Below are 115343 nucleotides of genomic sequence, written 5' to 3'. Positions count from 1 at the left end.
AGGCGCGGCCCGGGCTCCACGTCGCCAAGTGGCGGTTCCTCGACAAGCAGGGCGTCGAGCTGCCGGACCCCGGTCTGCAGCTGCTGAACGGCTAGGCGCCCGCCAGTGCGGCCCCGCCCCAGCCGCTCGGGGCGGGGCCGTGGTGGGTCGGGGGTCTTCGATTGGATTCGAACGTATGTTCTTTGTACTCTTCGGCGCAGAGTTTTCCACAGGCCGAGCCCGCCCGGGCCCGATTGTCGGTGGGACGCGCTAGCGTCGATGACGATGAAGCGCAACGCACAGAACCCGAGGGTGGAAGCCATGGCAGGAACGGATCGCGAGAAGGCCCTGGAGGCCGCGCTCGCCCAGATCGAACGGCAGTTCGGCAAGGGCTCGGTGATGCGCCTCGGCGAGAAGGCGAACGAGCCGATCGAGGTGATCCCGACCGGGTCCACCGCCCTCGACGTGGCGCTGGGCGTGGGCGGCATCCCGCGCGGCCGAGTGGTCGAGATCTACGGCCCCGAGTCCTCCGGCAAGACCACCCTGACCCTGCACCTGGCCGCCAACGCCCAGAAGGCCGGCGGCACCGTCGCCTTCGTCGACGCCGAGCACGCGCTCGACCCCGAGTACGCCAAGAAGCTCGGCGTGGACACCGACGCCCTGCTGGTCAGCCAGCCGGACACCGGTGAGCAGGCGCTGGAGATCACCGACATGCTGATCCGCTCCGGCGCGGTCGACCTGGTGATCATCGACTCGGTGGCCGCGCTGGTGCCGCGCGCCGAGATCGAGGGTGAGATGGGCGACTCGCACGTCGGTCTGCAGGCCCGACTGATGAGCCAGGCGCTGCGCAAGATCGCCGGTGCGCTGAACCAGTCGAACACCACCGCGATCTTCATCAACCAGCTGCGCGAGAAGATCGGTGTGATGTTCGGCTCCCCCGAGACCACCACCGGTGGTCGGGCGCTGAAGTTCTACGCCTCGGTCCGCCTCGACATCCGGCGCATCGAGACCCTGAAGGACGGCACCGAGGCGGTCGGCAACCGCACCCGCGTCAAGGTGGTCAAGAACAAGGTCGCCGCGCCGTTCAAGCAGGCCGAGTTCGACATCCTCTACGGCGTGGGCATCAGCCGCGAGGGCGGCCTGATCGACATGGGCGTCGAGCACGGCTTCATCCGCAAGTCCGGCGCCTGGTACACCTACGAGGGCGACCAGCTCGGCCAGGGCAAGGAGAACGCCCGCAACTTCCTGCGCGACAACCCGCAGCTGGCCGACGAGATCGAGGCCAAGATCAAGGGCAAGCTGGGCATCGGTCCGAAGCCGGCCGAGGCCGAGGGCGACGCCCCCGCGGTGGAGATCCCGGCTGCGGCCGCGCCCGCCAAGGCCGCCGCCAAGAAGACGGCGGCCGCCGCAAAGGGCTGAACCGTTGACACGCCGCACTGACCACCCGGCACCGGGTCCGTCCGAGGACGGGCCCGGTGCGGGCGTATGGGGAGACGAGCAGAACGACGCCTCCGGCCCGCCGGACTGGTTCGCGGCCGCCGCGGAGGAGGAGGACGCCTCGGGGCCGCCGGACTGGTTCGCGGCAGTGGCCGAGGAGCCGTCGGCGGAGCTTCCCGCAGAGCTTCCTGCGGGGGAGCTGCCCGGGATGATGCGGGCGTCCGAGCTGGCCGGGGGGCAGCGTCGGCGGCGCAGCGCGTTGGGCGAACTGCCGGCCGCGGCACCGGCGGCGGAACGGCCGCGGCCGAAGCGGCGGGCGAAGGCCGAGCGGCCGGAGGGCGAACCGGAGCGGGCGGCCGAGCCCGGTGCGCGGGGGAAGCGATGCGGACAGGGGGCCGCCGCCGAGCAGGGGGATCCGGCGGAGCGGGCCCGGGACATCTGTCTGCGGCTGCTCACCGGAGCCGCCAAGTCCCGCAAGCAGCTGGCCGATGCGCTGCGCCGCAAGGAGATCCCGGACGAGGTCGCCGAGCAGGTGCTGACCCGGCTGGAGGAGGTCGGGCTGATCGACGACGCCGCCTTCGCCGAGGCGTGGGTGGAGTCCCGGCACGCGGTGCGCGGGCTCTCCCGGCGGGCGCTGGCGCAGGAGTTGCGCACCAAGGGCGTCACCGGGGAGACCGCGGAACGGGCCCTGCTCCAGGTCGACGCCGACGACGAGTCGGAGGCCGCCCGGGCACTGGTGGCACGGAAGTTGCGCTCCACCGCCGGGCTGGACCGGGACGTGCGGATGCGCCGCCTGGTCGGGGTGCTGGCCCGGCGCGGCTACTCGGAGGGCCTCGCGTTCCGGGTGGTCCGGGAGGCGCTGGACGCGGAGCCGGCGGACGGCGAGGACGACAACTGGTAGGCGGACAAACGGACATGATGACTGGCGATCGGATCGTCGGAGTCAATTCTCGATCGCATCTTGACCGTTTCGTAACCTCCGCCTAGCCTCGCACTCAGTGGCTGGACGATCGCGGAGGTCACCGCAGCGGCAGCGTGCGCAGGACGGGGAGTGGCCGGATGGGGATCGCTCAGGACACCGGAACGGGTTCCTCCCTGCTCCTGCTGCTGGCGGCCGGCGTGCTGATCGGCGCACTCGCCCTGGCAGTGGTCGGCGCGCTCCGGGCGCTGCGTCGACGCCGGGCCGAACTCGACCGGCGCGAGGCGTGGTTGACCGCCGAACTCCACCGCCTGCACCTGCACGAGGACGAACTCGCCGCGCGGGCCGCCGAAGCGGAGCGGGTGCGCGCCGAACTCGCCGAACAGACCACGGAGAACCGGCTGCTGCTGGAGCGCACCGCCGGGCTGACGTCCGCCCAGGCCCGCGACGAGGTGGTCCGCACCGCCGAGGCCGAGGCCCGTCGGGACGCCGCGCTGACCGTCCGGGAGATCGAACGGCAGGCGGTCGTCGAGGGCGAGGGCCGGGCCCGCGAGATCATCGCCTCGTCCGTCCAGCGGCTGGCCGCCGAACACACCGCCGAGACCGTCGTCACCACGCTCCGGCTGCCCAGCGAGGACATGAAGGGCCGGGTGATCGGCCGGGAGGGGCGCAACATCCGGGCCTTCGAGGCCGTCACCGGCGTCAACCTGATCGTCGACGACACCCCCGGGCTGGTCCAGCTCTCCTGCTTCGACCCCGTCCGGCGGGAGAGCGCCCGGCTCACCCTCGAATCGCTGCTCACCGACGGGCGGATCCACCCCGCGCGGATCGAGGAGGCGCACGAGCGCAGCCGCAGCGAGGTCCAGCGGCTCTGCATCCGGGCCGGGGAGGACGCGCTGCTCACCGTCGGCATCGGCGCCGCCGGCGAGATGGAGCCCGAACTGGTCCGCACCCTGGGGACGTTGCGCTACCGCACCTCCTACGGGCAGAACGTGCTCGGGCACCTGGTGGAGTCCGCGCACCTGGCCGGGATGATGGCCGCGGAACTCGGCGTCGACCCGGAGCCGGTGCGGCGCGCCGCGCTGCTGCACGACATCGGCAAAGCCCTCAGCCACCAGGTGGCGGGCAGCCACGCCCTGATCGGCGCGGAATTCGCCCGCCGGCACGGGGAGTCGGCGGAGGTCGTCCACGCGATAGCGGCCCACCACGGCGAAGTGGAGGCCAAGACCGTCGAGGCGGTGCTCACCCAGGCTGCGGACGCCTGCTCGGCGGGGCGACCCGGCGCGCGGAAGGAATCCGTGGAGGCGTACGTCCGGCGGCTGGAGCGGCTGGAGGAGATCGCGCGGGCGCACGACGGGGTCACCAAGGTCTACGCGATGCAGGCCGGACGGGAGGTCCGGGTCATGGTGCAGCCGGAGATGGTCGACGACGTGCGCGCGCAGGAGATCGCGCGGGAGGTGGCCCGCCAGGTGCGGGAGGAACTGACCTACCCGGGGCAGATCAGGATCACGGTGGTGCGGGAGTCGCGCGCGACGGAGTTCGCGCGCTAGCCCCGTCGGGGCGCGATCACGTGCAGGTCATTGTCCGGCGTCGCGATCTCACCGACCGGTGTCTTCCGCTTCGCGCAGTTCCCCGCGCCCCTGGTGGTGCTCCACCGTTTCCTGTGCGGCGAACGGGGCTGTCAGGGTGTGGAGTTTTTCGGGGTGGAGGCCGGGGGTGGTGCCGAGGAGGTGGCCGTCGGGGCGGACGAGGAGGACGGTGTGGGGGGTGGCGCCGGGGTAGGCGTCGGTGACCAGGACTTCGGTGGGGACGGGGAGGGCGTCGGCGAGTTCGGTGAGGCGGGGCATCAGGCCGGCGCCGAGCCAGTGTTCGGCGGACCAGACGGTGGTGCCGGGGGCGACCAGGACGAGCAGGAACGCGGTGCCGAGGCGGGCCCGGAGGGTGTCCGCGGTGCCGTCGGCGGTGACCACGGGCAGGTCGGGGACGAGAACGCCGGGGGCGGTCGGGGCGAGCTGTTCGGTGAGTGAGGTGCCGCGGCTGCCGCGCTGCTCGGGGACGCGGGGGGCGACACCGGAGGGCGTCGCGGGGTAGGCGGGGGCGCCGCCGAAGCGGCCGGTGCCGAGGTGGCCGTCGGCGAGCAGCGGGGCGTGCTTGCGGAAGGAGCCGGAGATGAGCGAGCGCCGGGTCTGGGCCCAGCCGCGCAGCGGGCGGAGCAGCGGCATGGTCTGGTCGACGGCGCGCAGCCGGGCGCCGACCGCGCCGCGGCGTTCGTTCTCGTAGCCGTCGAGCAGGGCGCTCTCGGCGGGGGCGTCGGTGGGCGGCAGGTGCCAGGCGAGGGCGAGTCGCCAGGCGAGGTTGTCGGCGTCGCGCAGGCCGTCGGCGAGGTTCTGCATGCCGAGGGCGCCGTGCAGGTGGGCGGCGTCGCCGGCGAGGAAGCAGCGGCCGGCGCGGAAGCGGCCGGCGAGGCGCTGCTGGTAGGTGTGGTCGGCGGCGGCGAGCAGTTGGTGGGGCGGGAGTTCGCCGCACCAGCCGGTGAGCGCGGAGGTGACCCGGGTGAGCAGGGTGTCGCCGGTGACGATGCCGGGCCAGGTGGCGTGCGGGTCGACGGGTTCGGTGGGCTGGGGGCGGCCGGGCGGCAGTCGCCAGTCGAGTCGCCACAGGCCGTCGGGCAGTGGGCGGGCGGAGGCTTCGCGGTCGCCGCGCCACGGGGGTTCGCGGTGCAGCCGGGCCTCGCCGGGGAACGGCAGGTCGACGCGGACGGTGGCGACGGCGTGCCGGTCGACGGCGGGCCGGCCGGGGAAGCGGACCTTGAGGAGTTTGCGGACGGTGGACCGGGCGCCGTCGCAGCCGACCAGGTGGCTGCCGCGCCAGCTGGTCCCGCCGTCGGCGGCGGAGGCGGTGCGGACGGTCACGCCGTCGCGGTCCTGGGTGAGTTCGACCACCCGGTGCCGCGGGGTGAGGCGGATCAGCGGGGTGGCGGTGGCGGCGTCGCGCAGGCCGCGCTGGAGGCGGTGCTGGGCGAGGTGCAGGACCGGGTTGTCGTCGAGCGGCAGGCGCAGCACCTCGGCGCGGCGGCGCCAGATGGTGAAGGCGTCCCAGCGGGCGGCGTCGGAGCCGACCAGGGTGTAGCCGATGCGGGCGAGGAAGGCGGCGGTGTCGGGGCCGAGGACGACGGTGCGGGGGCTTTCCGGGCAGACGCCGGCGCCCTCGTCGAGGACCACGCTGGGAACGTCGTTGCGGGCCAGGGCGAGGGCGAGGGCGAGGCCGACCGGCCCGGCCCCGACGATGATCACTGGATCCATGTCGGGGCCTTCCGGCCGGCGGGGCCGGCCGTTGTTCCGTCAGTTGCCGGGCGGGAGCTCCCAGGTGGTGTCACGAAGAGCAATGCAACAGATCACCTGGGTGTCCGTCAAGCAGCGGTTGTGCTGCGGCGGCTCGCGCCGCGGCGGCCGCGGGACTCGATCCAGTGGGCGAGGCCGGTGAGGGCGAGGCACAGCAGGATGTACAGCGGGGTGCCGACCAGGACGACGGGGATGTACGGGTAGCCGTCCGAGTTGGAGGCGATCAGCTTCATCTCCCACAGCAGCTCGGGGTAGGTGATGATGTAGCCGAGCGAGGTGTCCTTGAGGGTGACGACCAGCTGTCCGATGATCGCCGGGAGCATCGAGCGGACCGCCTGCGGGACCAGGATCAGGCCCATCACCTGGGTCTTGCGCAGGCCCAGCGCGTAGGCGGCCTCGGCCTGTCCGCGCGGGACGGCGTTGATGCCGGAGCGGATGATCTCGGCCTGCACGGCGCCGTTGTAGAGGCTCAGGCCGATCACCAGCGCCCACATCGGCTGGGCGCCGAACGCGGCCTGGTACAGCGCGAAGATCATGATGATCAGCGGCATGGCCCGGAAGAACTGGACCACCGCGGTGCAGGCGATCCGCACCGGGAAGTGGTCGGAGAGCCGGCCGGCGGCGAGCAGCGCGCCGAGCACCAGCGAGCCGACCGCGGACAGGCCGAAGACCTTCAGGGTGGCCAGCGCGCCGTTGACGATGCGCTGCTGGACGGCCGTGTACTCGAACGGCGACCACAGCTGGGAGTCGAACTGCCCGGCGTCGTTCAGGCTGCTGATGATGTACCAGAGCAGCGCGGCGATGCCGACGGCGCCGGCCACGCCGAGTATCAGGTTGCGGGTCCGGGCCCGGGGGCCGGGGACGTCGTACAGGACGGAGGCACCACGGGTGCTCATCGGGCCACCGCCACTCGACGCTCAAGGGTGGAGAACAGGGCATTGATGCTGAAGCTGATCGCCAGGTAGGCGAGCGCGATCCAGAAGAAGATCTCGAAGATGCCGTAGCTCATCTCGGTGAAGTGCTTCTGGACGGCGAACAGTTCGACCACGTTGAAGGCGCCCGCGATGGCCGAGTTGCGGGGCAGGGCGATGAACACCGAGCCCATCGGGGAGATCACCGAGCGGACCGCCTGCGGCAGCACCACCAGGCCGAGGGTCTGGCCGAAGCCCATGCCGAGCGAACGGGCGGCCTCGGCCTGCCCGAGCGGCACGGTGTTGATGCCGGCCCGCAGCACCTCGCAGACGAAGCTGCCGGTGTAGGCGCTGAGCGCGATCACCGCGGCGGTGAAGCTGCTGATGTGCACGTTCAGCTGCGGCAGCACGAAGGTCACCGCGAAGAACAGCAGGGTCAGCGGGGTGTTGCGGAAGATCATCACCCAGGCGGTGGCGAACCACCGCAGGACGGGGACGGGCGAGACCCGGAAGGCCGCCAGCACGAAGCCCAGGAGCAGCGCGAACAGGGCACTGAGCGCGCTCAGTTCGATCGTTCGCAGGAAACCCTCGGCGAATTTCGAGAAGTTGTCGCCCTCGAATATCAGTCCCATGCCGGCGGCCCTCCTTTCTCAGTCAGTCGGTGTGTCCGGGCGTCAGCCCGCGATCGGGTCCAGGGCCGGGACGCTCGGGGCGGCGGAGCCGGACAGGCCGAGGGTGGCGTCGTACGCCTTCTTCCAGTCGCCGTTGTCCTCGTGCGCCTTCAGGGCGTCGTTGATCGCCTTCTGCAGCGCCGCGTCGGACTTGTTCAGGCCGACGCCGTAGCGCTCCTCGGTGAAGGGGGTGCCGACGACCTTGAGCTTGCCCTGGTTCTTGGCGGCGAAGCCCTTGAGGATCGAGTCGTCGGTGGTGACCGCGTCGACCTCCTTGGTCAGCAGCTTCTCCACGCAGAGCGAGTAGCTCTCGAACTGGGTGACCTTGGCGCCGAACTTCTGGATGCCGCCGACCGAGGTCGAGCCGGTGGCGGTGCAGACCGACTTGTCCTTGACGGACTCGGAGCCGGTGATGTCGGTGTTGTCCTTGTTCACCAGCAGCGACTGGCCGGCGATGTAGTACGGGCCGCCGAACGCGACGCCCTTGCCCTTGCGGCCGTCGGTGATCGAGTAGGTGCCGACGTAGTAGTCGATCTGGCCGCCGGTGATCGCGGTCTCACGGTTGCTGGAGTTGATGGTCTGCCACTCGATCTGGTCGGCCGAGAAGCCGAGGTCGGCGGCGATCATCTTGGCGATCTCGATGTCGAAGCCGCTGCGCTTGCCGGTCTGCACGTCCTCGAAGCCGAGGAACGGCTGGTCGGCCTTGGCGCCGATCTTCAGCTTGCCGCGCTTCTTGGCCTCGGCCCACACCGGGGAGCCGTCCAGCTTCGCGTCGGTCTTGACGGTGTAGGTCGGCAGCTGCGGGGCGGCCGAGCCGCCGGCGGCGGTGGGGGTGTCGCTCGGGGAGCCGTCCTTGCCACAGGCGGCGACCGCCGTCAGGGCGAGGACGGACAGGGCGGCGGCAACGGTACGACGGGCCTTCATCGGTCGTTCTTCTCCTCGATAGGGGCCACGGCGGGGTCCGGGCCACTGCGAATTGACGCTACTGACGCTTGATCGACAGCGGGAGTCAGTGCTGCAGGATCTTGGACAGGAAGTCCTTGGCACGGTCGGTGCGCGGCGCGGTGAAGAAGGCGTCGGGGGTGTTCTCCTCGACGATCCGGCCGTCCGCCATGAACAGCACGCGGTTGGCCGCGGAGCGGGCGAAGCCCATCTCGTGGGTGACCACGACCATGGTCATGCCCCGCGCGGCGAGCGAACGCATCACCTCCAGCACCTCGTTGACCATCTCCGGGTCGAGCGCGGAGGTCGGCTCGTCGAAGAGCATCACCTTCGGGTCCATCGCCAGCGCACGGGCGATCGCCACGCGCTGCTGCTGGCCGCCGGACAGCTGCGAGGGGTACTTGTCGGCCTGGGCGCCGACGCCCACCCGCTCCAGCAGCTCGCGGGCCGTCGACTCGGCCTCCGCCTTGGCGACCTTGCCCACCTTCACCTGGGCGAGCACCACGTTCTCCAGCACGGTCTTGTGCGAGAACAGGTTGAACGACTGGAACACCATGCCCACCTGGGCACGCAGCTTGGCCAGTTCGCGGCCCTCGGCGGGCAGCGGCTTGCCGTCCACCTCGATCGAGCCGGAGTCGATGGTCTCCAGCCGGTTGATGGTGCGGCACAGCGTCGACTTGCCGGAGCCGGACGGGCCGATCAGTACGACGACCTCGCCCTGGGCTATCTCCAGGTCGATGTCCTGCAGCACGTGCAGGGCGCCGTAGTGCTTGTTCACCCCGCGAAGGGCCACCAGCGGCGCGGCATCGCGCAGCTCGGCACTGTTCTCGGTCATCGCCGTCCGCTCCCTCGTCCTCCGAACCCGGGGCCAACTCGCGTGGTCCGCAGAGCCGGTGATGGTCCGTTCGATGTCCTTCGATGTCCGGGGGCCGGAGCCGGCGGAGCTCCGGGACCCCCGAACGGGGCGACTTTAGGCAGGTACACGACGCCCCGTCAGCCGATCTGAGCTGAACTTGAGCATCACGGTTCGGTGACGCCGGGTAGTCGAGCACCGCGAATACCGGAGCGGTAACGGACCGGCCGATGCGGTTGACCTGGTGACGTCGGATGGGAGTGGATGCCAGGATGGCCCGGTTCCGCGTGGGACCGCGCCATGCCGACGGCGACCGCGCCACCGGCCCGCACGCATACCGACGAACGCACAGGAAGGAGCCCGATGCGCCTGCTCCTGGTCGAGGACGACGACCGCGTGGCCGCCGCCCTGGTCGCGGTGCTGGGCCGACACGGCTTCCAGGTCCGGCACGCCCGCAGCGGACACGAGGCCCTGGACGCGCTCGTCCCGGACGGCAGCGAGCCCTACCGGGTGGTGCTGCTCGACCTCGGACTGCCCGACCGCGACGGCTTCGAGGTGTGCAGCCGGATCCGGGCCGGCAGCGCCGTCCCGGTCATCATGGTGACCGCCCGCGCCGACATCCGCTCCCGGATCCACGGCCTCAACCTCGGCGCCGACGACTACGTCGTCAAGCCGTACGACATGGGCGAACTGCTCGCCCGCATCCACGCGGTGGCCCGCCGCGGCACCCCCAGGACCGCCGAGGACAGCGGCCCCGAGCCGGACGGCCCGCTGGCCTCCCGCGGCGTCGAGATCGACCGCGAACGCCGCCGGGTCAGCGTCAACGGGCGCGACGTGCCACTCACCCGCAAGGAGTTCGACCTGCTGGCGCTGCTCGCCCAGAGCCCCGGCGTGGTCTACCGCCGCGAACAGATCTTCAGCGAGGTCTGGCGCTCCGGCTGGGAGGGCAACGGCCGCACCCTGGAAGTCCACATCGGCTCGCTGCGCACCAAGCTCGGCCTGCCCGGCCTGGTCGAGGCCGTCCGCGGCGTCGGCTACCGGCTCACCTCCGACAGCCCCGACAGCCCGCCCGCCGACGACGCCGCGGAGCGCTGACGTCCCGTGCGCAACCGCCTGCTCGGCATCCTGATCGCCCTGATGGCCTGCGTCCTCGCGGCCCTCGGGGCGCCGCTGGCCTACCTGATCGCCTCGTCCGAGCAGTCCGAGGTCGTCGTCGACCGGATCGACGACGCCGCCCGCTTCGCCCAGGACCTCCCCACCCAGGGCCGCGCGAGCACCACCGCCGTCAAGGGCGAACCCGAACCCGGCCCCGGAGACGGCGGCCGCCTGCACGCCCTGACCAGCGAAGCCGCCCGCTACCACGAGCTGTACGGCGCCCGGATCGGCGTCTTCGAACGCGACGGCAGCGCCGTCGCCGTCGCCCCCGACGGCTGGCGCGCCCCTGCCGACGGACCCGGCGGCCAGGCCTACCGGGAGGCGCTGGCCGGCCGCCGCAGCCACAACCCGCCCCAGGTGTGGCCCTGGACCTCCGACCGCACCCTCACCGTCGCCCTGCCCGTGGTCCGGGACGGCGACGTGGTCGCCGTCGTCCTCACCGAATCGCCCACCGGCCCGCTGCGCGCCCGGATCCTGCACCGCTGGCTGGTGCTGGCCGGCGGCGAGGCGCTCGCCATGATGGTCGCCATCCTGCTGGCCGTCCGCCTCACCGGCTGGGTGCTGCGCCCCGTCCGCACCCTCGACCGGGCCACCCACGACATCGCCACCGGCCGACTCGGCGCCCGGGTCGCCCCCAGCGGCGGACCGCCCGAACTGCGCCGCCTGGCCCGCTCGTTCAACGACATGGCCGACCACGTGGTGCTCGCCATCGACCAGCAGCGGGCCTTCGTCGCCGACGCCTCCCACCAACTGCGCAACCCGCTGGCCGCGCTGCTGCTGCGGGTCGAACTGATCGGCCTGGAACTCCCCGAGGGCCGCGAGGAGGAGATCGCCGCCGTCCGCGAGGAGGGCGCCCGGCTCGCCCGCGTCCTCGACGACCTGCTCGGACTCGCCACCGCCGAAGGCTCCCGGCCCGAACCCGAACCCGTCGACCTCGCCGAACTGGTCCGCACCCGCGCCGACGCCTGGCAGCCGCTCGCCGACCGGCGACAGGTCCGACTCCAGTGGCAGGGACCGCCGATGGCACACGCCTGGGCCGACCCGATCGGCTTCGGCAGCGCCCTCGACGCCGTCCTCGACAACGCCCTCAAGTTCTCCCCGGCCGGCAGCGAGGTCCGGGTCGGCCTCACCATCACCAAGGACGAGGTCACCGCCACCGTCACCGACGCCGGACCCGGCCTCACCGAGGAGGAACTCGCCCGCGTCGGCGACCGGTTCTGGCGCTCCTCCCGGCACCAGAACGTCGACGGCTCCGGCCTCGGCCTCTCCATCGCCCGCACCCTGCTGCTGGCCGGCGGCGGCAGCCTCGGCTTCGCGCCCGCCGAACCCAACGGGCTCCGCGTGCTGCTCACCGTGCCGCGGCGTCAGTGGAGTTGACCCGTCAGGGCTTCACCGACTGGTAGTAGCGCTTCGCGCCGTCGTGCAGCGGCAGCGGATCGGTGTACACCGCGCTGCGCAGGTCCACCAGCTGCGCCGCGTGCACCTGGCCGCCGATCCGGTCGCGGCTGTCGATCACCACCCGGGTCACCGCCTCCACCAGCGCCGGGTCCACGTCCGCCCGGGTCACCAGCAGGTTCGGCACCGCCACCGTCGACACCGGCGTGCGCTGCGGCTCCACCAGCGGATAGGCGTCCGCCGGAATGGTCGCCGCCCGGTAGGCGTCCATCCCGTAGCCCTCCAACTGGTGCAGCGGGTCCGACAGTTCGCCCATCGGCACGATCCGGATCGGGGTGTGCTCCGACAGGTCGGTCAGCGCCGCCGTCGGCAGACCGCCCGACCAGAAGAACGCGTCCAGGTCCTTGTCGCGCAACCGGTCCGCCGCGTCGCCCACGCCCAGCATCGACGAGCGCACGTCCGTGTCCGGGTCCAGCCCCGCCGCCTCCAGCAGCCGCCGGGCCACCAGGTTCACGCCCGACATCTGCTGGCCGACCCCGACCCGCAGCCCGCGCAGGTCCGACACCTTGTGCACCGGCGAGTCCGCCGGCACCACCAGCTGCATGTAGTCGTCGTACAGCCGGGCGATCGCCCGCAGCTGCGACTTCTGCGGATTCGTGAAACTCGCCACCGAGTCCGCCGTGGCGATCGCGAAGTCGTCCTGGCCCGACAGCACCCGCTCCAGGTTGTCCAACGAACCCTGGGAGTTGTCCAGCCGGACCTTCACCCCGGGCATCGCCGAACGCATCGAGTCCTTCAGCAGCACCCCGTACCGGTCGTACACCCCGCGCTGCACACCCGTCGCGAACGCCGCCTCCCCGTGCAGCCCCGACCCGGCCCGCGCCGACGACACCCACCAGCCGCCCGCACCCCCCACCACCAGCAGCAGCACGGCCGCCACCCGCACCAGCGGACTGCGCGCCGCGGAACGCAGCGCGGCACCGGCACGGGGCGGACGGGTCGAAGCAGCCATGGCAGGGATACTGCCAGCCCCGACCGCCCGGCGGGAGGCCCCGGCCGGTGCCCGTACCCTTGCTCTGTGGGTATGGAGGAGAGCTTGCGAACTTACAAGGTCGTCACGTACGGCTGCCAGATGAACGTCCACGACTCCGAGCGCCTGTCCGGGCTGCTGGAGGAGGCCGGCTACACCAAGGCCGCCGGCGACGGCGACCCCGACCTGGTGGTCTTCAACACCTGCGCGGTCCGCGAGAACGCCGACAACAAGCTGTACGGCAACCTCGGCCGGCTCGCCCCCGCCAAGCAGGCCAACAGCGGCATGCAGATCGCCGTCGGCGGCTGCCTCGCCCAGAAGGACCGCGAGACCATCGTCCGCAAGGCCCCCTGGGTCGACGTGGTCTTCGGCACCCACAACATCGGCCACCTGCCCGCCCTGCTGGAGCGCGCCGCGATCGAACGCTCCGCGCAGGTCGAGATCCTGGACTCGCTGGAGACCTTCCCCTCCACCCTGCCCACCCGGCGCGAGTCCGCGTACGCCGCCTGGGTCGCCATCTCGGTCGGCTGCAACAACACCTGCACCTTCTGCATCGTCCCCGCCCTGCGCGGCAAGGAGGAGGACCGCCGCCCCGGCGACATCCTCGCCGAGGTCGAAGCACTGGTCGCCGAGGGCGTCGTCGAGGTCACCCTGCTCGGCCAGAACGTCAACGCCTACGGCTCGGACCTCGGCGACCGGCAGGCGTTCTCCAAGCTGCTGCGTGCGTGCGGGGAGATCGAGGGGCTGGAGCGGGTCCGCTTCACCTCGCCGCACCCGAAGGACTTCACCGACGACGTGATCGCGGCGATGGCCGGGACGCCGAACGTGATGCACCAGCTGCACATGCCGCTGCAGTCCGGCTCCGACACCGTGCTGCGCGCGATGCGACGCTCCTACCGGCAGGAACGCTTCCTCGGCATCATCGAGAAGGTCCGCGCCGCGATGCCCGACGCCGCGATCTCCACCGACATCATCGTCGGCTTCCCCGGCGAGACCGACGAGGACTTCGAGCAGACCCTGCACGTCGTCCGCGAGGCCCGGTTCGCCAACGCCTTCACCTTCCAGTACTCCAAGCGGCCCGGGACGCCCGCCGCCGAGATGGAGAACCAGATCCCCAAGGCCGTGGTGCAGGAGCGCTACGACCGGCTGATCGCCCTCCAGGAGGAGATCTCCTGGGAGGAGAACAAGAAGCAGGTCGGCCGCAAGCTGGAGATCCTCGTCGCCGAGGGCGAAGGCAAGAAGGACGACCGGACGGACCGCCTCTCCGGCCGTGCGCCCGACAACCGGCTGGTCCACTTCACCCGGCCCGAGGGGGGCGTGCGGCCCGGCGACATGGTGACCGTCGAGATCACCTACGCCGCCCCGCACCACCTCCTCGCGGAGGGCCCCGTCCTCGGCGTGCGCCGCACCCGCGCGGGCGACGCGTGGGAGAAGCGACAGGCTGCGCCCGCGAAGCCGGCCGGCGTCATGCTCGGCCTCCCGTCGGTCGGCGTCCCGGCGCCCCTGCCTGCGGCGCCGGGGGGCTGCGGGTAGGCAAGGAGTGCACAACTAGGGGCGCGGGGAACTGCGCGACAAGCGCAAGTCACGTCCGCAAGGTCGCGATCACGTGCAGGTCATTGTCCTGCGTCGCGATCTTGCGGTGGGGTGCGTTCCCCTTCGCGCAGTTCTCCCCCAGCCCTGGCGGGCCGGGAGGTACCCCCACGCGCCCCCGGGTTCGCACCCTCGCAGGTCCCCGCGCCTGCACCGTAGAGTGATCGACATGCTTGTTGCCGCCGCCGTGTGCCCCTGTCCGCCGTTGCTCGTGCCCGAGGTCGCGACCGGGGCTGCGGGGGAGGCGGAGGTGTTGCGGGCGGCGTGTCTGGAGGCCGTGCGGGAGCTCGGGGGCGTGGATCTCGTCGTCGTGGTGGGGGCGGGCGAGAAGGCCGGGGTGTGGACGGAGGGCGGGGCGGGGTCGTTCCGTCGGTACGGGGTGCCGAAGGCGGTGAAGCTGCCGCTGGGCGGGGTGGACGGCCCGGAGCTGTCGCCGGCGTTGACGGTGGGGGCGTGGCTGCTGGAGGAGGCGGGCGTCCGGGTGCCGACGCACGCCGTCGCGGTGCGGGCGGACACGACGGCCGAGCGGCTGCTGGGGCTGGGCCGGGGGCTGGCCGAACTCGCCGACCGGGTGGGCCTGTTGGTGATGGGCGACGGCAGTGCCCGGCGTTCGGTGAAGGCCCCGGGGTATCTGGACGAGCGGGCCGAGGACCACGACCGCGCGGTGGCGGCGGCGCTGGCCGCCGCGGACGCGGCGGCGTTGGCCGCGCTGGACGCGGACCTCTCGGCGGAGCTGCTCGCGGAGGGCCGGGCCCCGTGGCAGGTGCTGGCGGGTGCGGCGGAAGGCGCCGCGCTGCGCGGCGAGCTGCGGTACGAGGACGCCCCGTACGGCGTCGGCTACCTGGTGGCCTCCTGGCGCTGAGCGTCAGCAGGCCACCGCGGCGCTACGGGTTCAGTCGTCCTTCGGCTTCGCGGCGAAATCGTCGCGGGCGTGCTTGGCGGCCGACGTGCCCTTGTCGATCTTCTCGCTGTACTTGTGCTTGGTGGCCTTGTCGATGGTCTCGCCGGCCTTGTCCACCATGTTGTCGATCTTGTCGCCGTGCTTTCCGGCCAGCTCGCTGGCCTTGTCCTTGAGTTCCTCGGCCTTGCCCTTGAGGTTGTCCATCAGGCCCATGAAGTGCGTTCCTCGCTTTTCGCATCAGATCGGTACCAGACATAGCTGATCTTCCCCGGTCAACGAGGGCGCGACACGGGAGGTGCCCGGGTTTTGCGAGACTGGTGGGGTGAGCGGTTCCTCTTCCTCTTCTTCTGTGTCCTCCGCACGCCCGCGCCGGGTGGTGTCGGTGGTCGGTTCGACGGCGGCCGGCAAGTCGGACCTGGCGGTGGCGATAGCCCGTGAGCTCGGCGGGGAGGTGGTGAACACCGACTCGATGCAGCTGTACAAGGGCATGGACATCGGCACCGCCAAGCTGACCGAGGCCGAGCGCGGCGGCATCCCGCACCACCTGATGGACGTCTGGGAGGTGACCGAGGCCGCCTCGGTCGCCGAGTACCAGCGTCTGGCCCGGGCCGAGATGGACCGGCTGCTGGCGGCGGGCAAGGTGCCGGTGCTGGTGGGCGGCTCGGGGCTGTACGTGCGGGCGGCGATCGACGAGATGGAGTTCCCCGGCACGGACCCCGAGGTGCGGGCCCGGTTGGAGGAGGAGCTGGAGCGGGTCGGGCCGGGGGTGCTGCACCGGCGGCTGGCCGAGCTGGACCCGGCGGCCGCGGCGGCGATCCTGACCAGCAACGGGCGGCGGATCGTCCGGGCGCTGGAGGTCATCGAGATCACCGGGCAGCCGTTCACCGCGAACCTGCCGACCCAGCGGGCCGTGTACGAGGCGGTGCAGATCGGCGTGCAGGTGCCGCGTCCGGAGCTGGACCGGCGGATCGAGCTGCGGGTGGACCGGATGTGGGAGGCCGGTCTGCTGGACGAGGTGCGGGAGCTGGAGCGGGTCGGGCTGCGCGAGGGGCTGACCGCGAGCCGGGCGCTGGGCTACCAGCAGGTGCTGGCGTTCTTCGCCGGCGAGTGCACCGAGGACGAGGCGCGGGAGGAGACCGTGCGGGCCACCCGGCGGTTCGCCCGGCGCCAGGAGTCGTGGTTCCGGCGGGACGCGCGAATCCACTGGCTGGACCGTCCGGAGGGCGCCGATCCGGTCGAACTCCTGGGCCGCGCAATGGAACTGATCGACTGCCCGGAACGTTCCGGCGACACCGGCTGACCGGCGGATTTCGGCTCTCCGGGGGCGTGATCCGGCCAGTCGCCCGGGCAGCTGCACCGGCAGACGCAGGTGCAGAAGGCACCGGCGGTCACGACCGGATCACGTCCTGGCATCGGATCACCCGATCGACCCGGTGGACGCCCTGTCGGGGTCTTGCCACGTGCCATCATCGGTAGCACCGAGGCCCGGCACGCGGGCCGGCCTCACTGCCCGCGAGCTCCCGGAGCCCGCGTCGAGCCATCTGGGGAGGCCGCGTGTCAACGGGTACCGGCCCCGAAACCGATGAGCTGCTGGGCGACAGGTCCGACGGATCCGAGACGCTGCCCGAGCTCGCCGTCCCCACCACCTCGTACGCGGTGGCCCTGCCCGCGATCGACGACCTGGCCGCCGCGCCGGGCGTGGTGCACGTGCGGGACATCCGGCCGCGCCGTCGGCTGCGCTGGTGGCAGATCCTGCCGATCGCCGGAACGGTGATGCTCGGCTCGCTGATGTTCGCCTTCCCGCTGGCCTTCGGCAGCGAGGGCGCGACCGCGATGATCGGGATGCTCGGCCTGCTGATCACCGCCGCCTCGGTCGGCTGGGGCGCGATGGCCGCCCGCCGGGCCGGTTACAAGTGGCCGGGCGTGCCGCGTAGGGGCAGCTCCGAGCGGGCCGGCTGGAAGGCCATCGTGGTCTACACCCTGCTGGTGGCGGTGGCCCTGGCGCTGGCCGTCTGGCGGGTCGTCCACCTGCGTGGTTGACACTCCCCGGCCGTTACCATCGGCGGTGTGAGCGAGCGCAGCGGTATCAGCGGAACGGCCTTCCTCAAGGGGCACGGCACCCAGAACGACTTCGTGATCGTCCCCGACCCGGACGGCGAGCTGGAGTTGTCGGCGGCCACCGTCGCCGAACTGTGCGACCGGCGGGCCGGGATCGGCGCGGACGGGGTGCTGCGGGTGGTGCGGTCGGCCGCCGAGCCGGACGCGGCGGCGATGGCCGGGCAGGCCGAGTGGTTCATGGACTACCGGAACGCGGACGGCTCGATCGCCGAGATGTGCGGCAACGGCGTGCGGGTCTTCGCCCGCTACCTGGTGCACGCCGGGCACGCGAAGCCGGGCGAACTGGCGGTCGCCACCCGCGGCGGGGTGAAGAAGGTCCGGGTCGCCGAGGACGCCGCCGACGGCACCCCGGGCGAGATCACCGTGGACATGGGCCGCGCGGTGCTGCCCGGCCCGGACGACATCACCGTCACCGTCGACGGGCGCAGCTGGCCCGCGCTGAACGTCAACATGGGCAACCCGCACGCGGTCGCGTTCGTGGCGGACCTCGCGCACGCCGGGCACCTGTACGACGCGCCCGCCACCGCGCCGGAGGGCGTGTACCCCCAGGGTGTGAACGTGGAGTTCGTGGTGGACCGCGGCGAGCGGCAGGTGGCGATGCGGGTGCACGAGCGCGGCTCCGGCGAGACCCGCTCGTGCGGGACGGGCGCCTGCGCGGTCGCGGTGGCCGCGATCCGCCGGGCCGGACTGGACCCGGCGGCGACCGGACGGGCCGTCAGCTGGACGGTCGACCTGCCCGGCGGGCGGCTGGTGATCGAGGAGTTCCCCGACGGCCGGATCGAGATGACCGGCCCCGCCGTGATCGTCGCCGAGGGCGTGCTGCTGTAACGGCAGGTCAGGCGGACGAAGCGTCAGCTCCCGCTTCCCAGGCCGGTATCCGGCTAATCCCCCCGTTCGGGTGAGGCCGGTGGCGGAGTCGAAGCGGGGGCTCGCCGAACGTGCTGTGCTCGGTAGCATGGACCACCGGGTCGGCCGTCGCTCCGGTGTTGCTGCCGGAGGTGCAGATGACCATCCGCTCCGAGTTGGCGGGCTCGCCGTCCAAGCAGCAGGCGAGCCGCTTCAGCCGTGCGGCGCTCGGCCGGGCCGGCCGGGCGGCGCTGCTCGCCACCGGGCGGACGCCCGTCCCCGACGCCATCGAACCGATCGTGCAGGCGCACCGGGTGCACCATCCGCAGGCCGACCTGGCGCTGCTGGCCCGGGCCTACCGGGTCGCCGAGGCGAGCCACCGCGGGCAGACCCGCAAGAGCGGCGAGCCGTACATCACCCACCCGCTCGCGGTCACCATGATCCTCGCCCAACTCGGCGCGGACACCACCACGCTGGTCGCCTCGCTGCTGCACGACACCGTCGAGGACACCGAGGTGACGCTCGATCAGGTCGCCGAGCACTTCGGGCCGGAGGTCGCGTACCTGGTGGACGGCGTCACCAAGCTGGAGAAGGTCGACTTCGGCGCGGCGGCGGAACCCGAGACCTTCCGCAAGATGCTGGTCGCCACCGGCGACGACGTCCGGGTGATGGTGGTCAAACTCGCCGACCGGCTGCACAACATGCGCACCATCCGGCACATGAAGCCGGCCAGTCAGGTGCGGATCGCCAAGGTCACCCGGGACGTGCTGATCCCGCTCGCCGAACGGCTCGGCATCCAGGTGGTGAAGGCGGAGCTGGAGGACATCGTCTTCGCCACCCTGCACCCCGAGGAGTACGCGCGCACCGACGCGGTGGCCGACGGCTGGACGGACGGCGTGCTCGCCCCGTTCGCCGCCGAACTCGGCCGCCAGCTCGCCGAGGCCGGGATCTCCTCCGCCGTGACCGTCCGCCCCCGGCACCTGGTCTCGCTGCACCGGGTGATGATCAAGCGCGAGGCCGGCCCGGACAGCGCGGGGCTGCGGCCCGCCGACTTCGGCCGGCTGCTGGTGGTGGTCGAGGAGAACGCCGACTGCTACGCGGTGCTCGGCGAACTGCACACCTGCTGGACGCCGCTGCCCGGCGAGTTCAAGGACTTCGTGGCCGCCCCCAAGTTCAACCTGTACCAGTCGCTGCACACCGCGGTGGCGCTGCCCGGCGGCGAGGTGGTCGAGGTCCTGGTGCGCACCCGGCGGATGCACGAGGTCGCCGAGACCGGCGTGGTCGCGCTCGGCGACCCGCGCACCGACCGGCAGGGCGCCGCCGACGACCCCGAGGACCGCACCGACCCGGCCCGCCCCGGCTGGCTGGCCCGCCTGCTGGAGTGGCAGCAGGGCACCCCCGACCCGGACGCCTTCTGGTCCGCGCTCACCGCCGACCTGCGCGACGACCGCGAGATCACCGCCGTCACCGAGGACGGCACCACCCTGCACCTGCCGGCCGGCGCCAGCTGTCTGGACGCCGCGTACCTGATCGGCGAGGACACCGGGCACCGGTGCATCGGCGCCCGGGTCAACGGCCGGCTCACCGCGCTCTCCACCGAACTGCGCGACGGCGACGTGCTCGGCCTGCTCACCGCCCCCGTCGACGAGGACAGCGGACCGGACCCGGAGTGGCTGGAGTACGTCCGCACCCCCGCCGCCCGGCTCGCCATCGAACGCCGGCTGGCGGCCGGACCGCTGCCCGCGCCCGCCGCCGAACGGCCGCCCGCGCCCGGCGCCCCGACGCCCGCCGCCCCGCCCGCGCCAGCCGCCGGAGCGCCCGCCGATGTGCCCGAACTGCCGGGCGCTGCCGTCCGGTTGGCGCGCTGCTGCACGCCGGTGCCGCCCGACGAGGTGACCGGCATCGTGCTGCGCGGCAAGGTCGTCACGGTGCACCGGGCGCCCTGTCCGACCGGCCTCCGGATGCTGCGCGCCGGCCGCCGCCGGGTGGAGGTCCGCTGGCTGCCAGGCGGCGCCCCGCAGTGGGGCTACCGGGCGACGCTGCACGCCGAGGCGCTGAACCGGCCCCGACTGCTGGCCGACCTGACCGCCGCGATCTCCGGCGAAGGCGTGTCGATCTTCTCCGCCGACGTCGAGCCGCCCCGACAGCTGCGGGTCCGGCACAGCTACACCCTGGAACTGGCCGACGCCGCCGCGCTGCCCGCCGTGATGCGGGCGATGCTCCGGGTCTCCGGCGTGTACGACGTCTACCGGCCGGGCGGGCCCGAGGAGTTGCCGGCCCGGCCCGCGATGCCGGCGGCGGGGGCGGAGCCGGCCGTACCGGGGCCGGTGGCGGGGGCCGCCGCGACGGCTGGTAAAAGGGATGACTCGGGCACAGCGGGCGTGCGACCATCGTGGGGAATTCACGGCGGCTCCGCCGTGTTGTCCGAGAGCATCACCCGACCGACCCAAGGATGAAATGACCTCCACGTTCGACAGCCGCACCCGATCGAGCGAGTCGGCCAGCCGCCTCGCCGACCTCAAGGCGGAAGCCCTGATGGACGAGGACCTCGCGGCGATCGACGAGGGCCTCGGCAACAACTACGACGGAGAGCAGTACGACCGCTCCGAGCGCGCCGCGCTCCGACGCGTGGCCGGCCTCTCCACCGAACTGCAGGACGTCACCGAAGTCGAGTACCGCCAGCTCCGCCTGGAGCGCGTGGTGCTCGTCGGCGTGTGGACGGACGGCACGCTGGAGGAGGCGGAGAACTCGATGGCCGAGCTCGCCGCCCTCGCCGAGACGGCCGGCTCCGAAGTCCTGGACGGCGTGATCCAGCGCCGTGACAAGCCCGACGCGGCCACCTACATCGGCTCCGGCAAGGCCCAGCAGCTGCGCGACCTGGTCGCCTCCACCGGCGCCGACACCGTGGTCTGCGACGGTGAGCTGACGCCCGGCCAGCTGATCCACCTGGAAGACGTGGTGAAGGTCAAGGTCGTCGACCGCACCGCGCTGATCCTGGACATCTTCGCCCAGCACGCCAAGTCCCGTGAGGGCAAGGCGCAGGTCTCGCTCGCGCAGATGCAGTACATGCTGCCGCGCCTGCGAGGCTGGGGTGCGTCGCTGTCCCGGCAGATGGGTGGCGGTGGCTCCGGCACCTCGGGCGGCGGCATGGCCACCCGTGGCCCCGGTGAGACCAAGATCGAGACCGACCGTCGGCGGATCCGCGAGAAGATGGCGAAGCTCCGCAAGGAGATCGCCGACATGAAGAAGGGCCGCGACACCAAGCGGCAGGAGCGGCGGCGCCACCAGGTGCCCTCGGTGGCGATCGCCGGGTACACCAACGCCGGCAAGTCCTCGCTGCTCAACCGGCTCACCGGCGCCGGCGTCCTGGTGGAGAACTCGCTGTTCGCCACCCTGGACCCGACGGTCCGCCGGGCGCAGACCCCGAGCGGCCGGCTGTACACGCTGGCCGACACCGTCGGCTTCGTCCGGCACCTGCCGCACCACCTGGTCGAGGCGTTCCGCTCCACCATGGAGGAGGTCGCCGAGGCCGACCTCATCCTGCACGTGGTGGACGGCTCCCACCCGGAGCCGGAGGTGCAGCTCGCCGCCGTCCGCGAGGTGATCGTCTCGGTCGACGCACAGAACGTGCCCGAGGTCGTGGTGATCAACAAGGCGGACGCCGCCGACCCGGCGGTGCTCCAGCGCCTGCTGCGCCGCGAGCCGCACGCCATCGTGGTGTCGGCCCGCAGCGGCCAGGGCATCGACGAACTCCTCGCCCTGATCGACGAAGAACTGCCGCGCCCGGCGGTGGAGGTCAAGGTGCTGGTGCCGTACACCCGCGGCGACCTGGTCTCCCGGGTGCACGCGGAGGGCGAGCTGCTCTCCACCGAGCACACCGCGGAGGGCACGCTGCTGCACGCCAAGGTGGCGGCGGTGCTCGCCGGCGAGCTGGAGCGGTACGCGGTCGTCACCGCGTAGTCCGTCCGCAGAACGGCCCGAGGTAGGAGTCCCTTCCTCGGGCCGTTCGCGTGTCCCGGGCTACTTGGCCTGGAGGAACGCGTCGAACATCTTCTTGGCGTCCGAACCCAGGTTGGGGCCGGCCATCCAGGTGTCGTCACCGAACGAGTTGTCGGAGAACAGCATCGTCCTGCCGTCGTGCTTGGTGAACCAGCCGCCGCCGGAGGAACCGCCGGTCATGTCGCAGCCGATGGCGAGCATCGGCGGCCGGGAGGAGTCGAAGACGAACGGGGTCGGCTTCAGGCTGGAGTCGCAGTGCTCCAACTCCTCGCCGTCGAAGGGCGGCCCGGCCGGGTAGCCCCACGACGACGCCGAGGCGATCTCGCCCGGCTGGGCGCCGAACCAGATCGGCACCGAACCGCCCACGGTCTCCTCCAGCGAACGGGTGGTGGAGCCGTCCTCCGAGGCCACCCGGATCACCGCGAAGTCGAACTGGCTGATCGCGCTGCCGGTGTGCCCCTCCTTCTGGGTCGTCCACTGCGGCATCACGTACAGCGAGCGGGCCGCCCAGACGCCCATCGGGGCCCGCTGTTCACGGGTGGCGCTCTTGACCTTGCCGTTGCTGCTCGCGCCGGACTTGTTGTAGCCGGGGACGAAGATCAGCTTCTGGTAGTAGTCGGCGTTCTTGCCCCCGTGCACGCAGTGCGCAGCCGTCCACACCAGGTTGCTCTTGCCGGGGTGGCTCGGGTCGGACACCACGGTGCCCGAACACACCATGCCGCCCTCCGGGCTCTCGAAGTAGATCTTGCCGACCACCGCGGAGTCCGCGCTGTACGGGTGCGGCTGCGCCTTCGCCGGGATGGTCTTCGGGAAGACCACGTCCGCGATCGACGGGAACTGCTTGGTGTCCGGCTTGTCGACCTTGACGCCCTGGGCGCCGGAGAGCTTCTTCCCGTCCCAGAAGCTCTTGATCTTCTCCAGGTCCTCCGGCTTGAAGCCGTTCTTGGAGGCCCAGTCGGACCAGTCGTCGGCGGTCCAGCTGGAGACCTTGGCAAGCGTGTTCTGAATGTCCTTCACGTCCACGCCCGGCTTCGAGGCGCCGGTGGCCGGCGGGGCCGCGTTCGGCTTGCTGCTGCTCTGGCAGGCGGCGGTGGTGACGGCGAGCACCGTCACCAGGGCGGCCGCAGCGATGGTGCGGACACGGCGCGCGGCGGTTCGATGCTGGGTGGTCATGGGCAGTTCCCCCGTGGTCGTCGGTCGGTCGAAAGGTGGCGGGAGGTGACGCGCGGTCACTTCCGTGAGATGTAGTCGAGGGCCTGGCGGGCCACGCCCTCCAAGTAGGGGCCGTTCAGGGCGGTGTGGGCCGAGGTGCCGATCGAGGTGTTGCTGACCAGCCGCTGACGGCCGTCCGGACCGTCCGCGAACCAGCCGCCGCCCGAGGCGCCGGCCGTCATCGTGCAGCCGATCACCAGCATCGCCGGGCGGGCCGCGTCGAAGCTGCGCGAGCCCGGGCGGCCGGAGTCGCAGCGCTCCAACTCCTGCCCGTCGAACGGCGCGACGGCCGGATAGCCCCAGGCCTGGATCGCCAACTGCTCGCGCGGCGCGTCGAACCACACCGGCACCGCGGTGCCGATGACCTCCTCCAGCGAGCGGGTCTCGCCCTCCGGGCCGCGCACCTTGAGCACCGCGAAGTCGTACTGGTTGGCGGCGTCCCCGCCCCGGGTGCCCTCGGTGGTCCACAGCGGCGAGGTGATCACCTGGTCGGCCCACCACTGGCCGAGCGGGGCGACATCGGCGAGCGCCGCCCGGTGGTGGTCGCTGGCCGCGCCCGAGCTGTTGTACGCCGGGACGAAGACCAGGTTCTTGTACCAGTCACCGCCCTTGCCCTCGTGGACGCAGTGCGCCGCCGTCCACACCAGGTTGCTGTGCCCCGGGTGCGCCGGATCGGCGACCACGGTGGCCGAGCACTGGCCGGTGCCGCCGTTCGGGGCCGTCATGAAGACCTTCCCGGACGCCGGATAGCTGGTGTACGGCCGTGGCACCGGCTGCGCGGCGACCGCCGCCGTCGGTCCGCCCGTGGACGGCGAGGGCCCGGTGGAGGACGACGGGGCCGGTGACTCCGGCGAGGGCGCGGCGGGGGACGAAGGGGCCGGTGGCTCCGGGGCGGGCGCGACGGGGGACGAAGGGGCCGGTGGCTCCGGGGCGGGCGCGGGCTGTTGCGGCGGCGCCTGGTCCATCGTCTCGGCGCTCCACACGCCCGCCACCGCGGGGTTGTGGAAACCGTGGCGCTGCGCCCAGCGGTCCCACTCGGTGAATCCCCAGTGCTTCAACTCGGCGAAGCTGCGCGGGTCCTCGCCCCCGCCCGGCCCGCCGTCCGAGCCGCAGCCCGCCACCCCGCCCAGCAGCACGGCCGCCGTCAGCGCGGCCAGCACCCCCCGTGCCCTCAACTCTCAACCCCCCTGAAACGGTCCGTTCCCCCGGGGGACAGTCTTTCATCCGGGTGCGAGCCACCGGCGGGCGGTGCGGTCCTGTTGGCGTCCGGTCATCGAACCGTGATGGTGACGGTCCGTCAGGATCCCAGTGGCGCTGCCGGTACGCGGATCATCGGGCGAAACTCACCGGAACGAGTGAGCCGATCTTGTGCCCGCCCCATCGGGATAGGTAACCCTTACCCGAAGGCAATCGCGCGGCTCAAGGAGCGGATTTGGCCACCATCCTCACCGACGTTCTCCCGGTCGCCCGGCCGTCGGCCGAAGACCCCAGCTCGGACCTGCTGCTCCACCCCGACCCGGCCGTCGCCGCCGAACACGCCGCCACCGAGAGCCTGTTGCGGTGCTGGGCCCGGGAGACCGCCGCCGAACGCCCCGACGGCGACCTGCTGCGCATCCCCGTCCTCGGCGGCGCCGCCCAGCTCTCCGCGCCCGTCCGGCACTGGTCGGCCTGCGGCTGGCACCGCTTCGGCCCCGCCACCGTCTCCACCGGCGCCGCCGAACACCCGGTGGACGCCGTCACCGTCGCCGCCCTGGTGGCCGGCGCCACCGGCCGCCCCGAACCCGGCCAACTCGCCGACCTCACCTCCCGGGTGGCCGACTCGGTCGGCCGCACCGCCGAGATCCTCGCCCACCGCCGGACCGGCCCCGCGGGCCCGACCGACCCGTTCCTGCGCGCGGAGCAGTCGCTGCTGCTCGGCCACCCCCTGCACCCCACCCCGAAGAGCCGCGACGGCCTCGGCCCCGCCCAGTCCGCCGCCTACTCGCCGGAGCTGCACGGCTCGTTCCGGCTGCACTGGTGGGCCGTCGACCGCGGCCTGCTCGCCGCCGACTCCGCCACCGGCACCCCCGCCGAGCGGATCACCGCCGAGCTGTACGGCCGGCCGCTGCCCGACGGCGCCGCGGCGCTGCCCCTGCACCCTTGGCAGGCACGCGAGCTGACGCTCCGACCGGCCGTCGCCGACCTGCTCGACCAGGGCCTGCTCACCGACCTCGGCCAGCACGGCGAGCCCTGGCACCCCACCAGCTCGGTGCGCACCGTCTGCCGACCCGGCACCCCGTGGATGCTCAAGCTCTCGCTGGGCCTGCGGATCACCAACTCCCGCCGGGAGAACCTGCGCAAGGAACTCCACCGCGGCGCGGAGGTGCACCGGCTGCTGGAAGCCGGCCTGGCCCGGCAGTGGCAGGCCGCCCACCCCGGCTTCGACATCGTCCGCGACCCGGCCTGGATCGGCGTCGACCACCCCGCGCTCGGCGACCCGAACGGCCTGGACACCGTGCTCCGGCAGCTGCCGTTCGGCCCCGGCGACCGGGCCCTGTGCGTGGCCGGACTGATCGCCGAACAGCCCGCCGACCCGGCCGGCTCGCAACTCGCCCAGGTGCTCGGCGAACTCGCCGCCCGCACCGGCCGACCCGTGCACACCGTCGCCACCGAGTGGTTCCTGCGCTACCTGGACGCCGTGGTGCTGCCGATCCTCTGGCTGGACGGACAGGCCGGCATCGCGCTGGAGGCCCACCAGCAGAACAGCCTGGTCCTGCTCGACCCGCAGGGCTGGCCCACCGGCGGCCGCTACCGCGACAACCAGGGCTACTACTTCCGCACCTCGCACACCGACCGGCTGCACCGGCTGCTGCCCGACCTCGGCGCACACAGCGACACCTTCGTCCCCGACGCCGTCGCCGACGAACGCTTCGCCTACTACCTCGGCATCAACCACGTCCTCGGCCTGATCGGCGCCTTCGGCTCCCAGCAACTCGCCGACGAGCACCTGCTGCTGGCCGCGCTGCGCCGCTTCCTGGCCGGCCCCGCCGCCACCGCCACCCGCTCCGCGCTGCCCGCCCACCTGCTGGACGCCCCCACCCTGCGCTGCAAGGCCAACCTGCTGACCAGGCTGCACGGCCTCGACGAACTGGTCGGCCCGGTGGAGACCCAGTCGGTGTACGTGGAGATCGCCAACCCGGTGGCCCGGGCGTGACGGCGGAGCTCCGCATCCCCACGTCCGCCGGTGAACTCGTCCTGCGCGCCGTGCAGTTGGCCGACGACCTCGGCCTGCTCACGGACTGGATGAACGACCCGGAGACCGACCGCTGGTGGGCGCTGGCCGGGCCGCCGGAGACCACCGCCGCCCACCTCGCCGGGCAGCTCGACGGGGACGGCCGCAGCCGGCCCGTCCTCGCCCTGCTCGACGGCGAACCCACCGGCTACTTCGAGCTGTACCGCGCCGACCTCGACCCGCTGGCCGCGCACTACCCCGCCCGTCCGCACGACCTCGGCGTGCACCTGTTGCTCGCCCCCGCCGCCCGCGGCCGGGGCCTCGGCGCCCTGCTGCTCGACGCGATCGCCGCCCGGCTGCTGCGGGACGACCCCCGCTGCACCCGGGTGCTCGCCGAGCCCGACGTCCGCAACACGCCCTCCGTCCGGGCGTTCACCGCCGCCGGATTCACCCGCGCCGGCGACCTCGACCTCCCCGACAAGCGTGCCGCCCTGATGATCCGACCGCGGCCCGAGAGCTAGGACGCCATGATCACCCAGCAGCCCCAGCCGTACGACCTGATCGGCGTCGGCATCGGCCCGTTCAACCTCTCGCTGGCCGCGCTCGCCGACCGGGCCGACACCGTCGGCGCGCTGTTCCTCGACGCCCGGCCCGAGTTCCGCTGGCACCCCGGCATGCTCGTGGACGGCGCCCGGATGCAGGTCCCGTTCCTCGCCGACCTGGTCTCGCTGGTCGACCCCACCAACCCGTGGTCGTTCCTCAACTACCTGCGCGAACAGCAGCGGCTGTTCCCGTTCTACTTCAGCGAACGCTTCCAACTGGCGCGCCGCGAGTACGAGCACTACTGCCGGTGGGCCGCCGACCGGCTCCCCAACTGCCGCTTCGACAGCCCCGTCGACGCCGTCCACTGGGACGCCGAGGAGCGGCACTACCGGGTGCAGGCGGCCGGCCGGGAGTACCGCGCCCGGAACCTGGTGCTCGGCGTCGGCACCGAACCCGCCCGGCCCGAGGCGTTCGCGGCGCTGCGCCACCACCCCGCCGTGCTGCACTCGGCTGACTATCTGACGAACCGGCAGGATCTCGACTCCGCGCGGGACGTCACCGTGGTCGGCTCCGGCCAGTCCGGCGCCGAGGTGTTCCTCGACCTGCTGCGCCGGCACGCCGGCGACGGCACCCGGGTGCGCTGGCTCACCCGGACCAGGGCGCTCGCGCCGATGGAGTACTCCAAGCTCGGCCTGGAGCAGTTCACCCCCGACTACACCCGCTACTTCCACGGCCTGCCCGAACCCGTCCGGGACGCCCTGGTGCCCGCCCAGTGGCAGCTGCACAAGGCGGCCAGCGCGGAGACCCTCGCCGAGATCCACGATCACCTGTACGAGCGAACCGTGGGCCGCCCGATCGACGCCGAACCGGTCGAGATCCTGCCCGGCACCGCCGTCACCGAGGCCCGGCCCGGCCCCTGCGGCGGACTCGAACTGCACTGCCGGCACACCGACTCCGGCCGCCGCCACCTGGTCCGCACCGACGCCGTGGTGCTCGCCACCGGCTACCGGGCCCGCCGGCCCGCGCTGCTCGACCCGATCGCCGGGCTGATCGACTGGGACGCGCAGGGCCGCTACCGGGTCGACCTCGACCACCGGGTCGCCACCCGGCCGGAACTCACCGGGGGTCTGTACGTGCAGAACGCCGAGTTGCACACTCACGGAGTCGGCACCCCGGACCTCGGGCTCGGCGCGCACCGCGCCGCCGTGATCCTGAACGCCGTCGCGGGCAAGACCCTGCACCCGCTGCCCCACCGCACCGCCTGGACCACCTTCGCACCCGAGCCCGCCACGGCCCCGGTGCTCCCGCGACCCCAGGAAGGGAACGAGCGTGCCGCAGCCGGCCGTTGACCCCGCACTCCACCTGCCGCCCCAGCTCACCACCGGGCACTGGCAGGCCGCCGCGCGCGCCATGCTGGCCAAGCTGCTCGGCGAGTTCGCCTACGAGGAGCTGCTGCACCCCCGCCCCGAGGGCGACCACTACCTGCTCGAACTCCCCGACGCCGCCTACCGGTTCACCGCCCGCCGGGGCGCCTACGGCAGCTGGCAGGTCGACCCGGCCTCGATAGTCGGTGGGGACGATCCGCTGCGCTTCCTCCAACAGGCCCGGCACACCCTGAAGTTGACCGGCGACACCACCGGCCACCTGGTCCGCGAATTCACCGCCACGCTGATCGCCGACGCCCACCTGCGGGCCACCGCGCTGACCGCAGCCGAACTCGCCGACCTCGACCACGTCGCCCTGGAGGGCCGGCAGAGCGGGCACCCGTGGATCGTCGCCAACAAGGGCCGGGTCGGCTTCTCCGCCACCGACGCGGCCGGCTGGGCCCCCGAGGCCCGGCTGCCGCGCACCCTGCCCTGGCTCGCCGTGCACAAGAACCTGGCCGCCTTCCGCGGCGACGAGACCATCTACGACACCGAACTCGACCCCGCGTTCCGCGCCCAACTCGGCGACCGTGCCGCCGAGTTCTGGCTGCTGCCGGTGCACCCCTGGCAGTGGGACGAGACCGTGGTCGGCCTGTTCGCGCCGTGGATCGCCAGCGGCGAGATCGTCCCGCTGCCCAGCGACGGCGACCTGCGGCTGCCCCAGCAGTCCATCCGCTCGTTCTTCAACCTCAGCCGCCCCGACCGGTGCACCGTCAAACTGCCGCTCGCCATCCTCAACACCCTGGTCTGGCGCGGCCTGCCCACCGAACGGGCCCTCGCCGCGCCCGCCGTCACCGCCTGGATCCGGCGGCTGCGCGACCAGGACCCGTACCTGCGCGACGAATGCCGGGTGGTCCTGCTCGGCGAGATCGCCTCCGTCACCGTCGAACACCCGCTGTACCGGGACCTGCCCGACGCGCCCTACCAGTACAAGGAACTGCTCGGCGCGATCTGGCGCGAACCCCTCGGCCGCCACCTCGACGAGGGCGAACGCGGCCGCACCCTGGCCGCGCTGCTGCAGACCGGCTCCGACGGGCGCGCGCTGACCGCGGAACTCGTCACCCGCTCCGGCCTGGACGTCCGCGACTGGGTCGACCGGCTGTTCGCCGCGATGCTGCCGCCGCTGCTGCACTTCCTGTACCGGTACGGCCTGGTGTTCTCCCCGCACGGCGAGAACGCGATCATCGTCTTCGACGGGCAGGACGTGCCCGTCCGGCTCGCCGTCAAGGACTTCGTCGACGACGTCAACATCAGCGACCAGCCGCTGCCGGAACTCGCCGACCTGCCCGACGGCATCGGCGACGTCCTGCTGCGCGAGAACCCCGACTACCTGTGCCAGTTCCTGCACTCCGGGCTGTTCATCGGCGTCTACCGCTACCTCGCGCCGCTGCTGGAGGAGCACCTCGGCCTCCCCGAAGCCGAATTCTGGGAGCTGCTCCGCGAACGGGTGCTCGACTGCCAGCGCCGCTTCCCGGAACTCGCCGACCGGCACCGGCTGTTCGACCTGTTCGCGCCGCGGATCGACCGGCTCTGCCTGAACCGCAACCGGCTGCTGCTCGACGGCTACCGCGACCGGCCCGACCGGCCGCACGCCGCCGTGCACGGCCAGGTCGACAACCCGCTGCACAGCACCGCGCACCTCCCGGCCCAGGGGCACCGGATTGTCACCCCGGCCCCGTAGGCTGGGAAGGTCATGACGAACGACACCGCACCCCTGCCCGGCGGCCCGGACGCATCGGCGCCTCCCGTCCCCGCCGCCCACATCCCCGAGCTGCTGCACGCCGCCGTCACCGCCGTCGGCGGCGTGGAGCGGCCCGGGCAGGTCCGGATGGCCGAGGCGGTCGCCGCAGCCGTCGACGAGGGCGAACACCTCCTCGTCCAGGCCGGCACCGGCACCGGAAAGTCCCTCGCGTACCTGGTGCCCGCCCTCGCCCACGGCGACAACGTGGTGATCGCCACCGCGACGCTCGCCCTCCAGCGCCAGCTCGTCGAACGCGACCTGCCACGCACCGTCGACGCCCTGCACCCGACGCTGCGCCGCCGCCCGCTGTACGCGATGCTCAAGGGCCGCTCCAACTACCTGTGCCTGCACCGCGCCAACGAGGGCACCCCGAGCGACGAGGGCGAGGGCCTGTTCGACCCGGTCGACGCGCTCGGCGGCCCCACCGGCAAGCTCGGCCAGGACGTGCTGCGGCTGCGCGACTGGGCCGACGAGACCGAGACCGGCGACCGCGACGACCTCACCCCGGGCGTCTCCGACAAGGCCTGGGCCCAGCTGTCCGTCACCTCCAAGGAGTGCCTGGGCGCCTCCCGGTGCGCCTACGGCCAGGAGTGTTTCGCCGAACAGGCCCGCGAACGCGCCAAGTTGGCGGACGTGGTGGTCACCAACCACGCGATGCTGGCGATCGACGCGATCGAGGGCGCGCCGGTCCTCCCCGAACACGGCCTGCTGATCATCGACGAGGCGCACGAGCTGGTGAACCGGGTCACCGGCGCCGCCACCGCCGAACTCACCGTCGGCGCGGTCAACCGGGCCGTCAAGCGCGCGGCCAAACTCGCCAACGAGAAGGCGGTGGACGCGCTGCAGGCCGCCGCCGAGAACTTCCACGGCCTGATGGAGACCGCGCAGCCCGGCCAGGTCGAGGAACTCCCCGAGTACCTCGGCTACGCCGTCGCCGGCATCCGGGACGCCTGCCGCCAGGTGATCACCTCGCTCGGCGAGACCCGCGACAAGGGCCTCAGCGACGAGGACGCCGTCCGCAAGCAGGCGATGGCCTCCGCGGAGACCCTGCACGAGACGGCGGACCGGCTGCTCACCGGCTCCGAGTACGACGTCATCTGGATCGAACGCAGCGACCGCTTCGGCCTCGGCACCGCCTCGCTGCGGGTCGCGCCGCTGTCCGTCTCCGGGCTGCTGCGGGAGAACCTGTACAAGGACCGCTCGGTCGTCCTCACCTCCGCCACCCTCAAGCTCGGCGGTGACTTCCTCGGCGTCGCCGCGTCCCTCGGCCTGCCCGGCGAGACCAGGCTGCCCGACCACCGCACGCCCGACGGGCCCACCGCCGAGACCGGCGAGGACGCGCCGCCGTACTGGCGCGGGCTGGACGTCGGCTCCCCGTTCACCTACCCCAAGCAGGGCATCCTCTACGTCGCCAAGCACCTGCCGCCGCCCGGCCGGGAACCCGACCGGCCCGAGATGCTCGACGAACTCACCGAGCTGATCGGCGCCTCGGGCGGCCGCACCCTCGGCCTGTTCTCCTCGATGCGGGCCGCGCAGGCCGCGGCGGAGGCGCTGCGCGAACGGCTGGACGTGCCGATCCTGCTCCAGGGCGAGGACACCCTCGGCGAGCTCATCCGCGCCTTCGCCTCCGACGCGAAGACCTGCCTGTTCGGCACCCTCTCGCTCTGGCAGGGCGTCGACGTCCCCGGCTCGGCCTGCCAGCTCGTCGTCATGGACCGGATCCCCTTCCCGCGCCCCGACGACCCGCTGATGAGCGCCCGGCAGAAGGACGTCGAGTCCCGCGGCGGCAACGGGTTCATGGCGGTCGCCGCGACCCACGCCGCGCTGCTGATGGCCCAGGGCGCCGGCCGCCTCGTCCGCGCGGCGGACGACCGCGGCGTCGTCGCCGTCCTCGACCCCCGCCTGGCGACGGCGCGGTACGGGAGCTTCTTCCGCTCCTCCATGCCGGACTTCTGGTACACCACCGACCGCAACCAGGTCCGCAGGTCGCTCTCCGCGATCGACGCCTCGGCTCCGCCGGTCAGGGCGCGCTGAACCAGGGGCACCCAACAGCATGGTCCGGCCGAGGACGGTACTCCCGTCTTCGACCGGACCTTGCCCTGCGTTGTCGGTTGCTCGCGCAGTTCCCCGCGCCCCTGGTGGTGCGCCCCCTGCCTACCTCAAAGCCGGCGGAGGACCGCCACGACCTTGCCGAGGATGGTGGCGTTGTCGCCGGGAATCGGCTCGTACGCCACGTTGTGCGGCATCAGCCAGATCTTCCCGTCCTCGCGCTTCAGGCGCTTCACCGTCGCCTCGCCGTCGATCATCGCCGCGACGATGTCCCCGTTCTCGGCGACCGGCTGGCGGCGGACGGTGACCCAGTCGCCGTCGCAGATCGCGGCGTCGATCATCGAGTCGCCCTTGACCGTGAGCGCGAACAGCTCGCCCTCGCCGACCAGTTGACGGGGCAGCGGGAAGACGTCCTCGACGGTCTGTTCGGCCAGGATGGGCCCGCCGGCGGCGATCCGGCCGACCAGCGGGACGTAGGAGGTGGAGGGCCGGCCGGAGGTCTCGGCCGCGGCGGGGCGGGCGACCTCGACGCCGCGGACCTCGTAGGCGCGCGGGCGGTGCGGGTCGCGGCGCAGGAAGCCCTTGCGTTCGAGGGCCATCAGCTGGTGGGCGACCGAGGAGGTGGAGGAGAGGCCGACGGCCTGGCCGATCTCGCGCATGGACGGCGGGTAGCCGCGACGCTGGACGGAATCCCGGATGACCTCGATGACGCGGCGCTGGCGATCCGTCAGGCCCGCTTCGTCGGTGCGGATGCCGGGGGGTCGGCCGGGAAGGGCACGGACGACGGGGGTGGGCACACCGAGCGGGGACTCCTCGATCGGCTGACTACGGCTCATGGTCTGATCCATGCTCTCCTGGTCAGTGGTGCGCGCGGAACGCTCCTGCACCGGGATGGCGGTCTTGGCTTCGACGGTGTGCATGACGCTGGCGGCGCTGGGGGTGGACATCGCGGGCGACCCTCTCGACTGGTGCTCCAACTGCCCAGCTCAACTGGCCCCCCTATCGAAAGGTTGCGCCAAACACACGTTCGAGTGAATTTATTCGAGGTTGCCTGACGTGATCAAGCCTCCGGGTGTAAGTCGATTGCATGTTCGACTCGAACAGTCTATGGGGTCCCGGTGCGCGGTGTCCCCGGCTCTCACCCGTTCGCCCGGCGTGGCGCAGCGTCCGCCACTAGATCTAGTGGCTAGTGTCCTCGATCGGGCACAGGTCTTGTGTTTCGCTTCGGGTAGAGTGGTGCGAGTCGTACGCCGTCGGGTCGCAGGGAGGGAGTTCCAGGTGCACTGCCCCTTCTGCCGGCATCCGGACAGCCGAGTCGTGGACAGCCGAGCCAGCGACGACGGCTGCTCGATCCGCCGCCGTCGGCAGTGCCCGGACTGCAGCCGCCGGTTCACCACCGTCGAGACCGCCACTCTGATGGTGATCAAGCGCAGTGGTGTCACCGAGCCCTTCTCCCGCGAGAAGGTGATCTCGGGTGTGCGCAAGGCCTGCCAGGGCCGCCCGGTCACCGAGGACGCGCTCGCCCAGCTCGGGCAGCGGGTCGAGGAGTGCGTGCGGGCCAGCGGCAGTGCCGAGCTCTCCACGCACGACGTGGGCCTGGCGATACTCGGCCCGCTCAAGGAGCTCGACGTGGTGGCGTACCTGCGGTTCGCCTCCGTCTACCGGGCGTTCGACAACCTAGAGGACTTCGAGGCCGCGATCGCGGAGCTGCGCTCCGAGCGGCCCGCGGCCCCCGTTCCGGTGCCCGTGCCGTAAGGCCGGGTTCCTTTCACGTTTTTCATTCACATCACCGCAGTACCCGTGTGCCGTGGTCGGGCTTCCGCCTGCCCGCGCACCAGGAGAACGAACCAGTCGTGCCCGGACTTTTCAGGGCACTTCGGGCGTTTGCCCAGGAGGAGGAGAGCAAGGCATGACAGACACCACGAGCGGTTCCGCACGCGGGTCGAAGTCGGAGAAGGCCGCGAAGGGCGCCAAGGCGGCGAAGAGCGGCCTGCGGCTGGAGCGGATCTACACCACCCCTGGCGTTCACCCGTACGACGCGGTCACCTGGGAGCGCCGCGACGTCGTGATGACCAACTGGCGCGACGGGTCGATCAACTTCGAGCAGCGCGGCGTCGAGTTCCCCGACTTCTGGTCGGTGAACGCCGTGAACATCGTCACCAGCAAGTACTTCCGCGGCGCGGTCGGCACCCCGCAGCGCGAGTGGAGCCTGAAGCAGATCATCGACCGGGTGGTGCTGACCTACCGCGCCGCCGGTGAGAAGCACGGCTACTTCGCCTCCCCGGACGACGCCGAGATCTTCGAGCACGAGCTGACGCACGCCCTCCTCCACCAGGTGTTCAGCTTCAACTCGCCGGTCTGGTTCAACGTCGGCACCCAGCAGCCGCAGCAGGTCTCCGCCTGCTTCATCCTGTCCGTCGACGACTCCATGGAGTCGATCCTCGACTGGTACAAGGAAGAGGGCATGATCTTCAAGGGCGGCTCGGGCGCCGGCCTGAACCTCTCCCGGATCCGCTCCTCCAAGGAACTGCTCTCCTCCGGCGGCAACGCCTCCGGCCCGGTCTCCTTCATGCGCGGCGCCGACGCCTCGGCCGGCACCATCAAGTCCGGCGGCGCGACCCGCCGGGCCGCGAAGATGGTCGTCCTGGACGTCGACCACCCGGACGTCGAGGCCTTCATCGAGACCAAGGTGAAGGAGGAGGAGAAGATCCGCGCGCTGCGCGACGCCGGGTTCGACATGGACCTCGGCGGCGACGACATCGCCTCCGTCCAGTACCAGAACGCCAACAACTCGGTGCGCGTGAACGACGAGTTCATGACCGCGGTCGAGAACGGCACCGGCTTCGGCCTGCGCGGCCGGATGACCGGCGAGGTCATCGAGACCGTCGACGCCAAGGGCCTGTTCCGCAAGATGGCCGAGGCCGCGTGGGCCTGCGCCGACCCGGGCATCCAGTACGACTCGGTGATCAACCACTGGCACACCTGCCCCGAGTCGGGCCGGATCAACGCCTCCAACCCGTGCTCCGAGTACATGCACCTGGACAACTCCAGCTGCAACCTGGCCTCGCTGAACCTGATGAAGTTCCTCCGCGACGACGACACTTTCGACGCGGGGACCTTCGCCAAGGTCGTCGAGCTGGTCATCACCGCGATGGACATCTCCATCTGCTTCGCCGACTTCCCGACCGAGAAGATCGGCGAGACCACCCGCGCCTACCGCCAGCTCGGCATCGGCTACGCCAACCTCGGCGCGCTGCTGATGGCCACCGGCCACGCCTACGACTCCGAGGGCGGCCGCGCCCTGGCCGGCGCGATCACCTCCCTGATGACCGGCACCGCCTACCGCCGCTCCGCCGAACTCGCCGGCGTGGTCGGCCCGTACGACGGCTACGCCTGCAACGCCGCCCCGCACCAGCGGGTGATGAAGCAGCACGCGGACGCCTCCGCCGCGGTCGCCCCGCTGGACGACCTGGACTCGCCGGTGTGGGCCGTCGCCAACGACACCTGGTCGGACGTGGTCCGGCTCGGCGCGCAGCACGGCTTCCGCAACGCGCAGGCCTCGGTGCTCGCCCCGACCGGCACCATCGGCCTGATGATGGACTGCGACACCACCGGCGTCGAACCCGACCTCGCCCTGGTCAAGTTCAAGAAGCTGGTCGGCGGCGGCTCGATGCAGATCGTCAACGGCACCGTCCCGCGCGCCCTGAAGCGCCTCGGCTACCAGGACGAGCAGATCGAGGCGATCGTCGCGCACATCGCCGAGCACGGGAACGTCATCGACGCGCCCGGCCTGAAGGCCGCCCACTACGAGGTGTTCGACTGCGCCATGGGCGAGCGGTCGATCTCCCCGATGGGCCACGTGCGGATGATGGCCGCGATCCAGCCCTGGATCTCCGGCGCGATCTCCAAGACCGTCAACATGCCGGAGAACGCCACCGTCGAGGAGGTCGAGGAGATCTACTTCCAGGCCTGGAAGCTCGGCGTGAAGGCGCTGGCGATCTACCGCGACAACTGCAAGGTCGGTCAGCCGCTCTCGGCCAAGACCAAGGCCAAGACGCCCGTCGCGAAGCCGGTCGCCGCGCCCGCTCCCGCGGTGGAGAAGGTCGTCGAGTACCGCCCGACCCGCAAGCGCCTGCCCAAGGGCCGGCCCGGCATCACCACCTCCTTCACGGTCGGTGGCGCCGAGGGCTACATGACCGCCAACTCCTACCCGGACGACGGCCTCGGCGAGGTCTTCCTGAAGATGTCCAAGCAGGGTTCGACCCTCGCGGGCATGATGGACGCCTTCTCCATCGCCGTCTCGGTCGGCCTGCAGTACGGCGTCCCGCTGGAGACGTACGTCGCCAAGTTCACCAACATGCGCTTCGAGCCGGCCGGCCTGACCGACGACCCGGACGTGCGGATGGCGCAGTCCATCGTGGACTACATCTTCCGCCGCCTGGCCCTCGACTTCCTGCCGTTCGAGACCCGTTCCGCGCTCGGCATCCACTCCGTCGAGGAGCGCACCCGGCACCTGGAGACCGGCTCCTACGAGCCGATCGAGGAGGAGCTCGACGTCGAGTCCCTCGCCCAGTCCGCGCCGCTCGCCGCCGAGAAGCCGCACGTCGCCCTCCCGGTCGTCGAGCAGCCCAAGCCCGCGGCCGCCGCGCACAACTCCACGGAGCTCGCCGAGATCCGCCTCGGCCTGAACGCCGATGCGCCGCTCTGCTTCTCCTGCGGCACCAAGATGCGCCGCGCCGGCAGCTGCTACCTCTGCGAGGGCTGCGGCTCCACCAGCGGCTGCAGCTGACGCACCGTCACCGTGCAGTAGCGAGCAGGGCGTCGACCGTTAATTCGGTCGGCGCCCTGCGTCGTGTGCGGACACAATGCCGGGATGGACGACGCATCGAACAATCGGCTGGAACTCCGCATCGAGGACGCCTCGGAGGGTCGGCGCGAGCTCCGGCTGCTGGTCGACGGGCGCGACCTGCTGGACGCCGGTTTCGCCGACGGGCACCTCGGCCCGGACCCGCGCTCGCTGCTCGGGCCGTACAGCCCGCTGCTGCCCGGCCCCGAGCCCGGAGAGGTGCGGCTCCATGTGGCGGCGTGTACTGAATACTGCTGCGGCGCCCTGTATGTGACGGTTCGTCAGGAGAGTGGCGCCGTGGTCTGGGACGGCTGGCGCAACCCCGACATCAAGGACCTCGACCTCCCGGCGTACCGGTTCGACGCCGCGCAGTACCTGGCGGAGCTCGACCGCGCCGGCGCCGGGGTCGAGGACTGGCACGCGCGCGGCGTCGGACGCCTCGTGCAGGACCAACTCGTCCGCCGACCGGAGCTGTTGGCCGCCTGGGAGTGCGAGTTCGATGCCGTGTGGACCTGGCCCTCGGGCCCTGACCGGATCGACCTGACCTTCTACTGGCGCCCGGCCGTGCCGGACTGCCTCGACGATTCGCCCTACCTGCAGTTCCTGGTCGAACTGACCGTCCCCGCCGGTGACCCGGTCGAACTGGCCGCCGACCTCGTCGACCGCCTCACCTCGGCGGACCCGTGCGCCCAGGGCCGGGTCTGCGGCGGCAGCCCCGCCTACGCGGAACAGCTCGGCCACCCCTGGCCGGAGGACATGTGACCGCAGAGTGACCGCGTTCCCCCGGGTGCGTGGGCCGGGCTGCCGGGGGCGGGCGGCGCGGGCAGGCTGGGGGTGGAGATGGGGTGAGCGCGATGCGGCAGCTGGTGGTGACGGGCGGGACGGGGACGCTGGGGCGGGCCGTGGTGCGCCGGCTGCTGGCGCGGGGGTGCCCGGTGCGGGTGGTGAGCCGGCAGGCGCACACCCCGGGGGAGCACGGCTGGGCGGTCGCGGACCTGGTGACCGGGCGCGGGGTGGAGGCGGCGCTGGCGGGGGCCGGGACGGTGGTGCACTGCGCGACCACCAACGGCAAGCGGGACGTGGACGCCACCCGGCGGCTGGTCGCGGCGGCCCGGGAGGCCGGCGTCCCGCACCTGCTGTACGTGTCGATCGTCGGCGTGGACGCGGTGCCGTTCGGCTACTACCGGGCGAAGGTCGAGTGCGAGCGGCTGGTCGCCGACTCCGGTCTCGGCTGGACGGTGCTGCGGGCCACCCAGTTCCACGACCTGCTGGTGCGCATGCTGGACGGGCTGTCGAAGGCGCCGGTGCTGCTGCTGCCGCGTGGCGTGGCGTTCCAGCCGGTGGACGTGCGGGATGTCGCCGAGCGGCTGGCGGACCTCGCGGAGGCCGGGCCGGTCGGCCGGGCGGCCGACTTCGGCGGCCCGCAGGTGCGTCCGGTGGAGGCGCTGGCGGAGGAGTTCCTGCAGGCCAGGGGTCGCCGTCGGCCGGTGCTGCGGGTACCGACGCCGGGCGGGGCGGTGAAGGCGCTGCGGGCGGGCGGGAACCTGGCGCCGGAGCACGCGGACGGGCGGATCACCTTCGCGGAGTACCTGGCGGAACGGTACTGATTTCCGTCAACCAGGATTGACGACCCCGGCCGCGTCAACCTATGTTGACATCATGAGCGAGACGAGACAGCTCGCGGCCGACGCGAGCAGCGGCGACCCGGCGATCGGCCTGCGCGCCGTCCGGGCCCTGCGCGACCTGGCCGACCGACTGGAGGAACTCCAGGTCGGCAACGCCCGCGGCAAGGGCTGGTCCTGGCACGACATCGCGGTCTGCCTGGGCGTCACCAGGCAGGCGGTGCACAAGAAGCACGCACGGCGGACGACCGCCCGGGGAGGGGACTGACATGTTCGAACGGTTCGCGACGGAGGCCCGTCGCACGGTGACGCTGGCCGGCGACGAGGCGCAGCGGCTGGGCCACCGCCACCTGGGCACCGAGCACCTGCTGCTCGGCCTGCTGGCCCAGCCGCAGGATCCGGCCGCCCGGCTGCTCGGCCGCTTCGGCCTGGACCTGGAGGCCGGCCGGCTCGCGGTGGCCCGCGCGCCGGGCGGCCCGGACCCCGAGCGCGACGGCGCCGCGCTGGCGGCGATCGGCATCGACCTGGCGGCGGTGCGCGAGGCCGTCGAGTCGACGTTCGGCCCGGGCGCGCTGGACGCCCCGCCGGCCGGCGGGCGCTCGCGGTGGAGCGGGCCGCGGTTCACCGACCGGGCCAAACGGGTGATGGCGCTGTCGCTGCGCGCCGCGGCCGACGGGCGGGTGCGGCGGATCGGGACCGGCCATCTGCTGCTCGGCCTGATCCGCGAGGGCGGCGGCACGGCGGTGCGACTGCTGCGCGAGCGGGGCGTCGACCTGGCGGCCCTGGAGCGGGACGCCGAGGCGCTGCCGACCGACGACCGGGCGGCGGCCTCGTAGCACGGCACGGTCACAACTGGGGTGCTGGTGGATGAAGGTCGAACGCGCTCCTTGGCGTGGGTCGGTCACTGGGTTAACGTCTTTGAGCCAGCGATCAGCTGGGTACACCCTCCATCTCCGGTACAGCGCAGTGTTGTTCGTCTTACGGCTGGCATGTCCATGCCCTGGCTAGGAGGACCGCATTGACCACCCCCGTGACCACTGGACGCCGGAGGCTGCTGGCCGTACCGGCAGTTCTGGCACTGGCACTGACAGCCGCCTGCTCCAACAGCTCCTCGTCCGGCGGCGGGGGCGGCTCGTCCGCCGCCGCGCTCACCGGTGACTGTGCCAAGTACCAGCCCTACGCGGGCCATTCGGGTACCAAGGTGTCGATGTACGCGTCGATCCTGGCGCCCGAGTCGGACTCGCTGGAGAAGTCCTGGGCCGACTTCAGCTCCTGCACCGGCATCAAGATCGTCTACGAGGGCTCCAACGACTTCGAGTCGCAGCTGCCGGTCCGGGTGGCCGGCGGCAACGCCCCCGACCTGGCGATCATCCCGCAGCCCGGCCTGCTCGCCCAGATGGTGAAGACCGGCAAGGTGGTCAAGCCCGCCCAGCAGACCGTCGACAACGAGAACAAGTGGTCGCCGATCTGGAAGACCTACGGGTCGGTCAACGGCACCTTCTACGCCGCGCCGATGAGCGCCAACATGAAGTCCCTGGTCTGGTACTCGCCGAAGGCCTTCAAGGCCGCCGGGTACGAAGTCCCCAAGACCTGGGCCGACCTGATGGCGCTCAGCGACAAGATCGCCAAGGCCGGGACGACGAAGCCCTGGTGCGGCGGCATCGGCTCCGGCACCGCCACCGGCTGGCCGGCCACCGACTGGCTGGAGGAGGTCGTCCTCGGCTCCTACGGCGGCGACGTCTACGACCAGTGGGTCAGCCACAAGGTGAAGTTCTCCGACGAGAAGATCACCACCGCGATGAAGACCGTCGCCGACTGGATGCAGAACCCGGCCTGGGTCAACGGCGGCTTCGGCGACGTCAAGTCGATCGCCACCACCACCTTCCAGGACGCCGGCACGCCGATCCTCAGCAACAAGTGCGCGATGCTCCAGCAGGCGTCCTTCTACCGGGCGCAGTGGCCCAAGGGCACCGCCATCGGCCCCGACGGCGACGTCTTCGCCTTCCACCTGCCCGCGGTGAACCCGCAGGTCACCAGCCCGGTCGAGGGCGGCGGCGAGTTCGCCGCCGCGTTCTCCGACCGGCCCGAGGTGCAGGCCGTGCAGAACTACCTGTCCAGCTCCGACTGGGCGAGCAGCCGGGTCAAGGTCTCGCCCGGCTGGGTGTCCGCCAACCAGGGCGTCGACAAGAGCCTCTACACCGACCCGATCGACAAGCTGTCGGCCGAGTCGCTGACCGACCCGACGGCCACCTTCCGCTTCGACGGGTCCGACCTGATGCCCGCCGCGGTCGGCGCGGGCGCCGAATGGAAGGCGCTCACCGCCTGGTTCGCCGAGGGCCAGTCGATCCAGAAGACCGCCGCCGACATCGACGCCGCCTGGCCGCAGTAGGCCGAGGCCCCCGGGCAGCGCGGGCGGGCGGTCCTGCCCGCGCTGCCCTCCCCGTGCCCCGAGGCCACAACGTCCCGAGATCCCACAGGTCTTGAGGAAGGACCCTGCGCATGCCCACCGACACCCGGCTCGCCGGGCCGGCGCTCCAGCTCGCGGACTCGCTCTGGCAGGACGCGGCAGTCAAGTTCGGCAACACCGCCGGCGCCGTGCTGGGCTTCGTCGGCGTCCTGCTGGCCGTGTTCTACGCGGCCGGCCGCGCCACCGGACGCTTCTCCCGGCCGCTGGCGATCGTGCTGATGCTCGGCCCGGCGATCGTGCTGCTGCTCACCGGCCTGGTGGTGCCGCTGCTGCGCACCGTCGTGCTGAGCTTCCTGGACGCCGACGGCGCAAAGTTCGTCGGCGGGAAGAACTACGGCTGGGCGCTGACCAGTTCACCCATCCACGGGGTGCTGCTGAACACCCTGCTGTGGCTGGTCGTCGCCCCCCTCACGGCCACCGGACTCGGCCTCGCGCTGGCCCTGATGGTGGACCGGATGCGCGGGCAGGCGGTCTGGAAGTCGCTGATCTTCATGCCGATGGCGGTCTCCCTGGTGGCCGCCTCGATCGTCTTCAAGCTGGTGTACGAGTCGCGCGGCAGCGGGCAGAGCCAGGTCGGCCTGCTCAGCCAACTCGCCGTCGCGGTCGGCTGGGACGACCCGCCGAACTGGATCCTGTCCCAGCCGCTGAACAGCTTCCTGCTGATGGCCGTCCTGGTCTGGGTGCAGACCGGCTTCGCCATGGTGGTGCTGTCCGCCGCCATCAAGGCCATCCCGGACGAGATCACCGAGGCGGCCCGGCTCGACGGGGCCACCGGCCTGCGGCTGTTCCGGCACGTCACCGTGCCGATGATCCGCACCACGCTGGTGGTGGTGCTCACCACCATCATGATCATCACACTGAAGGCCTTCGACATCGTCCGCACCATGACCGGCGGCAACTTCGGCACCCAGGTGCTCGCCAACGAGATGTACTCGCAGAGCTTCGAGCAGTACAACTACGGCCGAGGCAGCGCCCTCGCGGTGATCCTGTTCCTCGCGGTGGCCCCGCTGGTGGTCTACAACATCGCCCTGCTGCGCAAGGAGCGTGCGACCCGATGAGCGCCCAGCCCACCCTCGCCCCCACCTCGGCCGCGAAGCCCGAACTGCCGCCCGCGAAGGCCGTCCGACGGTCCTTCAGCAGCCCGCTGGCGAGCATCCTGGTGGTCGCCGTCACCGCGCTGTGGACGCTGCCGACCGTCGGCCTGCTGGTCACCTCGCTGCGGCCCAAGGGCGACGTCGCCTCCACCGGCTGGTGGGAGGCGTTCGTCCACCCCGACCTCGGGCTGGAGAACTACCGGTCGGTGCTGTTCGACAACTCCTTCGGCACCTCCGGCGGCCTGATGCCGTACCTGGTCAACTCGGTGGCGATCAGCATCCCCGCCACCGTGTTCCCGCTGGTGCTGGCCGCGATGGCGGCGTACGCGCTGGCCTGGGTGCGGTTCAAGGGGAGCGACACGCTGTTCTTCGTGATCTTCGCGCTGCAGATCGTGCCGCTGCAGATGGCGCTGATCCCGCTGCTGAGGCTGTTCTCCGGCGGTGCGCACCTCGGCTCGGTGACGGTGATCCCGGCGCTCAACCTGAAGGACACCTACCTGCCGGTGTGGCTGACCCACACGATGTTCGCGCTGCCGCTGGCGATCTTCCTGCTGCACAACTTCATCGCCCAGCTGCCCCGCGACCTGATGGAGGCCGCGGTGGTGGACGGCGCCTCGCACTTCAAGATCTTCCGCTCGATCGTGCTGCCGCTGAGCGCCCCCGCGCTGGCCTCGTTCGCCATCTTCCAGTTCCTGTGGGTGTGGAACGACCTGCTGGTCGCGCTCACCTTCGCCGGCGGCAACCCGACGGTCGCGCCGATGACCTCCCGGCTCGCCCAGCTGTCCGGCTCCAACGGCAGCCGCTGGGAACTGCTGTCCGCGGGCGCCTTCCTGTCGATGGTTGTGCCGCTGGCGGTGTTCTTCGCGCTCCAGCGTTACTTCGTCCGCGGGCTGCTCGCCGGATCGGTGAAGGGCTGAGCGGTCGCTCGGACGGCTGCCGGGCAGGGTTGGGCGGTCGGTCGGACGGCTGCCGGGCAAGGCTGGGCGGTCGTTCAACTGTTGAACGCGACGAAGCGTGTTGAAGGTGTGCAGACAAACCGGTCGGATGCGGAGTATTCGCGTTCGAGTTGGCCGGAAGTCGTGGCTGTGATGTGAGGGTTCTGCGGACGCGCCGGGGTCGGAGCCGATAGGACGGAGGGCGGCACTTCTGCCGTTCATCCGGTCATCCGACCTTGGGGGGTTGGCGTTGAGGTTCAGAAAACGACTCGCCGGGCTGCTCGTTGCCCTGCTCGCATCCACCGGACTGATGGCGGCGCCCGCGGCACACGCGGCGACCGCCGTCCTCGGCAACAACACGACCGGCACCGCCACCGACTCCGGTGACTCCAACTACATCAACACCTCGCGCTTCGTGACCGGCTCCAGCGGCGGAGCCGTCAACAGCGTCAGCGTGTACGTGGGCGCCGTCGGCGCCACGCCCAACGACCAGTACCAGGTCGCGGTGTACGGCGACGTCGCCGGCAAGCCCGGCCCGCTGCTCGGCTCCTCCGCATCCGGCACGCTCACCGCGCACTCCTGGAACACCCTGCCGGTCACCGCGACCCTTGCGCCCAACACGCCCTACTGGCTGGCGTACAACTCCAACGGCGTCTCCGCGGCGGTCAACAACCTCAACTACTCCACCGGCGGCCAGAGCGGCTACTCCACCGGCGGCCAGGCCTTCGGCACCTGGCCCAGCAGCTTCGGCGCCGTCTCCACCGGCAGCCTCAACTACTCCATCTACGCCACCTACACCCCGTCCGGCGGCGGCAGCACCACGCCCGGCAACGGCCCCGGCAACGAAGGCCCGATCCTGCTGGTCACCGACCCGGCCAACCCGTACACCTCGTACTACGGCGAGATCCTCAAGGCCGAGGGCCTGAACTACTACAAGACCGCCGACCTGGGCACCGTCACCTCCACCACGCTCGCCTCGTACGACGTGGTGCTGCTCGCGGAGAACCAGCTGACGGCCGCCCAGACCACCATGTTCACCACCTGGGTCAACGGCGGCGGACGGCTCGTCGCGATGCGGCCCGACAAGCAGCTCGCCGGGCTGCTCGGCCTCACCGCCACCACCGACACGCTGGCCGACTCCTACCTGAAGATCGACACCACGGCCGCGCCCGGCACCGGACTGACCTCCGACACCATGGGCTACCACGGCACCGCGGACAAGTACACGCTGAACGGCGCCACCGCCGTCGCCACCCTGTACAGCGACACCGCCGTCGCCACCACCAACCCGGCCGTGACGCTGCGCACCGTCGGCACCGGCCAGGCCGCCGCGTTCACCTTCGACCTCGCCAAGTCCGTCGTGCAGACCCGCCAGGGCAACATCGCCTGGGGCGGTCAGCAGCGCGACAACGTGGACGGCATCGAGGCCAGCGAGATGTTCTTCGGCACCGGCGGACAGCTCAACTGGAACAACCTCGACAAGGCGCAGATCCCGATCGCCGACGAGCAGCAGCGCCTGCTCGGCAACCTGATCACCACCATGGACGCCGCCAAGAAGCCGCTGCCGAAGTTCTGGTACTTCCCCCGCGACGTCAAGGCCGTCGTCGTGATGACGGGTGACGACCACGGCATCGGCGGCACCACCGGGCGCTTCGACGGCTACATCGCGCAGAGCCCGACCGGCTGCAACGTCGCCAACTGGGAGTGCGTGCGCGCCTCGTCCAACGTCTACGCCAGCGGGCCGATGACCGACGCCCAGGCCAAGGCCTACTCCGACCAGGGCTTCGAGATCAGCACCCACATCACCACCAACTGCACGCCGTGGGGCGCCCCCACCGACCTGGCGAACGTCTACACCACCCAACTCGCCGCCTGGAAGGCCAAGTACCCCTCGCTGCCCAACCCGGACAGCACCCGCACCCACTGCGTCGAGTGGGACGACTGGGCCACCCAGGCCAAGACCAAGCTCGCCAACGGCATCCGGCTGGACACCGATTACTACTACTACCCGGGCAGCTTCGTGCAGGACCGGCCCGGCTACTTCAACGGCACCGGCCTGCCGATGAAGTACGCGGACACCAACGGCGCCACCATCAACGAGTACCAGGCCACCACCCAGCTCACCGACGAGTCCGGGCAGTCCATGCCCGGCACCGTCAACACGCTGCTGGACAACGCGTACAACGCCAAGGGCTACTACACCGTCCTGACCGCCAACATCCACACCGACTACGCGGCGTCCACCGCGTCCGACCAGGTCGTCGCCTCGGCCAAGGCGCACGGCACGCCCGTGGTCTCCGGCCGCCAGCTGCTGAACTGGCTGGACTTCCGCAACGGTTCGGCGTTCTCCGGGATGGCGTGGAGCGCGAACACGCTGAGCTTCAGCATCACCGGCGGTGCCAACGGCCTGCGGGCCATGGTCCCGGTCAACTCGGCGGGCGGCACCCTCACCGGCATCAAGCAGGGCGCCACCACCGTCAACTACCGGATCGAGACCATCCACGGCATCACCTACGCGTTCTTCGACGGCAACGTCGGCTCCTACACGGCCACGTACGGCACCGACACCGTCGCGCCGACCGTCACCGGCTCCGTGCCGGCCAACGGCGCCACCGGCGTCGCCGCCACCGCTCCGGTGAAGGCCTCCTTCAGCGAGCCGGTCCAGGCCTCCACCGTCACCGCCGCCAACGTCACCCTGAAGACCACCACCGGTGGCACCGCGGTGGCCGGCACCGTCGCGCTGGACTCCGCGACCAACACCGTCACCTTCACCCCGAACGCCGCGCTCTCGCTCAACACCGGCTACACGCTGAGCGTCGCCAACGTGAAGGACCTGGCGGGCAACACCCAGACGGCGGCCTACACCGCGGCCTTCACCACCGCCGGCGCACCGCCGCAGACCATCGGAAACAACGCCGTCGGCACCCTGCTCGACGACACCAACTCCAACCACCTCAACGGCTCGAAGATCACCACCGGGGCCGCGCCGATCGCGCTCACCTCGCTGAACGTGCACATCGGCCAGACCAGCGCCTCGCCCAACAACCAGTTCCAGATCGCCGTCTACAGCGACAACGGCGGCTCGCCGGACGCCCTGCTGGCCACCAGCTCGGTCGGCTCGCTGAGCGCCAACGCCTGGAACACCGCCTCCATCAGCTACACCCTGGCCGCCAACACCACGTACTGGCTGGTCTACAACTCCAACGGCACCAGCTCCACCGTCAACAACATGCACTACAGCTCCGGACCCGCCGGGTCCGGCGTCTACAGCAGCGCGAGCGTGCCGTTCGGCACCTTCCCCGCGAGCTTCGGAACCGCTGTGAAGGACAACCTCGTGTACTCGCTGTACGGAGCCTACTGATCGGCCTGATCGGCCTGGTCGGTTCTGCCCGATCGGGCCCTGCTTGATCGGTCTCCGCTTGATCGGGCTCTGCTCCACCCCTGCCGGGGCGGTTTGTGTCACAACTCTGTGACCAAGCCGCCCCGGCGGCTTTTTGAACCTGTTCAGAAATGGGTCTACGGTTCTAGAGTCACCGGCACGACCAGGCATGCGACTGGCCGAAAACCTTCGCATGCCCGCATTCTGAGGGGGTTTCATGTCGCAGTCGTCCGACTCCAGCGGCACCAGCGACACCAGCGGCACCGCCGGATCCGGCGGACAGCCGCCGGCCGGGGCGGGTGCGCACGGGGCGCCCTCGGCGGGGCAGGGTGCGAGCGGGGCGTCGGCACCGGCCGACCCGTTCAGGGTCCCTCCGGGAGCGGCGGGAGCGGCGGGAGCGGCGGGAGCGGCGGGAGCGGCAGGAGCGGCGTGGGTGACGGGGACGGCTCCGCGGCCGGGGGCGTTCGGGAAGGGGACGCCGGTGGGGGTCGCTGCGGCGGGACCGGCGGGGCCGGCGGGCCCGGCAGGCCCGGTGGGTGCCAACCCGTACCAGTACCGGCCGCAGCAGCCGCTGCCCGAACCGGAGTGGCTGCGGCCCAGTAAGGCCCGGGCCGCCGCGCCCGCCAGGCTGCGGGTGCTGGCGGCGGCGGGCGTGTCCGGGCTGGTCAGCGCGGCCGTGCTCGGCGACGGGATCGGCGTCAACCTGCTGCTCTGCGCCCTCGCGGGCACCGTCGGCGCGGCGATGACTGCGCTGGGCACCGGGCGGCGGATCAAGCCCTGGCATCTGACGTTCGCCGTGGCCGCGCTGCTGCTCTGCCTGGTGCCGGCCGTCAGCGGCTCGGGCGGGGCGGCGACGCTCGCCGTGATCGCCGCGATCTGCGTCGGCTCGCTCACCCTGCACGGCGGCACCCGCTGGGTCGGCGTCGCGATGGGATCGATAGGACTCTGGGCGCACTTCCTGCCCGGACTCGCCTGGGGCTTCCGGGCGTTGAAGGACCGCCGCTTTCCGGCCAAGGCGCGCGTCGGACAGGTGGTGAAGGCCGCCGGGGTCTCGCTGCTGCTGCTGGTGGTCTTCGGCGCGCTGTTCGCCGGAGCCGACTCCACCGTCGCCGACCTGCTGGGCCACCTCGTCCCCTCGGTGGAGCCGGGGGAGACCCCGCTGCGCTTCGTGTTCTTCGTCGGCGGAGCGGTGCTGGCGCTGGGCGCCGCGCACACCGCCGCCGCCCCACGCCGCTGGGACCGCACCAGGACGTCCGCCGGTAAGGAGCGCGGACGCCTGGAGTGGGCGATGCCGCTGGCGGTGATGAACCTGCTGTTCGGCACCTTCGTGGCGGTACAGCTGGTGGTGCTGATCGGCGGCCACGGCTCGATCATGCGCCGCACCGGGATGACCCCCGCCGCGTACGCCCGCCAAGGCTTCTGGCAGCTGCTCTGGATCGCCGTGCTCACCCTCCTGGTCGTCGCGCTCGCCAAGTACTGGGCGCCGCGCAGCACTCCGGGGGACCGGCGGCTGGTCAAGGTGATGCTCGGCCTGCTCTGCACCCTCACCCTCGTCGTGGTCGGCAGCGCCTTGGTCCGCATGAGCCTGTACATGGACGCCTTCGGACTCACCCGCCTGAGGGTCAACGTCGCCGCCGTGGAGATCTGGCTCGGGCTGGTCTTCCTGATGGTGCTGTTCGGTTCGGTGCTCTCCACTCGGCGCTGGCTGCCCCGTGCGGTGGTGCTCAGCGCCGCCCTCGCCGTGGCACTGTTCGGCCTGCTGCGGACCGACGGGCTGATCGCCGAGCAGAACGTCGACCGCTACCGCACCTCCGCGGCCCACCTCGACATCAACTACCTGCGCGGCCTCTCCGTCGACGCCGTGCCCGCCCTCGACCGGCTGCCCGACGACCTGCGCACCTGTGCCCTCCAGCCCATCGCCGCCGAGCTGGCGAACGAGCCCGCGCCCTCCTGGTACGCCATCAGCCGGGCCGAGGCCCGCGCCCGGGAGATCCTCGCGGCGCACCCGGTGACCTGGGACGGCGGCCAGGCCTGCCGGCGGGCCGGGCTGCTCGACGGGCGGAGCGAGTACCGCTGACCGTTGGCTTCGGTGGCGGCCGGCCGTTGGCGGTCGGCCTGCTGGTTGCTGGTTGCTGGTTGCTGGCGGAGGGTGGGGGAGGGGCTGGGGTCCCGCCTCCACCTTCCGGGTGTGTCAGCCCGCTCGGCGGGGCGTCATATCGCCATTCCGGCAGGGGCCTCGGCGGGCAGGTCGGAGGCCTTCGCCTTGACCACGAACAGCGCGGACAGCAGCGCGGCCACCGAGAACGCCACACCCACCACGAAGGCGTGAGAGACGGCGTACGCCAGCACCTCGTCGGCCCACGTGCTGCCGGGCGGGAAGGCCTGGTGCTGCTGGGCGTACTGCAGCTCGGCCGGGCCTGCGTGGGCGAGGAAGTCCGGCTGCCGGCGGTTGCCCTCGGAGGTGGCGGCCTTGGCGAAGACCGTGGTGAGTATCGACAGGCCGACCGAACCGCCGATCTGCTGCACCGAGTTGAGCAGGCCCGAGGCGGCACCCGTCTCGTGTGCCGCGACCCCGGAGACCGCCATCAGCATCACCGGGACGAATATCAGGCCCATGCCGAAGCCGAAGGTGACCGTCGGGCCGAGCACGCCCAGCGGGTAGCTGCTGTGCACGTCCGTCCGGGTCAGCCAACTCAGCCCGACCGTCACCAGGACGCTGCCGGTGACCAGGAACGGCTTGGGTCCGAACCTGGCCTGGAGGGCGGAGGCGAGCTGCGCGGCGACGATGATCGCCGCGCTGATCGGCAGGAAGGCCACACCCGCTTTGAGTGCGCTGTAGTCGAGCACGCGCTGAACGAAGAGCGTGACGTAGAAGAAGATGCCGAACATGGCCGCCGTCAGGCAGAGCATCATGATCAGGCCGCCGGCGCGGTTGCGGCTCCGCAGCAGCCGCAGCGGGGTGATCGGCTGCGCGGTGCGCTGCTCGATGACCGTGAACGCGGCCAGCAGGGCCGCGCCGACGGCGAACGAGGCGATCGTCACGCCGTTGCCCCAGCCGGCCTTCGGATCCGCGGCGTGGATGAACCCGTACACCAGGCTGAGCAGGCCGACGGTGGAGGTGAGGGCGCCGGGCAGGTCGAAAGCGCCCGGGCGCCGCTCGGACTCGCTGATCCAGCGCGGCGCGGCGACGGCGATCAGCACGGCGATCGGCACGTTCACGAAGAACACCCAGCGCCAGTTCAGGTACTCCGTGAGCACACCGCCGGCCAGCAGGCCTATCGCCGCGCCCGAGCCGGCCACCGCCGAGAAGACGCCGAAGGCCCGGTTCCGTTCCGGCCCCTCCCGGAAGTTGGTGGCGATCAGCGCGAATGCCGTCGGTGAACAGATCGCGCCGCCGATGCCCTGCAGCGCACGGGCGGCGAGCAGCATGCCGCCGTTCTGCGCGAAACCGCCGAGCAACGAGGCCAGGCCGAACAGCAGCACGCCCACGATGAACACCCGGCGGCGGCCGAGGATGTCGCCGGCCCGGCCGCCCAGCAGCAGCAGGCCGCCGAACGTCAGGGTGTAGGCGTTGATCACCCAGGACAGGTTGGTGGTGGAGAACTTCAACGCGTCCTGGATGTGCGGAAGCGCGATGTTCACGATGGTCGCGTCGAGGACGACCATGAGTTGTGTGGCCGCGATGACCGTGAGCGTGATGCCCTTGTGCTGGTCGCGACCGGCCCCCGCCGGAGCCGACTTGCTGAGCATGTCGGAGATTGCCACTGTTGTGCCCCCTGCCGGCTACTGCTATCGGTTGCTGGCTCGGTAAAGTGCTCGATGGTGCGAATAGTGAACGGTGCCGTTCACTGTGGGGGACATTAGGCGGCACCGATAGTGAACGCAACCGTTTTTTAGGGTGGATGACGATGGATCAGCCGGACCTGCGACGATCGGCCGACGGCCCCACGGAGGGGGCCCCGCTGCGTAGGCGTGGCAAGGCGCTGGAGACCGCGATTCTCGAGGCCGCGCTCGACCAGCTCACGTCCGGCGGGTTCGCCCGGATGACGATGGAAGGCGTGGCCGGCGCCGCGCAGACCGGCAAGGCCGCGCTCTACCGGCGATGGGCCTCCAAGGCCGACCTGGTGATGGACGCCCTGGTCGCCGCCATGCCGCCGCCCGCCGACATCCCCGACCTCGGCTCCGCGGAGGCCGAGCTGCGGCACGTCGTCCAGGGCTACATCGTGGTGCTGAACTCCCGGATCGGTGCCGCCGTCCGGAGCCTGATGGGCGAACTCGACCACGAGCGCGCCGAGTTCTTCAAGGGCTTCCTGCACGAGCGGGTGGTCGAGCCGACCACCGGCGGCATCCTCGGCGTCCTCCGCCGCGGCGAGGCCCGGGGCGACGTCCGCCGCGGCGCCGCGGTGGCGACGGTCGCCGATGTGATGCCGGCGATGCTGCTGTACCGGGCCAAGTTCTGCGCCGGGGCGTTCGACGAGGAGTTCGGCGAGGACTTGCTCGAACAGGTGCTGCTGCCGATGATCCGGCCGTAGCGCTGCGCGGGGGCGGGCCCCGGTGCGGGTCGGCCTCCGGCGCGGTGGGGTGCTCGGGCAGGCTGGGCTGTCCGGGTGGCGGCGTACGCTGAAAGGAGCCGGGAGCGCCCTCGGGCGCGGTCCCGGCCGCCGCCCTGTCCAGCGAAGGAACCCCGATGCCGTACGACCCCCCGACCCACTCGGTCGAGCGCTCCCTGCGCCGGGCCGGAGCCCGCCTGGTGGTCGGGCTGGACGAGGTGGGCCGCGGGGCCTGGGCCGGACCGGTCATGGTCGGCGCCGCCGTCACCGGGCTGCGCCGCCCCCCGGAGGGCCTCACCGACTCCAAGCTGCTCACCGAGCGGCGCCGGGAGGCGCTCGTCCCGATCCTGGAGGACTGGGTGACCGCCTACGCGATCGGCGCCGCCTCGCCCCGGGAGTGCGACGACCTCGGCATGACCGCCGCGCTGCGGCTGGCCGCCGTCCGCGCCCTGGAAGCGCTGCCGGTGCATCCCGACGCGGTGATCCTGGACGGCAAGCACGACTACCTGGGCGGCCCGTGGCGGGTCCGCACGGTGATCAAGGGCGACCAGTCGTGCGTCTGCGTCTCCGCCGCCTCCGTGCTGGCCAAGGTCCGACGGGATGCGCTGATGGCCGAACTCGGCGTGGACCACCCGGCGTTCGCCTTCGAGGAGAACGCGGGCTACCCCTCGCCGACCCACCGTGCGGCGCTGGAGGAGCTCGGCCCGACCGAGCACCACCGCCTGTCCTGGGCGTACATGGACGCCCTGCCGCGCTGGAGCCACCTCAAGCGGCAGCGCACTCCGGTCGACACCGGCGAACAGCTCTCGCTCGGATTCTGAGCGCCCCTCGGCGCCGCGCGACGCGCCCTCGGGGCGGAAACGCGCCCTCACGCAGTCGAACAATCCGATGGTTCGCCATGACTTTCGAGCGACCACTGGGGGGCCTGGGGGCTGCCAAATCCGCCGCTTCTGACGGTTCGTCATCATTCATCCACCCGTCGCTCGGGCGCTGTTGCATGCCCGTGCACGAACGGCCGGACTTTCAAGTGGTGGGGTGCCCGTGCGCATCCGACCGGCATTTGATAGGAATCCGGGTATGCCTGTCTTCCCCGAGGAGCCGGAGATTCACGAGACGATCCCGGGCCCCGGCGTTCCCCTTCCCCACAAGTCGGACGCACCCGCCCCCCGTATGCCTTCCTCCACCGCCGTCGCCGCTCAGGTCCCGGGCCCTCGCCCCGGCCCGCCGCGCCCCGTTCCGCCCCGTGCGGACCGCCCGATTCCCGGTCAGCGGCCCGCACCCCGGCCCAAGCCCGGCCCCGCGCCGCGCCCCGGCCGGCCGACCGTCCAACTCCTGTCCGTCGCCGCGACCGAGGCCCTCGACCGGGCCGACGAAGCAGTCGACGCGCTGCTGGAGTCCGGCCGTCGCCCCGGCGACGTGCTGGTCCTGACGGTCGGTGCCGCGCACCCCTGGCAGGACCACGAGCGCAGCTTCGGCGAGGAGCGCTACTGGGCTCAACTCGCCGACGGCGGCGACGTGTTCTACGCCGACGCCGCCACGAACCGGACGCTGCGCCGTGACGTGGTGGTGCTGGTGGTCAACGAGAACCACGCAGAGCGGGCGGCCGCTGCGGCGCGCAAGGCGCTGGAGCGGGCCGCGAAGTTGCTGGTGGTCTGCGGCGAGACGGACATCGTCGCCCCGCTGTTCGCCTGACCGCCGGTTCGTCGCACCGGTCCGGTTCCGCCCACGGGCGGAGCCGGGGCCTTGCCGTGCGCCGATACCCTTCCGGTGCACCGCGGTTGGGGCTGCGAGGTGCCGGGTCGGTCAGTCGGCCGACCGGTCGATCTGTCGCTTCGGTGTGCGGGTTGTCGTGGGTGGACGACCGTTCAGCGGGCGGCAGTTCGGCGGATCGTCCGGCTGTCACGGCCGCTCTCCAGGGTGCGGACCGTGTCCAGCGAGGTGACCGGGGCGACCGGTGGCTCCGCCGGTGCGGCTCGTTCGGGCCCGGTGCCCGGCGGAGTGCGCGGCGGCAGTTCGGTGACGGTGTGGATCGGGCCGAGGGCCCACGACCCGGAGTGCGGGTTGCGCCCGTGCCTGCCGTCGCCGAGCGACAGCCAGCCGGCCGGGGTGAGCGTCAGGTACGAGCCGCAGCGCAGTCCGTGCAGTTCGGCGGCGGCGCGCAGTGCCCACATCCAGGCCCCGTCCTGCTCGTTCCAGTCCGGCCTGCCATCGCGGCAGCGCAACAGGACGGCGGTGCGGCTCGGGGATATCCGCTTCAGGTCGTGCGGGGTGACTCGGCGGAGGTGGCCGAGCAGCGCGTTCCGGTGGTCCCAGCCGTCGCTGAACTGCGGGCGCACGCCGAAGGACGCCGAAGCCACGACCCGGTGCCCGGGGTCGAGCACCGCCACCACGGTGGTGCCGGGCTGCGGGAGGTGCCGCTGGTGAAGCTCGGTGACGAACTCCCGGGGTGCGTGAAGGAGGGGCACATCGAGGCGCTCCCACTCCTGCAGGGTGATGGTCCGGCGGCCGTCGTATGGGGAAGGACCTCGGTCGATGCCATTGATCACGATCCTCCTTCCCGTGCCCGCGCTCCCGAGGGTGCGCGGGCGTACGCCGAAGGCCGGGTCCGACGGACCGGGCGTTGGATACCTTCCAATTCTCGGGCGCGAGCAACCGAGCGGCAATGATGAAATGACAAAGCCCGCCCGGAACCGGCCTAATTGCCCGACATGTCCCCGGCCTGCCGCAGGGCCATTCGGCTGACCCTCCGGTGAGCGAGGCGTGTACGGGCAGAAGCCGTCCGGTGAACGGGGCCCGGCGTCCAGGGACGCCCGCAGGCCCGGACGGCCGGTGAGTCGGATCGCATCGCCCTCACCCCCGGACGGCCAGGACGAGGGGGAGCACCGCCGTGGCGCCGGCCTGGCGGAGCAGGCGGGCCGCGACCGTCAGCGTCCAACCCGAATCGACCAGGTCGTCGACCAGCAGGACCGGGCCGGGAGTCGCGGCCAGGGTGTCGGCCAGACCCGGGGAGAGCACGAGTGCTCCGGCGACCGAGCGCAGCCGCTGGGCGCTGTTGCTGCGCGGCCCGTGCGGGGGTTCCCCGGTGGCGTATCCGACTCGGCCGAGCAGCGGCATCCGGCCGATCGAGGCGATGCCCCCGGCGAGGTCCGACACCAGCTGTGGTCGGGTGGCGGAATCCAGGGCGACCACGCCGATCGGGCGCTCCAGTCGGGTGCCGTCCGGACCGGCCGGGCCCGCCCAGCCGCCCGGGCCGCGTGCCCAGTCCGCCACCACGCCGACCACGGCGTCCAGCACCTCGCGCGGCAGCGGGCCGTCCGGGGCGCGCTCGTCGAGCAGTGCGCGCAGTCGGGTGCCCCAGCCGATGTCGGAGAGCCTGCCGAGGGCGCGCCCCGGCTCGGCCTGCTGGGTGGCCGGGATGCGCCCCCGCAGCGGGATGCCGAGGGACTCCATGCCGGTCGGCCACATTCGCCTGGTCTCGAAGGAGACGCCGGGGCGGCCGAGGGCGGCGCGGGCCGCACCGGTGGCCTCGGCGGAAACCTCGGTGGAGTGCTGGGCCCGGGCGCACCGGTCGCAGCGCCCGCACGGGGCAGCCTCCGGGTCGTCGAGCTGGCGTCGGAGGAACTCCATCCGGCAGCCCTCGGTCGCGATGTAGTCCCGCATCGCCTGCTGCTCGGCCGCGCGGGCCTTGGAGACCTTCGCGTACCGTTCGGCGTCGTACTGCCACGGCCGGCCGGTGGACTCCCAGCCGCCCCGCACCCGGCGGACCGCGCCGTCCACGTCGAGCACCTTGAGCATGGTCTCCAACCGGCTGCGCCGGAGGTCGACGGAGGTCTCCAGGGCCGCCGTGGAGAGCGGCCGGCCGGCCTCGGCCAGCGCGGCGAGCGTCCGGCGGACCTGCTCCTCGGCGGGGAAGCCGATCGAGGCGAAGTACCGCCAGATCGCCTCGTCCTCCCGACCGGGGAGCAGCAGCACCTCGGCGCGGTCGACGCCGCGGCCGGCTCGGCCGACCTGCTGGTAGTAGGCGATCGGGGAGCTCGGCGAGCCGAGGTGGACCACGAAGCCGAGATCCGGTTTGTCGAAGCCCATGCCGAGTGCGGAGGTGGCGACCAGGGCCTTGACCCGGTTGGCCAGCAGGGCCGCCTCGGCCTCGCGGCGTTCGGCGTCCTCCGTCCGGCCGGAGTAGGAGGCGACCGGGTAGCCGCGCTCGCGCAGGAACTCGGTGACCTCCTCGGCGGCGGCGACCGTCAGGGTGTAGATGATGCCGGAGCCGGGGAGGTCGGCCAGGTGGTCGGCGAGCCACGCCAGCCGGTGCGCCGGGTCGGGCAGCGACAGCACCGAGAGACTGAGACTCTCCCGGTCCAGCGGGCCGCGCAGCACCAGGGCCTGCGCGTCACCGACGCCGGTGCCGAGCTGCTCCGCGACATCCGCGGTGACGCGGGCGTTGGCCGTCGCGGTGGTCGCCAGCACCGGGACGCCGGGGGAGAGCTCGGCGAGCATGGTGCGCAGCCGCCGGTAGTCGGGCCGGAAGTCGTGACCCCAGTCGGAGATGCAGTGCGCCTCGTCCACCACCAGCAGGCCGGTGGAGGCGGCGAGCTTGGGCAGCACGTGATCGCGGAAGTCGGGGTTGTTGAGCCGCTCCGGGCTGACCAGCAGGACATCGACCCGGCCGTCGGCGACCTCCTGCTGGATCTCCTCCCACTCCTCCGGGTTGGCCGAGTTGATCGTCCGGGCGTGGATGCCCGCCCGGGCGGCCGATTCGACCTGATTGCGCATCAGTGCCAGCAGCGGGGAGACGATCACCGTCGGGCCGGCGCCGCGCTGCCGGAGCAGCGCCGTGGCGATGAAGTAGACGGCGGACTTGCCCCAACCGGTGCGCTGCACCACCAGTGCGCGGCGACTGTCCACCACCAGGGCCTCGATGGCCTTCCACTGGTCCTCGCGCAGCGTCGCGGCGGGCCCGGCGAGGCTGTGCAGCACGGCTTCCGCGGCAGCCCGGACGGCTTCGCGGTCGGCTGGAGTGGTCGGGTGGGGTTCGCGCGTCTGCATGAGGTCATGGATACCGTGCTTCACGGACGGACCGCGAATGGCAGGCTGTGGATAACCTGGATCTTGTCGGTTGATATGCCGTCAAATGGGGCTGTTCGGGCCGGAATTGTCCGCCATTTGGGGTAGCTGATGCTGAACCCCCCGGTTTATCCACAGGGCGGGCGAAATATCCGCGGTGGCGGCGGAATCGGGTCCAGTCTTTCCGCCATGACCGCAGACGACCGCACCACCAAGCCCTCCCCGCGCCCCGGCCACCTCCCGGTCCGGCTGCGCGGCCCCGCCGACATGGCGGAGATGCTCCCCTACCTGCTGGGTTTCTTCCCCGACGACAGCATCGTCGCGGTGGGCCTGCAGGGCCCCGCGCTCGACCAGGGCGGGGTGATCCGGATCGACATCCCGGCGGATCCGGAGTCCTGGGAGCGGACCGCCGAAGAATCCGCCCGGCTGCTGATCGAGCTGTCCGAACAGCGCGACCGCCGCCCCGCCCAAGTCCTGCTGTACCTGTGCCGGGATCCCGACGAGGGCACGCCCGGGCCCGAGGGAGGGCAGGCCATGCTGGCGGAGCTCCGCCCGCTGGCGGCCGCACTCGTCCGGGCCTTCCAGGACGAGCAGGTGATCGTCAAAGAGGCGCTCTGCGTCTCTGCCAGCCACTGGTGGTCCTTCCTGTGCACCGGAGTCGACTGCTGTCCGCCGGACGGCACTCCGGTCCGTGCCGCCCACCAGCCCAGCCCGCTTGCCGTCGCGGCCACCTTCGCGGGCCTCGCCCCGAGGGGCAGCCGCAAGGCGATCGTGGCCGGCCTGGCCCCGGTGGGCCCGCCGCTCTGCGAGGTGCAGCGCCGTGCGCTGGAGGATGCCGGGCCGCCGTTCATCCGCGAGCTGGCCGGCCCCGACGGCCGCCATGCGGCAGTCGAGCGCACCGACGAGCTGCTGGCCAGCGCGATGGCCGAGTTCCGCAGCGGCGCCCGGGAGCTCGACACCAGACGGACGGCCCGCATCCTGATCGGCCTGCAGGACAAACTCGGCCGTGACCGCGCCGCCGAGTACGTCGAACCGCACGAACTCGCCGCGGCCCAGAAGCTCTGGCGGTACCTCGTCCAACGCTGCGTCGACCCGTTCGAGCACCTCGCCGCCCCGCCGATGACCCTGCTGGCCTGGACGTCCTGGCTGGCCGACGACCCCGCCACGGCACGGGTCGTGCTGGCCAGGGCGCTGGAGCTCGATCCGGGCTACACCCTGGCTCAACTGCTCTACGAATCGCTGAACGCCGGCATCGCCCCGGAGGCCCTGCTCCGGGTGGTCCGGAGCGAACGCGCCGGCCGGCTGCGCAGGGCCGGGATCCGGCGACACCCTGAGCCCCCGCCGCCCGGCGGTTCCTCGCGGGGGCCTGCCGCCCCGCCCGTTCCCGCGCCCCGCGCCGATGTCGATCCGGCGCAGGACTCCGGGGCCGGGCGGAGCGAAGCCGGGGCGGAGCGGGCGTGTTCCGAGCCCGGGCCGGTCGGCTCCGAGCCCGGCGAGGACGGCAGCCCAGCCGGCGGTCGGCCGACAGCCTCGGCCGACGCCGTGTCAGCCGCCGTCCGTCGCCCCGGCCGCGAGCGCCGACCGTGCCGCCTCAGGGCCGTGCCGCCCCTGATCCCCAGGCCCCGCTGCGGGGACCCCCGACACCGGCAGTCCACCGGAGGCTGACATGCGTACGTTCATCCCCCGCCCGCGCGGCGAGCGGCTAGATCTCGCCGCGGGCCATCCCCATCAGGCGGGCCAGCACCCGGCGGCCGCTCACCCGGACGCCGTCGTGCTCCCACTCGTTGGTGATCCACGTCCGAAGGGCGGCCACCGCGTCCGCGGTCTCCAGCGAGTGCGCCGTGTCCACGTACATGTCGTCGTGGTACACCGCCGCGTACACCGGTACCTGGTTCGCAGCCAGACGCTGCGGGTCGTACAGGTCGGGCCAGTCGGTGCGCTCGGCCAGCAGCTGCGCCGTCTCGCGCAGCGGCCGCAGCGACGGGTCGGTCTCGAACATCCAGGGGTAGATCATCTCGCCGGTGAGCAGCACCGGCCCGTCCCCGGCGAGCGCCGCTGCGGCGTCGAACTCCGGAAACTCCTTGCGCACCCGCTCCGCCGACCAGTCGGTGGCTCCGGAGTCGACCGAGCGCTGCCCGTAGATCGACTCGTGCAGCACGGCGTACAGCGGCCCGTGGGCGAAGGACAGGTGGGACTGCGCCCCCGCCAGGAAGGTGTCGGAGAGTTCCGGCCCGTCCGGCTCCTCCACCCAGGCCTCCTCCAGCAGGTAGTGCAGGACGTAGGAGCCGGTGCCGCTGCCCAGCATCATGCCCAGCGCCTGGAACGCCTCGACGGTGAGCACCCCGCCGTCCGGCAGGGTCGCGGGCCGCTCGATCAGGTGAGCCGCGATTCGCCGTACCGCCGCCACGTCCTGGGGGAACCGCGCGTAGTGCCCGGCGTTCTTGCGGGCGACGCGCGGGTACGCCGCGCGGTAGACCTCGTCCGCCGAGCGGCGGAGACCGGCCAGCCCACCGGTGACGAACGCTTCTCGCAGGCCCTCCGGGGCCAGCGAGAGGTAGGTGAGGGTGCAGAAGCCGCCGAAGCTCTGCCCCAGCAGGCTCCACCGGCCGTCCTCGCCCAGCAGTTGGCGGCGGATCAGCTCGGCGTCCCGGACGATCGAGTCGGCGCGGAAGTGCGCCAGGTAGTCGGCCTGGCGGCGGGCGTCGCCGCGACGGGCCAGGGTCTGTCGGTTGGCAGGGGTGGATCGGCCGGTGCCGCGCTGGTCGAGCAGCAGCACCCGGTGGTCGTCGAGCGCCCGGTCCAGCCAACCGTCCCGGCCCAGCGGCCGGTTGGCCTTGCCGCCCGGACCGCCCTGCAGGTACAGCAGCCACGGAAGCTCGTCGTGCTCGCGTCCGGCGGCCACCACCTCGCGGGCGTAGACCTTGATCGCCTCGCCGCCCGGAGCTCCGTGGTCCAACGGCACCCGGAACACGTGGTCCGTGGTGACGATCCCGGGGATGCGGCTGGGGGAGGACATGCAACTCCTAGGTATGAGCAGGTCACAGGCTGGTTGCGTGGCCGGTCACCGAGGTCACCGATGGTTCCGGCATCGTGCTCGCACCGTATCCTGACGGCGGACAGGAGCCGCCGGGGGGCGTCCGCCACATGCGGAGAACCCCGAACGGCGCCACGACACAGTGGGCACCCCGGGTGTCGGCCGCAGACCGCCGAAGGACCGACGGTGCGTGGCCGCATTCGACCGGAGGTCCGCCGGACGGGCGTGACCTGGGGCAGGTGTGCTGCGTTCAACCTGCGGAACGCCATCACCCGAACCGGCACAGCAGGGCCGGCGGCCAGGGCGACCGCGCCGGGCACCGGTCACGTGTCGCTCGACCCGGCGCGACCGGGCCACGGGCGGCCTTGGCGTTCGGACCGGGCCACCACCCCGGCCGGGGCGGAGCACCGGCGATCCGGTCCCGCCCAGGTCGGAGCCGCGTGTTCCGGCGGCAGAGCAGCACAGTCCGCGATCGAGCACGCTCGCGGCCGGCCGAGCCCGCAGCCGTCGGCCGGCCGAGGGGAGGAGAGCCTGGTGACCGAGTCAAGGCCACCCCAAGCAGCGTCCCAACCGCTGCCACCCGCCAACCCGCCCGCACCGGGCGGCGATCCGGTGTCGACCGGAGCCTCGGCTCCCGCTGTTCCCCCACACCTGGCCGGCCCGCCGTACCCCCGCCAGGCCACACCCCCGTTCGGCACGCCCACCGGCGCCCCGGCACCCACCGACCATGCCTCCGGAACGCCCGGGGCAGGCACGGTCGTTCCCGGCATCCAGACGGCCGGGGTCCAAGCGCCCGGCGCCCCGGCGCACGGCGCACCGCTCGCCGGCACAGCCCAGCAGCACGGGGCCCCGCTCGCCACCCCCCCGTACGGCACACCGCTGCCGCACCTGCCGGGGGCCACGCCGCCGTACGGCACGCTCACCACGCCCACGCCCTACGCGCCGGGAGCCACCCCGCCCTACGGCACTCCGACCCCGCCGTACGGCACTCCGACCCGGCCGGGCCCCGGCGCGCCGGGCCCGGGTGCGACGGCAGCCGGGCGCGGTGGGGCGGGCGTGCGGTCGGAGCAGGTGGCCGGTGCGGCCGCTCCCGCGGCGGGCCGGCAGCCGGGCCCGGCGGTGGCTCCACGGCCGCAGCCCTCGGCGGCGCACGACATCCTGTGCGTCAACGCCCCGAGTATGGCGACCTCCGGCCCGGACGGGCAGCTCCGCGGCCAGAGCCTGCACGGCTTCTTCCGGCACGGGGTACGCGCCCTGGCCCGGATGGAGCTGCGGCTCGGCGGCATGGAACCGGTGCCGCTCCAGGGCACCCTGACGTCCGCAGCGGCGGCGCGCTTCGTCGGTTCGGTCCGAGTGCCGGGTGATCTCGATCCGGATCCGGCGCTGACGGTCGAACGGCTGCGGCACGCCGACGGCGCGGAGACGGTGACAGTCCGGAACACCGGTGCCCGCCCGGCCCGCCTCCCGCTGGAGATCGCCCTCGGTACCGACCTGGGCCAGCTCACCGAGATCGCGGCGGGCCGACGCTCGCCCGACCTGCCGGGCCAGGTCCAGTCCTCGGGCCTGCGCTGGGCCGGGCAGGGGCGCGCGGCCACCGTCAGCGCCCGCCCCTCGCCGCACGCGGTACTGGCCGGCGCGGGTGTGCTCCGGTGGGACTTGGAGGTCCAGCCCGGCGCCCGTTGGTCCGTGGACCTGCAGGTCGAGCTGGAGGCCCCGTCGACCGGACGTCCGCCGACCGGGCGCGGCCCGGGTGTGCCACTGCCGTGGTCCGAGCCGGAGATCCGGGCTGACGACCGCCGCGCCGCACGCCTCGTCGGCCGCGCACTGGACACGCTGGGCGGGCTGCTGCTCGCGGACGCGGACCGTCCGACCGACCTCTACACCGCGTCGGGTGCGCCCTGGCGTTTCGGCCTCACCGCCGCGGACGCGCTCTGGGCGGCCAGGATGACGCTGCCGCTCGGCACCCGGCTCGCGGCCGGAACGCTCCGCGCGACGGCCCGCCGGCAGCACCTCGCGCCCCAGCCACCGGCAGGGGCAGGCACCGCCCGTCCGGCCGAGGGCGGCCCCACCGACGGCGCGTCGAGCCCGTCGACGACCGGCCCGTCGCAGACCGCGGGCCAGTCGGCGGCAGGCGGTACCGGCGGTGCTCCGGCAGCGCCGCCCACTGCGGCCCAGAGCGCGGGCAATCCGCCGGCCGTCGGCACCGAGAGCGGGTCGCCGGCGCAGGCGATGGACGGCGTGATCCCCGGGCCGCTGCGGCACGGCGGCCCCGAACTGCCGGCGAGTTGCACGGCCACGGAAGCGACCCTGCTGTTCGTCACCGTGCTGGCGGAGGCCTGGCGTTGGGGCATGCCCCGGGCCGAGGTCGCCGAGCTGCTCCCGGCCGCGGAGCGTGCCCTCGGGGCGCTGCGCGCCGCGGTGGCGGAGGGGCCGGACGGTCCGGTCGGGTTCGTCACCGACCTCGGGCGGACGGCGGAGGAGCGGGTCGTGCGGCCGAGTCCGGCCCGGTGCGAGGTCCAGGCGCAGGCACACCGTGCGGCGCTCCAGGGAGCGGACCTGCTGGAGGCGTTCGACCGCCCCGGAGCAGCCGAGTGGCGGGCCTGGGCGGCCGAGTTGAGGGAACGGTTCCGCGAGCAGTTCTGGATCGACGACCTGTCGGGCGGCCGTCCGGCGGCCGCACTGCTGGCACCGGACCGGCCGGTGCCGGCCCTCGCCTCCACCCTGGTCCACCTGTTCGACGTCGGCCTGGCCGCCGAGGGCGAACTGCACGAGGGCCTGCTCGACAGGGAGCAGACCAGGTTGCTCGCGCAACGGCTGGTGACGCCCGAGCTCGACTGCGGGTGGGGCCTGCGGACGTTGAGCGCGAAGTCCCCGCGGTTCAACCCGCTGGGGCACCGCAGTGGCGTGGTGCGGGTGCAGGAGACCGCGCTCGCGGTGAGCGGATTGGTGGACGCCGGGTTCGAGCGGGAGGCCGAGATCCTGCTCGAAGGTCTGCTGGAGGCGTCGGCGTACTTCGAGTACCGGCTGCCGGAGATGTACGCGGGCGAGCAGAAGGTCGCCGACTGCCCACCGGTGCCGCACCCGGCGGCCTGCCGTCCGGCCGCGATGTCGGCGGCCGCAGCGGTTCACCTGGTGCTCTCGCTGGCCGGCGTCAGGCCGGACGTCCCGTCAGGGCGGGTGGCCACCCACCCGGCGACCACCGCGCCCCTGGGCGCCCTGGAACTGACCGGCCTGCGGGTGGCCGGGGAGCCGTTCTCGGTCCGGGTCAGCCGGATCGGTGTCGCGGTGGTCGAGGAGGCGCCCTCGTTCCTGCAACTGACCGCCAGCTGACCGCCCGCAGTCGGCTCGGCAGTCGGCTCGGCAGGCGGGAAAGCGAAGGGAAGGACACGGGAAGGGAGCGGGCCGGAGGCGGCCGGAGAGGCGGGGAAGGAGGCCGGAAAAGGTTCGTGGTCTGTGATTATCGTCAGAGAGACGACTAAGATCGGCGGCATGTCGCGTTATGACCCGTCGGCCTTCCCCCCGTTCGCAGTCACGGTTGACCTGGTGGTGCTGACGGTGCGCGACCATGAGTTGTGCGCCCTGCTGGTGAAGCGTGGCGAGGCACCGTTCCAGGGCTACTGGGCGCTGCCCGGTGGGTTCGTGCGGCCCGACGAGGGGCTGGCCGAGGCGGCGTCCCGGGAACTGGCGGAGGAGACGGGGCTGCGGGCACAGTCCGCGCCGGGCCAGGTGCTGGCCGGGCAGAACCCGTTCGGTGCGCACCTGGAGCAGCTGGCCACCTACGGGCACCCGCAGCGTGACCCGCGGATGCGGGTGGTGAGCGTCGCCTACCTGGTGCTCGCCCCCGACCTGCCCTCGCCCCGCGCGGGCGGCGACGCGAGCAGCGCACGGTGGGCGCCGGTCAGTGAACTGTTCGGCGAGGACCGGAACGACGGCGAGCTGCTGGCCTTCGACCACGGGCAGATCCTGGCGGACGGTGTGGAGCGGGCCAGGTCGAAGATCGAGTACTCCTCGCTGGCGACGGCCTTCTGCCCGCCGGAGTTCACCGTCGGCGAGCTGCGCCGGGTGTACGAGGCGGTCTGGGGCGTGGTGCTGGACCCGCGGAACTTCCACCGCAAGGTCACCGGCACCCCCGGCTTCCTGCTGCCCTCCGGCGGCACGACGACCCGTCAGGGCGGCCGTCCCGCCCAGCTGTTCACCGCCGGCGGGGCCACCGTGCTCAACCCGCCGATGCTCCGTCCCGAAGCGTGAGCCCGTGAGCCCGTGAGCCCGTGAGTCATGTGCGCTGAGCGCTGAGCTCGGGGGCTCGGAGGGGTCGAGGGCTCGGAGGGTTCGAGGGGGAGGCGTCAGTGGCGTGAGAGCGCTGTCCCCTGTTCGGGTGAGCTCGGCGCTAACACCGTCCACGATCCATCCGGAATGCCTGGTTTCACCGCTTCCGCGTCCTACTGTGCTGGCTCAGGCATGGCGGACGAACGCCGGCCTGTCGGCGGGCGAGGGAGCGGGCGGCGATGATCCAGATCACCGGACTGACCAAGACGTACCGGAGGGGCCACCCCCCGGCGGTCCTGGACCTGACCTTCGACGCCCGTCCAGGGATGATCACCACGCTGCTCGGGGACGAGGGGGCGGGCAAGTCCGCCACGTTCCGGCTGATGGTGGAACTCGAACGCGGCCACGGCCTCACCCTGTTCGACGGGCGCACCTATCGGCGGATCCGGCGTCCGGAGCGGGAGATCGGCGTGCTGCTCTCCTCCGGCAGGCCCGAGGCGGGACACCCCGGCCAGCGGGCCAGGGCGCACCTGCGGATGCTGGCGGGGGCGGTCGGCGTCCCGACGCGGCGGGCCGACGACCTGATGGAACAGGTCCGCCTCGCCCCTGTCGCCGACCACCGGATCGGCACCTTCTCGCCCGGAATGCACCGCCGCCTCGCCCTGGCCGCCGCGCTGCTCGGCGACCCCACGACGCTGCTGCTGGACGCCCCGGCCGAGGGCCTGTCCCCGCGCAGCGAGGAGTGGCTGCACGGCTTCCTGCGGTCCTTCGCGCTGACCGGCGGCACCGTGCTGGTGTCCACCCGCAGCCCGGAGGAGGCCGCCGCGCTCGCCGACCGGGTGGTCACCCTGGACGCGGGCCGACTGGCCGCCGACCAGCCCGTCGTGGAGTTCCGCCGTACCCGGCTGCACCCCGAAGTCCTGGTCCGGGGCCCGCAGATGGCCCGCCTCGCGGACCTGCTGGTCGCCCAGGGCGCGCAGGTCCGTCGGGAGAGCGGCGTCGGCATCGCGGTGAGCGGCATCGGCCGCACCGAGATCGGCGAACTCGCCTACCGCAACGGCGTCCTGCTGCACGAGCTGGCCGACCGGGTGATGCAGCGTCCGCTCTCGTTCCCGGCCGCCCTGCCCAGCGGCTCGGGCCACTCCGGCGAGGTGGTGATCCGGACGGTCCGTCAGCTCACCGGCGAGCGGAACGCCGGTGAGCAACTCCCCGTCGCCCAGCGGACCGCCACGGTCGGCCGCCCGGCCGCCGCCCCCGGCGACGAGCGGACCGACGAGCGGACCGACGAGCGGATCGACGAGCGGACCGACGAGCACCGCGCCCGCGGACACCGCGCCCTGCAGGCCGGCCGTTGGGCCGCCGCCGCCCTCGCACCCGACCCGTCGGCCCTGCCCGCCCCGTCGGCCCCGCCCGAGGTCCCCGCCGTCGACCTCACCCGACGGACGCCCCGCGGTGCCTCCGCGCTCGGCCGCCCGCCTGGCGACAATGCCCCCGCGCCCGCCCCAACTCCCTCTGCGCCCACGCCGGTTGTGCTCGACGCCGAGCAACTGGCCGCCAATCCGACCGACGCGGAGCTGCTGACTCCCGCCCGGATCGCGGGAGTCGGCCACGCACCCACTCCGGGCCGGACCTCCGGACGCGCTCCGACACCGACCCCGGCGTCGGCCCCGACACCGGCCCCGGCGTCGGACCAGGATCGGGCGCAGGTACGCCTTCGGCCCGTCCACGCCACCGAGTTGCGCTCGGCAGGGCAATTCGGCCAGACAGGCCACGCAGGTCCGGCGGCAGGTCCGGCGGCAGGTCCGGCGGCAGGTCCGGCGGCGGGCCGGGCGCAGGCGGTGGCGGGCGAGGGCGGGGCGAGTGCGGTGCGCAGGCGTGCCGTCGGTGACGAGAACGGGAGTGAGTGAGACCGTGCGCTTGGTGGCTTGTGAGGTGCGTCGGCTGCGCGGGGTGCGCTCCACGTGGGTGGTGGTCGCGGCGGTGCTGCTGCTGAACGCGGCGCTGGCCGCGGTGTCGGCCCGCCGTTTCCCGGCAGGGGAGTTGACGGCGACGGGCGCGGTGCGCGCGATGGCGGGCGTGGCCCCGTGGCTGCCGCTCCCGCTGACGGCGCTGGGTGCGGCGGTGCTCGGCGCGCTGGTGTACAGCAACGAGATGCGCTGGCCGGGGCTGGCCGCGTCCCGGGTCAACCCGGTCCGCCGGTTCGGCGCGCTGCTGGCGAAGCTGCTGGTGGTCGGTGCGACGGCGGTCCTGCTGGCGGTGCTGACGCTCGCGGTGAACACCCTGGTGGTCCGGTTCGCGCTGCCCGCCGCGGTGGACGCCTCGGCGCTGCTGTCCCTCCCGCACCCCGCGGAGCTGACCGCCCCTCCGGGACTGGCGCCCGCCCCGGCGGCGGGGCCGTTCGCGGTGGGCGGGGTCGGTCGCCCGCTCCCGGCGTACCTGGCGCTGGCGGTGGCCGGCGGCTGGGCGGGCCTGCTGCTGACGGCCCTGGTGCGCAGCGCCCTCGTCGGAGTGCTGCTCACCTGCGCGACGCCCGCCCTGCTGGAGCCCACCGCAGGTCTGCTGCTGCACCGCCTCGGCCTCAACTGGCCGGTGTGGGTACGGGAGTTGCTGCCCTTCCAGTACGGCCTGAACGTGGTGCGGGAGGCGGCCGACCGGACGGCGGCGGCGCTGGACGGCATGGTGATCGCCGCCCTGCTGGCCCCGGCCGCCCTGCTGGTGCTGGCCGTGCTGGTGGCCCAGCTCCGCCGCCGCGCGCTGTAACCCCCACGGCTGTCGGCCCCTTCGGCACCCGGGGCTGACGGCCCGACAACCAAGCCGGTCCCGTCTCCGCGCGGACCCGCGGACCCCGCGGACCCTGCGGAGGCCGGTCGAAGCGGTGTCCGGAATGGCAGTTGAATCCGCGCCGGGATGACCGATATGCGCATTTCTTGCTGATAAGAAGTCAATTATCCAGACGCGGCCGATCACCCTTTCGTGTGCTTTTCAGGAGAATGCTCAAGACGGCCCCGCCGATCGCCGACAAAGGATGGCGTGAGTACCCTTGCGCACCCCACCGTGACCGCCGCTCGCCAGGCCGAGTCGATCTCCGCCTCCGAGCTGGACCGTTTCCCGTACGCCGACCGCCCGATGCCGCCCGCCCCCCGCTGGGAGGGGGCGGAGCACGAACTCGCCCGGGCCGGCCGGAAGACCACCAGCAGCCGCGGCCGCGGCCTGCACGGCCAGCTGGTCCAGCAGCTCGGCCAGATGATCGTCTCCGGAGACCTGGGCGCCGACCGCCCGCTGGTGCCGGAGGAGATCGGCCAGCGCTTCGAGGTCTCCCGCACCGTGGTGCGCGAGTCGCTCCGGGTGCTGGAGGCCAAGGGCCTGGTCTCGGCCCGGCCGAACGTCGGCACCCGGGTCCGCCCGGTCAGCGACTGGAACCTGCTGGACCCCGACATCATCGAGTGGCGCGCGTTCGGCCCGCAGCGCGACGAGCAGCGCCGCGAGCTGTTCGAGCTGCGCTGGGCGATCGAGCCGCTGGCCGCCCGCCTCGCCGCCGGCCACGGCCGGGAGGACGTCCAGCACCGGCTGGCCGAGCTGACCGAGATCATGGCCCAGGCCGGCAGCCAGGGCGACCTGGTCAGCTACGCCCGCGCCGACGCCGAGCTGCACAGCCTGGTGCTGCAGATGGCGGGGAACCGGATGCTGGAGCACCTGTCCGGGATCGTGGCGGGCGCCCTCCAGGTGTCCGGCGGCGCCGGCACCACCTGCGAGCGCCCGTCCGAGACGTCGGTCGGCCTGCACAGCCGGCTGGTCGACGCGCTCGGCACCGGGGACGGCACCGCCGCCGAGGCCGCCGTCCGCGCGCTGCTCACCGTTCACCCGGACGTCGAGCACGCCGTTCCGGCCCCGCGGGAGCACTGAGCGGCTCGGCCGAGTCCAGCCCCGCCCGTTCCGAAACGGATGGCCCTTCTGCTGCTCCACCCGCAGCCGGGGGGCCATCGGCGTGTCGCGTCCCACACAGTTGCCCCGGACACACCGTCGGAGACCCGTGCCGGCCCGTGCCGGCCCGTCCCGGCCCGGTGCGAACGCCTCGTGGAGCCGGTCGCCGATAGGCCGCCCGGGGGCAGCCGGTACCGGCCGCCGGGTGGTGTGACGGGCGCCACGACGGGCATGCGTAACACTTGAGTGGCGGCAGCGATGTGTACGGAGCGGAAGCAGCTCCGGAATAACCACCACAGGCCAGATGGCTGTGTTGGTGCGCGGCGCTGCTGCCGTCCTGCAGACCCCGATCATCGTCCACCCACCCGAGTCGCTCGGGTGGTCGGTGCGGGATCGTCCACTCATCGTCCGAGAGGTTGTTCGTGTCGGCCAGCACATCCCGTTCGCTTCCCCCCGAGATCGCCGAGTCCGCGGCACTGCTGGCGCTCATCGAGCGGGGCAAGGCCCAGGGGCAGATCGCCGGTGACGACGTGCGCCACGCGTTCGAGGCGGACCAGATCCCGGTCACCAAGTGGAAGAACGTCATGCGCAGCCTCAACCAGGTGCTGATTGAGGAGGGGGTGGAGCTGATGGTCAGCGCGGCCGAGCCGGCCGGCGCCAAGCGCAAGAGCGTCGCGGCCAAGAGCACCACCAAGCGCACGGCGACCAAGGCGGTCACCACCCGCACGCCGGTCGCCCAGACCAAGCCCCCGGTGCGGATCGCCCCCGGCGCGCCCGCCCCGACCGTGGCCGTGGCCGCCGCCGTGACGACCAGTGAGGTCACCGTCGTCGAGACCATCGGTCTCGCCGAGGCCCGCACGGTCGCCAAGAAGGCCGCCCCGGCGAAGAAGACGGTGGCCAAGAAGGCCGCCGCCCCCGCGAAGAAGACCGCCGCCAAGAAGACCGCTGCGGCCGGCAAGGCCGGTGCCAAGGGCGACGAGGACATCGTCGGCGAGGAAGAACTCCTCGAAGACGTGGCTCTGCCCGCCGACGGCAAGGAAGAGGGCCCCGAGGAGGAGTCGGACCAGGGCTTCGTGCTCTCCGACGACGACGAGGACGACGCCCCGGCGCAGCAGGTCGCGGTGGCCGGCGCCACCGCCGACCCGGTCAAGGACTACCTGAAGCAGATCGGCAAGGTCCCGCTGCTCAACGCCGAGCAGGAGGTCGAGCTCGCCAAGCGGATCGAGGCCGGCCTGTTCGCCGAGGACAAGCTGAGCCAGGCCGACAAGCTCGCCCCGAAGCTCAAGCGCGAGCTGGAGATCATCGCCGAGGACGGCCGCCGCGCCAAGAACCACCTGCTGGAGGCCAACCTCCGCCTGGTGGTCTCGCTGGCCAAGCGCTACACCGGCCGCGGCATGCTGTTCCTGGACCTGATCCAGGAGGGCAACCTCGGTTTGATCCGTGCGGTCGAGAAGTTCGACTACACCAAGGGCTACAAGTTCTCCACCTACGCGACCTGGTGGATCCGGCAGGCGATCACCCGCGCCATGGCCGACCAGGCCCGCACCATCCGCATCCCGGTGCACATGGTCGAGGTCATCAACAAGCTCGCCCGCGTGCAGCGCCAGATGCTCCAGGACCTGGGCCGCGAGCCCACCCCGGAGGAGCTGGCCAAGGAACTCGACATGACCCCGGAGAAGGTCATCGAGGTCCAGAAGTACGGCCGCGAGCCGATCTCGCTGCACACCCCGCTCGGCGAGGACGGCGACAGCGAGTTCGGTGACCTGATCGAGGACTCCGAGGCGGTCGTCCCGGCCGACGCGGTCTCCTTCACCCTGCTCCAGGAGCAGCTGCACTCGGTGCTGGACACTCTCTCCGAGCGCGAGGCGGGCGTGGTCTCGATGCGCTTCGGCCTGACCGACGGTCAGCCGAAGACGCTGGACGAGATCGGCAAGGTCTACGGCGTGACGCGCGAGCGCATCCGCCAGATCGAGTCCAAGACCATGTCGAAGCTGCGCCACCCGTCGCGTTCGCAGGTGCTGCGCGACTACCTGGACTGACAGTTCGTCACCTGGACGGGCCCCTTCGCCACCGGCGGAGGGGCCCGTTCGCATGTCCGGACGTCGCCCGATGGAGTGGCCGGCGCGGGCTGGGGCGGCACGGTGGGTAAGCAGGTGACTACGCTGGGCAGGTTGCCCCATTCCGAGTGGTGCGACGACGCCCAGCGCATTCCCGTCCGCACGCCGAAACCCCTGGAGAACCCGGTGCCCTTCCTGGACCCGCCCGCGCCCCGGCGCCGCCGTCGGGCGGTCGCACTCGTCGCCGTGGCCGCTCTGCCCGTCCCGCTGGTCGTGCTGGGGGCGGCCGCTCCGGCGGCCGCGCAGCGGCGGATCGTGGGGGGAACGGGCACCAGCACGGGCGACCACCCGTGGATGGTGGCGCTGTCCAGCCGTCCGCAGTTCGGCTCGTCCCGCTCCGGGCAGTTCTGCGGCGGGGCGCTGGTCACGCCGACGAAGGTGGTGACGGCCGCGCACTGCTTCTACGACGAGACCACCGGCCGGCCGACCCAGCGGCCCGCGCTGCGGGTGATCGTCGGGCGGGACGACCTGCGGGGCAGTGCGGGGAAGGAGGTGGCGGTCGACGGGGTGTGGATCGAGCCGAGCTACAGCTTCGCCGCGAACAGCCGGGACGTGGCGGTGCTCACGCTGGCCGAGCCGCAGAACGACCGGCAGCTGCTGGAGATGGTCGGCCCGGGCGAGAACCGGCCGTACGCGGTGGGCACCCCGGCGACGGTGTTCGGCTGGGGCGACACCCGCGGCAACGGAACGTACTCGAACACGCTGCGGCAGGTGACGGTGCCGATCATCTCGGACGCCGCCTGCGAGCACGCCTACCCGGGCGGGCCGGACAGCGCGTACGACGCGCGCAGCATGGTGTGCGCCGGGGAGGACCGGGGCGGCAAGGACGCCTGCCAGGGCGACAGCGGCGGCCCGCTGGTGGTGGGCGGGCGGCTGGCTGGCCTGGTGTCCTGGGGCGCCGGGTGTGCGGAGGCCGAGCACCCGGGGGTCTACACCCGGATCTCCGCGGTCGCGGAGTCCGTGCAGAACGTGCTGTGACGTGGCCGACACGACCTGCCGCGGCGGCCGGGCAAACGCCACGGCCGGGCGGCCCGCCCCGAAGGGAGGGCCGCCCGGCCGTTCAAGCAGCTCGGGAGATGGGCGGGAGCGTCAGCGCTCGCCCTCGGTAGCCGTTGCCGAGGTGCCGGAGAGGCGGTTGCTCTCGTCGTGTATCTCCACGGCGATCTTCTTGAGCTCGGGCTCGAACTTACGCCCGTGATGGGCGCAGAACAGCAGCTCTCCACCGCTGGAAAGGACGACGCGCAGGTAGGCCTGAGCGCCGCAACGGTCGCAGCGGTCTGCCGCGGTGAGCGGGCTCGCAGGGGTCAGAACAGTAGTCACGTCGCCTCTTCTCTAGCTCGACGAGCTGTGTACCAGGATCAACATCCAACCAGGTGGAATTCGTTCCCGCTCGTGGCTTTTCTCTTTGAGGATTCTGCTGTCTCGTTGATGAGGACGTGCCCCGGGCACCGGTGGTTCATGCGTACCGATTCCGATGGTCCGCCAATCACCTCGAACGCCCGACCGAGCCGGGGGGCGAGGTCCGCGTAGCATAATCCTCCGCTGGGGTGGAGCATAAGCCCCGTCCCGGACCCCGTTTGACCGCATCACAGCAGCTCCGCCGCCCTCCCCGGCCGTCCAGGTCCGCCAGGACCCGTGGTGTCGGCAGGAGATGGCAGGGTGAGGGCCGCGTCCGCGGCGGGAGCCGTGTTCGCGCAGCGCGTACAAGGCGTGCGGGCCTCGGCGGCCGAAGTCTCAGTTGCTGAGAGCATGCGGGGTGTCCGTCAACATCGTGGAGGAGTGCAGAGCGTGAGTGGAGAAAAGACCGTCCCGTCCTCACTGGTGACCGGCGAGGGCGGGTCCGACTACACCGCGCGGCATCTGCTCGTCCTCGAAGGGCTGGAGGCGGTCCGCAAGCGGCCGGGCATGTACATCGGGTCGACGGACAGTCGCGGTCTGATGCACTGCCTGTGGGAGATCATCGACAACTCGGTCGACGAGGCGCTCGGCGGCTACTGCGACCGGATCGACGTGCTGCTGCACCAGGACGGCTCGGTCGAGGTGCGGGACAACGGCCGCGGCATCCCGGTGGACGTGGAGCCCAAGACCGGGCTGTCCGGCGTCGAGGTGGTGATGACCAAGCTGCACGCGGGCGGCAAGTTCGGCGGCGGCTCGTACGCGGCCTCCGGCGGCCTGCACGGCGTCGGCGCCTCGGTGGTGAACGCCCTGTCCGCCCGGCTGGACGTGGAGGTGGACCGCTCCGGCACCACCCACTCGATCAGCTTCCGGCGCGGCACCCCCGGTGTGTTCGCCGAGGACGGCCCGGACACGACGTTCACGGCCGGCAGCGGGCTGACCAAGAAGGGCCGGTTCGCCAAGACCCGCACCGGCACCCGGATCCGCTACTGGGCGGACCGGCAGATCTTCCTCAAGGACGCCAAGCTCTCGCTGGAGTCGCTGCACGCCCGGGCCCGGCAGACCGCGTTCCTGGTGCCCGGCCTGACCATCGTGGTCCGTGACGAGCGGCTGACGGAGAGCGAGCAGGTCCAGGAGGAGACCTTCCGCTTCGACGGCGGCATCAGCGAGTTCTGCGAGTTCCTCGCCCCCGACCGCCCGGTCTCCGACGTGCTGCGGCTGCGCGGCGAGGGCACCTTCAAGGAGACCGTCCCGGTGCTCGACGAGCTCGGGCACATGACCCCCACCGAGGTCACCCGGGAACTCGGGGTGGACATCGCGCTGCGCTGGGGCGCCGGTTACGACAGCACGCTGCGCTCCTTCGTCAACATCATCGCCACCCCCAAGGGCGGCACCCACGTCAACGGCTTCGAGCGGCAGCTCGCCAAGACCGTCAACGAGGTGCTGCGGTCCAGCAAGTTGCTGCGGGTCGCCGAGGACGACGTCACCAAGGACGACGCGCTGGAGGGCCTGACCGCGGTGGTCACCGTCCGGCTGGCCGAGCCGCAGTTCGAGGGGCAGACCAAGGAGGTGCTGGGCACCTCGGCGGCCAACCGGATCGTGGCGGCCGTGGTGGCCAAGGAGTTGAAGAGCTTCCTCACCTCCGCCAAGAAGGACGAGAAGCTCCAGGCCCGGGCCGTGCTGGAGAAGGTCGTGGCCGCCGCCCGCACCCGGGTCGCCGCCCGGCAGCACAAGGAGGCGCAGCGCCGGAAGACCGCGCTGGAGACCTCCTCGCTGCCCGCCAAGCTGGCCGACTGCCGCAGCGACGACGTCGACCGCAGCGAACTGTTCATCGTCGAGGGCGACTCGGCGCTGGGCACCGCCAAGCTGGCCCGCAACTCCGAGTTCCAGGCGCTGCTGCCGATCCGCGGCAAGATCCTGAACGTCCAGAAGGCGTCGGTGAGCGACATGCTCAAGAACGCCGAGTGCGCGGCCATCATCCAGGTCATAGGAGCGGGCTCCGGCCGCACCTTCGACATCGACCAGGCCCGCTACGGCAAGGTCATCTTCATGGCCGACGCCGACGTCGACGGCTCGCACATCCGCACCCTGCTGCTGACGCTGTTCCACCGCTACATGCGGCCGATGGTCGAGCAGGGCCGGGTGTTCGCCGCGGTGCCGCCGCTGCACCGGATCGAGCTGACCAACCCCAAGCGCGGCCAGGAGAAGTACCACTACACCTACTCGGACGCCGAACTGCGACGCACCCTGCTGGAGTTCCAGGGCAAGGGGCTGCGCTGGAAGGACCCGATCCAGCGCTACAAGGGCCTCGGCGAGATGGACGCCGACCAGTTGGCGGAGACCACCGTGGACCCGCGGCACCGGATCCTGCGCCGGATCAACCTGGGCGACCTGGAGTCCGCGGAGAAGACCTTCGACCTGCTGATGGGCAACGACGTCGCGCCGCGGCGGGAGTTCATCGTGGACTCGGCGGCGACCCTGGACCGGTCCCGGATCGACGCCTGAGCAGACCCACGCGAAAGGGCTCTCCACCCACGGGTGGAGAGCCTTCTCCGTCTGCGGTTCCACCCCCGCTCCGAGGATTCGGCGGCCCGTCCTCCGTAGATTTCGTGGTGTCGAGAACACCCCGCCCAGGAGGCACCCGAAATGACCGCCCTGTCCAACGTCCTGATCGCCGTCGCCGTGATCGTCCTGGTGGTGGGCCGGCAGCTGCGGGCCCGCCGGCTGGACACCGAACGCCGGTTCTGGCTGCTGCCGCTGATCCTCGCCGCGGTCGCGCTGCGCGATCCGGTGCTGATCGACCCGGCCCACAAGGGCGCCGCCGCCCTGATCCTGGCCGGCTCGCTGGTCACCACCGTGGGCATGGGCTGCGCCTGGGGCTGGACGATGCGGCTCTGGCGCGACCAGGAGGGCCAGTTGTGGACCCAGGGTTCCGTCGCCACCGTGTTCGCCTGGGTCGGCGCGATCGTGATCCGGATCGGCTGGTACGGCGTCGGCACCGCGCTGCACGTCCACCAGTCCACCAGCGTGCTGATGCTGTCGCTCGGCCTGCTGCTGCTGGTCCGCTCGGCCGCCGTCAGTTGGCGGGCCCGCCAGCTGGACGACCACAAGCACACCCTGGCCGCCTGACGGAACGCCGGCACCGTGCCGCCGACCCCACCGGGTGTCGGCGGCACCGGCATTGAGAGAGGATCGTCCGGTGAGCACCCTGGAACGCTGGACCCGCTGGCCGGCCGGAGACGTCCCGATCCGGGAGCACCACTCGCGGGCCCGGCTGGTGCTGGGGTTCGTCGGCCGCTTCGGCCTGCTGTCGACGGTGGTCTTCGGCACCTTCGCCGAACAGCACTACGCGGGCTGGCGGTTGCTGCCGCCGATCCTCTGGATCCTCACCGCCACCGGGCTGTTCACCGGCTGGTTCTTCTTCTGCCGGGCGCGGCGGCTGTGGCAGGCGCTGGGCTGCGCGGCCGGGCTGCTGGTGGTCGCGGGGCTGGCCGACGACGGCGGGGCGAAGACCCTGGCCTCGATGATCTGGTACGGCCTCGCGGTGCTCGCGGTGATCCGCCTGCCGCTGGCCGCGGGGCTGCTCACCGCCGCTGCCGCACTCGCGAGTTACGGCCTGAGCTCGGGTGAGTCGCTGCTGGTGATGCTGGTCGTCGCGGGCGGCCTCGGGCTGCTCGGCTACCTGCTGCGCCTGGACACCCAGGCCCGCTCCGCGCAGCGCGCGCTGCTGGCCCAGGAGCGGGCCGCGCAGGCGGCGAAGGCGGAGTCGGCGGCGCTCGCCGAACGGGCCAGGATCGCCCGGGAGATCCACGACGTGCTGGCGCACAGCCTGTCCGCGCAGCTGGTGCACCTGGAGGCGGCCCGGCTGATGCTGGACGCCGGCGCCGAACGGGCCGAGGTCCGCGAACGGGTGGTCGCCGCCCGGCGGATGGCCCAGGACGGGCTGGCCGAGACCCGGCAGGCGCTGTCCGCGCTGCGCGGCGAGTTCGCCCCCGTCGCCGAGTTCGTGGCCGAGCTGGCCGCGCAGTCCGGGGCCGAGCTGACGGTGGACGGGGTGCCCAGGCCGGTGTCCGCGGAGGCCGGGCTGGCGGTGCGCCGCACCGCGCAGGAGGCGCTGACCAACGCCCGCAAGCACGCGCCGGGCGGCCGGGTAGACGTCCGGCTCGGCTACCTGGACGGTTCGGTGGAGCTGACGGTGCGCAACGCCGGCGCCCCGCACGGTGCGGACCCGATGCTGGGGGACAGCGGGAGCGGGTACGGTCTGCTCGGGATGCGCGAACGCGCGGAGTTGCTCGGCGGCGAACTGCTGGCGGGCCCCGAGGACGGAGGGTGGCGCGTGCTGCTGCGGGTGCCGGCGTGACGGGTACGGAGATGACGGGCGGGCCGATCCGGGTGGTGGTCGCCGACGACCAGACCGTGGTCCGCGAGGGCATCGTGATGCTGCTGGGGCTGCTGCCGGGCATCACGGTGGTCGGTTCGGCGGCGGACGGCGAGGAGGCGCTGCGGCTGGTCGCCGAACACGCCCCCGACGTGGTGCTGATGGACCTGCGGATGCCGCGCTGCGACGGGGTGGAGGCCACCCGCCGGGTGCGCACCGAGCACCCGGGCACCGAGGTGGTGGTGCTCACCACCTACGCCGACGACGACTCGCTGTTCTCCGCCCTGCAGGCGGGCGCGCGCGGCTTCCTGACCAAGGACGCGGGCGCGGAGGAGATCGCCCGCGCGGTGGCGGACGTCCGTTCGGGCGCGGCCGGGCTCTCCCCGCAGGTCCAACTGCGGCTGCTGGAACGCCTGTCGGGCACGCCGACCGCCCCGGTCGCCCCGACCACCCCGACCGCCCCGGCGCGGCCGGTCGCGGAGCAGCGGCCCGAGGCCGCGCCGAAGGCCGGGCCCGGGCGGGCCGGTCGGGCGGCGCTGCCGGACGGGCTGACCCAACGGGAGGCCGAGGTGCTGGCGTTGATCGCGTCCGGACTGTCCAACGCGGAGATCGCCGAGAGGTTGTTCGTCAGCCCCGCAACGGTGAAAACCCATATCAACAACCTTTTCGCCAAGACGGCCGTTCGGGACCGTGCGCAGGCCGTTGCGTACGCCTTCAAGCATGGAATTTCAGAAGGTTGGTGAACGTACCGCCCTTTCGCGGCATAGGCTGAACGTATCTTCACTGGTTTCCTTGTGTGGTTTGTGACGCTCCATCATGGTTCGGTCGTAGTGGCCGGAATGATGAGGTGTCGGCAAGTGGCGCAGCAGGAGAGAGTCGACTGGTGGGCCGGGGCCGCCGCCCCCCAACCCCGGGTGGTGGCGCCGCGGCGCAGTGTGGAGGCGGAGCCGGAACCACCGGAGGACCGGGTGGGGGGCGCGGTCTACCGGAGTGTTCAGGACAGCGAGGCGTTCCAGGAGATCCGGCGGGGCTACCGCGCGTTCGTGTTCCCGGCCTGCGCCGGGTTCCTGGCCTGGTACCTGCTGTTCGTGTCGGCCGAGGCGTTCATGCCCGACCTGCTGGGCCGCCGGATCGCCGGGCCGCTGAACGTGGCCTGGACGCTCGGTCTCGGCCAGTTCGCCTCGACCTTCCTGCTCACCTGGCTCTACGCCCGTAATGCCCGCACCAAGCGCGATCGAGCCGCCCTCGAACTGCGCTGGGACACCCAGGACCAGCTGCGATGACCGCTCACCACCCGAACCACGGCCTCGCCGTCGCGCTCTTCGCCGTCGTCGTCGCGGTGACGCTGACCATCACGATCTGGGTCGGCCGCCGCGGCCACGCCGCCGAGGACTTCTTCGCCGGCGGCCGGGACTTCTCCCCGCTGCAGAACGGTTTCGCGCTGTCCGGCGACTACCTTTCGGCCGCCTCCTTCCTCGGCGTGACCGGGCTGATCGCGCTGTACGGCTACGACGGCGTGCTCTACAGCATCGGCTTCCTGGTCGCCTGGCTGGTCGTGCTGATGCTGGTGTCCGAACTGGTCCGCAACACCGGTCGGTACACGCTGGCCGACGTGCTGGCGCTGCGGATGCGCCAGCGGCCGGTGCGGGCCGCGGCCGGCCTGTCCTCGATGGTCGTCACGCTGATGTACCTGATCGCGCAGATGGTCGGCGCGGGCAGCCTGGTCGCCCTGCTGCTGGGCACCAACAGCGGGGCCGCCAAGGCGTGGACCATCATCGCGGTCGGCGCCCTGATGATCGTCTACGTGACGGTCGGCGGCATGCGCGCCACCACCTGGATCCAGATCGTCAAGGCGTTCCTGCTGGTGGGCGGCTCGGTGCTGCTCACGGTGCTGGTGGTGGCCCGGTTCCACGGAGACCTGGGTGCGCTGATGGAGACCGCCGCGCGGCGCAGCGGCGAGGGCGAGAAGTACCTGCGGCCGGGCCTCAACTACGGTTCCAGCGCGCTCGACCGGCTGGACTTCGTCAGCCTCGGCCTGGCGCTGGTGCTCGGCACCGGCGGTCTGCCGCACATTCTCAGCCGGTTCTACACGGTGCCCACCGCGCGGGCCGCCCGGCGCTCCACGATGTGGGCGATCGGCCTGATCGGCTCGTTCTACCTGATGGCGATCGTGCTCGGCCTCGGGGCCGGCGCGGTGGTCGGCGGGCACGACCTGCGGGCGTCCAACTCGGCGGGCAACACGGCCGTTCCGCTGCTCGCGCTGGACCTCGGCGGCGGTGACGGCTCGACCGGGGGCCTGCTGCTGTTCGCGGTGATCTCGGCGATCGCGTTCGCCACCATCCTGGCGGTGGTCGCCGGTCTGACGCTGGCCTCCTCCGCGGCGTTCGCCCACGACCTGTACGCCCGGGCCTGGCGGCGGGAGGGCGGCCGGAAGGTGTCGGAGCGCGAGGAGGTGATCGCGGCCCGGATCTCCGCCGTGGTGATCGGTGGGCTTGCGATCGTGCTCAGCCTGTTCGCGCAGCGCCTGAACGTCGCGTTCCTGGTCGGTCTGGCCTTCGCGGTGGCCGCCTCGGCGAACCTGCCGACGCTGCTGTACTCGCTGTTCTGGAAGCGCTTCTCCACCCGGGGTGCGGTCTGGTCGGTGTACGGCGGCCTGGTTCCGGCGGTGGTGCTGGTGCTGTTCTCGCCGGTCGTCTCCGGGACGAAGACCTCGGTGCTGCCCGGCATGGACTTCCACTGGTTCCCGCTGGAGAACCCCGGTCTGATCTCCATCCCGCTCGGCTTCCTGGCCGGCTGGCTGGGCACCCTGCTGGACCGGGAGCCGGCCGACGAGGACGGCTACGCCGAGCTGGAGGTCCGCGCCCTGACCGGCGCCGGAGCCGCCTGACGGACGCCTCGACGACGGGCCCCGCACCGACCGGTGCGGGGCCCGTTCGTCATGCGGCGGGGAGCGCTTCCAGGGCGGTGACGTCCATCCGGGACGGGGTGCCCGGGGCCTTGCCGCAGCTCTCCGGGCGGGGCGGCTCGCTCGCGGACTCCGCCACCGTCGCCCGCCAGCGGCGGCCGTCGGCGTGCGCGACCTCGACCGTCCAGCCGTCGCCGTCGGCTGTCTGGCGCATGGTCAGCGCGTCGGCGGCGCTCTCGCCGGTCAGTTCGCGGACGGCCTGCTCGGCGGCCTGGGACGGGCGGGGCCAGTACGAGCGGCCGCGCGAGTGGGCGGGGACGGTGTGGCCGGCGGCGGTGGCGGACAGCACCTCCTTGGCGGACTCCGCGGTGAGCCGGCCGTACGCGTAGCCGTGCGGCAGCACCAGCATGGTGGGGGAGAAGCGGTGGCCGCCGAGGTGGGTGACCTCCCAGACCTCGCTGTGGCCGGCCGATGCCAGGTCGGCGGCCAGCGGGCGGCCGAGCAGTGCGCAGCAGCGGTCGCGGCGGCCGTTGGTGCACACCAGGGCGATCGGGCCGCCGATGTGCTCGGCGCCGAAGCCGTCGTGGCGGCCCGCGCCGAGGGCGGCGAAGTCGAGGTCGAGCAGCGCGGCGGGGTCGTCCAGGCGGGCCCGGCGCACCCACGGGTCGGTGGGCGCGGTGTGCGCGATCAGCACCTCGTGCCGGGCGGCGTTGTCGGTGTCCGCGTGTCGGCCGGGCCGGCGGATCAGTGCGACCCGGACGCCGGTGCCCTCGGTGACCCGGTCCAGCGCCGCCCCGAGCTCGTGGTCGAGGTGGCTGCCGACGAGCGCCTGGGCGCCCCAGGGGCCGGGCTGTTCGAGCAGCAGCCAGGTGGTGGCGGCGGCCGCGGTGGCGGCCAGCGGCTCGGTCAGTTCGCGCGACAGCGTCGTACAGGTGCTCACCTGCCCACCTTATGTCCGGGTGGCGGTGAGGGGTGGACGGAGCTTCGCGTGCGGAGCGTCGCGGCGGGCACGGATTATGCTGAGCCCCATTACCTGGAGTTGACGTTCTTTTGGGGGAGTCTTGGGGTCGTTCTTCGCGGTCGACGTGGCGGACCTGGACCGTCTGTTGGCTGACCTGCACCGCAGTCAGGACGAGCTGCGCACCGCGTTGAACGCGATGCGCGACACCGGGCCGAAGACCACCGGCGCCACGTCGCTGGACCACGCCTGCGACGAGTTCCACGACAGCTGGGACGACGCGATCAAGAAGATCGCCGAGTCCACCCAGCAGGTGGAGGAGGGGCTGACCATCACCCGGCGGGCCTATGCGGAGACCGACCAGGCCCTGCGCGACGCGTTCGGCGGCGGTGCCGCGTGAGCGACACGGCGCAGTTCCCCGCGCTGGGCTTCGATCCGGCGCCCGGAAACCCGGGCAGCGTGGACGAGTTGGTGCGGCGGCTGACCACCGCGGCCGGGGCGCTGGAGAGTGCCCACGGCACTCTGGAGCGGCTCACCCGGGCCGGCGGCAGCTGGCGCGGCGATGCGGCGCGCGCGTTCGCCGGGAAGGTCGGCGAACTGCCCGGCCTGCTCCGCGACAGCGACGACGCGGTGCGCACGGCGGCCCGGCAACTGGAGGGCTGGCGTGGCCAGTTGACGCACTTCCAGGAGGTCGCGCGACGCTACGAGGCGGACGCGGAGGCGGCCGGGCGGCGCTGCGAGACCTGCGAGCGGCAGCAGGACGCCGCCCGCTCGCGGTACGAGACGGCGGCCGGCGCCCCGGCGTTCCGGCTGGCCGGGCGGATGTACACCGACGACGCGCAGCTGCGGCAGGCCCAGGCCGAGATCGACGCCGCGCAGCGCGAGTTGAACGCGGCCGGCGAGGAACTCGACGACGCCAAGCAGGCGTTGGAGAACGCCGAGGACGCCTTCCGGGCGATAGTGAAGCAGGCGAAGGAACTTCGCGAGGATCACCAGGACGCGGCCGGGAAGGTCGCCCGGGCCCTGCGCAAGGCCAACCAGAACGCGCCGTCCACCAGCATGTGGGACGGCTTCAAGGACGCGCTGAAGCGGGCCGGGCACGCGCTCAAGGAGTGGGCCACCAAGCACGCCGACCTGCTGAAGAAGATCGGCGACTGGCTGGGCATCGCCTCCACCATCCTGGGCGTGGCGGCCCTGTGCACCATGTGGTTCCCGCCGCTGTCCGGCGCGCTGGCGCTGGCCGGCGGCGTGCTCTCGGCCGGTGCGCTGGCCAGCCACGGCCTGGCGAAACTCGGCGGCGCGGACGTCAGCGCGATGGACCTGGTCGGCGACGGGCTGGGGGCGCTGCCGTTCGGCAAGCTGGTCGGCACCGCGGCCAAGCCGGTCATGAAGGTCACCACCAAGCTGGTCCCGAAGATCGAGAAGGTGGCGCTGGAGACCGGCGGGACGGTGATGCGGCAGACCGGCGGGAAGGTCCGGGAGATCGCCAAGAGCCAGATCGTCGACCACATGGGCGACGCACTGCGCGGGTCGGCCGTCCGGGTCACCGAGATCGGCGCGGAGGGCGCGCTGAAGACCACCTTCAAGGCGCTGCCCGGCATGGGCAACCGGATGAAGTTCGCCTGGGAGAAGCACGTCGCCGAGTCGGTGTACGGCACCGCGGTCGACACCTTCAAGTCCACCCGGGTCGCCAACCTGCCGGGCCTGCGCTCGATCCCCTCGTTCCAGAACGCGATCCGGGCCGACGGCAGCCTCGACCCGATGTCCTGGTGGAGCCGGGGCATCAACGGGGTGCCCTCGCTGCCGGGCATCGTCACCGGCATCCACGACCAGTTCAGCGGAGGCAACTGATGGACGGCACACCGCCGTTGATGTACGGCACACCGCCGTTGACCCCGTCGGCGGGGCGGCGCTCGCGGCTCGGGCTGGTGCTGTGGTTCGCCGTCCAGTGGGTGCTGGTCCCGCTGGACCTTATGGCCCGGCTGCTGTACGTGCCGGTGTTCGTGGTGATCGAGGTGGTCACCGATCTGGAGTGGCCGGACCGGGGCTGGCTGCGGATGCTGCTGCGGCCGCTGACCAGGTTCGTCGGCCCGGTCCGGCTGGTCCGCGAGTGGGGCGACGGCCGGCGGCTCTGGGACGCCCGGATGGCAGGGATCTGCCGCACCGCGGCCGCGGCCTTCGCGCGTCGGCCGGCCGGGAAGCAGGAGCTCGACGGCTGGGCCGGGCTGCGCTGGGGAAGCGAGATGTGCGCGTTCGTGCTCTCCCCGAAGGACTACCGGGGCGTGCGGCCGGAGCGGATCCACGCGATCGCCGCCGAGCACGGCCTGACGGCCCGCTCCGCGGGCGAGTTCGGCGTCGAGCTGGCCCCCGTTGCCGCGTGGAACCGGGCGGTGGCCCGATGAGCAGCTACACCTTCGACGTGCCGGTGCACTTCCACGACCTCGGCATGCACCTGGACGATGATCAACGCGCCGTCCACCTGCGGGAGTTGGCGTGCGAGATATGGGCGGGCGGCACCGAGGCGCAGCGTGCGGGCGTCCAGCAGTTCTACGGCGAGCTGGCCGACGCCGCCGCCGAGGACGGTGCGAGCTACGCCGGGGTGTGCCTGATGGCCACCGAGGACGACCGGGTGTCCACCGCGTCGTTGGTGGCCCGCAGCGAGACGCTGGAGCCGGCGGCCGACCCGGAGGCGGTGATCGAGACGCTGGAGGAGGTCCTCTCGCTGGACCCGGCGGCCGACGTGCACCGCACCGAGACCGAGCAGGGCCCGGCCGTGGTGGCGTTCAGCGGCGTCGAGTGGACGCCGGTGCCCGAGCGGCCGGCGCTGCCGCTGGTCCGGGTGGACGTCTACCTGCCGCTGCCGGAGATCTCCGAGCTGCTGGTGTTCTCGTTGACGACGCCGTCACTGCCCGACCTGCCGCAGTACGTCGCGCTGCTGTCCGAACTGACCGACACCGTCGAGGTGTTGACGGACGACCCGGTGCCGCTGCCGGTGCAGCGCCCCGCGGAGCGCGCGCCGCTGTTCTGAACCCGCACGGGTGAAAACGGCGGGCGTCCCCTCGTGCGAGGGGGCGCCCGCCGTTCCGTCACATCCGGCCGCCGACCGCCGCGATCTGCGCGGTCACCGGGGTGCCGGAGCCGTCGCGGCGCGGGTCGCGCTCCGGGAGCGTGACGGGCTGGCCGTTGGCGGCGGCGCCGAGGGCGGGCAGCGGGCCGGCCCAGGCGAACGCGAGGCCGTCCTCGCCGCGCAGGAAGCGCTGGCAGCGGACGCCGCCGGTGGCCCGGCCCTTGCGCGGGTACTGGTCGAACGGGGTGAGCTTCCAGCTGGTCTGCTGTTCCCCGTCCAGCGTGCCGGTGGCCGCGGCCACCGAGAGGACCACCGCGTCCTCGGCCGGGTCGACGGCGGTGAAGGACAGCACCCGGGCGCCGTCGGACAGCTTGATGCCGGCCATGCCGCCGGCCGGGCGGCCCTGCGGGCGGACCTGACCCGCCGGGTAGCGCAGCAGCTGGGCGTCGGAGGTGAGGAAGACCAGGTCCTCCTCACCGGTGCGCAGTTCGACCGCACCGATCACGGTGTCGCCGTCCTTGAGCGCGATCACCTCGAACTCGTCCTTGTTGGCGGGCCATTCGGGCACCACCCGCTTGACCGTGCCCTGCACGGTGCCGAGCGCCAGGCCCGGCGAGGACTCGTCCAGGGTGGTCAGCGCGAGCGCCCGCTCGTCCTCCTCCAGGCGGAGGAACTCGGAGACCGCGGCGCCGCCGGACAGCGCCCTGGTGCCCGGGGGCAGCGCCGGCAGGTCGATCACCGGCAGGCGCAGCACCCGGCCCGCCGTGGTGACCACGCCGATGTCGCCGCGCGCGGTGGCGGGGACGGCGGAGGCCAGCACGTCGTGCTTGGCCCGCGACGGCTCCTCGGTGACCGGCTCCAGGTCGAAGGTGCGGGCGAGCAGACCGGTGGCGGACAGCAGCACCCGGCACGGGTCGTCCGCGACCTCCAGCGGCACCGACAGCGCCGCCGACGGCACCGACCCGGCCTCCAGCAGCACGGTGCGCCGCTCGGTGCCGAACTGCTTGGCCACCGCGCCGAGTTCGGAGGACACCACGGAACGCAGCCTGGTGTCGGACTCCAGGATCTCGGTCAGCTCGGCGATCTCCTTGAGCAGCTTGGCCTGCTCCGTCTCCAGCTCGACCCGGTCGAAGCGGGTGAGCCGGCGCAGCGGGGTGTCCAGGATGTACGCGGTCTGCGTCTCGGAGATGCCGAAGCGCTCCATCAGGCGCTCCTTGGCCTGGGCCGCGTCGTCGCTGCTGCGGATCAGCGCGATCACCTCGTCGATGTCGACCAGCGCGATCAGCAGGCCCTCGACCAGGTGCAGCCGGTCCTGGCGCTTGCGGCGGCGGAAGTCGCTGCGGCGCTTGACCACCGTGAAGCGGTGGTCGACGTAGACCTCCAGCAGCTCCTTCAGGCCCAGCGTCAGCGGCTGGCCGTCCACCAGCGCCACGTTGTTGATGCCGAAGGTCTCCTCCATCGGCGTCAGCTTGTAGAGCTGCTCCAGCAGCGCCTCGGGCACGAAGCCGTTCTTCACCTCGATGACCAGCCGCAGGCCGTGCGCGCGGTCGGTGAGGTCCTTGACGTCGGCGATGCCCTGGAGCTTCTTCGCGTTGACCAGGTCCTTGATCTTCGCGATCACCTTCTCCGGGCCGACCGTGTACGGCAGCTCGGTGACCACGATGCCCTTGCGGCGGGCGGTGACGTTCTCGATCGTGGTGGTGGCGCGGATCTTGAAGGTGCCGCGGCCGGACTCGTACGCGTCGCGGATGCCGGACAGGCCGACGATCCGGCCGCCGGTCGGCAGGTCAGGACCCGGGACGAACCGCATCAGGGTTTCCAGGTCCGCGGTCGGGTGCTTGATCAGGTGCCGGGCGGCGGCCACCACCTCGGACAGGTTGTGCGGCGGCATGTTGGTCGCCATGCCGACCGCGATGCCGGTGGCACCGTTGACCAGCAGGTTCGGGTACGCCGCGGGGAGCACCTGGGGCTCCTGCTCGGAGCCGTCGTAGTTCGGGGCGAAGTCGACGGTGTCCTCGTGGATCGACTCCACCATCGACATCGAGGCGGCCGTCAGCCGGGACTCGGTGTAGCGCATCGCGGCCGGCGGGTCGTCGTTGCCGAGCGACCCGAAGTTGCCGTGGCCGTCGATCAGCGGCAGCCGCATCGAGAACGGCTGCGCCATGCGCACCACGGCGTCGTAGATCGAGGTGTCGCCGTGCGGGTGCAGCCGGCCCATCACCTCGCCGACCAGGCGGGCGCACTTGACGTGGCCGCGCTCCGGGCGCAGGCCCATCTCGTTGGCCTGGTAGAGGATCCGGCGGTGCACCGGCTTCAAGCCGTCGCGGGCGTCCGGCAGGGCCCGGGAATAGATCACCGAGTAGGCGTACTCCAGGAACGAGCCCTGCATCTCGTCCACGACATCGACATCGAGGATGCGCTCCTCGAAGTCACCGGGCGGCGGGGTGGGCGAACTGCGGCGGGCCATCGCTGCGGGGCTCCCTTGCGGTACTGGGGTGGGCAGGGCCAAGGCATGAACGCCCCCCATTGTGGACCCTCGGTGGGACACCGCCTGTCACCCGGGCCGCTTCCGCCGCTGGCGAACGCGCCCGACGCACGGACACCTGACGGCGGGTCCGGGCGTTGCACCACAATGGGGGACGTCACAAGCCCCCGGCCCGGACACTCCGGAACCGACGACGGGAAGGACCCCCGCATGGCCAACCCCGGCCCCGCCAGCGGCCTCGCCATCACCGAACACCGCCTCGCCAACGGCCTGCGCGTGGTGCTCTCCGAGGACCACCTCACTCCGGTCACCGCCGTGTGCCTCTGGTACGACGTGGGTTCCCGGCACGAGGTGAAGGGACGCACCGGCCTCGCCCACCTCTTCGAGCACCTGATGTTCCAGGGCTCGGCGAACGTCTCCAACAACGGGCACTTCGAGCTGGTCCAGGGCGCCGGCGGCTCGCTCAACGGCACCACCAGCTTCGAGCGCACCAACTACTTCGAGACCATGCCCGCCCACCAACTGGAGCTCGCGCTCTGGCTGGAGGCCGACCGGATGGGCTCGCTGCTGGCCGCCCTGGACGACACGTCCATGGAGAACCAGCGCGACGTGGTGAAGAACGAGCGCCGCCAGCGCTACGACAACGTGCCCTACGGCACCGCGTTCGAGAAGCTCACCGCGCTGTCCTTCCCCGGCGAGCACCCCTACCACCACACCCCGATCGGCTCGATGGCCGACCTGGACGCCGCCACGCTGGAGGACGCCCGGGCGTTCTTCCGCACCTACTACGCGCCCAACAACGCGGTGCTGTCGATCGTCGGCGACCTCGACCCCGAGCAGACCGTCGCCTGGGTGGAGAAGTACTTCGGCTCCATCCCCGGCCACGACGGCAAGCAGCCGCCGCGCGACGGCGCCCTGCCCGACACCATGGGCGCCGAGTCCCGCGAACTGATCCGCGAGGACGTCCCCTCCCGCGCCCTGATGGCCGCCTACCGGCTGCCGCACGACGGCACCCGGCAGGCCGACGCCGCCGACCTGGCGCTCACCGTCCTCGGCAGCGGCGAGTCGTCCCGCCTGTACAACCGGCTGGTCCGCCGCGACCGCACCGCCGTCTCGGCCGGCTTCGGCCTGCTCCGGCTGGCCGGCGCGCCCTCGCTGGGCTGGCTGGACGTCAAGGCCGGGGCCGGCGCCACCCTGGAGCAGATCGAGGCCGCCGTCGACGAGGAACTCGCCCGGTTCGCCGCCGAGGGCCCCACCGCCGAGGAACTCGAACGCGCCCAGGCCCAGATCGAGCGCGAGTGGCTGGACCGGCTCACCACGGTCGCCGGCCGCGCCGACGAACTCTGCCGCTACGCCGTGCTGTTCGGCGACCCGAAGCTGGTGAACGAGGCCCTGCCGAAGGTCCTCGACATCACCGCCGAGGAGGTCCGCGAGGTGGCCGCCGCCCGGCTGCGCCCCGACAACCGGGCCGTGCTGGTGTACGAGCCGACCCCCGACGACAGCACCGACGACGACAGCTCCGAGAACGAGGAGGCGGCGGCATGAGCGACACCCCCGCGCAGGACACCCCCGAGAAGTACGTCCCGGCGATGGACTTCCACCCGCAGCCGCAGCCCGGCACCCCCACCCCGTGGGCGTTCCCGGCTCCCGAACGGCTCACCCTGGCCAACGGCCTGACGGTGCTGCACTGCCACCGCCCCGGCCAGCAGCTGGTCGCCGTCGACATGGTGCTGGACGCGCCGCTGGCCGCCGAGCCCGAGGGCCTGGACGGCGTCGCCTCGATCCTGTGCCGGGCGCTCTCCGAGGGCACCGACACACTCACCGCCGAGGAGTTCGCGGGCGAGCTGGAGCGGGCCGGAGCGACCCTGGACACGCACGCCGACCACCCCGCGCTGCGGGTCTCGCTGGAGGTCCCGGCCTCCCGGCTGGAGCGCGGCCTGACCCTGCTCGGCGACGCCCTGCGCGTCCCCGCGCTGCCCACCGAGGAGATCGAGCGGCTGGTCGCCAACCGCCTCGACGAGATCGTCCACGAGCAGGCCAACCCGTCCCGGCGCTCCGCCAAGGCGCTGTACGCCGCGCTGTTCGCCGAGGCCGACCGGCTGTCGCGGCCGCGAGCCGGTTCCACCGACACCGTCAAGCGGATCGACCGGGACGCGGTGAAGGCGTTCTACGACGCCCACCTGCGCCCGTCCACCGCCACCGCCGTGGTGGTCGGCGACCTCACCGGCATCGACCTGACCGCGCTGCTGGAGTCCACCCTCGGCCGGTGGACCGGCGAGAGCGCCGAGCCGTCCGTGCACGGCCCGGTGACCGCCGACGACGCCGGCCGGGTGGTCATCGTCGACCGGCCCGGCTCGGTGCAGACCCAGCTGCTGATCGGCCGGATCGGCCCGGACCGGCACGACCCGGCGTGGGCCGCGCAGGTCCTCGGCGTCTACTGCCTCGGTGGCACCCTCACCTCCCGGCTCGACCGGGTGCTGCGCGAGGAGAAGGGCTACACGTACGGCGTCCGGGCGTTCGCCCAGCCGCTGCGCTCCGCCGCCGACGGCTCCGGCCGCGGGCTGCTGGCGATCAGCGGCTCGGTGGACACCGAGTCCACCGCGCCCGCGCTGCAGGACACCTGGACCATCCTGCGGACGCTGGCCGCGGAGGGCCTCACCGACGCCGAGCGGGAGGAGGCCGTGCAGTTCCTGGTCGGCGTCGCGCCGCTGAAGTACGAGACGGCCGGGTCGGTCGCCGCCACCCTGGCCGACCAGGTCGAGCAGTACCTGCCCGACACCTACCAGGCCGAGTTCTACCGGCAGCTGGCCGCGCTCGACACCGAGGCCGCCACCCGGGCCGCGGTCGCCGCCTTCCCGCCGGACCGCCTGGTCACCGTGCTGGTCGGCGACGCCTCGGTGATCGCCGAGCCGGTCAAGGCGCTCGGCATCGGCGACGTCACGGTCATCGCCAACTGACGTCCTTTCGACGTCCCTTCACACGGGCCCGGCGGAGTGTCAGCTCCGTCGGGCCCGCGGCGTTTTAATCCCTTGCACGCTGTCGGCGCGGCATGGGTAGATGGTCCCCGCCGGGCGAGAACGCGCGGCCACGACGAATGCGGGAGGAGGCGGTCACCATGCGGGTCGAGCCACGACGACGCTCCCCGAGGCTGCCTTCCCGTCGTTCGTACCGAACTGCCTGAGCAGTCGCCGCGCAGCACCCGTCTGCCGCCCGCGGTCCCGCCCTGCCGGGCCGCCCCTCGATCTTCCCCGCCGCCGCACCGGGCGTCTCCGTGCGGCACCCTTGGAATCGACGACCCCAGGAGGTCGAACCGCCATGACGTACACCGAGGTACCCGGCGTCCGCGTGCCCATCCGGATGTGGACCGACCCGGCCACCGTTGAGGGCCAGGCCATGGACCAGCTGCGCAACATCAGCACCCTGCCGTGGCTGCACGGCCTCGCCGTGATGCCGGACGTCCACCTGGGCAAGGGCGCGACGGTCGGCTCCGTCATCGCCATGAAGGGCGCGGTCTGCCCGGCCGCGGTCGGCGTCGACATCGGCTGCGGAATGACGGCCGTGAAGTCCTCGCTCACCGCGAAGGACCTCCCGGACGACCTGTCGCACCTGCGCCACCGGATCGAACAGGCCATCCCGGTCGGCCGCGGCCTGCACTCCGACCCGATCGAGCCGGGCAAGCTGCACGGCCAGCCCACCGCCGGCTGGAACGACTTCTGGCAGCGCTTCGACGGCATCGCCTCCGACGTCCGCTGGCGGCGCGAGCGGGCCGCCCAGCAGATGGCGACCCTCGGCGGCGGCAACCACTTCATCGAGCTGTGCCTGGACGACGACGGCGCGGTCTGGCTGATGCTGCACTCCGGCTCGCGCAACATCGGCAAGGAGCTCGCCGAGCACCACATGACGATTGCCCGCTCGCTGCCGCACAACCAGGGCCTGATCGACCGGGACCTCGCGGTCTTCATCGCCGACACCCCGCAGATGGCCGCCTACCGCTCCGACCTGTTCTGGGCGCAGGAGTACGCGAGCCACAACCGGGCGCTGATGATGGCCCTCTTCCAGGACGCGGTCCGCCGCGAACTGCCCAAGGCCCGGGCCACCTTCGGCGAGATGATCTCCTGCCACCACAACTACGTGGCCGAGGAGCGCTACGACGGCGTCGACCTGCTCGTCACCCGCAAGGGCGCGATCCGGGCCGGCTCCGGCGAGTACGGCATCATCCCCGGCTCGATGGGCACCGGCTCGTACATCGTGAAGGGCCTTGGCAACACGGCGTCGTTCAACTCGGCCTCGCACGGCGCCGGCCGCAAGATGAGCCGGACGGCCGCGAAGAAGCGCTTCACCGCCAAGGACCTCGCCGAGCAGACCGCCGGCGTCGAGTGCCGCAAGGACGCCGGCGTGGTCGACGAGATCCCCGGCGCGTACAAGCAGATCGAGAAGGTCATCGCCCAGCAGAAGGACCTGGTCGAGGTGGTCGCGCACCTCAAGCAGGTGATCTGCGTCAAGGGCTGACTGGGCTGACTGAGCGTCAGAAGCCCGGTGGTGCCTGGAGACCGGGCACCACCAGGCCGGACTCGTACGCGATCACCACCGCGTGCGTCCGGTTCTGCGCGCCGAGCTTGGTCAGCACGTTCCCGACGTGCGTCTTCGCCGTCTCGGTGCTCACCGTGAGCACCTCGGCGATCTCCGGGTTGGACAGCCCGGTGGCCATCAGCCGCAGCACCTCCTCCTCCCGGCCGGTCAGCGCCGCCCGCGGCAGCGCCTCGGCCGAGCCGAGCGGGCGGGCGGTCACCATCCGGCGCAGCGCGGCCGGGAACAGGATCGCCTCGCCCGCCGCGACCACCCGCACCGCCTCCGCGATCTGCCCGACCGGCAGCCGCTTGAGCACGAAGCCGCCGGCCCCGGCGCCGAGCGCCGCGGTGACGTAGCCGTCGTTCTCGAAGGTGGTGATCATCACGACCTTCGGCGGGTCCGTCGCCCCGGCCAGCAACTGCCGGGTGGCCTCGATCCCGTCGCAGCGCGGCATCCGGACGTCCATCAGCACCACGTCGGGCCGCAACTGCCGGGCGCGTTCGACCGCTTCGACGCCGTCGGCGGCCTCGCCGAGCACCGTGAGGCCGGGCTGCGCGGCGAGCAGCACCCGCAGGCCGCTGCGGGTGACGGCGTCGTCGTCCGCGATCAGCAGGGTGACGGGGGCGGCGGGGTCGGTCATGCCGACCACCGCACGGGCAGCCGGACCGCCAGCCGCCAGTGTTCCGGGCCGTCCGGGCCGGCCTCGAACCCGCCGTTCAGCAGCCGGACCCGCTCGGCCAGCCCCGGCAGGCCGTGCCCGGAGGTCGGGAAGGCCCGGCCGGCCGCGGCAGCACCGGTCCGGTTCACCACCGAGAGCTCCAACAGCTCCGGCCCGGCGGCCACCCGGACCTCGACCGGGCCGCCCGCGCCGTGGCGCAGCGCGTTGGTCAGCCCCTCCTGGAGGATCCGGTACGCCGCCCGGGACAGCGTCCCCTGAAGGCGCGTCAACTCGCCGGACAGCTCCGGCTCCAGCACCGCCCCGGCGTGCCGCAGCCGCTCCAGCAGCTCGGGCAGGTCGGCCAGCGTCCGGGTCGGCGCCGTCCCCGGCCGGTCCTCGCGGAGCACGCCCAGCACGTAGTCGAGGTCCTCCAGCGCGGCACGGGTCGACTCCTCGATGCTGCGCAGCGCGGCCCGCGCCGCCACCGGGTCGGCCGACAGCACCTCGCCGGCCACGGCGGCCTGGATGGTGGTCGCGGTCAGCGTGTGCCCGATCGAGTCGTGCAACTCGTGGGCCAGCCGGTTGCGTTCGGCCAGCCGCCGTTCCTGCTCGGACGCCAGCGCCAGCCGCTCCGCCGCCGAGGGCCCGAGCAGCGCGGGCGCCAGCCGGCGCAGGACGCCCGCCACCGCCGCGCAGATCACCGGGACCAGCAGCAGGCACACCGCCGCGACCGGCCAGCTCCAGACGCCGGTCACCTGCACCGACCGGTCGGACCAGCTCAGCCGGGCCTCCCCGTCGAGCCAGTTGTTCGGCAGCGACACCGCGGCCAGGAGCAGCACCAGGCAGCTCAGCCCGCCGACCCAGCCCAGCGCCACCTGCGCCACCAGCCAGAGCGGAGTCCGCCACCGGCCGCCGCCGACCGCCGGGGCGGGCACGTCGGGGAGCCGTACCGCGAGCAGCCGGCGGGCGCCGGCGGCCAGCGCCCGCCGGCTGATCCGGGGCAGCCCGAGCGCGGCGACCAGCACCGCCCACACCAGCACGGTGAGCGCCGCCCGGGCCTCGTACAGGCCCGAGGCCCACGCCACCGCCGGTATCGCGGCGAGTGGCAGCAGCACGAGGCTCGCCGGCGCGGCGCAGAACGCGAACAGCGCGCCGGAGTACGTGGAGCCGCGCAGCAGCGGCCGAAATCCCCTGGTCATGGCGGCAAGTATGGCCGGGCTGCCGGGGGCCGACCTCCCCCGACCGGGGGAGTGGATCTTCCCCCGTTCCCGCGATGTGCGGGGCCGCCCCCGCCGCCAGGATCGGATCCGACCCGCCCCGACGAGAGGACGACGATGAGCTCCCCCACCACTCCGACCGACGCCTACGGACCGAGGCCCGGCCGGATGCCGGGCCTCGCCGTGGCCACCGCGGTCCTCGGCACCGTCGCGCTGCTGACCTCGCCGGTGGTGGCGGGAGGCCTGCTCGGCGTGCTCGGCCTGGCCCTCGGCCCGTTCGCGCTGCGGGCCGCCCGCCGGACGGGCGCCGGCCGGGCGACGGCACTGATCGGCGCCGCGCTGTCCGCCCTCGCCGTCGCGGTGGCCGTCGTGATGGCGTTCGTCCTCGTGTGGTTCGCGGACCGGAGCCGGGACTGCTACCAGTACCACGACGTCGGCCCGTGGACGCGGTGCGTCCAGCAGCAGTTCGACCGGGGCTGACGCGAAGGCCCGCCGGGGCCGGGGAGCGCGGCACGTGCTCCCCGGCCCCGGGCCTAGGCAGTCTCGACCAGGCTGCGGTAGCGGTCGTTCCACAGGTCCTCGTGCGCCTCGGGCAGCAGCAGGACGCGGTCCGGGCGCAGCGCGTCGAGGGCGTCCGGGTCGTGGGTGACCATCACCATCGCGCCCGGGTACTCGGCGACCGCGCGCAGCACCTCGTCCCGGGACGCCGGGTCGAGGTTGTTGGTCGGCTCGTCCAGCAGCAGCACGTTGGCGCCCGAGTGCACCAGGCAGGCCAGTGCCAGCCGGGTCTTCTCGCCGCCGGAGAGCACCCCGGCGGGCTTGTCCACGTCGTCCCCGCGGAACAGGTACCCGCCGAGCACCGAACGCACCTCGCTGTCCGTCAGCTTCGGTGCGGCGGCCGACAGGTGCGCGAACACGGTGCGGTCCGCGACGAGCGTGTCGTGCTCCTGCGCGAAGTAGCCCAGCCGCAGGCCCGGGCCGGCCACCGTCCGTCCGCCGTCCGGGAGTTCACGACCGGCGAGCAGCCGCAGCAGGGTGGTCTTGCCGGCACCGTTCGGGCCCAGCACCACCAGCCGGCTGCCCCGGTCCACCGCCAGGTCCACCCCGTCCAGCACCCGGTGGCCGCGGTAGGTCTTCGCCAGGCTGATCGCGCCCAGCGGGATCCGCCCGCACGGCGCGGGCTCCGGCAGCCGGATCCGTGCCGTCCGCTCGGCCTGTCGGACCTGTTCGGTCTCCGCCAGCAGCCGGTCCGCCCGGCGCGCCATCGACTGCGCGGCCATGGTGGTGCTCGCGTTGGCCCGCATCCGGTCGGCCTGCGCGTGCAGCCGCGCCGCCTTGCGCTCCGCGTTCGCCCACTCCCGGGCGCGCCGCCGCTCGTCCGCCGCCTGCTGCGTCAGGTACGTCGACCAGCCCGTGTTGTGCACGTCCAGTGCGGCCCGCTGCGGGTCCAGGTGGAACACCCGGTTCACCGTCGCGGAGATCAGCTCCAGGTCGTGGCTGATCAGCAGCAGCCCGCCCCGGTGCGACGCCAGGAAGCCGCGCAGCCAGCCGATCGACTCGGCGTCCAGGTGGTTGGTCGGCTCGTCCAGCAGCAGTGTGTCGTGCCCCGCGAACAGGATCCGGGCCAGTTCCACCCGCCGCTTCTGGCCGCCCGAAAGGTCGCCCACCGGCTGCTCCAGCAGCCGCTCGGGCAGGCTCAGGCCCGCCGCCACCCGGGACGCCTCCGCCTGCGCGGCGTACCCGCCGCACCGCTCGAACGCGGCCTCGGCCCGGGTGTAGCCGCGCATCGCGCGCTCCAGCGCGGCCCCTTCGGCCACGGCCATCGCGGCCTCGGCCTCGCGCAGCGCCCGCTGCGCCTCGTCCAGGCCGCGGGCGGACAGGATGCGGTCCAGTACCGGGGCGGCCGGATCCGCGACCCGGGAATCCTGCGGCAGGTACCCGGTCGACCCGGTGTGCGCCACGGCGCCGGCGGCGGGCTCGACCAGCCCGGCCAGGGTGGACAGCAGGGTGGTCTTCCCCGCGCCGTTCCGGCCGACCAGGCCGACGCGGTCGCCGGGGGCGAGGTGGAAGGAGATGTCGTGCAACAGCAGGCGCGCGCCGACGCGCACGTCGAGACCACTGACGGTGATCATGAGAGAAGACGCTCCGAAACAACAGCAAAAGGACACACGGGTGGCGTGGAAGCGGGTCCTGTTGCTAGGAGATGAAGAGCGTCGACATGGGCCCGAGGCTACGTCACCGGTCGGGCGGCATGCACCCGAATTTTCCGTTTCGGCAGGTCGGGCGGGGTTCGGCGCGAGCGTGCGGGCGGCCCGCTGTCCTCCGGGCCGCCGGTGTCGCCGTCGGCTACGCGGCCGGCAGCTCGTCGAGGCCTTCCTGGACCATCTTGGCGACGCGGTCCAGTGCGGCGTCCGCGCCCTCCGCGCTCGCGGAGAGGATGACGGTGTCGCCGCCCTCCGCGCCGAGGGTGAGGAGGCCGAGCATGGAGCCGGCGTTGACCGGGGTGCCGTTCTCCTTGGCGATGGTCATGGGGACGCCGGTGGCGGTGACGGCCTTGACGAAGACGGAGGCGGGACGGGCGTGCAGGCCCTCGGCCCAACCGATGGTGACGCGGCGCTCAGCCATGATGAGGTGCCTTTCAGGTGGTGCATGTTGTCTAGACCAGTGTTGCACGGCGCTGCTGACGGGGCCGGTCGCGAACAGGGCCAGCGTGCCGTGCGGGACAGGGCCGGCGCCACCAGGCTCGCCGAGGGCTACTCTGACGACCGTGGAGCACGACACCGCCAAGCACGCCACGGCGCGCGAAGAGGCCGAGCACGGTTATCCGCAGCACTGGGAGGCCGACGTCCTGTTGCGCGACGGCGGCACGGCCCGGATCAGACCGATCGCCGCGGACGACGCGGACCGGCTGGTGGAGTTCTACGAGCAGGTCTCGGACCAGTCGAAGTACTTCCGCTTCTTCGCCCCGTACCCGCACCTGTCCGACAAGGACGTGCGACGGTTCACGCACCACGACTACGTGAACCGGGTCGGCCTGGCGCTGGTGGTGCGGGACCGGTTCATCGCCACCGTCCGGTACGACCGGATCGACAAGGCGGGCATGCCGTCCACCACCGGCACGGACGCCGAGGTGGCGTTCCTGGTGCAGGACGCGCACCAGGGCCGGGGCATCGCGTCCGCGCTGCTGGAGCACATCGCGGCGGTCGCGCAGGAGCGCGGCATCCGCCGGTTCACCGCCGAGGTGCTGCCGGAGAACCGGAAGATGGTGAAGGTGTTCACCGACGCCGGCTACACCCAGCGGCGCAGCTTCGCCGACGGCGTGGTGCACCTGGAGTTCGACCTGGAGCCGACCGCCGCGTCGCTCGCCGTGATGCGGGCCCGTGAGCACCGCGCCGAAGCCCGGTCCGTGCAGCGCCTGTTGACGCCGCGGTCGATCGCCGTGATCGGGGTCTCGCGCAATCCGCAGTCGGTCGGCCGGGCACTGCTGCGGGACATCCGGGCGGGCTTCGACGGCCCGGTGTACGCGGTGAACCGCACCGTCGAGCCGGGCACCCTGCTGGACGGAGTGCCCAGCCACCGTTCGGTGCTGGCCGTCCCCGGGCCGATCGACCTGGCGGTGATCGCGGTGCCGGAGCCCGCCGTCCCCGGCACGGTCGCCGAGTGCGGGGCGCACGGCGTGCAGGGCCTGGTGGTGGTGACCGCCGGGTACGCCGAGACCGGCCCGGACGGACGGGACCGGCAGCGCGAGCTGGTCCGGCAGGCCCGGGCCGCCGGCATGCGGGTGATCGGCCCGAACGCGTTCGGCCTGATCAACACCGACCCCGAGCACCGGCTGAACGCCTCGCTCGCGCCCGTGCTGCCCGAACGCGGCCCGTTCGGCGTGTTCTGCCAGTCCGGCGCGATCGGCGTCGCCCTGCTGGAGGCCGCGCACCGCCGCGGCACGGGCATCTCCTCGTTCGCCTCGGTCGGCAACCGGGCCGACGTCTCCGGCAACGACCTGCTCCAGTACTGGGAGGAGGACGCCGCCACCGGCGTGGTGCTGCTGTACTTCGAATCCTTCGGCAACCCGCGGAAGTTCACCCGGATCGCCCGCCGACTCGCCGCCGCCAAGCCCGTGGTGGTGCTCAAGAGCGCCCGGCACACCGGCAGCCTGCCGCCCGGCCACGCCGTCCAACCCGCCGCCACCCGGCTGCGGGACGCCACCGTGGACGCGCTGTTCCAGCAGGCCGGCGTGATCCGGGTGGACACCATCACCGAACTCTTCGACACCGGCGAACTGCTGGCCGGCCAGCCGCTCCCGGCCGGCGGCAAGGTCGCCGTCGTCGGCAACTCCGACTCCCTCGGCCTCATCACCTACGACACCTGCCTGACCGCCGGCCTGCGCCCGCGGACCCCCGTCGATCTGACCACCGGCGCCAGCGGGGAGAACTTCCGGATCGCCCTGGACACCGCGCTCAGCGACCCCAAGGTGGACGCGGTGATCGCCGTCGCCATCCCGCCGATCGGCGTGCACACCCCCGAATCCGCGCCCGAACTGGTCGAGGACGCCCCCGAGATCGCCCAGGCCCTGCTGGACGCCGCCGAACGCGGCCGGGAACTCGGCAAGCCGCTGCTGCTCGCCCACCTCGCGCTGCCCGCCCTGGTCGCCCGGCTGCGCGCTGGGGGAGTGCCCGCCTACCCGGCCCCCGAGCGCGCCGTCCACGCCCTCGCCGACGCCGTCCGCTACGCCAAGTGGCGACGCCGCAGCGCCGAGGCCGAGGAGACCGCCCGGGTCCCCGAACTCGACGGCGTGGACGAGGCCGCCGCCGGCGCCCTGGTCGAACAGGCGCTGGGCAGCCGCGAGGCCGTCGCCGCCCGGCTGCAGTCCGGCGGGGCCCGCGTCACCCTGCCCGACGCGGACGCCGCCGCGCTGCTCGGCCACTACGGCATCAAGGTCAGCCCGACGCTGGCCGCGCCCGACGAGAGCACCGCCGTCAAGGCGGCGGCCACCCTCGGCTACCCCGTTGCGCTGAAAGCCACCGCCGACCACCTGCGCCACCGCCCCGACCTCGGCAGCGTCCGCCTCGACCTCATCAGCGAGGCCGAACTGCGCCGCGCGCACCGCGAACTCGACGCGCTGCTGGGCGGCGCCGCGCAGGCCGAACTGGTGGTGCAGCGGCTCGCCCCGCGCGGCGTGGACACCGTGATCGGCGCGGCCGTGGACCCGGCGGTCGGCACCATCCTGTCCTTCGGCCTGGCCGGCGCCCCCGCCGAACTGCTCGGCGACGTCTCCCACCGCCTGGTCCCGGCCACCGACCGGGACGTCGCCGAACTGATCCGCGAGGTCCGGGCCGCGCCGCTGCTGTTCGGCTGGCGCGGCGCGGAGGCGGTGGACACCGGCGCCCTGGAGGAACTGCTGCTGCGGGTCTCCCGCCTGGTCGACGACCTGCCGGAGATCGCCTCCGTCGACCTGGAACCCGTCGTCGTCGCCCCGCAGGGCCTCACCGTGCTCGGCGCCCGGGTCCGGATCGCCCCGCTGCCGGTCCGCACCGATCTGGGACCGCGCGCCATGAGCACGCTGTAACCTTGCGTGGTTGCCCGCCCGGCAGGAGCGGACGACCTCCGGTCCCGACGGCAGGACGACGGACCGGGCGACCCCGGCGCAGTGCCACCCGCCGGACCGGCGGGACATGCCAGGATGGAGATATGGCGAAGACCGGTACCACCACGCAGGACCTGCGGTCCGCGATCGAGCGCAGCGGCTACTACCCGGCGCTGGTCTCCGAGGCGGTGGAGTCCGCGGTGGGCCCCGAGCCGATCAGCTCGTACCTGGTGCACCAGGAGACCACCTTCGACGCGAACGAGGTCCGCCGGCACGTCACCGTGCTGGTGCTCACCCCGTCCCGTTTCGTGGTCAGCCACACCGACGAGCAGAACGGCGACGCGGCCACGCCCGTCCCGTACGCCACCACCTCCACCGAAACGGTCCGGCTGGACCGGATCAACTCCGTGGTGATCAGCCGCATGGTCGCCAACCCCGAGACGTACACCCCCGGCACCCTGCCCCGCGAGGTCGTCCTCACCATCGGCTGGGGCGCCGTGCAGCGCCTCGACCTGGAGCCGGCCGGCTGCTCCGACCCGAACTGCGAGGCGGACCACGGCTACACCGGCTCCGCCACCGCCGACGACCTGTCGCTGCGGGTCAGCGAGGCCGGGGACGGTCCCGAGACGGTCGCCCAGGCGCTGGTCTTCGCCCGGGCGCTGTCCGAGGCGACCGTGGCCAACGGCTGAGCCCGGTATGCATCACGGCTACGACTCGTTCGATCCGCTCGACCCCGCCGACGCGCCCGCACCGCGCTACGGCTGCGCCGCTCTCTCCGACCTGCTGCCGACCCTGGCGGCGGGCCTCGGCGTGCCCGGCTACCGGGCCACGCTGCCGCTGGAGCCCGCCGACCGGGTCTGCGTCTTCCTGGTCGACGGCCTCGGCTGGGAGCTGATCCGCCGCCACCCCGACTGGGCGCCGTTCCTCAACTCGCTGACGGCCGCGGGCTCGCCGATCACCGCCGGGTTCCCGTCCACCACCGCCACCTCGCTGGCCTCCGTCGGCACCGGCCTGCCGCCGGGGCAGCACGGCCTGGCCGGGTACACGGTGGCGATCCCCGGCCGCGGGCAGCTGATGAACCAGCTGCGCTGGCAGCCGTACGTGGACCCGCGCGGCTGGCAGCCCTACCCGACCGTCTTCGAACAGGCGCACCTCGCCGGGGTCGCCACCGCGCAGGTGTCCTCGCCGCTGTTCGCCACCACCCCGCTCACCCAGGTCGCGCTCTCCGGCGGCACCTTCCTCGGCCGCACCACCGGCGAGGAGCGGATGGACCGGGCCGCCGCCTGGCTGGCCGAGCACGACCGCGCCCTGGTCTACACGTACCTGAGCGAACTCGACGCCGCCGGGCACCGGTTCGGCGTCGACTCCGACGAGTGGCGGCTCACCCTGTCCACCGTCGACCGGCTCGCCCGCCGGCTCGCCGAACAGCTCCCGCCGCGCTCCGCCCTCTACGTCACCGCCGACCACGGCATGATCGACGTCACCGAGGAGAACCGGATCGACTTCGACGAGGACTGGGAACTCTCGGCCGGCGTCGCCCTGCTCGGCGGCGAGGGCCGCGCCCGCCACGTCTACGCCCACCCCGGCGCGGCCGGCGACGTGTACGCCGTGTGGAGCGAGGTGCTCGGCGAGCAGATGTGGGTCGCCACCCGCGAACAGGCCATCGCCGCAGGCTGGTTCGGCCCCGACGTCGACGAACGGGTCTACCACCGGATCGGCGACGTGGTGGCCGCCGCGCGCGACGACATCGCGATCATCGCCAGCCGCAACGAACCCGGCGAGTCCCAGATGATCGGCCTGCACGGCTCGATGACCCCCGTCGAACAACTCGTCCCGCTGCTCGAAGTCCGTGGCTGAGACCGGCCCGTCAACCACCCACGCCCGAAAGGCTGACGCTCCACCCATGGCTGAACTGGTGTTCTTCTCGGGCACGATGGACTGCGGCAAGTCCACGCTCGCCCTCCAGATGGACCACAACCACACCGCCCGCGGCCGGCAGGGCATCATCTTCACCCGCCACGACCGGGCCGGCGCCGCCACCATCTCCAGCCGCCTCGGCCTGCGCGCCGACGCGGTCGAGGTCGGCGAGGCCTTCGACTTCCAGGCGTTCGTGGTCAACCTGCTCTCCACCGGCGGCAAGGTCGACTACCTGATCTGCGACGAAGCGCAGTTCTTCTCCGCCGGTCAGATCGACCAACTCGCCCGCATCGTGGACGAGTTGGGCATCGACGTGTTCACCTTCGGGATCACCACCGACTTCCGCACCAAGCTCTTCCCCGGCTCCCAGCGGCTGATCGAACTCGCCGACCGGGTCGAGGTCCTCCAGGTCGAGGCACTCTGCTGGTGCGGCGCCCGGGCCACCCACAACGCCCGCACCGTCGGCGGCGTCATGGTGGTCGAGGGAGCGCAGGTCGTGGTCGGGGACGTCGCCGTCAACGAGGACGAGATCGGCTACGAGGTGCTCTGCCGGCGCCACCACCGCCGCCGGCTCACGGCAGCGACCGCCCGGGCCGCCGTGCTCTCCCCGGACGTCCTCCCGTTCGAGGGCTGACACCCCGTCAGGCTGTTCGCCGCGCCACAATGGCAGCATGACCTCGCCGCTGATCACCGCCGCCGAACTCGCCGCCGCGCTCGACTCCCCGCACCCGCCGGTGCTGCTCGACATCCGCTGGCAGCTCGGCGGCCCGCCCGGCGCCGAGGAGTACGCCAAGGGCCACCTGCCCGGCGCGCACTACCTCGACCTCGACCAGGAACTCGCCGACCCGCCGGGCCGGGCCGGCCGGCACCCGCTGCCGGAGACCGGCCGCCTCACGGCCGCGCTGCACCGGGCCGGCGTCACCTCCGGCCGCCCCGTCGTCGCCTACGACGCCGGGCCCTCGCTCTCCGCCGCCCGCGCCTGGTGGCTGCTCCGCTGGGCCGGCCACCCCGACGTCCGCGTCCTCGACGGCGGCCTCGCGGCATGGCGCGCCGCCGGGCAGACCCTGAGCACCGAGACGCCCGTCCCCGGGGACGGCGACTTCCGGGTCGAGCCCGGCTGGCTGCCCACCGTCGACGCCGCCGGCGCCGCCGAACTCGGCCGCACCGGGCTCCTGTTGGACGCGAGGGCGGGCGAGCGCCACCGCGGCGAGACCGAGCCCATCGACCCCCGCGCCGGCCACATCCCGGGCGCGACCTCCGCCCCCACGACAGAGAACCTCGCCGCCGACGGACGCTTCCTCCCCGCCGCGGAGCTCGCTTCCCGGTTCGCGGCCCTCGGCGTCACCGACCCCGCGAACACCGCCGTCTACTGCGGCTCCGGCGTCACGGCGGCACACCAACTCCTCGCGCTGGAACTCGCGGGCCACAAGGGCGCTGCGCTGTACCCGGGCTCCTGGAGCGAGTGGTCTGCCGACCCGGAGAACCCTGTCGCGATCGGGTGAGCCTTCAGGGGCTCGTCGGGGAGGTACGTACCCCCCCACGAGCCCCGAGGAATCCCTTACTCGGGCTTCTTGCGGCGGGAGCCGAACACGATCTCGTCCCAGCTCGGCACCGTCGCCCGCCGCCCCGGGCGGACGCCGTCCGCCTCGGCCTGGCGGTCCGTCGCGCCGACCATGCGGTCGCGGTGCGGGGAGACCGAGCGCGGCATGAGGATGTCCGCGTACGCGGAGCCCGCGCCGACGCTCGCCGCAGGCGCACTCGCGGGTTCCTCGATCTCCTCGGGCTCCTCGGTGACGGTGGTCTCCACGCTCGGCCCGACCGGGGTCAGGTCGCCGCGGTAGGAGGGCACGACGTCCAACAGACTGGTGAGGGAGTCCCGTTCGGGGGAGACCGCGGCGACCGCCTCGCGGTGCATGATGCGGTCGGCGGACGGGCGCTCGATCATCGGGCGGGTCGGCCGGTCGTGGGGGAGGCGGGCGATCCGCGGGATGAACGGGAAGACCGAGTCCTCCTCGCGTTCCACGTTCTCGCCGATCAGCGCGCGTGCCTCGTCGTCGTTCGGCTGCACCAGCCGTCGCGGCGGGTCGTAGGACCAGGCGGCACGCCGGTGTTCGCCCTCGGCGCGGTAGACGAGGATGACTTCCCAGGTGCCGTCGTCGCGGCGCCAGGAGTCCCAGCGTTCGGTGTCCTTCTCGGCGCCGCGCAGCGCGAGGCGCTCGGCGACGGCCTCGCCGAGCTGGGGGCCGGTGGACTCGCCGTGGCGGCGGATCGCCGTCTTGCGGGCCCGTTCGGCCATGAAGGCGCGCTCCGCCAGCACCGGACCCTCGAAGCGACGGACGCGTTCGACCGAGATGCCGGCGGCCTGGGCGACCTCCTCGGCGGAGGCACCGGCTCGTATCCGTGCCTGGATGTCTCGCGGGCGGAGGTGGCTCTCCACCTCGATCTCGATCTGGCCGAGCCGCGGCCGGTCACCCCGGACGGCGGCGCGCAGCCGCTCGTCGATCGGAAGGGTGTACTCCGTGCTGTCGGCAGCCTTGAGCACCAGCCGTGTGCCGTCGTTGCTGACGGCCACGACGCGCAGTTCGGGCACGGTTACCTCCCGGGTGGTGCCTGCCGACGTCACCTGCGTCGCTGCTCCCGTACTGAGTGTGGCCTGCCCGCTGGCGAGTGGCCACAACCTTGCAGAGTTACCCGGCGTGTCGGGCTTTCGCCCGTGCGCGCCGCTGTGGCACGGTTGCCTGTTTGCCACGTCGACGGTCGACATCGCACCCGGGCTCCCGGGCCGTCGTCCGACGGAGTGTCGACAGGCGGGACCGAAGGCTCAGGCTCCACGAACAGTACTCCATTCGTGGCATCCACAGGGGCGGCTCGCCGCTCAAGTCTCCCGCGAATCATCGGAATCTCCGGAGTGTGCACCCCATAGGACGGCCGGTGATCGGCGGACGGTGATCATCTTCACATATATCGCGCCGGAGGAACCGGATTTTCGACCCTTGTGTCCTTCTTTGGGCAAGATGGAGAGACTTGTTCGAAATTCCGCCACGCCGACCGAGGGACCGGGATGCCGCAGCAGAGGGAGCAGTTCGCGCACGGAGCGGCCGAGGCCGCGGAGAAGGGCGAGCGCAGACGGCTTGATCTGACGGTGACTCAGGTCGCGGCGAGTGCACTGGCGACGGTGGTCGGTGCGGTACTCGCCTCGGAACTCGGAGTGTACGGAACGATACTCGGCGCGGCCGTCGTCTCGGTGGGGGCGACGACCGGAAGCGCGGTCTTCCAGCACCTGTTCAAACGCACCGGGGAACAACTGCGCAACGTGGTGGATCGCGGCGCCGAATCCGCGCCCGTCCCGCACCCCCGGTCGGCTCCGGCGGGTGGAATCAGCGAGGAGTGGAACGCGCCGCGGCTGGTGCGGGCGAAACGCCGCTGGACGTGGAAGTCGTACACGGCAGTATCCGCACTGGTGTTCGTTATTGCGATGGTGCCGATCGTCGCGGTGGAAGTCGCCGCCGGAAAGCCGATGCACAACATCACCACCGGTCAGGACGGCGGCGGCACGTCGTTCAATCCGTCCCGCCCGTCCGGTGGCGACGGTGGCCACAAGGAGGAGAAGCAGCAGCAGCCCGCCCCGGCGCCTTCGTCGTCACCGAGCGTCGAGCCGTCCCGGCCGGGGCCCAGCGACCTTCCCTCGTCCGGGAGTTCCGCCTCGCCCAGCCCCTCGGCCCGGCCGTCCGGCAAGCCCGAGCCGACCGCCTCGCCCAGCGCCGGCGTCTCCTCGGCGCCCACCGGGGAGGCTCCTGCCCCGGCGGGTGGAGCCGCGCCCGAGGCGGGCGCGGCCGGCTGACGGGTCAGGTGCCGAGCACCCGGCGCAGGTAGTCGTTGGCGAACCGGCGCTCCGGGTCGACCTTGTCGCGCAGTGCCGTGAAGTCGCCGAAGTGCGGGTACACGGACGCCAGGTACTCGGCGTCCCGGGTGTGCAGCTTGCCCCAGTGCGGGCGGCCCCGGTGGGCCGTCATCAGCCGCTCCACCTCGGTGAAGTAGCCGAGTTCACGGGTGCCCCGGTACAGGTGGACGGCGATGTACACGCTGTCCCGGCCGTTCGCGGTGGACAGCCACAGGTCGTCCGCCGGGGCTGTCCGGACCTCGACGGGGAAGCTGATCCGCCAGTCGGAGCGCTCCACCAGCGCCTTGAGTTCGCGCAGCACGGTGGTGGCCGCCTCGCGCGGCACCGCGTACTCCATCTCGACGAAGCGGACCTTGCGGGGGCTGGTGTAGACCTTGTACGCCTGGTCCGTGAAGCGGCGCTCCGACCAGGCGCGGCTGGCGACCTGGGCGATGGTCGGGATGGCGCCGGGGAAGGTGCGGCCGACCCGGCAGACGCCCTCCCACACGGTGTTGGAGACGAAGTCGTCGTCCAGCCAGGCCTTGAACTTCGGCAGCGGTGCGGCCGGGCCCTGGCTGCGGTTGTTGCGCTTGGTCGAGCAGCGGTCGGTGTGCGGGAACCAGTAGAACTCGAAGTGCTCGTTGACGGCGGTCAGTTCGTCGAAGCTGTCGAGCACCTCGTCGAAGCCCATCGGCTTCTCGTGCGCGCCGAGCAGGAACATCGGCTCGACCGCGAAGGTCAGTGCGCTGATCACGCCCAGCGCGCCGAGGCCGAGGCGGGCGCCCTGGAAGAGTTCGGGGTTCTCGGTGGCGGAGCAGGTCTGCACCGAGCCGTCGGCGAGGACGATCTCCACCGCGCGGATCTGCGCCGCCAGCGAGCCGGAGTCCCGGCCGGTGCCGTGGGTGCCGGTGCTGGTGGCACCGGCCACCGTCTGCACCTCGATGTCGCCCATGTTGGTCAGCGACAGGTCGGCGGCGGCCAGCAGGCGGTTCAGCCGGTGCAGCGGCAGGCCCGATTCGACGGTGACGGTGCCCGCCGCGCGGTCGATGCCGCGCACCGCGGTCAGCCGGTCCGGGCGCACCATCACGGCGTCGCCGGCGGCGGCGATCGCGGTGAACGAGTGGCCCGAGCCGACCGCCTTGACGGGGCGGTCGGCCTCGGCGGCCGACGTGATCACGGCGGCCAGTTCCTCGACCGAGCCCGGCGCCGCCACCTGCGCGGGCCGCGCGCTCTGGTTCCCCGCCCAGTTCCGCCAGACCTCGGTCATCTCCAGAGCCCTCCCGCTCGCATGTCCTGCCTGCCGGTTCTACCGGTGGGTAGGGGGAGCGTAGTCACTGCCCCGCCTGCGGGTCCATGGTCCGAAGGGCCCAACATGAGGGAAGCTCATGTCGGAGTGGGGGCCACGACGGGAACTACGGCGAGACAGGCTCCGGCACGGCAAGCTGCTCGGCCTCGGCGAGCCGGCTGCGCAGCTTGGACATGCCCGCGTAGGCGGCGAGCGCGCCGAAGCCCGCGGCGGCGACCGGCACCCAGTAGCCGTTGGCCGCGCCGCTCGCGTCCACCACCAGGCCCGCGGCCGAGGAGCCGACCGCCACGCCGAGCGCCAGACCGGTGGTGGTCCAGGTCATGCCCTCGGTCAGCTGGGCGGCCGGCACCAGGCGCTCGACCAGCGCCATCGCGGTGATCAGGGTCGGCGAGATGGCCAGACCGGAGAGGAACAGCGCGGCGCCGACGCCGATCAGCGCCGCGGTGCCGTGCATCAGCTGGGCGGCCAGGATCAGCGGCACCATGCCGACGGCCATCACCGTCACGCCGATCAGGAAGCGACGGGCCATCGAACCGGAGAGCTTCAGGGTGCCGAACACCGCGCCGGCCAGGCAGGAGCCGAGCGCGTAGACGGCGAGCACCGGACCGGAGGCACCGGTGTGCTGCTGGGCCTTGGCGAAGGCGACGGTGACCACCTCGACCGAGCCGAACACGCCGCCGGTGGCGACCAGCGTCATCACCAGGATCCGCAGGCCCCCGTTGGCGATCGCGCTCGGCCCGTCATGATGGGCGGCTGGATGGACCGGCGGCTCGGTGCGCCGCTGGCCGGTGAACAGCAGGACACCGACCACCAGGAAGACCCCGGCCAGCAGGACGCCCGACTCGGGGAACACCGTGGTGGCCAGTGCCACCGCGAGGATCGGGCCGACGATGAAGCAGATCTCGTCCGCGACCGCCTCGAAGGAGTACGCGGTGTGCAGCTTCGGCGGCTCGTTCCGGTACAGGTGGGCCCAGCGGGCGCGGACCATCGACCCGGTGCTGGGCATCACGCCCATGCCCGCCGCGAACACGAACAGCGTCCAGTCCGGCAGCCCGGTGCGGGCGCCGAGCAGCAGGCCGGCCGCCGCCAGGACGGTCACCAGGGTGGCGGGCAGCGCGATCCGGCGCTGGCCGTGCCGGTCGACCAGGCGGGAGATCCACGGGCCGAGGATCGCGGCGGAGACCGCGAGGGTGGCGGACAGTGCGCTGCCGAGCCAGAAGGTGCCCTTCATCTCGGCGAGCATGGTGACGGTGCCGATCCCGGTCATCGAGATCGGCAGGCGGGCGATCAGCCCGGAGGAGGAAAAGGCAAGACTGCCGGGGGCGGCGAATATCTGGCGGTAGCTGGACAGCACGGGTGGCTCCGTCGGACGGGTGCGGCACGGGGATAGAGGTAAGGCACAACTATCGCTCACACAGCTTACGAACCGTGATCCATCGTCCGCACCCGGGATAATCCGGACACCGTGCCGCCGGCGGCCGTGCGCCGACCGCCCCGCCACGGGTGGCAGGATCGGGGCCATGTCCGACACGCGCACCCCCACCGACCCCGCGCCGTACGACGCGCTGCTGCTGCTGTCCTTCGGCGGGCCGGAGGGCCCCGAGGACGTGGTGCCCTTCCTGGAGAACGTCACCCGGGGACGCGGCATCCCGAAGGAGCGGCTGACCGAGGTCGGCAAGCACTACTTCCTGTTCGGCGGGGTCAGCCCGATCAACGCGCAGAACCGCGAGCTGCTGGCCGCGCTCCGCCAGGACTTCGCCGACCACGGCCTCGACCTGCCGGTGTACTGGGGCAACCGGAACTGGGCCCCGTACCTGGTGGACACCCTGCGGGAGATCGCCGACGCCGGACACCGTCGGGTGCTGGTGCTCGCCACCAGCGCCTACGCGGGCTTCTCGGGCTGCCGCCAGTACCGGGAGAACCTGGCCGACGCGCTCGTCCAGCTGGCCGCCGAGGGTCGGCCCGAGCTGACCGTCGACAAGCTCCGGCACTTCTACAACCACCCCGGCTTCGTGCAGCCGATGATCGACGCGACCCTCGCCGCGCTCGCCCAACTCCCGGACGGCACACGGGAGAAGGCCCGGCTGGCGTTCACCACGCACTCGATCCCGACCGCCATGGCGGAGACCTCCGGCGCCCCCGACGACCCGGCCCGCGGCACCCCCGGCGGCGCCTACGTCGCCCAGCACCTGGACGTCGCCCGGCTGATCGTCGACGCGGTCGCCGAGCGCACCGGCGTCACCGACCGGCCCTGGCAGCTGGTCTACCAGAGCCGCAGCGGCGCCCCGCACATCCCGTGGCTGGAGCCGGACATCTGCGACCACCTGGAGGCCCAGCACGCCGACGGCGCCGAGGCCGTGGTGATGGTGCCGATCGGCTTCGTCTCCGACCACATGGAGGTCAAGTACGACCTGGACACCGAGGCGGTGGCGAAGGCCGCCGAACTCGGCCTGCCGGTCGCCCGCGCCGCCACCGTCGGCGCCGACCCGAGGTTCGCCGCCGCCGTCCGCGAACTCGTCCTGGAACGGGCCGCCGCCCAGCGCGGCGAGCCGGTCACCCGCTGCGCACTGGGCGCCCTCGGCCCCAGCCACGACGTGTGCGCCACCGCCTGCTGCCCCAACCCGCGCGCCCCCCGCCCCGCCGCCGCCGAAGCCTGAACCCGGAGGACCGACCATGACCGACGACCTGCTGGACGACCTGCTCGCCACCGCCGTCGAGGCCGCCACCCGGGCCGGTGAACTGCTCCGCGACGGCCGGCCCGAGGACCTCGGGGTGGCCGCCACCAAGAGCAGCCCGGTGGACGTGGTGACCGAGATGGACCTGGCCTCCGAGAAGCTGGTGCTGGAACTGATCTCGGCCCGCCGCCCCGACGACGGCTACCTCGGCGAGGAGGGCGCCGACCGCCCCGGCACCAGCGGCGTGCGCTGGGTGGTCGACCCGCTCGACGGCACCGTCAACTACCTCTACGGGCTTCCCTCCTGGGCGGTCAGCGTGGCCGCCGAACTGGACGGCGAAGCGGTCGTCGGCGTGGTGTCCGTACCCGCCCGCGGCGAACTGTTCCAGGCGGTGCGCGGCCGCGGCGCCACGCTGAACGGCCGCCCGCTCGCCGTCCGACCCGCCCCGGTCCGGGGCCAGGCGCTGGTGGCGACCGGCTTCGGCTACCTGCGCGAGCGGCGGGTGCACCAGGCCGAGGTGCTGCACGCGCTGATGGGCGAGGTCCGCGACATCCGCCGGGCCGGCGCGGCCGCCGTCGACCTGTGCGACCTGGCCGCCGGCCGCTTCGACGGCTACTTCGAACGCGGCCTGGCCCCCTGGGACCGGGCGGCCGGCGTGCTGATCGCCCGCGAGGCCGGCGCGCTCACCGGCTCCCGCCCCGGCCTGCCCGCCGACGGCGAGCTCACCGTGGCCGCCCCGCCCGGCGTGTTCGAGCAGCTCCAGGCCCGCCTCGAAGAGCTCGGCGCCTGGCACGACTGACCCGGCCGCCCCGGCCCCGGCCGCGCGCGGACAGCGAAAAGCCCCGGCACGGGGACCGTGCCAGGGCTCGCTGGTGCGTTGTTGAGGGAGGGATCAGGCCGCGGAGCGGTGCGTTCCGAGCATCGGGTCGACGCCGTGTTCGGCGGCGAGGCGCTGGAGGTCCTCCAGCTCGGACTGCTCGACCTCGGCCAGGAACTCGTCCCCGGATTCGATCGCGCGGTGCAGATCCTGCTCGGCGTTCTTGATCCGCTGAAGGATTCCGGCGGTGAAGGCGTCCATACGGGCCCCCTTTTCCTGTGTCGGACGGGCACGGTCCGAGAAACCCCCCGGCACGGAATCGGATGAACCCCGGACGGGCACCCGACGACCGGTGCAGGATCCGGTCGGGTGCTCGGGCGGCGCGTGGGCCGCGACCCGGTGGCTCTCGATCCCAGGCCGGTGCGGATGGGGCACTCGGCGGGTAGTGGCCGTGATGGGCCGCAGTACGGGCATCACGGTGTGCACGTGTCCTCCCCGCCCGAGGGGCCGGGAAACCTCTACCCGTCGGAAAGTTGCCCGGGTCACAGTCCAAGCGGCATTCGAAGGCTCCGTTTTCGCCGTCGGCGCATCGGACTTACGACTGCTTTACCGCGCGACCAGGCAGGATGGAGGGACCGTCGGATCCGTCTGTCCGGATCCGCGCCCGGCGCACCACGGCCCGCACGGGCAGCACGGCCCGGGCCGCTCCAGGAGAAGGGACACCACCGTGCGGGTACTCGTCGTCGAGGACGAGCAACTGCTTGCCGAGGCCGTTGCCACCGGTCTTCGCCGGGAAGCCATGGCGGTCGATGTCGTCTACGACGGTGAGGCCGCGTTGCAGCGGATCGCCGTGAACGACTACGACGTGGTGGTGCTCGACCGGGACCTCCCACTGGTGCACGGCGACGACGTCTGCCGCCGGGTCGTCGAGCAGGGCCTCGCCACCCGAGTGATCATGCTGACCGCTTCCGGCGACATCAGCGACCGGGTCGAGGGCCTGGAGATCGGCGCCGACGACTACCTCCCGAAGCCGTTCGCGTTCAGCGAGCTGGTCGCCCGGGTCCGCGCCCTCGGCCGACGCGCCACCGTCCCGCTGCCCCCGGTGCTGGAGCGCGCCGGGATCAGCCTGGACCCGGGCCGCCGCGAGGTGATCCGGGACGGCAAGCCCGTCCAGCTGGCACCCAAGGAGTTCGCCGTGCTGGAGGTCCTGATGCGGGCCGGCGGCGCCGTGGTCTCCGCCGAGCAGCTGCTCGAAAAGGCCTGGGACGAGCACACCGACCCGTTCACCAACGTGGTCCGGGTCACCGTGATGACGCTCCGCCGCAAGCTCGGCGACCCGCCGGTGATCGTCACCGTCCCCGGCTCCGGCTACCGGGTCTGACACCCGTCCCCGCCGCCACCCCCACCGTCGTCTGAGAGGACTTCCCGGCCATGACCACCCCGCCACTCCCCGGCGGGGCCCCCGGCGCGCCCACTCCGGGCCCGGGCCAGGTGCCCCCGCGTCCGAACCACCCCCCGCGCCGACCCGCCCCGGGCCGCGACGACGACGCCTACCGGCCCGGCGACGGCCTGTTCGCCTGGCTGTCGCTGCGGCCCACCATCCGGATCCGGCTCACCCTGCTGTACGGCGGGATGTTCCTGATGGCCGGCGTGGTGCTGCTGCTGCTGATGTACTACTTCGTCCGCTCGGCGTTCCAGGTCGACCTGGTGCCGCACCTGACCCTCGGCCAGGGCGTCACCCTGCGGGCCTACGACGGCACCAACCTGACCACCCAGGGCGACCTGGACCGGTGGCTGGCGAACTTCCAGTCCACCCGCAGCAGCGAGGCGCTCTCCACCCTGCTGCGCAAGGCGCTCACCGCGCTGGTCTGCCTGGCCGTGATCGCCTTCGCGGTCGGCTACACGGTGGCCGGCCGGGTCCTGCACCCGCTCGGCCGGATCACCCGCACCGCCCGCGAGGTGGCCGGCTCCGACCTGCACCGCCGGATCAACCTGGACGGCCCGGACGACGAGCTCAAGGAACTCGCCGACACCTTCGACGAGATGCTGGAACGCCTCGACCGCGCCTTCGACTCGCAGCGCCGGTTCGTCGCCAACGCCTCGCACGAGCTGCGCACCCCGCTGGCGATCAACCGCACCCTGCTGGAGGTCCAGCTCTCCGACCCCAACACCTCGCCCGACCTGCAACAGCTCGGCAAGACCCTGCTGGCCACCAACGAGCGCAGCGAACAGCTGGTGGAGGGCCTGCTGCTGCTGGCCCGCAGCGAGAACGAGCTGACCGACCGCCGCCCGATCGACCTCGCCGAGGTCGCCCAGCGCGCCCTGGAACAGATCCGCCCCGAGGCCGGCAACCGCGAGGTCGAACTGCGCCCCGAACTGGCCACCGCGCCCGCCCACGGCAACGGCGTGCTGCTGGAGCGGATCGCGATCAACCTGCTGCAGAACGCCGTCCGGTACAACAGCCCCGGCGGCTGGGTGGAGATCACCACCGCCACCGTCCGCGGCGGGGGCGGCGAGCTGGTGGTGAGCAACACCGGCCCGGTGGTCCCCGGCTACGAGCTGGACCACATCTTCGAGCCGTTCCGCCGGCTGAAGAGCACCGACCGCACCCGCAGCGACAAGGGCGTCGGCCTCGGCCTGTCGATCGTCCGCTCGGTGGTGCGTGCCCACGGAGGCACCCTGGAGGCCACTGCCCGCCCCGGAGGAGGCCTGCGCATCCAGGTCCGTATCCCGTAGTCGCCGGACGGCGCTCCGCGCCGCCTGTGCCCGCACACGGCGTTTTCCCGCGCCGGGACGTCCTCGGCCGCCCCTGTCCAGCCCTTGTCGGAACGACATAAGCGCTGGACAGGGGCGGCTTGTCATTTGCGCCCGCAACAACTTACGGTGTCGTAACCTACGCATCCGTAGGTCCGCACCGCCCGCCAGCAGGTCCGCCCGCCCATCCGCAGGAGCAACCGCCGTGACCATCGCCCCCGTGCAGCGCACCGCAACGACCGCCTGGACCGACGACAGGCTGATCCTCGCGCTCGAAGAGGTCGTGGAGACCGAGCTCAACCGCCACCTCAAGGTGGCCAAGGAGTGGATGCCGCACGAGTTCGTGCCGTGGAGCCAGGGGCGGGACTTCGACGGCGTGCTCGGCGGCGAGGCGTGGTCCCTCGACCAGTCCAAGGTCACCCCGCTGGCCCGGATCTCGCTGGTGGTCAACCTGCTGACCGAGGACAACCTCCCCAGCTACCACCACGAGATCGCCACCATGTTCGGCCGCGAGGGCGCCTGGGGCACCTGGGTGCACCGCTGGACCGCGGAGGAGGGCCGGCACGGCATAGCGATCCGCGACTACCTGCTGGCCACCCGCGCCGTCGACCCGGTCGAGCTGGAGCGGGCCCGGATGGCGCACATGTCGGAGGGCTTCGAGTCCGACAACTCGCACAGCATGCTGCAGTCCGTCGCCTACGTCGCCTTCCAGGAACTGGCCACCCGGATCGCCCACCGCAACACCGGCCACCACTCCGGCGACCCGCTCTGTGACCAGCTGCTGGCCAAGATCGCCAACGACGAGAACCTGCACATGGTCTTCTACCGGAACCTGCTCAGGGCCGCCCTGGAGATCGCCCCCGACCAGGCCATGCGCGCCGTCGCCGACGTGGTGCTGAACTTCCGGATGCCCGGCCACGGCATGCCCGGCTTCGAGCGCTCCGCCGCCCAGATCGCCATCGGCGGCATCTACAACCTGCGGATCCACCACGACGACGTGCTGCAGCCCGTGCTGCGCCACCTGAAGGTCATGGAGATCACCGGCCTCGGCCCGGCCGGCCAGCAGGCCCAGGACGAGCTGGGCGCCTTCCTGGACGGCCTGAACACCCAGGCCACCCGCTTCGACGAGCGCCAGGCCGCGCTGCTCGCCCGTCGCGCCGCCGCGGCCGCCGCCCGGGCCTGAGCCCGGCCGCGCCACTCGCCCGCGCTGCTCGCCCGCAGCCGCCGGCGGTGGCTCGCGGCCTTCCGCGGCCCGCTGGAGTTCCCCGGAGCCGCTCGGCGCTTCCCGGAGCCGAGCGTGGTCGGGCGGACGCGGAGCGCATCTGTTCGATTCCGGTCGGTATGCGGACAATCCGACCGCGCGAGGTCGGGTCGAAAGGCCCGTTTTTGCGGGAAACGCCCGCACTCGCGCCAGATGTGACGAACGTCACACACCGCCGGGCGGCGCATTCGCGCCACCCGGCCGGGTGATCACCCGTTCGGGTGGGTCGGTTGCGCTCGGTCACCGCGCCGGGCCGTCGTCGGGATCACGAACCGCCGTCAAGAACCCTCCCCCCGGGCCGAGTTGTCGCCCATACCGCCGGAGGGTCGCCACCCAGCGTCACGAGTGCTGACGTGCGTCCCCGACCGGCTCACCCGCACGAGGGAACCCGTTCGGGCCCTGTTCGATCACCCCGAGAGGCCCCCGGCCGGGTGTCGATTGAGTAACAGGGCTTGAAGTAAGGCACAATCTCGGCCTCGGGTCGGGCACAAGACCGGCCCCCCAGGCGTTACGTGCGCTGGAGATACCGCACACACCCAAAGGGGGAGAGCGAAACATGGCAACGGACTACGACACCCCACGCAAGACCGATGACGACCTCAACGAGGACAGCATCGAGGAACTGAAGGCCCGCCGGAACGAAAAGGCCTCCAGCTCCGTCGACGTCGACGAGTACGACGCCAATGAGGGGCTGGAGCTTCCGGGCGCCGACCTCTCGAACGAGGAACTGTCGGTTCGCGTGCTGCCTCGGCAGGCCGACGAGTTCACCTGCATGAGCTGCTTCCTGGTGCACCACCGGAGCCAGCTCTACAGCGAGAAGAACGGCCAGCCGATCTGCCGGGACTGCGGCGCCTGAAAACGGCGCGGCACTGGCCCGGGCGGGCGAGACCCCTCCGCCGGCCCGGTACGCCGCCCCGTCCGGCCTTGAGCAGCGAGGCCGGAGGCAGAAGCAGCGACCGTCCCGAGCGGTCGCACCCGGCAGAGCGCGAACCGCGCGCCTGCACCCCTTGCAGAGCACGCAGACAGACCGAAAGGGACGACCCCACAGCAGTGGGGTCGTCCCTTTCGGTCTGTCCGGTCCGGTTGTTCCGGGGCGGTCAGCGGCTCCGGCCGCCCGCCGCCTCGCCCAGCGCGTCCGCCAGCCGCTGCGGCGACCGGGTCGAGAGGTACAGGTACGGCGTCGGGTCGGTCGGGTCCGTCACCGCGACCTTCAGCGCCGTCGGCACGTAGCTGCGCAGCAGCATGAACGCCCGCGGGTCGGCCTTCACCGAACGCCAGGCCATCGCGTCCTTCGGGTTCAGCACCTCGGCCTCGCCCAGCGCGCTCACCGGGATGCGGGCCTGCCCGGCCACCAGCGAGCCCTGCACCACCCGGATCCGCGCCGAGCCGTAGCTGCTCAGGGCCGCCGCCCCGGCGGCCACCCCCACGACCAGCCCGATCAGGGCGCCCAGGCCGCTGAAGCGGAGCATGATCAGCCCGAGCGAGAGCCCGAGCGACACGGGCAGCAGCCACCAGGACCGCGGGACGGTGAGACGTTCCTCGTACATGCCTCCCATTGTGGGCGCAGCACACGCCGAGCCCGGCGGCCGGGGCCCCTCGGCGCGCCTGTCCCGGCAAACTACCGACAGGTAGGGTCGCCGCTGTGAACGGATCGATCCCCACCCCCACCACCCCGCCCGCGGACGCGGTCCTGCCGGACCGTTCCCCGCTGGCCCCCGCACCCGGCACCGTCATCGGCGCCCACTACGACGACTGCTTCGGCTGCGGCCCGCACCACCCGCACGGTCTCCAGCTCACCGCCGTCGCCGGCGAAGAGCTCGACGTCACCGCGCAGTTCACCGTCAAGCAGGCCCACCAGGGCGGCCCCGGCCTGGCCCACGGCGGCATCCTGGTCAGCGCCATGGACGAGACCCTCGGCACCCTCAACTGGCTGCTCGGCGCCCCCGCCGTCACCGGCCGGCTGGAGACCGACTTCGTCCGCCCCGTCCCCGTCGACTCCGTGCTGCACATCCACGCACGGGTGACCGGCGTCCACGGCCGCAAGGTCTACAGCGCCGCCGAAGGCCGGATAGACGGCCCCGACGGGCCGGTCGCCATCCGCGCCCAGGCACTGTTCGTCCAGGTGAAGCTGGAACACTTCACCACGCACGGCCGTCCCGAGGACGTGCAGAAGGTCCTGGACGACCCGGACCGGATCAAAGTTGCCCGAGCCTTCGAGGTGAACCCGTGACCGACTCCGCCCGCCAGCCCGTCGACATCCTGATCCGCCGCCTCGACCCGGAGATCCCGCTCCCCGCCTACGAGCACCCCGGCGACGCCGGCGCCGACCTCCGCACCACCGAGGACGCCGAACTCCAGCCCGGCGAGCGCGCGCTGCTCCCCACCGGCATCTCCATTGCGCTACCGGACGGCTACGCCGCGTTCGTCCACCCCCGATCGGGTCTGGCAGCCCGTTGCGGAGTTGCACTGGTGAACGCCCCAGGGACGGTCGATGCCGGGTACCGTGGTGAGATCAAGGTGATCGTCGTCAACCTGGACCCTCGGGAGCCGGTCAACTTCAAGCGAGGCGACCGAATTGCCCAGCTGGTCATCCAGCAGGTCGAGAAGGCCCGCTTCCATGAAGTGGGTGAACTCCCGGGTTCGGTCCGTGCCGAAGGCGGGTTCGGCTCGACCGGCGGTCACGCCGCGGTCTAGCATGCGCCGCGGTCTCGGCTCAGCCGGGCAGCACGACGAGCGGTGGAAGAAGCGATGCAGTTGCAGCGATTTTCGGCCGGTCCGATGGGTAGCAGGTAGCAGATATTCGCGTTCGGTCTTGGATTCGGTCTTGGACCGGGAAGGACAGTGACCGTGTTCCGTCGTCGCAAGAGCGAGGACGCTGTCGAGCAGCTCGCCGAGGACGCCATCAGCGCCGACGAGACGGCCGATGACGTCGAGGGTTCCGTCGAGAACGAGAACGACACCGAACTCGACCCGGCCGACCGCGTCGGCCTCCCGCCGGCCCCGCGCCCCGACGGGCCGTGGGACCACTCCGAACTGGAGACGCCCGAAGAGGGCCGTGTCGACCTGGGCGGCCTGCTGGTCCCCGGCGTCGAGGGCATGGAGCTCCGGGTGGAGGTGGCCGGGGACTCGATCGTCGCCGCCACCCTCGTGCTCGGCAACAGCGCCATCCAGCTGCAGGCCTTCGCCGCCCCCAAGTCGGAGGGCATCTGGGGCGAGGTCCGCGAGGAGATCGCCAACGGCATCACCAGCCAGGGCGGCGTCATCGAGGAAGAGGAGGGCTCGCTCGGCTGGCACCTCCGGGCCCAGGTCCCCGTTCCGCTGCCGGACGGCACCCAGGGCGCCCAGCTGGTGCGCTTCGTCGGCTGCGACGGCCCGCGCTGGTTCCTCCGCGGCGTGATCTCCGGCCAGGCGGCCGTCCACCCCGAGATGGCCGGCATCCTCGAAGAGGTCTTCCGCCAGACCGTCGTCGTCCGTGGCGAGTCCCCCATGGCTCCCCGGGACCCGATCGTCCTGAAGCTCCCCGAGAACGCCCAGATGGTCGCCGACGGCGCCGCGGCCCCGGCCGAGGCCGACTCCCCTTACGCGGGCGGCTCCATCGACCCCTTCTCGCGCGGCCCCGAGATCACCGAGGTCCACTGACCTCCCGGACGTCCCGCGTCCCTCTTCCGCCCCCGCACCGTTCGCGTGCGGGGGCGGATTTGCTTTGCGGACGCCGATCCCCGTACAGTTCCGGAGTCGCACCGAGAGGGGCGAACGAAAGCAAGTCGGACTGAATGAAACTCCGGAAAACGGAGCGGAAAACATCTGATAAGCTGAGAACACGAAAGAACGAAGCGCCCGGAGGGCCGGTCGGAAGGCCACCTGAAGGAAGCGTCCGTTCCTTGAGAACTCAACAGCGTGCCAAAAGTCAACGCCAGATATGTTGACATCCCCGGCCGGTCCTCTGGATCGGTTGGAG

General features: G+C 72.5%; 95 protein-coding genes (1 of these 95 running past the window's edge). 69 read left to right on the top strand and 26 right to left on the bottom strand.

Annotated elements, in window-relative coordinates:
• From ACFV4P_RS30135 to rny, 4 genes are all read left to right on the top strand, one after another.
• Nucleotides 1–95, top strand: partial view of a hypothetical protein gene (locus ACFV4P_RS30135; RefSeq protein WP_380476493.1) — the 3' end only. Its footprint begins 1000 nt before the window's first position; only the last 95 of its 1095 coding nucleotides appear in the window; its start codon lies off the left edge, out of view; it ends in the stop codon at nt 93–95.
• Nucleotides 96–300: 205 nt separating this feature from the next.
• The gene (recA, locus tag ACFV4P_RS30130) at nt 301–1398 is read left to right on the top strand and encodes a recombinase RecA (RefSeq protein ID WP_380476491.1); all 1098 of its coding nucleotides are present in this window, start codon (nt 301–303) and stop codon (nt 1396–1398) included.
• Between the two features lie 4 nt (nt 1399–1402).
• Entirely contained in the window at nt 1403–2317 is a 915-nt protein-coding gene (locus ACFV4P_RS30125; RefSeq protein WP_380476489.1) for a regulatory protein RecX, read from the top strand.
• Nucleotides 2318–2475: 158 nt separating this feature from the next.
• A complete protein-coding gene (rny, locus tag ACFV4P_RS30120) occupies nt 2476–3885 on the top strand; it encodes a ribonuclease Y (protein WP_380476487.1) in 1410 nt (469 codons plus the stop codon).
• A gap of 48 nt (nt 3886–3933) precedes the next feature.
• Here rny and ACFV4P_RS30115 read toward each other — a convergent pair whose 3' ends face one another.
• The 5 genes from ACFV4P_RS30115 to ACFV4P_RS30095 all read right to left on the bottom strand — a co-directional run bounded on the left by ACFV4P_RS30115 (nt 3934) and on the right by ACFV4P_RS30095 (nt 8996).
• Complete coding sequence (locus ACFV4P_RS30115; RefSeq protein WP_380476485.1) at nt 3934–5637, bottom strand: FAD-dependent monooxygenase; 1704 nt, start codon at nt 5635–5637, stop codon at nt 3934–3936.
• 107 nt (nt 5638–5744) lie between these two features.
• Nucleotides 5745–6572: an amino acid ABC transporter permease gene (locus ACFV4P_RS30110; protein ID WP_380476483.1), complete on the bottom strand. Its 828-nt coding sequence runs from the start codon at nt 6570–6572 to the stop codon at nt 5745–5747.
• On the bottom strand, nt 6569–7219 hold the full coding sequence (locus ACFV4P_RS30105; RefSeq protein ID WP_380476481.1) for an amino acid ABC transporter permease: 651 nt from the start codon (nt 7217–7219) through the stop codon (nt 6569–6571). The genes ACFV4P_RS30110 and ACFV4P_RS30105 overlap by 4 nt, the downstream gene beginning before the upstream one ends.
• 42 nt (nt 7220–7261) lie before the next feature.
• Entirely contained in the window at nt 7262–8182 is a 921-nt protein-coding gene (locus tag ACFV4P_RS30100) for a glutamate ABC transporter substrate-binding protein (protein WP_380476479.1), read from the bottom strand.
• 85 nt (nt 8183–8267) lie between these two features.
• The gene (locus ACFV4P_RS30095) at nt 8268–8996 is read right to left on the bottom strand and encodes an amino acid ABC transporter ATP-binding protein (protein ID WP_380476544.1); all 729 of its coding nucleotides are present in this window, start codon (nt 8994–8996) and stop codon (nt 8268–8270) included.
• Between the two features lie 420 nt (nt 8997–9416).
• Between ACFV4P_RS30095 and ACFV4P_RS30090 the strand changes: the two genes are divergently transcribed.
• Together ACFV4P_RS30090 and ACFV4P_RS30085 are read left to right on the top strand one after the other, a co-directional pair.
• The gene (locus ACFV4P_RS30090; RefSeq protein WP_380476477.1) at nt 9417–10148 is read left to right on the top strand and encodes a response regulator transcription factor; all 732 of its coding nucleotides are present in this window, start codon (nt 9417–9419) and stop codon (nt 10146–10148) included.
• A 6-nt stretch (nt 10149–10154) separates the two neighbouring features.
• Nucleotides 10155–11585, top strand: a complete 1431-nt coding sequence (locus ACFV4P_RS30085; protein WP_380476475.1) for a sensor histidine kinase — start codon at nt 10155–10157, stop codon at nt 11583–11585.
• Nucleotides 11586–11589: 4 nt separating this feature from the next.
• Here ACFV4P_RS30085 and ACFV4P_RS30080 read toward each other — a convergent pair whose 3' ends face one another.
• Entirely contained in the window at nt 11590–12615 is a 1026-nt protein-coding gene (locus ACFV4P_RS30080; RefSeq protein ID WP_380476473.1) for a TAXI family TRAP transporter solute-binding subunit, read from the bottom strand.
• 72 nt (nt 12616–12687) lie between these two features.
• Here ACFV4P_RS30080 and miaB point away from each other — a divergent pair, with 72 nt between their 5' ends.
• Both miaB and ACFV4P_RS30070 read left to right on the top strand, forming a co-directional pair.
• A complete protein-coding gene (miaB, locus tag ACFV4P_RS30075; RefSeq protein WP_380476471.1) occupies nt 12688–14166 on the top strand; it encodes a tRNA (N6-isopentenyl adenosine(37)-C2)-methylthiotransferase MiaB in 1479 nt (492 codons plus the stop codon).
• Between the two features lie 226 nt (nt 14167–14392).
• Nucleotides 14393–15085, top strand: coding sequence for a hypothetical protein (locus ACFV4P_RS30070; protein WP_380476469.1), 693 nt, complete (start codon nt 14393–14395; stop codon nt 15083–15085).
• Nucleotides 15086–15115: 30 nt separating this feature from the next.
• Here ACFV4P_RS30070 and ACFV4P_RS30065 read toward each other — a convergent pair whose 3' ends face one another.
• Nucleotides 15116–15337: an antitoxin gene (locus tag ACFV4P_RS30065; RefSeq protein ID WP_380476467.1), complete on the bottom strand. Its 222-nt coding sequence runs from the start codon at nt 15335–15337 to the stop codon at nt 15116–15118.
• A gap of 136 nt (nt 15338–15473) precedes the next feature.
• On the opposite strand from ACFV4P_RS30065, the gene miaA reads away from it, so the two are divergent.
• The 5 genes from miaA to hflX all read left to right on the top strand — a co-directional run bounded on the left by miaA (nt 15474) and on the right by hflX (nt 22048).
• Nucleotides 15474–16424 (top strand): tRNA (adenosine(37)-N6)-dimethylallyltransferase MiaA, encoded by a 951-nt coding sequence (gene miaA / locus ACFV4P_RS30060; RefSeq protein WP_380476465.1) that lies wholly within the window; start codon nt 15474–15476, stop codon nt 16422–16424.
• A 254-nt stretch (nt 16425–16678) separates the two neighbouring features.
• Nucleotides 16679–17164, top strand: coding sequence for a hypothetical protein (locus ACFV4P_RS30055; RefSeq protein WP_380476463.1), 486 nt, complete (start codon nt 16679–16681; stop codon nt 17162–17164).
• A gap of 27 nt (nt 17165–17191) precedes the next feature.
• Nucleotides 17192–18070 carry a diaminopimelate epimerase gene (gene dapF, locus ACFV4P_RS30050; protein ID WP_380476461.1) on the top strand — a complete coding sequence of 293 codons (879 nt, stop codon included), beginning with the start codon at nt 17192–17194 and terminating at the stop codon, nt 18068–18070.
• A 176-nt stretch (nt 18071–18246) separates the two neighbouring features.
• The gene (locus ACFV4P_RS30045) at nt 18247–20544 is read left to right on the top strand and encodes a RelA/SpoT family protein (RefSeq protein ID WP_380476459.1); all 2298 of its coding nucleotides are present in this window, start codon (nt 18247–18249) and stop codon (nt 20542–20544) included.
• Between the two features lies 1 nt (nt 20545).
• Nucleotides 20546–22048 carry a GTPase HflX gene (hflX, locus tag ACFV4P_RS30040; RefSeq protein ID WP_380476457.1) on the top strand — a complete coding sequence of 501 codons (1503 nt, stop codon included), beginning with the start codon at nt 20546–20548 and terminating at the stop codon, nt 22046–22048.
• A gap of 60 nt (nt 22049–22108) precedes the next feature.
• On the opposite strand, the gene ACFV4P_RS30035 is transcribed toward hflX, so the two are convergent.
• Nucleotides 22109–23260: a trypsin-like serine peptidase gene (locus ACFV4P_RS30035; RefSeq protein ID WP_380476455.1), complete on the bottom strand. Its 1152-nt coding sequence runs from the start codon at nt 23258–23260 to the stop codon at nt 22109–22111.
• A 56-nt stretch (nt 23261–23316) separates the two neighbouring features.
• A complete protein-coding gene (locus tag ACFV4P_RS30030; RefSeq protein WP_380476453.1) occupies nt 23317–24474 on the bottom strand; it encodes a trypsin-like serine peptidase in 1158 nt (385 codons plus the stop codon).
• 257 nt (nt 24475–24731) lie between these two features.
• On the opposite strand from ACFV4P_RS30030, the gene ACFV4P_RS30025 reads away from it, so the two are divergent.
• Genes ACFV4P_RS30025 through ACFV4P_RS30005 form a run of 5 tightly spaced genes read left to right on the top strand, consistent with a single transcriptional unit; the run spans nt 24732 to nt 32252 of the window.
• Nucleotides 24732–26492, top strand: a complete 1761-nt coding sequence (locus ACFV4P_RS30025; protein WP_380476451.1) for an IucA/IucC family protein — start codon at nt 24732–24734, stop codon at nt 26490–26492.
• The gene (locus ACFV4P_RS30020; RefSeq protein WP_380476449.1) at nt 26489–27031 is read left to right on the top strand and encodes a GNAT family N-acetyltransferase; all 543 of its coding nucleotides are present in this window, start codon (nt 26489–26491) and stop codon (nt 27029–27031) included. The genes ACFV4P_RS30025 and ACFV4P_RS30020 overlap by 4 nt, the downstream gene beginning before the upstream one ends.
• 6 nt (nt 27032–27037) lie before the next feature.
• Nucleotides 27038–28402 carry a lysine N(6)-hydroxylase/L-ornithine N(5)-oxygenase family protein gene (locus ACFV4P_RS30015; RefSeq protein WP_380476447.1) on the top strand — a complete coding sequence of 455 codons (1365 nt, stop codon included), beginning with the start codon at nt 27038–27040 and terminating at the stop codon, nt 28400–28402.
• Nucleotides 28383–30158 (top strand): IucA/IucC family protein, encoded by a 1776-nt coding sequence (locus tag ACFV4P_RS30010; RefSeq protein WP_380476445.1) that lies wholly within the window; start codon nt 28383–28385, stop codon nt 30156–30158. Before ACFV4P_RS30015 ends, ACFV4P_RS30010 begins: the two co-directional genes overlap by 20 nt.
• A 12-nt stretch (nt 30159–30170) precedes the next feature.
• A complete protein-coding gene (locus ACFV4P_RS30005) occupies nt 30171–32252 on the top strand; it encodes an ATP-dependent DNA helicase (protein WP_380476443.1) in 2082 nt (693 codons plus the stop codon).
• A 125-nt stretch (nt 32253–32377) separates the two neighbouring features.
• Here ACFV4P_RS30005 and lexA read toward each other — a convergent pair whose 3' ends face one another.
• Nucleotides 32378–33103, bottom strand: a complete 726-nt coding sequence (gene lexA / locus ACFV4P_RS30000) for a transcriptional repressor LexA (protein WP_380476542.1) — start codon at nt 33101–33103, stop codon at nt 32378–32380.
• 442 nt (nt 33104–33545) lie between these two features.
• Here lexA and nrdR point away from each other — a divergent pair, with 442 nt between their 5' ends.
• From nrdR to ACFV4P_RS29945, 11 genes are all read left to right on the top strand, one after another.
• The gene (gene nrdR, locus ACFV4P_RS29995; RefSeq protein ID WP_043909810.1) at nt 33546–34022 is read left to right on the top strand and encodes a transcriptional regulator NrdR; all 477 of its coding nucleotides are present in this window, start codon (nt 33546–33548) and stop codon (nt 34020–34022) included.
• Nucleotides 34023–34176: 154 nt separating this feature from the next.
• Entirely contained in the window at nt 34177–37056 is a 2880-nt protein-coding gene (locus ACFV4P_RS29990) for a vitamin B12-dependent ribonucleotide reductase (RefSeq protein ID WP_380476441.1), read from the top strand.
• A gap of 84 nt (nt 37057–37140) precedes the next feature.
• Entirely contained in the window at nt 37141–37875 is a 735-nt protein-coding gene (locus tag ACFV4P_RS29985) for a hypothetical protein (protein WP_380476439.1), read from the top strand.
• A 92-nt stretch (nt 37876–37967) separates the two neighbouring features.
• Entirely contained in the window at nt 37968–38720 is a 753-nt protein-coding gene (locus ACFV4P_RS29980) for an SDR family oxidoreductase (RefSeq protein ID WP_380476540.1), read from the top strand.
• Between the two features lie 52 nt (nt 38721–38772).
• Nucleotides 38773–39003 (top strand): RNA polymerase subunit sigma-70, encoded by a 231-nt coding sequence (locus tag ACFV4P_RS29975; protein WP_073817535.1) that lies wholly within the window; start codon nt 38773–38775, stop codon nt 39001–39003.
• Between the two features lies 1 nt (nt 39004).
• A complete protein-coding gene (locus tag ACFV4P_RS29970) occupies nt 39005–39571 on the top strand; it encodes a Clp protease N-terminal domain-containing protein (RefSeq protein WP_380476437.1) in 567 nt (188 codons plus the stop codon).
• A 182-nt stretch (nt 39572–39753) separates the two neighbouring features.
• Nucleotides 39754–41124, top strand: coding sequence for an ABC transporter substrate-binding protein (locus ACFV4P_RS29965; protein ID WP_073817527.1), 1371 nt, complete (start codon nt 39754–39756; stop codon nt 41122–41124).
• Nucleotides 41125–41234: 110 nt separating this feature from the next.
• Complete coding sequence (locus tag ACFV4P_RS29960) at nt 41235–42260, top strand: carbohydrate ABC transporter permease (protein WP_380476435.1); 1026 nt, start codon at nt 41235–41237, stop codon at nt 42258–42260.
• Complete coding sequence (locus ACFV4P_RS29955) at nt 42257–43213, top strand: carbohydrate ABC transporter permease (RefSeq protein ID WP_380476433.1); 957 nt, start codon at nt 42257–42259, stop codon at nt 43211–43213. The genes ACFV4P_RS29960 and ACFV4P_RS29955 overlap by 4 nt, the downstream gene beginning before the upstream one ends.
• Nucleotides 43214–43541: 328 nt before the next feature.
• The gene (locus ACFV4P_RS29950) at nt 43542–46592 is read left to right on the top strand and encodes an Ig-like domain-containing protein (RefSeq protein ID WP_380476432.1); all 3051 of its coding nucleotides are present in this window, start codon (nt 43542–43544) and stop codon (nt 46590–46592) included.
• A 550-nt stretch (nt 46593–47142) separates the two neighbouring features.
• Nucleotides 47143–48687 (top strand): DUF4153 domain-containing protein, encoded by a 1545-nt coding sequence (locus tag ACFV4P_RS29945; RefSeq protein WP_380476430.1) that lies wholly within the window; start codon nt 47143–47145, stop codon nt 48685–48687.
• Between the two features lie 134 nt (nt 48688–48821).
• On the opposite strand, the gene ACFV4P_RS29940 is transcribed toward ACFV4P_RS29945, so the two are convergent.
• A complete protein-coding gene (locus tag ACFV4P_RS29940; protein ID WP_380476538.1) occupies nt 48822–50360 on the bottom strand; it encodes an MFS transporter in 1539 nt (512 codons plus the stop codon).
• Nucleotides 50361–50518: 158 nt separating this feature from the next.
• Between ACFV4P_RS29940 and ACFV4P_RS29935 the strand changes: the two genes are divergently transcribed.
• The 3 genes from ACFV4P_RS29935 (at nt 50519) to ACFV4P_RS29925 (ending at nt 52852) form a co-directional block, all read left to right on the top strand.
• Nucleotides 50519–51142, top strand: coding sequence for a TetR/AcrR family transcriptional regulator (locus ACFV4P_RS29935; protein ID WP_380476428.1), 624 nt, complete (start codon nt 50519–50521; stop codon nt 51140–51142).
• A 155-nt stretch (nt 51143–51297) separates the two neighbouring features.
• Nucleotides 51298–51981 (top strand): ribonuclease HII, encoded by a 684-nt coding sequence (locus tag ACFV4P_RS29930; RefSeq protein ID WP_380476426.1) that lies wholly within the window; start codon nt 51298–51300, stop codon nt 51979–51981.
• Nucleotides 51982–52330: 349 nt separating this feature from the next.
• Nucleotides 52331–52852, top strand: coding sequence for a hypothetical protein (locus tag ACFV4P_RS29925; RefSeq protein ID WP_380476424.1), 522 nt, complete (start codon nt 52331–52333; stop codon nt 52850–52852).
• Between the two features lie 173 nt (nt 52853–53025).
• Here ACFV4P_RS29925 and ACFV4P_RS29920 read toward each other — a convergent pair whose 3' ends face one another.
• Nucleotides 53026–53625, bottom strand: a complete 600-nt coding sequence (locus ACFV4P_RS29920) for a hypothetical protein (protein ID WP_380476422.1) — start codon at nt 53623–53625, stop codon at nt 53026–53028.
• 385 nt (nt 53626–54010) lie between these two features.
• The gene (locus ACFV4P_RS29915) at nt 54011–56206 is read right to left on the bottom strand and encodes a RecQ family ATP-dependent DNA helicase (protein WP_380476420.1); all 2196 of its coding nucleotides are present in this window, start codon (nt 56204–56206) and stop codon (nt 54011–54013) included.
• Between the two features lie 207 nt (nt 56207–56413).
• Here ACFV4P_RS29915 and ACFV4P_RS29910 point away from each other — a divergent pair, with 207 nt between their 5' ends.
• Nucleotides 56414–57889 carry a DUF4192 domain-containing protein gene (locus tag ACFV4P_RS29910; protein ID WP_380476418.1) on the top strand — a complete coding sequence of 492 codons (1476 nt, stop codon included), beginning with the start codon at nt 56414–56416 and terminating at the stop codon, nt 57887–57889.
• Between the two features lie 37 nt (nt 57890–57926).
• Here the strand turns inward: ACFV4P_RS29910 and ACFV4P_RS29905 are convergent, their stop codons facing one another.
• Nucleotides 57927–59240 carry an alpha/beta fold hydrolase gene (locus ACFV4P_RS29905; RefSeq protein WP_380476416.1) on the bottom strand — a complete coding sequence of 438 codons (1314 nt, stop codon included), beginning with the start codon at nt 59238–59240 and terminating at the stop codon, nt 57927–57929.
• Between the two features lie 552 nt (nt 59241–59792).
• On the opposite strand from ACFV4P_RS29905, the gene ACFV4P_RS29900 reads away from it, so the two are divergent.
• From ACFV4P_RS29900 to ACFV4P_RS29870, 7 genes are all read left to right on the top strand, one after another.
• Entirely contained in the window at nt 59793–62588 is a 2796-nt protein-coding gene (locus ACFV4P_RS29900; protein WP_380476415.1) for a glycogen debranching N-terminal domain-containing protein, read from the top strand.
• A 159-nt stretch (nt 62589–62747) separates the two neighbouring features.
• Nucleotides 62748–63506: an NUDIX domain-containing protein gene (locus ACFV4P_RS29895; RefSeq protein ID WP_073817478.1), complete on the top strand. Its 759-nt coding sequence runs from the start codon at nt 62748–62750 to the stop codon at nt 63504–63506.
• Nucleotides 63507–63763: 257 nt separating this feature from the next.
• On the top strand, nt 63764–65431 hold the full coding sequence (locus ACFV4P_RS29890) for an ATP-binding cassette domain-containing protein (protein ID WP_380476412.1): 1668 nt from the start codon (nt 63764–63766) through the stop codon (nt 65429–65431).
• Between the two features lie 13 nt (nt 65432–65444).
• Complete coding sequence (locus tag ACFV4P_RS29885; protein WP_380476410.1) at nt 65445–66284, top strand: hypothetical protein; 840 nt, start codon at nt 65445–65447, stop codon at nt 66282–66284.
• 270 nt (nt 66285–66554) lie between these two features.
• Entirely contained in the window at nt 66555–67427 is an 873-nt protein-coding gene (locus tag ACFV4P_RS29880) for a FadR/GntR family transcriptional regulator (protein WP_380476409.1), read from the top strand.
• A 434-nt stretch (nt 67428–67861) separates the two neighbouring features.
• Nucleotides 67862–69484: an RNA polymerase sigma factor gene (locus tag ACFV4P_RS29875; protein WP_380476407.1), complete on the top strand. Its 1623-nt coding sequence runs from the start codon at nt 67862–67864 to the stop codon at nt 69482–69484.
• Nucleotides 69485–69688: 204 nt separating this feature from the next.
• Nucleotides 69689–70540 carry a S1 family peptidase gene (locus ACFV4P_RS29870; protein ID WP_380476536.1) on the top strand — a complete coding sequence of 284 codons (852 nt, stop codon included), beginning with the start codon at nt 69689–69691 and terminating at the stop codon, nt 70538–70540.
• Nucleotides 70541–70651: 111 nt separating this feature from the next.
• Here ACFV4P_RS29870 and ACFV4P_RS29865 read toward each other — a convergent pair whose 3' ends face one another.
• Nucleotides 70652–70882: a hypothetical protein gene (locus tag ACFV4P_RS29865; protein ID WP_073817457.1), complete on the bottom strand. Its 231-nt coding sequence runs from the start codon at nt 70880–70882 to the stop codon at nt 70652–70654.
• A 429-nt stretch (nt 70883–71311) separates the two neighbouring features.
• Here ACFV4P_RS29865 and ACFV4P_RS29860 point away from each other — a divergent pair, with 429 nt between their 5' ends.
• From ACFV4P_RS29860 to ACFV4P_RS29835, 6 genes are all read left to right on the top strand, one after another.
• A complete protein-coding gene (locus tag ACFV4P_RS29860) occupies nt 71312–73462 on the top strand; it encodes a type IIA DNA topoisomerase subunit B (protein ID WP_380476405.1) in 2151 nt (716 codons plus the stop codon).
• A gap of 141 nt (nt 73463–73603) precedes the next feature.
• On the top strand, nt 73604–74086 hold the full coding sequence (locus ACFV4P_RS29855) for a DUF1453 domain-containing protein (RefSeq protein ID WP_380476403.1): 483 nt from the start codon (nt 73604–73606) through the stop codon (nt 74084–74086).
• A 70-nt stretch (nt 74087–74156) separates the two neighbouring features.
• Complete coding sequence (locus ACFV4P_RS29850; protein ID WP_380476401.1) at nt 74157–75317, top strand: sensor histidine kinase; 1161 nt, start codon at nt 74157–74159, stop codon at nt 75315–75317.
• 11 nt (nt 75318–75328) lie between these two features.
• Nucleotides 75329–76078: a response regulator gene (locus tag ACFV4P_RS29845; protein WP_380476534.1), complete on the top strand. Its 750-nt coding sequence runs from the start codon at nt 75329–75331 to the stop codon at nt 76076–76078.
• Nucleotides 76079–76192: 114 nt separating this feature from the next.
• Nucleotides 76193–76618 (top strand): DUF485 domain-containing protein, encoded by a 426-nt coding sequence (locus tag ACFV4P_RS29840; RefSeq protein WP_380476399.1) that lies wholly within the window; start codon nt 76193–76195, stop codon nt 76616–76618.
• Nucleotides 76615–78222: a cation acetate symporter gene (locus ACFV4P_RS29835; RefSeq protein ID WP_380476397.1), complete on the top strand. Its 1608-nt coding sequence runs from the start codon at nt 76615–76617 to the stop codon at nt 78220–78222. Before ACFV4P_RS29840 ends, ACFV4P_RS29835 begins: the two co-directional genes overlap by 4 nt.
• A gap of 49 nt (nt 78223–78271) precedes the next feature.
• Here the strand turns inward: ACFV4P_RS29835 and ACFV4P_RS29830 are convergent, their stop codons facing one another.
• Complete coding sequence (locus tag ACFV4P_RS29830) at nt 78272–79180, bottom strand: sucrase ferredoxin (protein WP_380476395.1); 909 nt, start codon at nt 79178–79180, stop codon at nt 78272–78274.
• Between the two features lie 121 nt (nt 79181–79301).
• Here ACFV4P_RS29830 and ACFV4P_RS29825 point away from each other — a divergent pair, with 121 nt between their 5' ends.
• The 4 genes from ACFV4P_RS29825 to ACFV4P_RS29810 are packed head-to-tail and all read left to right on the top strand — an operon-like array spanning nt 79302 to nt 82226.
• Nucleotides 79302–79598 (top strand): WXG100 family type VII secretion target, encoded by a 297-nt coding sequence (locus ACFV4P_RS29825; protein ID WP_380476393.1) that lies wholly within the window; start codon nt 79302–79304, stop codon nt 79596–79598.
• Complete coding sequence (locus ACFV4P_RS29820; protein ID WP_380476391.1) at nt 79595–81049, top strand: putative T7SS-secreted protein; 1455 nt, start codon at nt 79595–79597, stop codon at nt 81047–81049. The genes ACFV4P_RS29825 and ACFV4P_RS29820 overlap by 4 nt, the downstream gene beginning before the upstream one ends.
• Complete coding sequence (locus ACFV4P_RS29815) at nt 81049–81600, top strand: hypothetical protein (RefSeq protein WP_380476389.1); 552 nt, start codon at nt 81049–81051, stop codon at nt 81598–81600. Before ACFV4P_RS29820 ends, ACFV4P_RS29815 begins: the two co-directional genes overlap by 1 nt.
• A complete protein-coding gene (locus tag ACFV4P_RS29810; RefSeq protein WP_380476387.1) occupies nt 81597–82226 on the top strand; it encodes a hypothetical protein in 630 nt (209 codons plus the stop codon). Before ACFV4P_RS29815 ends, ACFV4P_RS29810 begins: the two co-directional genes overlap by 4 nt.
• A 58-nt stretch (nt 82227–82284) precedes the next feature.
• On the opposite strand, the gene ACFV4P_RS29805 is transcribed toward ACFV4P_RS29810, so the two are convergent.
• Nucleotides 82285–84732: a DNA topoisomerase (ATP-hydrolyzing) subunit A gene (locus tag ACFV4P_RS29805; RefSeq protein ID WP_380476385.1), complete on the bottom strand. Its 2448-nt coding sequence runs from the start codon at nt 84730–84732 to the stop codon at nt 82285–82287.
• 228 nt (nt 84733–84960) lie between these two features.
• Between ACFV4P_RS29805 and ACFV4P_RS29800 the strand changes: the two genes are divergently transcribed.
• The 3 genes from ACFV4P_RS29800 to ACFV4P_RS29790 all read left to right on the top strand — a co-directional run bounded on the left by ACFV4P_RS29800 (nt 84961) and on the right by ACFV4P_RS29790 (nt 89259).
• Complete coding sequence (locus ACFV4P_RS29800; protein WP_380476383.1) at nt 84961–86295, top strand: M16 family metallopeptidase; 1335 nt, start codon at nt 84961–84963, stop codon at nt 86293–86295.
• A 44-nt stretch (nt 86296–86339) separates the two neighbouring features.
• Nucleotides 86340–87707 carry a M16 family metallopeptidase gene (locus ACFV4P_RS29795; RefSeq protein WP_380476532.1) on the top strand — a complete coding sequence of 456 codons (1368 nt, stop codon included), beginning with the start codon at nt 86340–86342 and terminating at the stop codon, nt 87705–87707.
• A 358-nt stretch (nt 87708–88065) separates the two neighbouring features.
• Nucleotides 88066–89259 carry an RtcB family protein gene (locus tag ACFV4P_RS29790; RefSeq protein ID WP_380476381.1) on the top strand — a complete coding sequence of 398 codons (1194 nt, stop codon included), beginning with the start codon at nt 88066–88068 and terminating at the stop codon, nt 89257–89259.
• Between the two features lie 16 nt (nt 89260–89275).
• Here the strand turns inward: ACFV4P_RS29790 and ACFV4P_RS29785 are convergent, their stop codons facing one another.
• The gene (locus tag ACFV4P_RS29785; RefSeq protein ID WP_380476379.1) at nt 89276–89959 is read right to left on the bottom strand and encodes a response regulator transcription factor; all 684 of its coding nucleotides are present in this window, start codon (nt 89957–89959) and stop codon (nt 89276–89278) included.
• Nucleotides 89956–91176: a sensor histidine kinase gene (locus tag ACFV4P_RS29780; protein WP_380476377.1), complete on the bottom strand. Its 1221-nt coding sequence runs from the start codon at nt 91174–91176 to the stop codon at nt 89956–89958. Before ACFV4P_RS29780 ends, ACFV4P_RS29785 begins: the two co-directional genes overlap by 4 nt.
• Nucleotides 91177–91311: 135 nt before the next feature.
• Between ACFV4P_RS29780 and ACFV4P_RS29775 the strand changes: the two genes are divergently transcribed.
• Nucleotides 91312–91674 (top strand): DUF4190 domain-containing protein, encoded by a 363-nt coding sequence (locus ACFV4P_RS29775; protein WP_380476375.1) that lies wholly within the window; start codon nt 91312–91314, stop codon nt 91672–91674.
• A gap of 53 nt (nt 91675–91727) precedes the next feature.
• On the opposite strand, the gene ACFV4P_RS29770 is transcribed toward ACFV4P_RS29775, so the two are convergent.
• Both ACFV4P_RS29770 and ACFV4P_RS29765 read right to left on the bottom strand, forming a co-directional pair.
• Nucleotides 91728–93326, bottom strand: coding sequence for an ABC-F family ATP-binding cassette domain-containing protein (locus ACFV4P_RS29770; protein ID WP_380476373.1), 1599 nt, complete (start codon nt 93324–93326; stop codon nt 91728–91730).
• A gap of 214 nt (nt 93327–93540) precedes the next feature.
• Complete coding sequence (locus ACFV4P_RS29765) at nt 93541–93819, bottom strand: HPr family phosphocarrier protein (RefSeq protein WP_073817404.1); 279 nt, start codon at nt 93817–93819, stop codon at nt 93541–93543.
• Nucleotides 93820–93961: 142 nt separating this feature from the next.
• On the opposite strand from ACFV4P_RS29765, the gene ACFV4P_RS29760 reads away from it, so the two are divergent.
• The 5 genes from ACFV4P_RS29760 (at nt 93962) to ACFV4P_RS29740 (ending at nt 100194) form a co-directional block, all read left to right on the top strand.
• On the top strand, nt 93962–96757 hold the full coding sequence (locus ACFV4P_RS29760) for a GNAT family N-acetyltransferase (protein WP_380476372.1): 2796 nt from the start codon (nt 93962–93964) through the stop codon (nt 96755–96757).
• A 122-nt stretch (nt 96758–96879) separates the two neighbouring features.
• A complete protein-coding gene (locus ACFV4P_RS29755; protein ID WP_043909865.1) occupies nt 96880–97464 on the top strand; it encodes a DUF5998 family protein in 585 nt (194 codons plus the stop codon).
• Nucleotides 97465–97471: 7 nt separating this feature from the next.
• Nucleotides 97472–98632 (top strand): alkaline phosphatase family protein, encoded by a 1161-nt coding sequence (locus tag ACFV4P_RS29750; RefSeq protein WP_380476370.1) that lies wholly within the window; start codon nt 97472–97474, stop codon nt 98630–98632.
• A gap of 46 nt (nt 98633–98678) precedes the next feature.
• A complete protein-coding gene (locus ACFV4P_RS29745) occupies nt 98679–99326 on the top strand; it encodes a thymidine kinase (protein WP_380476368.1) in 648 nt (215 codons plus the stop codon).
• A 37-nt stretch (nt 99327–99363) separates the two neighbouring features.
• Nucleotides 99364–100194, top strand: a complete 831-nt coding sequence (locus tag ACFV4P_RS29740; protein ID WP_380476366.1) for a sulfurtransferase — start codon at nt 99364–99366, stop codon at nt 100192–100194.
• 56 nt (nt 100195–100250) lie between these two features.
• Here the strand turns inward: ACFV4P_RS29740 and sepH are convergent, their stop codons facing one another.
• Nucleotides 100251–101315 carry a septation protein SepH gene (sepH, locus tag ACFV4P_RS29735; RefSeq protein WP_380476364.1) on the bottom strand — a complete coding sequence of 355 codons (1065 nt, stop codon included), beginning with the start codon at nt 101313–101315 and terminating at the stop codon, nt 100251–100253.
• 438 nt (nt 101316–101753) lie between these two features.
• Between sepH and ACFV4P_RS29730 the strand changes: the two genes are divergently transcribed.
• Nucleotides 101754–102533 (top strand): hypothetical protein, encoded by a 780-nt coding sequence (locus tag ACFV4P_RS29730; protein ID WP_380476362.1) that lies wholly within the window; start codon nt 101754–101756, stop codon nt 102531–102533.
• A gap of 4 nt (nt 102534–102537) precedes the next feature.
• On the opposite strand, the gene ACFV4P_RS29725 is transcribed toward ACFV4P_RS29730, so the two are convergent.
• Both ACFV4P_RS29725 and ACFV4P_RS29720 read right to left on the bottom strand, forming a co-directional pair.
• Entirely contained in the window at nt 102538–103839 is a 1302-nt protein-coding gene (locus tag ACFV4P_RS29725) for a D-arabinono-1,4-lactone oxidase (protein ID WP_380476360.1), read from the bottom strand.
• Nucleotides 103840–103984: 145 nt separating this feature from the next.
• On the bottom strand, nt 103985–105232 hold the full coding sequence (locus ACFV4P_RS29720) for an MFS transporter (RefSeq protein ID WP_380476358.1): 1248 nt from the start codon (nt 105230–105232) through the stop codon (nt 103985–103987).
• A gap of 166 nt (nt 105233–105398) precedes the next feature.
• On the opposite strand from ACFV4P_RS29720, the gene ACFV4P_RS29715 reads away from it, so the two are divergent.
• Entirely contained in the window at nt 105399–106535 is a 1137-nt protein-coding gene (locus ACFV4P_RS29715; protein WP_380476356.1) for a ferrochelatase, read from the top strand.
• A gap of 16 nt (nt 106536–106551) precedes the next feature.
• Nucleotides 106552–107352, top strand: coding sequence for an inositol monophosphatase family protein (locus ACFV4P_RS29710; RefSeq protein ID WP_380476354.1), 801 nt, complete (start codon nt 106552–106554; stop codon nt 107350–107352).
• Nucleotides 107353–107445: 93 nt separating this feature from the next.
• On the opposite strand, the gene ACFV4P_RS29705 is transcribed toward ACFV4P_RS29710, so the two are convergent.
• Entirely contained in the window at nt 107446–107631 is a 186-nt protein-coding gene (locus tag ACFV4P_RS29705; protein ID WP_073817364.1) for a hypothetical protein, read from the bottom strand.
• Nucleotides 107632–108097: 466 nt separating this feature from the next.
• On the opposite strand from ACFV4P_RS29705, the gene ACFV4P_RS29700 reads away from it, so the two are divergent.
• The 4 genes from ACFV4P_RS29700 (at nt 108098) to ACFV4P_RS29685 (ending at nt 112241) form a co-directional block, all read left to right on the top strand.
• Nucleotides 108098–108751 (top strand): response regulator transcription factor, encoded by a 654-nt coding sequence (locus tag ACFV4P_RS29700; protein ID WP_030458051.1) that lies wholly within the window; start codon nt 108098–108100, stop codon nt 108749–108751.
• 50 nt (nt 108752–108801) lie between these two features.
• Nucleotides 108802–110106 (top strand): sensor histidine kinase, encoded by a 1305-nt coding sequence (locus ACFV4P_RS29695; protein WP_380476351.1) that lies wholly within the window; start codon nt 108802–108804, stop codon nt 110104–110106.
• Nucleotides 110107–110329: 223 nt separating this feature from the next.
• Nucleotides 110330–111307, top strand: a complete 978-nt coding sequence (locus ACFV4P_RS29690) for an acyl-ACP desaturase (RefSeq protein WP_380476349.1) — start codon at nt 110330–110332, stop codon at nt 111305–111307.
• Nucleotides 111308–111941: 634 nt separating this feature from the next.
• On the top strand, nt 111942–112241 hold the full coding sequence (locus ACFV4P_RS29685) for a DUF4193 domain-containing protein (protein WP_014138508.1): 300 nt from the start codon (nt 111942–111944) through the stop codon (nt 112239–112241).
• A 241-nt stretch (nt 112242–112482) separates the two neighbouring features.
• Here the strand turns inward: ACFV4P_RS29685 and ACFV4P_RS29680 are convergent, their stop codons facing one another.
• A complete protein-coding gene (locus ACFV4P_RS29680) occupies nt 112483–112932 on the bottom strand; it encodes a DUF3093 domain-containing protein (protein WP_380476347.1) in 450 nt (149 codons plus the stop codon).
• A 95-nt stretch (nt 112933–113027) separates the two neighbouring features.
• On the opposite strand from ACFV4P_RS29680, the gene ACFV4P_RS29675 reads away from it, so the two are divergent.
• The 3 genes from ACFV4P_RS29675 (at nt 113028) to ACFV4P_RS29665 (ending at nt 115024) form a co-directional block, all read left to right on the top strand.
• Entirely contained in the window at nt 113028–113615 is a 588-nt protein-coding gene (locus ACFV4P_RS29675; protein ID WP_380476345.1) for a PaaI family thioesterase, read from the top strand.
• Nucleotides 113612–114079: a dUTP diphosphatase gene (dut, locus tag ACFV4P_RS29670; protein ID WP_073817349.1), complete on the top strand. Its 468-nt coding sequence runs from the start codon at nt 113612–113614 to the stop codon at nt 114077–114079. The genes ACFV4P_RS29675 and dut overlap by 4 nt, the downstream gene beginning before the upstream one ends.
• Before the next feature lie 153 nt (nt 114080–114232).
• Nucleotides 114233–115024, top strand: a complete 792-nt coding sequence (locus ACFV4P_RS29665; RefSeq protein WP_380476342.1) for a DUF3710 domain-containing protein — start codon at nt 114233–114235, stop codon at nt 115022–115024.
• Nucleotides 115025–115343: the final 319 nt, after the last annotated feature.

The sequence above is a fragment of the Kitasatospora sp. NPDC059795 genome, from assembly GCF_042732175.1.
In the GTDB taxonomy this organism is placed as follows: domain Bacteria; phylum Actinomycetota; class Actinomycetes; order Streptomycetales; family Streptomycetaceae; genus Kitasatospora.
This window is presented reverse-complemented; position numbering and strand designations above follow the sequence as displayed.

Coding starts and splice junctions, on each gene's coding strand:
- ACFV4P_RS29940 (WP_380476538.1), bottom strand. CDS start 50,360: ATGCTCAGCAAGTCGGCTCCGGCGGGGGCCGGTCGCGACCAGCACAAG.
- ACFV4P_RS29810 (WP_380476387.1), top strand. CDS start 81,597: ATGAGCAGCTACACCTTCGACGTGCCGGTGCACTTCCACGACCTCGGC.
- ACFV4P_RS29915 (WP_380476420.1), bottom strand. CDS start 56,206: ATGCAGACGCGCGAACCCCACCCGACCACTCCAGCCGACCGCGAAGCC.
- ACFV4P_RS30080 (WP_380476473.1), bottom strand. CDS start 12,615: ATGGCTGCTTCGACCCGTCCGCCCCGTGCCGGTGCCGCGCTGCGTTCC.
- ACFV4P_RS29935 (WP_380476428.1), top strand. CDS start 50,519: ATGGATCAGCCGGACCTGCGACGATCGGCCGACGGCCCCACGGAGGGG.
- ACFV4P_RS29815 (WP_380476389.1), top strand. CDS start 81,049: ATGGACGGCACACCGCCGTTGATGTACGGCACACCGCCGTTGACCCCG.
- ACFV4P_RS29910 (WP_380476418.1), top strand. CDS start 56,414: ATGACCGCAGACGACCGCACCACCAAGCCCTCCCCGCGCCCCGGCCAC.
- ACFV4P_RS29950 (WP_380476432.1), top strand. CDS start 43,542: ATGGCGGCGCCCGCGGCACACGCGGCGACCGCCGTCCTCGGCAACAAC.
- ACFV4P_RS29775 (WP_380476375.1), top strand. CDS start 91,312: ATGAGCTCCCCCACCACTCCGACCGACGCCTACGGACCGAGGCCCGGC.
- ACFV4P_RS29710 (WP_380476354.1), top strand. CDS start 106,552: ATGACCGACGACCTGCTGGACGACCTGCTCGCCACCGCCGTCGAGGCC.
- ACFV4P_RS29685 (WP_014138508.1), top strand. CDS start 111,942: ATGGCAACGGACTACGACACCCCACGCAAGACCGATGACGACCTCAAC.
- ACFV4P_RS29895 (WP_073817478.1), top strand. CDS start 62,748: ATGTCGCGTTATGACCCGTCGGCCTTCCCCCCGTTCGCAGTCACGGTT.
- ACFV4P_RS29755 (WP_043909865.1), top strand. CDS start 96,880: ATGGCGAAGACCGGTACCACCACGCAGGACCTGCGGTCCGCGATCGAG.
- ACFV4P_RS29985 (WP_380476439.1), top strand. CDS start 37,141: ATGGACGACGCATCGAACAATCGGCTGGAACTCCGCATCGAGGACGCC.
- ACFV4P_RS29680 (WP_380476347.1), bottom strand. CDS start 112,932: ATGTACGAGGAACGTCTCACCGTCCCGCGGTCCTGGTGGCTGCTGCCC.
- ACFV4P_RS29780 (WP_380476377.1), bottom strand. CDS start 91,176: ATGACCAGGGGATTTCGGCCGCTGCTGCGCGGCTCCACGTACTCCGGC.
- ACFV4P_RS29970 (WP_380476437.1), top strand. CDS start 39,005: ATGTTCGAACGGTTCGCGACGGAGGCCCGTCGCACGGTGACGCTGGCC.
- ACFV4P_RS29695 (WP_380476351.1), top strand. CDS start 108,802: ATGACCACCCCGCCACTCCCCGGCGGGGCCCCCGGCGCGCCCACTCCG.
- ACFV4P_RS29715 (WP_380476356.1), top strand. CDS start 105,399: ATGTCCGACACGCGCACCCCCACCGACCCCGCGCCGTACGACGCGCTG.
- ACFV4P_RS29740 (WP_380476366.1), top strand. CDS start 99,364: ATGACCTCGCCGCTGATCACCGCCGCCGAACTCGCCGCCGCGCTCGAC.
- ACFV4P_RS29725 (WP_380476360.1), bottom strand. CDS start 103,839: ATGACCGAGGTCTGGCGGAACTGGGCGGGGAACCAGAGCGCGCGGCCC.
- ACFV4P_RS30100 (WP_380476479.1), bottom strand. CDS start 8,182: ATGAAGGCCCGTCGTACCGTTGCCGCCGCCCTGTCCGTCCTCGCCCTG.
- ACFV4P_RS29745 (WP_380476368.1), top strand. CDS start 98,679: ATGGCTGAACTGGTGTTCTTCTCGGGCACGATGGACTGCGGCAAGTCC.
- ACFV4P_RS29990 (WP_380476441.1), top strand. CDS start 34,177: ATGACAGACACCACGAGCGGTTCCGCACGCGGGTCGAAGTCGGAGAAG.
- ACFV4P_RS30090 (WP_380476477.1), top strand. CDS start 9,417: ATGCGCCTGCTCCTGGTCGAGGACGACGACCGCGTGGCCGCCGCCCTG.
- ACFV4P_RS29765 (WP_073817404.1), bottom strand. CDS start 93,819: ATGGCTGAGCGCCGCGTCACCATCGGTTGGGCCGAGGGCCTGCACGCC.
- ACFV4P_RS29750 (WP_380476370.1), top strand. CDS start 97,472: ATGCATCACGGCTACGACTCGTTCGATCCGCTCGACCCCGCCGACGCG.
- ACFV4P_RS30015 (WP_380476447.1), top strand. CDS start 27,038: ATGATCACCCAGCAGCCCCAGCCGTACGACCTGATCGGCGTCGGCATC.
- ACFV4P_RS29905 (WP_380476416.1), bottom strand. CDS start 59,240: ATGTCCTCCCCCAGCCGCATCCCCGGGATCGTCACCACGGACCACGTG.
- ACFV4P_RS29790 (WP_380476381.1), top strand. CDS start 88,066: ATGACGTACACCGAGGTACCCGGCGTCCGCGTGCCCATCCGGATGTGG.
- ACFV4P_RS29800 (WP_380476383.1), top strand. CDS start 84,961: ATGGCCAACCCCGGCCCCGCCAGCGGCCTCGCCATCACCGAACACCGC.
- ACFV4P_RS30115 (WP_380476485.1), bottom strand. CDS start 5,637: ATGGATCCAGTGATCATCGTCGGGGCCGGGCCGGTCGGCCTCGCCCTC.
- ACFV4P_RS29925 (WP_380476424.1), top strand. CDS start 52,331: ATGCCTTCCTCCACCGCCGTCGCCGCTCAGGTCCCGGGCCCTCGCCCC.
- ACFV4P_RS29860 (WP_380476405.1), top strand. CDS start 71,312: ATGCGGGGTGTCCGTCAACATCGTGGAGGAGTGCAGAGCGTGAGTGGA.
- ACFV4P_RS29805 (WP_380476385.1), bottom strand. CDS start 84,732: ATGGCCCGCCGCAGTTCGCCCACCCCGCCGCCCGGTGACTTCGAGGAG.
- ACFV4P_RS29770 (WP_380476373.1), bottom strand. CDS start 93,326: ATGATCACCGTCAGTGGTCTCGACGTGCGCGTCGGCGCGCGCCTGCTG.
- ACFV4P_RS29890 (WP_380476412.1), top strand. CDS start 63,764: ATGATCCAGATCACCGGACTGACCAAGACGTACCGGAGGGGCCACCCC.
- ACFV4P_RS29730 (WP_380476362.1), top strand. CDS start 101,754: ATGCCGCAGCAGAGGGAGCAGTTCGCGCACGGAGCGGCCGAGGCCGCG.
- ACFV4P_RS29795 (WP_380476532.1), top strand. CDS start 86,340: ATGGACTTCCACCCGCAGCCGCAGCCCGGCACCCCCACCCCGTGGGCG.
- ACFV4P_RS30005 (WP_380476443.1), top strand. CDS start 30,171: ATGACGAACGACACCGCACCCCTGCCCGGCGGCCCGGACGCATCGGCG.
- ACFV4P_RS29785 (WP_380476379.1), bottom strand. CDS start 89,959: ATGACCGACCCCGCCGCCCCCGTCACCCTGCTGATCGCGGACGACGAC.
- rny (WP_380476487.1), top strand. CDS start 2,476: ATGGGGATCGCTCAGGACACCGGAACGGGTTCCTCCCTGCTCCTGCTG.
- recA (WP_380476491.1), top strand. CDS start 301: ATGGCAGGAACGGATCGCGAGAAGGCCCTGGAGGCCGCGCTCGCCCAG.
- ACFV4P_RS29845 (WP_380476534.1), top strand. CDS start 75,329: ATGACGGGCGGGCCGATCCGGGTGGTGGTCGCCGACGACCAGACCGTG.
- lexA (WP_380476542.1), bottom strand. CDS start 33,103: ATGAGCCGTAGTCAGCCGATCGAGGAGTCCCCGCTCGGTGTGCCCACC.
- ACFV4P_RS29930 (WP_380476426.1), top strand. CDS start 51,298: ATGCCGTACGACCCCCCGACCCACTCGGTCGAGCGCTCCCTGCGCCGG.
- ACFV4P_RS30110 (WP_380476483.1), bottom strand. CDS start 6,572: ATGAGCACCCGTGGTGCCTCCGTCCTGTACGACGTCCCCGGCCCCCGG.
- ACFV4P_RS30070 (WP_380476469.1), top strand. CDS start 14,393: ATGCTTGTTGCCGCCGCCGTGTGCCCCTGTCCGCCGTTGCTCGTGCCC.
- hflX (WP_380476457.1), top strand. CDS start 20,546: ATGACCTCCACGTTCGACAGCCGCACCCGATCGAGCGAGTCGGCCAGC.
- ACFV4P_RS29975 (WP_073817535.1), top strand. CDS start 38,773: ATGAGCGAGACGAGACAGCTCGCGGCCGACGCGAGCAGCGGCGACCCG.
- ACFV4P_RS30065 (WP_380476467.1), bottom strand. CDS start 15,337: ATGGGCCTGATGGACAACCTCAAGGGCAAGGCCGAGGAACTCAAGGAC.
- ACFV4P_RS29955 (WP_380476433.1), top strand. CDS start 42,257: ATGAGCGCCCAGCCCACCCTCGCCCCCACCTCGGCCGCGAAGCCCGAA.
- ACFV4P_RS30045 (WP_380476459.1), top strand. CDS start 18,247: ATGACCATCCGCTCCGAGTTGGCGGGCTCGCCGTCCAAGCAGCAGGCG.
- ACFV4P_RS29835 (WP_380476397.1), top strand. CDS start 76,615: ATGACCGCTCACCACCCGAACCACGGCCTCGCCGTCGCGCTCTTCGCC.
- ACFV4P_RS29705 (WP_073817364.1), bottom strand. CDS start 107,631: ATGGACGCCTTCACCGCCGGAATCCTTCAGCGGATCAAGAACGCCGAG.
- ACFV4P_RS29960 (WP_380476435.1), top strand. CDS start 41,235: ATGCCCACCGACACCCGGCTCGCCGGGCCGGCGCTCCAGCTCGCGGAC.
- ACFV4P_RS29855 (WP_380476403.1), top strand. CDS start 73,604: ATGACCGCCCTGTCCAACGTCCTGATCGCCGTCGCCGTGATCGTCCTG.
- miaB (WP_380476471.1), top strand. CDS start 12,688: ATGGAGGAGAGCTTGCGAACTTACAAGGTCGTCACGTACGGCTGCCAG.
- ACFV4P_RS30035 (WP_380476455.1), bottom strand. CDS start 23,260: ATGACCACCCAGCATCGAACCGCCGCGCGCCGTGTCCGCACCATCGCT.
- ACFV4P_RS29980 (WP_380476540.1), top strand. CDS start 37,968: ATGCGGCAGCTGGTGGTGACGGGCGGGACGGGGACGCTGGGGCGGGCC.
- ACFV4P_RS30105 (WP_380476481.1), bottom strand. CDS start 7,219: ATGGGACTGATATTCGAGGGCGACAACTTCTCGAAATTCGCCGAGGGT.